This window comes from Streptomyces sp. NPDC006739, assembly GCF_042869815.1.
Taxonomy (GTDB): domain Bacteria; phylum Actinomycetota; class Actinomycetes; order Streptomycetales; family Streptomycetaceae; genus Streptomyces.
Map to the genome: position 1 here is coordinate 55,105 of NZ_JBIAGM010000020.1, position 89,979 is coordinate 145,083.

Consider the following 89,979-nt stretch of genomic DNA (forward strand, 5'->3'; position numbering starts at 1 on the left):
GGCGGCGAAGGCGATGCACGAGCGGTGCTCGCCCCGCACGCTCGGCATGCGCTACCACGGGCCCGTCGGTGACGCCGACCGCTATCTCAACCACCTGCTGAGCCCGCGCTTCGGACGGACGCTGGCGGTGCAGACCGCGTCGGGCCGTGTCGTCGGCCTCGGCCATCTGCTGTGGGACGGCGACGAGACGGAGGTCGCGCTGCTCGTCGAGGACGACTGGCAGCGGCGCGGCATCGGCGGCGAACTGCTCGGCCGCCTGGTTTCGATGGCGGTGGAGGCCGGCTGCGAGAGCGTGTACGCGGTGACCCAGGCCTCCAACACCGGCATGGTCGCCGCGATGCGGGCCCTCGGCCTGCCCCTCGACTACCAGATCGAGGAGGGCACCCTGGTGATCACGGCCCGTCTGGCCGCGAGCCCGGACGACTCGCGGCCGCCGTACGACGACGCTCAGGAGCGGCTGGGCGGCTCGGTCCGCCGGGACTGAACAGCGCGAGGCCCCCGCACGAGTCCCCGCGCGGCCGGTGCGCCCCGCCGGGCCGTGCGGGGCGCACCCCGCCGTGCCGTGCCGGGCGCACCCCGCCGTGCCGTGCCGGGCGCACCCCGCCGTGCCGTGCCGGGCGCACCCCGCCGTGCCGTGCCGGGCGCGCCGGCCGTGGCCGGCTCAGCGCGCCGCCTCCATGAGGGGTGCCCGGGTGCGCGTGGGCTCGCCGAGCGCCGTGTCGAGGTCCGCCCACAGGTCGTCGACGTCCTCCAGGCCCACCGACAGGCGCAGCAGCCGGTCGCTCACCCCGGCGCCACGGCGGTCGTCGGGGTCGACGATGCGGTGGCTGATGGACGCCGGGTGCTGGATGAGCGTGTCCACGCTGCCCAGGCTCACGGCCGGGGTGATCAGACGGACGGCGGAGATGACCTCGTGCGGGTCGCCGTGCACCTCGAAGGCGATCATCGCGCCGCCGAGACGGGGATAGCGCACGCGGGCCACCCGGGGGTCCGCGGCGAGCCGGCGGGCGAGTTCGGCGGCGTTCGCGGAGGCGGCACGCACCCGCACCGGCAGCGTGGACAGCCCCCGCAGCAGCAGGTAGCCCGCCAGCGGGTGCAGCACTCCACCGGTGGCGAACCGTATCTGCCGTAGCCGGCCCGCGAGTTCCCCGTCGCAGGCCACCACCCCGGCCAGCACGTCGCCGTGGCCGCCGAGGTACTTGGTCGCGCTGTGCAGGACCAGCCGGGCGCCGTGTTCGGCCGGGCGCTGCAGGACCGGGGTGGCGAAGGTGTTGTCGGCGAGCAGCGGGACCGTGCCGCAGGCGTGGGCGACGGCCCGCAGGTCGAGTTCGGCGAGGGTCGGGTTGGCGGGGGTCTCGACCATCACCAGCCCGGTGTCGGGGCGCAGCGCGTCCGCGATTCCGGCCGGGTCGGTCCAGGTCACCTCCGTGCCGAGCAGTCCGGCGGTCAGCAGGTGGTCGCTGCAGCCGTACAGGGGCCGTACGGCGACGACGTGCCGCAGGCCCGTGGCGGCGCGGGCCAGCAGGACGGCGCTGAGCGCCGCCATGCCGCTGGCGAAGGCGACGGCCTCCTCGGTGCCCTCCAGACGGGCGAGGGCGGTCTCGAAGCGGGCGACGGTGGGGTTGCCGAGGCGGCCGTAGACGGGCGGGCCGGCCGGGTCCGCGCCGTCGGTGGCGAAGGCGTCGATGCGGGCGGCCTCGGCGCGGCTGTCGTAGGACGGGTAGGTGGTGGACAGGTCGATGGGCGGGGCGTGCAGTCCCTGCCGGGCGAGGTCGTCACGGCCGGCGTGCACGGCCTCGGTGGCCAGTGCCCGGGGTGCGGTGGGCGCGATGTCCTGTGCGCGGGTGCTCGCTGTGTCCATGGGCGGAAGAGTGAACACCGGGCGGCCCACGTGGCCGGAACTCCGTGTTACGTTCGGGCCATGGCCGAATCTGTCGTACTGGATCCGGTGGACCTCCATCTGCTGCGGCTGCTGCAGAACGACGCCCGGACCACCTATCGCGATCTCGCCGCCCAGGTGGGCGTGGCGCCGTCGACGTGCCTGGACCGGGTGACGCGGCTGCGCCGCAGCGGTGTGATCCTCGGGCACCAGCTGCGGCTCGATCCGGCCAAACTCGGGCGCGGCCTCCAGGCGCTGCTGTCGGTGCAGGTCAGACCGCACCGGCGGGAGTTGGTGGGGCCGTTCGTGGACCGGATCCGGGCGCTGCCGGAGACGCTGACGGTGTTCCATCTGACCGGCCCGGACGACTATCTCGTGCATGTGGCGGTGGCGGACATGGCGGACCTGCAGCGGCTGGTGCTGGACGGGTTCACGGCACGGCGTGAAGTGGCCCGGGTGGAGACCCGGTTGATCTTCCAGCAGTGGGACTGCGGGCCCCTGCTGCCACCGGCCACGCCCACAGCTGAATCGCCCGTACCCGGGTGACGCGGGCCCGGGCGCCGTATGAGGATGGGCGGCATGTCTGAGACCAAGAGCCCGCTGCCCCGTGCGGTCGCCGACGCCTACGTCGACGACCTCATCGCCCTCGATCCGGTCACCGGTACCTACCTCGGCGTCAAGGAGAGTTCGAGCAGGCTGCCCGACTACTCCCCGGCGGGCCAGGAGGCGCTCGCCCGGCTGGCCCGGGCCACGCTCGCGAAGCTCGACGAGGCGGAGCGGCAGCCGGGCGCGGAGCGGGACGTGGAGCGGCGCTGCGCGCGGCTGCTGCGGGAGCGGCTCACCGCCGAACTCGCCGTGCACGAGGCCGACGAGCATCTGCGCGCGGTCGGCAACATGCACACGCCCGGGCACTCGGTGCGGGACATCTTCACGGTGACGCCGACGCAGACGGACGAGGACTGGGCGGCGATCGCCGAACGGCTGCGCGCGGTCCCGGGCGCCCTCGCGGGCTACCGCGAGTCGCTGGCGCTCGGTCTGGACCGCAAGCTGTACGCCGGTCCGCGCCCGACCGCCACCTTCGTCGAGCAGCTCACCGAGTGGTCCGACCCGGAGGGCAAGGGCCGGGGCTGGTACGAGGACTTCGCCTCGGCCGGCCCCGAGGCGCTGCGCACGGAGCTGGACGACGCCGCCCGTGCGGCGACCGCGGCCCTGGTGGAGCTGCGGGACTGGATGCGGGACGTGTACGCGCCGGCGATCGAGGGCGCCCCGGACACGGTGGGCCGCGAGCGGTACGCGCGGTGGTCGCGCTACTTCAACGGCACCGACCTGGACCTGGACGAGGCGTACGCGTACGGCTGGTCGGAGTTCCACCGCATCCTCGGCGAGATGCGGCAGGAGGCCGAGAAGATCCTGCCCGGCGCCGAGACTCCGTGGGTGGCGCTCGCGCACCTCGACGAGCACGGCAAGCACATCGAGGGCGTCGAGGAGGTCCGGCAGTGGCTGCAGGACCTGATGGACCGGGCGATCGAGGAACTCGACGGCACCCACTTCGAACTCGCCGAGCGGGTGCGGAAGGTGGAGGCACGCATCGCGCCGCCCGGCGGTGCGGCGGCGCCCTACTACACGGCCCCCTCGGAGGACTTCTCCCGTCCCGGACGCACCTGGCTGCCGACCATGGGCCAGACCCGGTTCCCGGCCTATGACCTGGTGTCGACCTGGTACCACGAGGGCGTGCCCGGCCACCACCTCCAGCTCGCGCAGTGGGCGCACGTGGCGCAGGACCTGTCCCGCTACCAGGCCACGGTCGGCGGGGTCAGCGCCAACGCGGAGGGCTGGGCGCTGTACGCGGAGCGGCTGATGGACGAGCTGGGCTACCTCACGGACCCGGAGCACCGCCTCGGCTACCTCGACGCGCAGATGATGCGGGCCGCCCGGGTCATCGTGGACATCGGCATGCACCTGGAGCTGGAGATCCCGGCCGACTCGCCGTTCCACCCCGGCCGGCGGTGGACGCCGGAGCTGGCGCAGGAGTTCTTCGGGGCGCACAGCAGCCGGCCGGCGGACTTCGTGGAGAGCGAGCTGACCCGCTATCTGACCATCCCCGGACAGGCGATCGGCTACAAGCTGGGCGAGCGGGCCTGGCTGCTGGGCCGGGAGAACGCGCGCCGGCGGCACGGCGACTCCTTCGACCTGAAGGCCTGGCACATGGCGGCGCTGTCGCAGGGGTCGCTGGGCCTGGACGTCCTGGTGGACGAGCTGTCCCAGCTCTGAGCGGCGCGCCCGGCCGGGGCCGCCGCGGTGGCGGCCCCGGCCGTTCGGACGCCCCCCGCTGGCGGCCCCGGGCCGGAGACGGCTTGCTGGTGCCGGGGGCCGTCGACGGCGAGGGAGCGAGCCGCGTATGCAGGCAAAGGGGCCGGGGCGGCAGGCGCTGGAGACCCCGCGGGCCGCCGGGGCGGCCGGAGTCGTCTTCGCGCTGTTGCTGGCGGCGGCGATCGTGCTGATCAGACTCGGTGTTCCCGAAGGCGCCGCCCCGGTCACCGCCGAGGGGGCCACCGGCGCGACCCGACGTGACGCGGTGCGGGCGGCCCTCGCGCTGGTGCCGTTCGCCGGCGTCTTCTTCCTGTGGTTCATCGGCGCCGTACGGGCCCATCTCGGGCAGGCCGAGGACAAGTTCCTCGCCACCGTGCTCCTGGGCAGCGGACTGGTCTTCACGGCCACCATGTTCGCGGCGGGCGCGGCGGCCGACGCGGTCCTCACCGTCGCGAACCCGGCCGGGGCCTCCCTGGGGCCGGCCGCCTGGGACTTCGGCCGACACCTGGCCTACACCCTGATGACCTCGTACGCGACCCGGATGGCGGCCGTGTTCGTGTGCTCCATGTCGGTGATCGGGCGTCGGCTGGGGATCCTGCCGCGCGGCCTCACCGCACTGGGCTTCCTCACCGCCCTGACACTGCTCTTCGTCGCGTCGAACGTCCCCTGGGCCGAGCTTGCGTTCCCGGCGTGGTCGCTGGTGCTCGGCATCCACATCCTCCGGGTGGGCCGCCGCGCGGCGGCCCGGGCCGCGGCGCCCGGGTGAGGCGGGCCGGGCCCGGCGCCGCTCACCCGATCGGCGTCTTCCGGCACGCACCGGGCGTCCACTCGCTCGCATGCTGGCGTGCGGGAGTTGACCGCCGTCCGGAGGTGCCCGCGCGCGAGCGGTGGAGCGCACCGGACCTGGCCACCGGAAGGGCGGAGCGTCGATGAGGCTCGTCGTCGATCTCAACAAATGTCAGGGGTACGCGCAGTGCGCGTTCCTCGCGCCGGACGTCTTCGCCATGCACGGCGAGGAGTCCCTGGTGTACAACCCGCGCGCCGGGCAGGAGCAGCGGGAGCGGCTGGCGCGGGCCGTCGCCGCCTGTCCCGTGCAGGCGATCACGGCCGACGGACTGGACGGCGCCGCCGGGGCCCCCGCGGGATCCGCCGAGGAGGCGTCCGATGCCCGTTGACTACCTCGACTGGCTCAGGCGCGAGGGCCGGATCGTGATCGTCGGCGCCTCACTGGCCGGCCTGCGCGCCGCCGAGACGCTGCGCGCGGAGGGCTTCGCCGGTTCGCTGACGATGATCGGTGACGAGCCGTACGAGCCCTACGACCGGCCGCCGCTGTCGAAGGCGGTCCTGCTGGGCAGGGCGTCCGCGCACCACACCGAACTGCCCCGGCGCCGGGAGATCGACGCGAAGTGGCGTCTCGGGGTCGCGGCGACCGGGCTCGACATGACGGCCAGACGGGTGCGGCTGGGCGACGGCGACGAGGTCGAGTACGACCGGCTGCTGATCGCCACCGGGGTCCGCGCCCGCCCCTGGCCGAAGGAGACGGAGGCCCGGCTGGACGGCGTCTTCGTGCTGCGGACCCGGGACGACGCGGCCCGGCTGTACCAGCGGCTGAAGGCGGCGCCCCGCCGGGTCTTCATCATCGGTGCCGGCTTCGCCGGTTCGGAGGTCGCCTCGGCATGCCGGGAGATGGGCATCGCCGTGACCGTGGCGGAACGCGCGGACGCGCCGCTGGTGGGCGCCCTCGGCGGGGTGATCGGCGCGGTCTCCGCCGAGCTGCACCACGAGAACGGCGTGGACCTGCGCACCCGGGTCACGGTGACCGCCCTGGAGGGCGACTCGACGGGCCGGGTCAAGGCCGTGCACCTGTCCGACGACAGTGTGGTGGAGGCGGACGTCGTCATCGTCTCGCTGGGGTCGATGCGCAACACCGAGTGGCTGACCGGCTCCGGGCTCGGCGCGGGGCCGCGCGGAGTCGCCTGTGACGCCGGGTGCCGGGCCTTCGACTTCCGGGGCATCGTCACCGACGACATCTTCGTGGCGGGCGATGTCGCGCGCTCCCCGCACGCCCTGTTCGGCTACCAGTTCCTCTCGCTCGAACACTGGGGCAACGCCGTCGCCCAGGCCGAGGTCGCGGCGCACAACATGATCAGCCCCAGCGCGGAACGGCGCCCGCACCTGTGGGTGCCGGCGTTCTGGTCGGCGCAGTTCGGGGTGAACATCAAGTCGGTCGGCGTCCCGCCCATGGGCGAGGAGATCATGATCACGCAGGGGTCGCTGGCCGAGCGCCGGTTCGTCGGGGTCTACGGCCACCAGGGCCGGATGGTGGCCGCCGTGAGCTTCGACAACACGCGATGGCTGGAGTTCTACCAGCGGCAGATCGAGCGGGGGGCGCCGTTCCCGGTGGAGTTCCCGACGGTGGACCGCCGCCCGGAGGGCCGGCGGCCGGTCGACGCCGACTTCCCCGACCCGTCGCTGCCGACCCACGGCCCGACCGTGACCCTCAGCGGCTACTCGCCGGCCGACCAGCGGCTGGTCTTCACCCCTGCCCGTCACTGACCGCCAACCATTCCTGGGGACCCCCATGACGGAAGCCTCGCTCCTGAGCCGGATCATCGACTACGCCCACCGTGCCGACCCGTATCCGCTGTACGAGGAGCTGCGCAAGACACCGGTACTGCACGAGGAGGAGGGCGGCCCGTACGTCATCAGCTCCTACTGGGACATCGAGAGCCTGCTGCACGACCCTCGGATCAGCTCCGACGCCGCCAACCTCGCCGCCGCCGGCGACGACGAGCTGTCCGGGGGGGAGTCGACGGGACTGCCGCCGTCCTTCATCCGGCTCGACCCGCCCGAGCACGACCGGCTGCGGCGCATCGCCAACAGTTCCTTCGGGCCGCCGCACCGGCCGCGCCGGATCGAGTCCATGCGCGGCGAACTGACCGAGATCGTCACGGGTCTGATCGACGGGTTCGGGGACGCGCGGCAGATCGATCTCGTCGACCGGTTCGCCTACCCTTTCCCCGTCACGGTGATCTGCCGGCTGCTCGGGGTGCCCCGGGAGGACGAACCGCGCTTCCGGGCCTGGGTCGATCCACTGGTCGCGAGCCTGGATCCGGAGACCCGTACCGGCGCCGACGACGAGTTCCGCAGGACCGCCCAGGAAGCACGGATGCAGCTGGGCATGTACCTGGCCGGGCTGGTCGAGCAGCGCACCAAGGAGCCGCGCGACGACATGCTGTCCGACCTGGTCGGCAGCCGCGGCCCGGACGGCGCGATGACGATGATGGAGGTGCTCAGCACCGCGGTGCTGCTGCTGATCGCGGGGCACGAGACCACGGTCAACCTGATCACCAACGGCATGCTGACCCTGCTGCGCCACCCGGAGATCCTGCGGCGGCTGCGCGAGGATCCCGGACTGTCCGTCAACATCGTGGAGGAGCTGCTGCGGTACGAGCCGCCGGTGCAGCTCGTGCCGCAGCGCACCTGCATCACGGACATCGAGGTGCGCGGGGTGACCATCCCCGAGGGCTCGCGCATCTGGCTCGTGCTGGCGGCGGGCAACCGGGACCCGGAACGCTTCCACGACCCCGACCGCTTCGACCCGTTCCGCGGGGACATCCAGCACCTCGGCTTCGGCAGCGGCATCCACAGCTGCTTCGGCGCGCCGCTGGCCCGGCTGGAGACCCAGATCGCGCTGTCCGAGCTGGCCCGGCGGCTGGAGAACCCGAGCCTTGTCGAGGACCCGCCGCCCTACCGGCGCAACGCGGTGCTGCGCGGCCCGCGCCACCTGAACATCGCCTTCGACGCGCTGAGGTGAACCGACGACGGTCGCGGCGGGCGTCGGCGGCGACGGCCGTCGGCGGTGGCTCTCAGCGGTGGCCGTCTCCCGGCGCGAGCCGTCTGAGCTGGACCAGGCCGACCCAGGTCTCCGGGCCGGGTCTGGCGTAGGCGGCACGCACGGCGTACGCGCCGGGCTCCAGCGGGACACGCAGGTGTTCCGTGCGGTCCGCGTCCTCGCCCGGCCAGGCCGAGTCGAACAGGACGACCGGGCCGGGCACGTTCCAGCGGATCTCCTGGTCCCACACGGCCGCGTCGAGGGCGGCGGGGACGCCGGCGAGGAGTTCGTCCTCGGAGTTCGCGGCGGACCACCGCACGAAGGTGCCGTGGTCCGGGAGGAAGGAGGTGGAGGCCGGTTCGTCACCGAGGACCAGGGCCGCGCTGTCGCCGACCGGGAGCAGGCCCACGTACCCGTCGACCTCGCAGGCCCGGTCGTAGTCCGTGGCCAGTTCCTCGCTGTCGGCCCCCGCCCAGAACGCCAGCACCGTCTCCGGGACCGCTATCAGGGGGCCGCCACCCGACTCCACCCACCGCACCGCGCCTGGATCCGCATCACGAGCCATGGGCAGAACCTACACGCAGTCGGGGTGGGCGGGTTCAGCAGCCGCAGTCGCCGGACACCGGCGCCGTCAGCGGATCGGCCGCGCGGCGGGCGGGCCCCTGCCAGGTCTCGTACGCGAAGCCCTCGCGCGCCCAGTACTCGAAGCCGCCGAGCATCTCCTTGACCCGGTAGCCGAGTTCCGCCAGGGCGAGCGCGGCGCGGGTGGCGCCGTTGCAGCCGGGCCCCCAGCAGTACGTCACCACCGGCACGGCGGGGTCGAGGAGCTGTCCGGCCTGTTCGCGGATGAGCGCGGTCGGCAGGTGGACGGCACCGGGCACGTGGCCCTGGTCCCAGGACTCGGTGGAGCGGGGGTCGAGGAGGACGAAGCCCGGGTCGCCGCCGGCGGCGAGCGCGGCGGCCACGTCGGAGACGTCGGCGTGGAAGGAGAGGCTCGCCCTGAAGTGGGCGGCGGCCTGGGCTGGGGCGGCCGGCGGGACGCGCAGGACGGGGTTCACGGAGGCGGTGGTCATGACTCGAACCTATGGCCGGCTGCCCGCTCCCTGAAGGGGGGTTCCACGGCTTCCCCGTTGCCCTGCCGGGGATTTCCCTGCTATCCATCCCGGATGACCGTGTATTCCCCGGACGCCACCGACTGGCGCATTCTCGAGGTTCTCCAGCGGGACGGACGGGCCAGCTACGCCGAGCTGGCCCGTGAGGTCTCCATGTCGCCGAGCGCCGTCACCGAGCGGGTGCGGCGGCTGGAGGAGGCCGGCGTCATCCAGGGGTACGCGGCCGTCGTGGACCCCGACCGCCTCGGCCTGCCGATCCTGGCCTTCGTCCGGCTGCGCTATCCGAACGGCAACTACAAGCCCTTCCACGACCTGGTCGCCGCGACCCCGCAGATCCTGGAGGCGCACCATGTCACCGGTGACGACTGCTTCGTCATCAAGGTCGCCGCGCGTTCCATGTCCCATCTGGAGGAGATCTCCGGGAAGATCGGCGCGCTGGGGTCGGTGACCACCAGTGTCGTGTACTCCTCGCCGCTGCCCCGGCGTCCGCTGGGGCGCTGACCGCGTCACACGCCGCGCTGCCGCAGCACCGACCCCGACCTGTCCTTCAGGACCTCCAGCTGGGCGTGGACGCGGCGCCGCAGGTCGCCGACATGGCTGACGATGCCGACGCTGCGGTCGCGTTCGCGCAGCGAGTCGAGGACGTCGAGGACCTCGTCGAGGGTCTGGTCGTCGAGGCTGCCGAAGCCCTCGTCGATGAAGAGGGTGTCCAGCCGGACCCCGCCGGCCTCGTCGGTGACGACGTCGGCGAGGCCGAGGGCGAGCGCGAGGGAGGCGAAGAAGGTCTCGCCGCCGGAGAGCGTCGCGGTGTCCCGCTCGCGGCCGGTCCAGGCGTCGACGACGTGCAGCCCGAGCCCGCTGCGGCCGCGCCCGGCGCGGTCGTCGGAGTGGACGAGGGTGTAGCGGCCCGAGGACATGCGCCGCAGCCGTACGGTCGCGGCGGCGGCCACCTGCTCCAGCCGGGCCGCGAGCACATACGACTCCAGGCGCATCCTGCGTTCGTTGTCGGCGGAGGTGCCCGCGGTGAGGGCGGCGAGACGGGCCACCCGGTCGTACTCCTCGCGCAGTGGCGCCAGCCGTCGTACGCCGTCGGTGGCACGGGCGGAGAGCAGGTCGAGCTGGCTGGTGCAACGGGCTGCCGCGTCGCGCGCGGAGGCGGCCTCGCGCACCCGGCGGGCCGCCTCGGCCGCGGCCCGCTCCGCCGCCGGGAGGTCGGCGGGCGGCTGCTGGGCGGCCCTCGCCGCGTCGGCCTCCGCGAGCAGGGCGCGGACGGCGGACTCCTCCGAGTGCCAGGCGTCCAGGCGCCGTTGGAGTTCACGGTGGGCGGTGGCGTCGAGGAGGGCGGCGGCCGCGGCCTGCGGGGTGTCGAACCCGGCGCGGTAGGCGGCGTCGGCGAGGCGGGCGTCGGCGTCCTTGAGCCGCTGGGCGGCGTCCTCGGCGGTCCGCGCGGTGTCGGCGGCGTCGGTGAGCAGCGCCACCCGCCGCTCCAGTTCGGCGGCCCGCGCGGCCACGCTGCCGGCGCTCCCGCGCGCCTTGGCCAACTCGCCTTCCAGGGACGCCCTTTCGCCCTCCAGGGACTCGCGCCGGGTGAGCCGGGAGGCGGCCCGGACGGCGGCCTGCTGGCGGTCGTCCAGGCGCCGCTCGCGCTCCTGCTCGGCGCGCCTCAGCTCCTCGTGGGCGCCGTGCAGGGCGGAGGCGTCGCGGTGGGCCCGCGTGTACTCCCGCTCCAGTTCGTCGGCCTCTGCGGCCAGTCGGCCGGTCGGCGTGTCGCCCGCCTCGGCGGTGGCGGCGGCCAGCGCCTCCCGTACGACGCCGAGGCGCCGTGCGTCCTCGGCGCGCCGCTCCTCGGCGCGCTGGTGGGCGGCGAGGGCGTGTTCCTCGGCCTCGCGGTCGACGTGCCCGGCGTCCCTGCGGGCGGGCGCGGGGTGCTCGGTGGCCCCGCAGACCGCGCAGGGTTCGCCGTCGGTGAGGTGCGCGGCCAGTTCGGCGGCGATGCCGTTCAGGCGCTGTTCCTTGAGGTCGAGCCAGTGGGCGCGGGCCTCAAGGGCGCGGGTCTCGGAGGCGAGGGCGATCCGCCGGGCCTCGTCGGTGTCCGCGGCCAGCCGGTCACGCGTCCGGGCCGCGTCGAGCCGCCGCACGGCGGGCTCGCGCCGCACGGCGAGCTGTTCGGCGCGGGTGGCGGCCTCCTGGGCGGAGTCGATGCGGGCCTGGAGTCCCGCGCGCAGGGTGTCCCAGCCGTCGAGCCAGGCCTCGGCCTCCCGCAGCACCTCCTCGTCGGCGCGCTCCTGCCGGTCGAGCGTCGTCCGCTCCTCGACCAGGCCGGCGAGCCGGCGCTCGGCGCGGCGGGCCGACTCCAGGGCGCCCAGTTCCTCGGCGCCGCGCCGGGCGGCCGCCGCGAGCCCGGCCGGACCGGCGTCGGCGAGGGACGCGGGGAGCAGGGCACGCGCGCGTGCCTCGGCCCCGGCGGCCCGGCGGTGCCTGCTCTCCTCGGTGTCCCGCTGCTCCAGCGCCGGCGCCACCGCCTCCGCCTTGCGGGCCCGCTCCATCCGCGCCTGCGCCTCACGGTGGGCGCCGGCCCGCTCCTCCAGGGCGGCGGCCCGCTGCCTCGCCTGCGCGAACCTGCCCTGCAGCCGGGCGAGTTCGCGCACGTCGGCCAGGGTGCGCTCGGCCGCTGCCTGGGCGGACTCGGCCGCGGTGAGGCGGCAGTCGGCGACGGTGAGCCGTTCCCGGGCGGTGCCGCGGGCCACGGCCGCGGCGACCAGGACGGCCTCGGCGAGGCCGGGGTCGCCCGGGGTCAGCTCCGGCAGCTCCATGGCGTCGCCCGCCTCCTGCTGCATGCGGTGCGCGTCGGCCAGCAGCGCGGCGTCGCCCTCGCGCACCCGGTTCTCGGTCGCCCGGCGGCGTTCGGCGAGGCGCTTCTCCACGTCGGCGAAGCGCTGGGTGTCGAAGAGGCGGCCCAGGAGTCTGCCGCGTGCCTCGGCGTCGGCGCGCAGGAAGCGGGCGAAGTCGCCCTGGGGCAGCAGGACGACCTGGCAGAACTGCTCGCGGCTCATGCCGAGCAGTTGGCTGATCTCCTCGCCGATCTCCTGGTGGGAGCGGCTGAGGTCCTTCCAGGCGCCGGCCGGGGCGTCGTACTCGCGCAGCCAGGTCTGGGCCTTGTCCAGTGTCGTACCGGACCCGCGCTTCTTGGGGCGTTCCCAGGGCGGTTGCCGGGTGACCTCCAACCGGCGCCCGGCGACGGTGAGTTCGAGGCGGACCTCGGTGCGGGTGGCCGGGTCGGCGTGGTCGCTGCGCAGGGAGAGGCCCTGGCCGCTCTGGCGGGCGCCGGGGACCGAGCCGTAGAGCGCGTAGCAGACGGCGTCCAGGACGGAGGTCTTTCCGGCGCCGGTCGGTCCGTGCAGCAGGAAGAGGCCGGCGGCGGAGAGGGCGTCGAAGTCGACGCTCTGGGCGTCGCCGAAGGGGCCGAAGGCGGTGAGGTCGAGCCGGTGCAGCCTCACCGGGCCGCCTCCTTGACGGTGTCGGCCGCGCGCACGGTGTCGAAGGCGTCCCGCAGGACGGCCGTCTCCCGCTCGTCGGGGCCCGCGCCGCGCACATGGGCGACGAAGTCCTGGGCGATCTGCTGGTCGCTGCGGCCCGCGAGACGCGTGGCGTACGACACCTCGGGGTCGTCCGGGGAGCGCTCGGGGGCGAAGACGAGGCTGAGGGTGTGCGGGAAGCGGTCGGTGAGGCGGGCCATGGGGTCGGCCGGGCGGACCGGGTCGGTGAGCGTGGCCTCGACCCAGGCGTCCTGATGGCGGGCGAGTGCCGGGTCGGCGAGGAGGTCGTCCAGGGTGCCCCGGATGCGGGCGAGCGGGCGCGGCACCGGGCAGTCGAGGCGCTCGGCGGTGACCGAGCCGTCCCGGTCCAGGTCGACCAGCCACATGCTCTTGCGGTGGCCGGCCTCGGAGAAGGAGTACGCCAGTGGCGAGCCCGAGTAGCGGACGCGCGCGGTGATGGTCTGGCAGCCGTGCAGATGTCCGAGTGCCGCGTAGTCCACCCCGTCGAAGACGCCGGCCGGTACGGAGGCGACGCCTCCGACGGTGATGTCGCGTTCGCTGTCGCTGGCCTCGCCCCCGGTGACGAAGGCGTGCGCGAGGACGACGGAGCGGGTGCCGGGCGGGCGGGCGGCGAGGTCGGCGCGGACCCGGTCCATGGCGGCGGCCAGCACGGTCTCGTGTCCGGCCTTCTCCACCGCGAACTCGTCCTTCACCAGGGCCGGTTCGAGGTACGGCAGGCCGTAGAAGGCGACGTCGCCGAAGGCGTCGGTCAGGACGACCGGGGTGCCGCAGGCGGCCGGCTCGGTGCGCAGGTGGATGCCCGCGCGGTCGATGAGGCCGGCGCCGACGCCGAGGCGGCGGGCGGAGTCGTGGTTGCCGGAGATCATCACCGTGGGCACGCCCAGCTCCGCCAGGCGGTGGAGGGCGTCGTCGAAGAGCTCGACGGCGGCGAGCGGGGGCACCGCGCGGTCGTACACGTCTCCCGACACGACCACCGCGTCCACGGCGTGCTCACGCACGGTCGCGACGAGGTGACCGACGAACTCGGCCTGGGCACCGAGCATGTTCACCCGGTGGAACGCCCGGCCGAGATGCCAGTCGGAGGTGTGCAGGAGTCTCATGATCCTCGAGACTAACCGCCGGGTCCGACAGCACGGGCGGTTACTCCCGTATCGCCCGCCATGGGGCGCTGCCCTATGGGGTGTTATGTCCGCTTAGCCCCGAACCTCATGCATCTCCGTAGGCCTCGCCGCCCAGTTCCAGGGCCGCCGTGCCCGCCGTGGCGTCGGCGAGCCAGGCACGGAAGGCCTCCACGTCGGCGTCCGGGAGGCCGATCTCCAGGGTCACGGCCTCGCCGTAGCGGACGTCCCGCACCTCGCGCCCGGTGCCGCGCAGGTCGTTCCGGAGCCGGCCGGCGCGCTCGTGGCCGACGGTGACGGTGGCCAGTCTGAAGCGGCGCCGGGTCAGGGTGCCGAGCGCGTCCAGGGCCTCGCCGACGGCTCCCCCGTAGGCACGGATGAGACCGCCGGCGCCGAGCTTGACGCCGCCGTAGTAGCGGGTGACGACGGCGACGACGTAGCGCATGTCGCGGCGCAGCAGCATCTGCAGCATCGGTACGCCCGCGGTGCCGCCGGGTTCGCCGTCGTCGCTCGCCTTCTGGACGGCGGCGTCGGCGCCGATGACGTACGCCCAGCAGCTGTGGCTGGCGTCGGCGTGCTCCTTGCGGACGGCGGCGAGGAAGTCCTGGGCCTCCCGCTCGGTGGCCGCCGGGGCGAGGGCGCACAGGAAGCGGGAGCGGTTGACCTCGGTCTCGTGCACGCCCGCGCGGGCGACGGTGCGGTACTCGTCCTGCATCGGACCAGCCTATGCGGGGCGGCCGGAGGGGACGGCGACTACCCCTTGCGCCCGCGCGGCACGACGACCGAGGTGAGCAGGGCCGTGCCCGGGCCGAGGGCCGGCCAGCCGGTGCCGCGCCAGTCCAGGACGGCGATCGCGGCGGTCGGGAACTTGTCGCGCACCCGGTCGAGCGTGTCGTCCAGTCCGTCGCCGGCCAGCTCCAGGACCAGTTCCTCCAGCCCCGGGTTGTGCCCGACCAGCAGCAGAGTGGCCGCCTCGGACGGCGCCTCGCGCACCACCTCCAGCAGGTCCCGGGCGTCCGCCGCGTACAGCCGCCGGTCGTAGCGCATCGGGGGTGGCGTGCCCCATTCGGCGGAGGCCAGCTCCCAGGTCTCGCGGGCGCGTACGGCGGTGGAGCACAGGGCCAGATCGGGCAGCCAGTCCCCCTCGGCGAGCGCCCGCCCGGCGGCCGGGGCGTCGCGGCGCCCGCGCGGCGCGAGCGGCCGCTGGTGATCGGCGACACCCTCCGGCCAGGCGGACTTGGCGTGCCGGAGGACGACGAGCCGCCGCAGCGGTCCCGCTCCGACGCGGTCGTTCATACGAGGCCTTCTCTCATATGAGGCCTTCTCTCATGTGAGGCTCCCGATGTCACGGGTGAGGTCGAGGGCGAGGAGACGGTCGGCGTAGGCGTACGTCTCGAACCGGGCGCCGTCCGACAGGTCGGGGGCGGTCGCCACCGAGCGCAGGGCGGCGAGTACGCCGGGTGCGTCGAGGTCGTCCTCGCAGGCGGCCCGCAGCCGTGCCCGGACCGGTTCGGGGACCGGCCGCGACGGCTGCCGCGCCCACCCGGCGACGTCCCGCCGCCACCCGTCCAGCCGGCGTCCCGCCTCACCGAGTACCCCGGTGTCCAGCCGCACCGGGGTACCGCGAGGCACGGAGAGCAGCGCCAGCCTCAGCGCGGCCGGATCGGAGAGCGCGAGGAGGACACCGTGTTCCGCCACCGCGCCACCGGCCCCGGGGCCCGGCTCCCCCGGCTCCCCGCTCCGACCGGCCGTCCGGGCCGCCCCGGCCCGCGGATGGTCCGGCGCCCACTCCACCGGAGCCACTCCCACCGCCACGCCGTCCCCGGCCACGTCCAGGGACGCGCCCTCCGCCATCACATGGACGACCTGCGCCTCGCCCAGGCCGGAGGCCAGGTCGCGGGCGTCCTCGAAGGGGCGGACGGCGAGGGAGGTGGCGGCCGTGCGGAGTTCGGCCTGGTGGCGGGGGGCGCCGAGGATCGTCCAGACGGGCGTGCCGCCGAGTTCCAGGGCACGGACCAGGAGGTCGGCGGTGAGCAGCACGCGCAGGGCGGTCAGGTCGAGGCCGTGGGCGTGGGCCTCGACGCGGGTCAGGCCCCGGCGGGCGGGGGCGGCGTCGACGGGCTGGCCGGTTCGGGCGTCGAGGATGCGCAGCACGGGGCGAGCGTAGGCGGACGGACAGTCCCGCGCAGGCATCTCGCGCCGATTCCGGACACCGTGGCGGGACGGGCCGCCGGGCGCGGAGAGCGGCCGGGACGGGGAATCAGGTCCCGGCGGGCGCTGTTGCCCCCGACGACAGTTCTCCCGAAGGCTCCCCCGGCCGCACCGCCGGGCGGTGCCGCAGAGCCCATGGAGGCCCGCCGTGTACGGCGACGAAGCGACGATCCGCAGGATTCTCACCGAGCTGGGCGACACCTGGGCCGTGGTCGGCCTGTCCGCGAACCAGCGGCGGGCGGCTTACGGGGTGGCCGGGGTGCTGCAGAGGTTCGGCAAGCGGATCGTCCCCGTGCACCCGAAGGCGGAGACGGTGCACGGCGAGCGGGGGTACGCCCGTCTCGCGGACATCCCCTTCGACGTGGACGTCGTCGACGTCTTCGTCAACAGCGAGCTGGCCGGCGCGGTCGCCGACGAGGCCGTGGCCAAGGGTGCCAGGGCGGTGTGGTTCCAGCTCGGCGTGGTCGACGAGACGGCGTACGGGCGGGCCCGGGCCGCAGGGCTGGAGATGGTCATGGACCGGTGCCCGGCCATCGAAATTCCGGCCCTGCGCCGGTAGCCTGTCTCACATTCTTCTCAGTCAGGGCAACTGAATACGGACATTCTGTATCCGCTTGTGACCTGTACAAAGACTCAGACCAAGACAGACAAGATCGAGGGTCAAAACTTGGGCAACAGTCTTTTGCGGATGCGGAAAGCCTCCCTAACCTGTGGCCTCCTTGCCCGTTAATTCTGCGTTCATGATCTGAGAGGCCACTTGACATGGCGAAAGTCGATGCCGTGCCGGAAGCCACAAGCGGCCGGGACGGCCTGCGGAGAGACGTCGGGCTGATCGGCCTGATGTGGGCCTCCGTCGGCTCCATCATCGGTTCCGGCTGGCTGTACGGCGCCGAGAAAGCGGTCGGCGTGGCCGGCCCCGCGGCGATCATCTCGTGGGTGATCGGCACGGTCGCGATCGTGCTGCTGGCCCTGGTCCACGCCGAGCTGGGCGGCATGTTCCCGGTCGCCGGCGGCACCGCCCGCTATCCGCACTACGCCTTCGGCGGCCTGGCCGGTCTGTCCTTCGGCTGGTTCTCCTGGCTGCAGGCCGCGACGGTCGCCCCGATCGAGGTCGAGGCGATGATCGGCTACGCCGGTCACTGGCACTGGGCCCAGGGCCTGCAGAACAGCGACCAGACGCTGACCGCCTCCGGCATCGTCACCGCCGTGCTCCTGATGGCCGTCTTCGTCGCGGTCAACTTCTTCGGTGTCCGGGCCCTGGCCCACACCAACAGCGCCGCCACCTGGTGGAAGATCGGTGTCCCGCTGGGCGCCATCTTCATCATCGCCGCAGGCAACTTCCACGGCGGCAACTTCACCTCCGAGGGCTTCGCGCCGTTCGGCGCCAAGGGCGTGCTCAGCGCCATCAGCGGCAGCGGCATCATCTTCGCCCTGCTCGGCTTCGAGCAGGCGATCCAGCTCGCGGGCGAGAGCCGCAACCCCAAGCGCGACCTGCCGCGGGCCACCCTCGGTTCGGTCGCGATCGGCGCGGTCATCTACATCCTGCTGCAGGTCGTGTTCATCGCCGCCCTGCCGCACAGCGCCTTCGCGCACGGCTGGGCGAAGCTCGACTTCCCCGGCATCAGCGGCCCGTGGGCGGGCCTGGCGACCCTGGTCGGCCTGGGCTGGCTGAGCGTGGTGCTCTACATCGACGCCGTGATCTCCCCCGGCGGCACCGGCCTGATCTACACCACCGCCACCTCCCGTGTCTCCTTCGGCCTGGCCAAGAACGGCTACGCGCCGAAGATCTTCGCGGCGACCGACAAGCGCGGCGTGCCGTGGTTCGGTCTGATCATCTCCTTCGTGACCGGCGTGATCTGCTTCCTGCCGTTCCCGAGCTGGCAGACGCTGGTCAACTTCATCACCTCGGCGAGCGTCCTGATGTACGCGGGCGCGCCGCTGGCCTACGGCGTCTTCGCCGACCGGCTGCCGGGTCACGAGCGTCCCTACCGGCTGCCCGCCGGCAAGGTCGTCGCCCCGGTGTCGTTCGTGGTGGCCAACCTGATCATCTACTGGGCCGGCTGGGACACCCTGTGGCGGCTCGGCGTCGCGATCGTCCTGGGCTACGTGCTGCTCGGCAGCTACGCCTGGTGGGCCAACTCCACCAACCAGCCCGACGCCCCCCGCATGGACTTCAAGGCCGCCCAGTGGCTGCCGGTCTACCTGCTGGGCCTCGGGGTCATCTCGTGGCAGGGCGGCTTCGGCGGCTCGGGCAACATCGGCCTGTGGTGGGACATGCTGGTCATCGCCGTCTTCTCGGTCGTCATCTACTACTGGGCGCGGGCGACCGCGTCCAAGACCGAGGACATCGAGCGCAGCATCGAGGAGGTCGTGGTCACCGACGCTCCGGTGCACTGACCCACCGCCGTCACACAGCGACACCCGTGTCCCGTCAGCCCCGGCCATCCGGCCCGGGCCGGCGGGACACCGTCGTGTTCCCCGGCGGAGGCCTCAGCCCTCTGTTTCGGTGAGCCGGTGGTCGGCCACGCTCAGCGCCTCGTCCACCAGACGGCGCAGATGCCCGTGGCGCAGGGAGTAGATCACCCGGCGTCCCTCCTTGCGCGTGTTCACCAGCCCCGCGAGCCGCAGCCGGGCCAGGTGCTGGCTGACGGCGGGCCGGGCCACCCCGACCGCCTCGGTGAGCGTGGTGACGTCGGCCTCCCCCGCCGCCAGGGCGTGCAGCAGGGCGAGGCGGGTGCGGTCGCCGAGCAGGGCGAGGAGTTCGGCGGCCAGCGCGAACTGCTCCTCGCCCGGGCTGTGCGCATGCGCATGATGCGCAGGTGATAGGTGCATGCGTGCGCTCATACGCACATAATGGCGTCATGGGCGTCCCGCGTCCACCACCGCGTACCGGAAGGGGATCCTCGTGAACGACCGGCACCCTCACCAGGAGCACGAACACAGTCACGGGCACCGGCACGCCCCCGAGTCCGGGCACGCGCATTCCCATCAGCACCCCGCTCCGGGCCTGAGCCGCCGCCTCGCCCACCGCCTCGCCCATGCCCTGACCCCCCACTCCCACGAGACCGCGGACAAGCTCGACCCGGCGCTGGAGGCGTCGGCGCGGGGGCTGCGGGCGCTGTGGGTCTCGCTGGCCGTGCTCGGCGTGACGGCGGTCGCGCAGGGCACCGTGGTGGCCGTGTCCGGGTCGGTCGCGCTGCTCGGGGACACCGTGCACAACGCGGCCGACGCGCTGACCGCCGTACCGCTGGGCATCGCCTTCGTACTCGGCCGCCGTGCCGCGACCCGCCGTTTCACCTACGGTTACGGCCGCGCCGAGGACCTCGCGGGCATCGCGATCGTGCTGACCATCGCCGCCTCGGCGGCCTTCACCGCCTGGGCGGCCGTCGAGCGGCTGCTGGACCCGCGCCCGGTCGGGCATCTGCCGGCCGTGGCGGTGGCCGCCCTCGTCGGGTTCGCGGGCAACGAGTGGGTGGCCCGGTACCGGATCCGGGTGGGCCGGGCGATCGGCTCGGCCGCGCTGGTCGCCGACGGGCTGCACGCCCGTACGGACGGCTTCACCTCGCTGGCCGTGCTGGCCGGCGCCGGGGGCGCGGCGCTGGGGTGGCGGCTCGCCGACCCGCTGGTGGGACTGGCGATCACGGCCGCGATCGTGCTGGTGCTGCGGGACGCGGCGCGCGAGGTGTTCCGGCGGGTGCTGGACGCCGTGGACCCGGCGCTGGTGGACCGGGCCGAGCGCGCGGTGCGGTCGGTGCCGGGCGTGCACGGGGTGGGCGAGCTGCGGCTGCGCTGGATCGGCCACCGGCTGCGGGCCGAGGTCGCGGTCGTGGTGGACGGCGAGACGACGGTACGGCGGGCCCACGCGATCGCCGTCGAGGCGGAGCACGCGCTGCTGCACGCCGTACCGAGACTGTCCGCCGCCCTGGTGCACGCCGATCCGGCGCCCGTGCCGGGCGAGGCCGACCCCCATCTGGCGCTGGCCCACCACCGCACGGCGTGAGGGCGCGACACATCGACGTCGACGCGGGGGCCGCTCAGCGGACGGGCGGGACCGAGACGGCCATCACCATCTCCATCGGGACCTCGCCGTCGTTGCCGTAGACGTGCGGGGTGTCGGCCTCGAGGGCGGCGCTGGCGCCGGACGGGACGCGGTGCTCGGTGCCGTCGACGGTGAGGGTCAGCTCGCCGGCCGTGACGTGGACGAGTTCGACCGTGCCGGCCGGGTGCGGGTCGGAGGGGCTGCGCTCGCCGGGCATCAGACGCCAGTCCCACATCTCCAGCGGGCCGGGCGCCTCGGTGCCCGCCAGCAGGCGGTTGTAGCTGCCCGCGTCGGTGTGCCAGAGCCGTACGGCCTGTTCGGCGGGGACCACCCGGACCTTCGGCCCCTGCGCGTAGTCGAGCAGGGTGGTGACGCTGACGCCCAGCGCGTCCCCGATCTTGACGACCGTGCCGATGCTGGGGTTGGTGCGGGCCTGCTCGATCTGGATGAGCATGCCGCGGCTGACGCCGGCCCGGGCGGCGAGCACGTCCAGAGTGAAGCCGCGTACCGCCCGCCAGTGCTTGACGCTGCGCGCCAGGGTCCGGGTCAGCAGGTCGAGGTCCGTCACTCACGCCCCCTGTTCTGGATGAGGGGGTGCACCTCGCGGCACTACGGTCCGGTGCACCCGATCGTGCACCGAACTGTACTGCGCGGCGGACCGGCCGGGCCGTCCCTCAGCCCTCGGCGTCCAGCTGGGCCAGTCGGGCCACGCTCTCCTCGTCCAGGTCCGCCAGGGCCAGCAGCTGCTCCGGCGTGACCCCGTCCGGGATCGGAACGGGGGCGGGGGTCCGCAGCGGGGGCTGCCAGCCGTCGTCGGGCGTCCAGCGTCGTACGACCCTGGCGGGCGCCCCGGCCACCACGGCGTGGTCGGGCACCGCGCCGCGCACCACCGCGCCGGCCGCCACGACGACGTTCCGGCCGATGCGGGCGCCCGGCAGGATGACCGCGCCGGTGCCGATCCAGCAGCCCGGGCCGATCTCCACCGGCTCCATGCGCGGCCACTGCTTGCCGATGGGCTGGTGGGGGTCGTCGTAGGAGTGGTTGGTGGAGGTGACGTAGACGTACGGGCCGAAGTAGCAGTCGCTGCCGATGGTGACCGTCGTGTCGGCGATGACATGGCTGCCCCGGCCGAGGACGACGCCGTCGCCTATCCGCAGGATCGGCTCCGGGCCGAGGTCGAGGTCGGGCATCAGGCCCGCGGTCAGGGTGACCTGTTCGCCGACGATGCAGTGCGCGCCGAGGTGGATCCAGGGCTCGCCGAAGACGGTGCCCAGCGGGAAGGCGAGCCTGGTACCTGTTCCCATGGCGCCGAAGCGCAGCCGGCCCGGGTGCTCGGCGGTGACGGAGCCCGTGCGCTGCAGCCATGCCCAGCCCGCGTGCACGGCGCGCTGGGCGAGACGGCGCCGCCGGGATGAGAACGTGTTCTTGGGCTTGGGCACCCGCTCACCGTACTCAGCGCCGACGGCGCCCCGGCGCGCCGACCGCTGTGATCTTCGCCCCACCAGGTGGCGTACGGTGCGGGTGTCTACGACGGTTCTGCGGCGAGGAGAGGACGATGACGCACAAGGCGTTGATCACGGGTATCGGTGGCCGGGAGCCGCGGATCGACGAGCAGGCGTTCGTGGCGCCCACGGCGTCGGTGATCGGGGACGTGGCGCTCGCGGCCGGGGCGAGCGTCTGGTACGGCGCCGTGCTGCGCGGTGACGTCGAGCGGATCAGCGTCGGGGCCGACGCCAACGTGCAGGACAACGTCACGCTGCACGCCGATCCGGGGTTCCCGGTCAGTGTGGGCGAGCGGGTCTCCATCGGGCACAACGCGGTGGTGCACGGGGCGACGGTCGAGGACGACTGTCTCGTCGGGATGGGGGCGACCGTGCTCAACGGGGCGGTGATCGGCGCCGGTTCGCTGGTCGCGGCGCAGGCGCTGGTGCCGCAGGGGATGGTGGTGCCGCCGGGGTCCCTGGTCGCGGGGGTGCCGGCGAAGGTGAAGCGGGAGCTTTCCCCGGAGGAGCGGCAGGGGGTCACGCTCAACGGCACGCTCTACGCGGAGCTGGCGAAGGCGCACCGTCAGGTGCACGAGGAGGCCTGATCGCCTACTCGGCGGCCGGTACGGGCTCGGGCTCCGTTTCGCTCCGGCCGGCCGCCGCCTTCTTCGCCTTGCGCTTCAGCACGAGCAGGGAGGCCAGACCGATCAGGAGCGCCACCACCAGGCCCAGCCAGGAGAACTTCTTCAGCCAGCCCTCGGCGACGATGCCCACGTAGTAGATGACCGCGGTCGTGCCGCCCGCCCAGCAGATGCCGCCGAGGACGTTGGCGATCAGGAACTTCCAGTACGGCATGCGCAGCACGCCCGCGAGCGGGCCGGCGAAGATGCGCAGCAGGGCGACGAAACGGCCGAAGAAGACCGCCCACATGCCCCACTTCTCGAAGGACCGCTCGGCGGTGGCGACATGGCCCTCGCCGAAGTGCCGGGGGAACTTCCGGCCCAGCCAGGCCAGCAGGGGGCGGCCGCCCTTGCGGCCGATCGCGTAGCCGATGGAGTCGCCGATGACGGCTCCGGCGGTCGCGCACACACCGAGGACCACGGGGTCGATGCCGGAGTGCTGGGCGGACAGCAGCGCCGCCGAGACCAGGATGATCTCGCCGGGCAGCGGGATGCCCAGGCTCTCCAGACCGATGACCAGGGCCACCACGCCGTAGACGGCCACCGCGGGCACCGTGTCGAGCCACCCCTGCACGTGCACCGCGGGTTCCTCCCTGTCGCGTCCTGGCTGTCCGTCCGGACGTTCCCGAAGGCGCGCCCACCGGAAGGCTACCCGGTCGGCGGTAAGGGCCGGGTTTCACCGGTCAGTCCCGGCGGGCCACCAGACGGTAGGCGTTGGCCAGCCGGAGGCGGTGGGCGAGCGGGCGGATCGCGAAGCGGTCCAGGAGGGTGGCCAGGGCCAGGGGCGGGACGGCCGTGAGGACCAGGGCGGTGCGCAGGGCCCGGCGCAGCGGCCCGGGGCGCCGGGGCAGCCAGGGGGCGTCCTCGCGGGGCGCCGTGTGGTCCACGGCCAGCCAGACGGCGGCCAGGAGATCGACCGGGTCGTGCGGTTCGGCGTGCTGTTCCGCGACCACCGTGAACCCCAGCTCCGTGAGCCGCCGCCGCAGGTTGGCGACCGGCACGAAGTGCAGGTGCTGCGGCTGCAGCCAGGGCAGCCACCAGCGGCCCAGCAGCCGGGCGTACCGGCTCTGCGGGTCCGGCACCTCGATGAGGAGGTGGCCGCCCGGGCGGAGCGCCTCGTGGGCGGCGCGGAGTTCCCGGCCGGGGTCGGTGCTGTGCTCCAGGTAGTGGAACATGCTCACCACGTCGTAGCGGGCGGCCAGGTCGGGCGCCAGGTCCGGGAAGGCGCCCCGGTGGGCGTGGTCGACACGGCCCTCCCGGGCGGCCAGTTCGACGCCGTCGGTGAAGTCCAGCCCGTCGAAGGAGGTGCCCGGCAGCACCTCGCGGGCCGCCTCGCAGAAGTGTCCGTGGCCGGTGCCGACGTCCAGCCAGTTCTTCGGGGTGGGGTCGTGCGGCAGCATGGACCGCGCGCGCCCCCGGTACATCGCGGTGCGGCCGCCGAAGGTCCCGCTCATCTTCTTCTCGCCGAGGCCGTCGTAGAAGTCCCGGTAGTAGAACTCCAGGCCCGTCTCGTTCAGCCGCGGGTTCTGGAAGGTGTGCCCGCAGTCCCGGCAGTGGTCGAGCGTGAAACGCCCCGGCTTGTGCTGGAGCAGGTCGGTGGTGCGCAGCCGGGTGGTCAGCCGGTCCGAGGCGCACCAGGGGCAGGTGGTGCGCCGGGGTTCGAAGAAGCGCTCCACGCCGTCGGCCAGATCCGCCTGGTAGGCGGGGCGCAGGGCGGCGATCCGCGCGGTGCGGTCGGGGCCGTCGGTGTCCTCTGTGCGGTCGGTGTCCTCGGTGCGGTCGCTCATCGGCTCTCCTGCGCTGCGAGTCGTTCCAGATGGTCCGCCGCCGCCCGGGCGCCGCCCGCCGCCCGGAACTCCGCCCGGAGGCGGCCGGCGGCGGCGCGGTGGCCGGGTTCGTGCAGGACGGTGTCGAGCGCCGCCCCGAGACCGGCGGCGGTGACGCGGCCGAACCTGACCCTGAGGCCGGCGCCCGCGTCGACGACCTGCCCGGCCACCACGGGCTGGTCGTCGCGGATCGGGGCGACGACGAGCGGGACGCCGTGCCAGAGCGCCTCGCACACGGTGTTGTGCCCGGCGTGGCAGACCACGGCCTCGGCCCGCGCCAGCAGCGGGAGCTGGGGCACGGACGGCAGGATCAGTACGTCCTTGTCGTCGGTGCCGGACGCGAGCGTGCCGGACGGGTCGACCAGGACCGCCTGCACCCGGTCGGCGCGTTCGCGCAGCGCGGCCAGGCACGCGGCCAGGAAGCGTCCGCCGGCGTCGGCGTTGGCCGTGCCCAGGGTCACCAGGACCTTCGCCCGGCCGGGATCCAGCCACTCCCAGGGGAAGCCGGGGCCCGCCGGGCGGTCGGCGATCGAGGGGCCGACGTAGCGGAACCGCTCCCCCGCCGGCGCCCGGGGGCCCACGAGTCCGGGTGTGGTGAAGGCCAGGACGAGGTGCGGGGAGAACCGTGGGTCGGCGGCGCCCGCCGGGTCCCCGATCCTGCCGCGCAGCGCGGTCAGCCGCTCCAGCAGCCACTCGGCGACCTTGGGCAGACCGTCGTAGGCGCCGGCGAACTCGGCCGAGGTGGTGGCGGAGGTCGCCCAGGGCAGGCCCAGCCGCTCGGCCACCAGCGCGCCCGCGAAGGCCTGCTGGTCACTGACGACCACGTCCGGGCGGAACACGCCCGCGGCCGCGCGGACGCCCGGCGCCATCGCGTCGGCCAGGGGCAGCAGGAACCCCTCCCACAGGAACTTCAGCGCCTCCGCGCCGCGCAGCCCCGGCGGCCGGGCGGCGCCCTCCGCACCGGGCACCGGACCCGCGCAGGCGAACACCTGCGCCCCCTCGCCCGCCAGCCGGCGCACCAGCGCGGGATCGGCACACGCCCAGGCCACCCGGTGCCCGAGCGCACCGAGCCGGGCCGCGACCCCGACGGCCGGGTTGATGTGCCCCACCAGCGGCGGCACGACGAACAGGAACCCGCTCACCGGGCCCCGGCTCCCGCCACCGGCGCCCCCTCGACGGACCGGATCAGCTCCAGGACGTGCCCGCCGACCGTGGCCGCCGCCTCCACCAGGACGGAGTGCTCGTGCCCCGGCAGCACCACCGACCGGAAGTCGGCCAGCAGCGCCTCCTTCACCGGTACCAGCTCCGCCAGGTCCGAGTCACCGCCGTACACCCCGAGGACCGGGCAGCGTACGGCCCTGACCTGGTCCTCCGTCAGCACCCGGCTGGCCGGGATGTCCCGGCCGAGGGTGGTCTCGCGGGCGAGCCGGGCCGCGCCCCTGGCCAGGCGGGCCGTGTTGCGGCCGCGGTGGGCGGTGATCCAGGCGATCGCCTCGGACTCGTTGTGGGCGAGCTGGGTCACCACCCGGTGCAGGATGCCGCCGAGCTTGTGCGCCCAGGCGGCGGTCGCGGGCTCGGACTCGATCAGGGTGAGGCTCGCCGCACGCTCCGGGTGGCGGGCCGCGTGTCCGAAGGCGATGGTGCCGCCGTAGGAGTTGCCGACGAGGTGCACGGGCCCGGTGAGGTCCAGCCGGTCGAGCAGCGCGTCGAGGTCGTCGATGTTGTGGTCGAGGGTGTAGCCGTCCGGCGGGCGCTCGCTGCGGCCGTGTCCGCGCAGGTCGTACATGACCACGTCGAGGCCGGCCGCCGCGAACCGGGGGGCCACGGTGAAGTAGTAGCTGGCCAGGCTGTCGGTGAGCAGCCCGTGCACCAGGACCACGGTGGCGACCGGGGTACGGCCGTCGGCGGGGCCCATTCTCTGGACGTGCAACCGGATGTCCCCGGTGTCCACCATCGCCATCGCTCAGCCCGCCTCCGCCGCCTTCAGGCTGGCCACGACGAACTCGACCAGCCGGCCGACGGTCAGCTCGATGATCTCGTCGAACTCCATGCCGGCCAGGAACTCGGCGAAGTTGACCCGCCGCCCGTAGCGCTCCTCCAACCGGCCCGCCAGCGTGACGAGGTCGATGCTCTCCAGTTCGAGGTCGCGGTTGAAGGTGGTGGTCATGCCGATCTCGACGTCGTCGTCGCCGTACTCCTCCAGGAGGGCCAGCAGCATGGCCCTGAGGTCGGCGAGCACCTCCTCCTCACCGGCCGCGGTGACCGGCTCCGTCGTCGGCTCCGTCGTCGGCTCGGTGGTCGGCTCCGTGTTCGGCTCCGTGGGATTCATCGCTGGTGCTCCTCCTGGTCGTCTCCGGCTTCGGTGACCGGGCCCGTCGTCCAGGCCACGACGTAGTCGCGGTCCGGCAGCGCGGGGGGGTTGCGGACGGGTTCGCAGTGCACGGTGTACGCCCGCTCCAGGCGGCCCGAGACCAGCAGCCGGCGCCCGTCCGGCGCCGCCTCCAGCACGGTGAAGTCGCGGGGGCGCCCGCCGAACCCGGTGCCCTCCGCCTTGGCGACCGCCTCCTTGGCGGACCAGAACCGGGTGAACCACAGCGCCCGGGGGTCACCGCCGTCCGCGCACAGGGCGCTCAGGAGCGCGAGTTCGTCCGGGCCGAGGGCGGCGGTGAGGGTCCCGGGGTCGCGTGCGGTGACCTCCTCGATGTCGATGCCGGGGCCGGGACCGGGCGCGTGCGGCCGTACGATCGCCACGGCCGCCTCGGCGCGGTGGGCCAGCGAGACGTCCAGCGGGGGCAGTGCGCGGCCGTGCACTCCGGTGACGTACGGGCGGCCCAGGTCGTCGTTGTGGACCTGGAGTTCGGCGGGGAAGACGGGTCCCTCGCCGTGCCGCCACAGCCACTGCCGTACGGCGTCCTTGGCCGCGATCCGGCCGAGCAGCCACTGTCTGCGGCCCCGGGGCGCGTGGGCGGCGTACCGCGCCCGCTCCTCGCCGCCGAGCGAGTTGCGCATGATCAGCTCGCGGGAGGCCAGGTCCGGCCATCGCTCGAACAGCAGTACGCGGTCGCCCGGCCGGGTCTGCGAGAGGGTGTTGCGCTCGGGGAAGCGCTCGACCGGCCGGGTCTGCGGGTCGTTGTCGAACCGGCGGTCCTGCCAGCCGGTGAGGACCGCCCACACCCGGCCGCCGACCGCCAGTTCGACGTCGGCCTCCAGGAGCGTGTCGGTGAGCGAGGTGATCCGCACCAGGCACTCGACCTCGGTGCCCGGGGCCGGGTGCGGTCCGTGGAACCGCATCTGCCGCATCTGCACGGGGAAGACGACGGTGCGCTCGGTGCGGGTCGCCATGATCCAGTAGCCGAGGACCTGGCCGACGTTGTCCAGCAGGGCGCCGGGTGCCGCCGGGGTGGTGATCACCCCGCGTACGTGCCGGTCGCCGATCGCGGTCAGCTCGGTGACGCCCTGGAACGCCGGGCCGTGGAACATCCAGCGCTCGGCGTAGAGCTGGGCGGCGGTGTGGTCCGGGGTGCGTTCGGGGGCGTCCGGGCGGAGGCGGGAGGGGGGCGGTTCGGGGTGGTGGGCGGCGAGTTCGACCTCCGCGCGGGCGGTGGGACCGAAGGTGACGGCGAGGCGGTTCGGGTCGTGCGGGGTGCGGGTGACGGTGACCGGCACGTCGACGGGGGGTGTGGCGGTGAGCCAGCGGTCGAAACGGGCCGCGTGCACGGCTACCGCACGCAGGCCGGGGGCCGCCGCCTCGGCCGCGTCCATCATGTGCCGGACGATCGTGGTGGCGGGGACCACCGGCCAACGGTCGCTGATGTCCGGCCAGTCGGGCCGTTGCGGGAAGAAGCAGTGGTCGAGGAGGTGGGGCATCGTGTGGGGGGAGACGTGCAGGGTGGTGTGCCAGGGGGCCGGGGGGTGGGCCGGCGGGGCGGAGGTGAGCTGCGGGGGCTCCGCCCGGGGAGGCCGCCGGGCGCCCGCCGAGGCCGTGGCCGCCGCGGTCATCAGTTCGGCGGCGGTGTCCGCGGTGTCGCGCAGCAGGGCGCTCAGCTCGGCGGCCGCGGGAAGGCGTCCGGCGAGGGCGTCCAGCGGTGCCGGGCCGACGGTGGTCCCTGGTGAGGGGGGCGCCGGGGCCAACTCGGCGCGCAGTTCCTTCAGCACCTGGTCGTCGAGGGAGACCAGCGCGCCGCCGAGGTCCAGCCGCAGGGGCCGGCGGGCGGCCGGGCCCCGAGGTCCGGGCACCCCGGGTGCCACCCGCGCCCCGGCCGCCCACAGGGCCGTCGCCACGCGGCGGAGCTGGGCCATTCCGCTGCGGCGGGGCGAGTTGGCGGCGACGGCCAGGTGGTCGCGGTGGCCGAGGGTGTCGTCGATGAGGGAGCCGAGCTGTCCGGGCCCCGCCTGGACGAAGACGCGGTGGCCGGCGGCGTACAGGGCCTCGGTCAACTGCCGGAAGCGGACGGGTTCCAGCAGGTGCCGTACGAACAGTTCGCGCACCGCCGCCTCGTCCGCCGGGAAGGGCGCCGCCGTCGTCCCCGACCACACCGGGACGGTCGGCGGGTGCAGCCGGAACGTGTCGGCCGCGTCCTTGATGGGTGCCAGGTACGGTTCGAGCATCGGCGTGTGGAAGCCGGACCGGAACGGCAGCACCTGGCACAGGACGCCCCGCGCGCGGAAGGACCGTACGAACTCCTCGACGGCCGTGTCCGGTCCGCAGACCATCGACTGGTGGGGCGCGTTGTCGTGGGAGAGCACGATCCCGGACCCGGCCCAGCCGTCGGCGAGAGCCGCGAGGACCCGCTCGGCGGACGCCCCGACGGCGCCGAAGGCGAGGCCCGGGACGGACACCGAGTCCGGGTCGAAACCGGCCATGAACGCGTCGACCTGCGCTCCCGAGTAGAGCCCGGCCACCGCCATGGCCGTCCACTCGCCGACGCTGTGCCCGGCGACGGCACCCGGTACGACCCCCATGCGGCGCAGTGCCGTGTCGAGGAGCCGCCCCGCCCCGACGACGGAGAAGCCGTGCCGGCCGACGTCACCGACCCGTACGTCCGCGCCGGCGCCGGTGACGGGGGCCAGGCCGAAGTGGTCGGCGATGTCGTCGACGCGCGGGGTGAACTCGCCCTCCAGACCGGGGAAGACGAAGACCGGCCCCGCGCTGCCGCCACCGAGCAGTGGTGTGGGCCGGAACCACAGGTCGCTACGGCCCTGCCAGGCGTGCCCGGTGCCGACCGCGCGGCGGGCCAGGGCGAGCCGTTTCGCGGTCGGGGCGACCACCCCGAGCCGGACCGGACCGGCGTCGGGGTGCGCGTGCCCGGCGTCCAGGCCCGCGGCGAGAACGGCCGAGTCGTCGGCGTCCAGGAGCGCGGCGAGCCGGCCCGGGGTGTCGGCGGCGAGCAGCAGCACCCGCTCGGGCTCGGCCACCGCGACCGTGGCGGGGGTCGCAGAAGTGGCCGTGGTCCGGGGGCGTGCGGGGGCGGACGGCGCCGGTTCGGTGCCGGGCGCCTGCTCCAGCACCACATGGGCGTTGATCCCGCCGAACCCGAAGGCGTTCACGGCCGCCCGCCGCACCGGCTGTCCGGGTCCGGTCTCCCAGGGGACCGCCCGGTCCAGGGTGCGGAACCGGGTGGCCGCGAGCGCGGGGTGCGGGTCGTCGCAGTGCAGGGTGGGCAGGAGGGTTCCGTGGTGGACGGCCAGGGCGGCCTTGACCAGGCCCGCCACCCCGGCGGCCGGCATGGTGTGGCCGATCATGGACTTCACCGAACCGAGAACGGCCCGTTCACCGCCGTCGGGGACGGTCCCGAACACCTCGGACAGGGTGGTGAGTTCCGCCGCGTCCCCGGCCGGGGTGGCGGTGCCGTGCGCCTCCAGCAGGCCGACCGAGTGCGGGGCGGCGGGGTCGAGCCCGGCGGTCCGCCAGGCCTGGCGTACGGCGTGGGTCTGGCCGCCGGGATCGGGGTTGACGAGTCCGGCGGTCCGGCCGTCGCTGGCCACCCCGGTGCCCCGGACGACCGCGTAGACGCGGTCGCCGTCGCGTTCGGCGTCCGCCAGCCGCTTCAGTACGACGACCCCGGTGCCCTCGCCGATGAGGATGCCGTCGGCGTCCCGGTGGAAGGGCCGGATGCGCTCGGTCGGGGAGAGCGCGCGCAGCTGGGAGAAGACGCTCCAGAGGGTGATGTCGTGGCAGTGGTGCACTCCCCCGGCCAGCATCACGTCGCAGCGGCCGGAGGTGAGGGCGGTGACCGCCTGGTCGACGGCGACGAGGGAGGAGGCGCAGGCCGCGTCCACGGTGTAGGCGGGGCCGCGCAGGTCGAGCCGGTTGGCGATCCGGGAGGCGGCGAGGTTGGGCACCAGGCCGATCGCGGACTCGGGGCTGTCGGGGCCCAGGCGCTCGGTGAAGGCCGCACGCACCCGCTCCAGCTGCCCGGGGCTGAGATCGGGCAGCAACTCGCCCAGGGTGCGCACGAGCTGCCCGGCGGTCCGGACCCGCTGGTCGAGCCGGACCAGGCCGGGGGTGAGGTAGCCGCCCCGGCCCAGGACGACACCGACCCGGTGCCGATCGGGCAGCCGGTCCGTGCCGCCGGCGTCGGCGAGGGCGGCGGCGGCCACGTCGAGGGCGATCAACTGGTCGGGCTCGGTGCCGGGCACCGAGTTCGGCATGATGCCGTACCGGGTGACCTCCACCTCGGCCAGCGCGTCGACGAATCCGCCGCGCCGGCAGTACACCTGGTCGGCGACGGCGGGCCCGGCGGCGGTGCCCGGCCGGTAGTAGTCGGTGTCCCACCGGCCGCCAGGGACGTCACCGATCGCGTCCACTCCGTCCCTGAGGTTGCGCCAGTAGGCGTCGAGGCCGGGCGCGCCGGGCAGCAGGACCGCCATCCCGGTGATGGCGACCGGAATCTGACGTTCCGTCATGTCACCAGCCCGAGGCGGTGTAGACGACGGCACGGACCGACTCCGCACCCCAGGCGAGTTCCCGCAGCAGGGCCGCGGTCCCCTCCTCGGGGTCGATCAGCCGTACTCCGCGCCGGGCGTACTCGCGGCCGAGTTCCTCGCTGACCATCCCGGTGTGACCGCCGGTCGGTGCCCAGGGCCCCCAGTGCACGGTCAGCGCGCGGTGGCCGGTGCGGGCCGCCCAGTCGGCGCCGAGGCGTTCCAGGGCGTCGTTCGCGGCGGCGTAGTCGCACTGTCCCCGGTTGCCGAGGACGGCCGAGACACTGCCGAACAGCACCGTGAACGCCGGCCCGTCGGGCAGCTCGTCCAGCGCGGAGAGCAGGGTGGCGGCCCCGGCCGTCTTGGTGCCGTACACCCGTTGGAAGGACTCGGGGGTCTTCTCCGCGATCAGCCGGTCCTCGATCACCCCGGCCGCGAAGACGACCCCGTCGAGCCGGCCGTGCTCCGCGTGGATCTCCTTGACGGCCTGGAGGGCGGCGTCCCGGTCGCGGAAGTCGACGGACCGGTAGCGGACCTGGCTGCCGAGGGCGGTGAGTTCGTCGAGCGTGGCGGTGATCTCGCGCTGGGCGAGGATCAGTTCTGCCGCGCGGTTGACCTCGGCGGGACGCGGGGAACCGGTCGCGGCGAGGGCGGCGCGCAGTGCGGCCGGGGTGCGGGCGGCGGCGGTCTCCGGGGTCTCGGGGCCGGTGGGCGCGGGCGTCCTGCCGATCAGTTCGATACGGCAGCGGCAGGCCGAGGCGAGCGCGTGCGCGGCCTTCGCGGTGATGCCCCGGGCACCGCCGACCAGAAGCACCACGGAGTCCCGGTCCAGACCGAGCGCGGCGGCCTCGGCGGCCCCCTCGCCGGCCGGTCCCGCGCCGGTGCTGCCGAGCGGGCCCAGCGGCGCCTCCACCAGTTGCGGAGCGTGCCGCCCGGCAGCCGTGCGCAGCACGACGGGCGCCGGGTGCGGGGCGAGCAGCTCGGCGACGAGGGCGTCGGCGACGGCGGCCGGTGAGGTGTCGCCGAGGGCGACCACGCGTGCGACGGTGTCGGGGTACTCGCGGACGACCGTGCGGAACAGTCCGTCCAGTCCCGCCGAGCGGGGCGCGTCGTCGCCGTCGGCGGGGCGGGCGGCCAGCAGCCAGCGCGGCTCGCGCGCCAGGGCCGCCCTGAGCACCGGGAAGGCGTCCGGGAGCACGGGCAGGTCGGAGCCGGGGAGCGCGCCGAGGTGCAGCACGCCGTCCACCGTGCCGTCCGCCGCGGCGAGCAGGTGGTCCTCGTCGACGGCCACCGCCTCGGCGCCGTACGAGGCCAGGCGGGCCTCGATCTCGGGGGCCGCGCCGCCGCCGCCGAGGAGGAAGAAGCGCCTGCCGGACAGGACGGGGGCGGGGTCCGCCACGGGCTGGTCCAGTGGCACCGGGCGCAGCTCGCACCGCTTGGGCGCCTCACCGGCCGGTGCTTTTCCGGTAGGCCCCGCCGCGAGCGGCTCCGCACCGCCGGCTCCGGTCACTCCCGCTCCGGTCCCGTCGGCTCCGGTCCCGTCGGCTCCGGTCCCGTCGGCTCCGGCGCCGGCGATCCGGGCGGCCAGCCAGCCGGTCACCGCGGCCGCGGTACGCGCCTTGGCCAGTTCCTCCAGTTCCGCGTCGTCCAGGACGTCCGCGCCGCCGGCGATGCCGAGCCGTCTGGCGAGTTCGCCCGCGATCTCGGCCCGCTTGATGGAGTCGATGCTCAGGTCCGCCTCCAGGTCGAGGTCGGGCTCGATCATGTCGACGGGGTATCCGGTGCGCTCGCTGATGATCTCCATGACGAGCCGCCGCACGTCCGTCTCGGACCCGGCCCGGTCCGCCTCGGCGGGGGCGGGGACGGGGACGGGCGACGCGGGTTGCGGCGCGGTGGGTTCGGCGGCCGGAAGCTGCCGCGCCAGCGGGCCGACGGGCGCCGGTGCCGGGAGGGGGGCCGTGCTCGGGGCCGCGCCCGGTGCCGCTCCGAAGTAGGTGAGCAGCACGTCCCGCTGGGCGGCGATCATCTCCCGGCTGGTGCGCAGGAACTCGGAGATCAGGGCGTCCCGGTCGGCCGGGGCGCCGTTCGGGTGGTTCGTGGTCACGGTCGTCTCCACGATGCGTCGGGCCGGTGCCAGCGCACCGGGCAGGAGGTCTCCGGCGGCGGTGCGGACCAGATGTCCGTCGACCGTCCAGCCGGGTCGCTTGGGCGCCGGCGTCCGGGCGGCGTCCACGGCGTCGCGCCCGCGCAGCAGCCAGGCGGTGCGCACCGGCCGTCCGGCCACGGCCAGCCGGGCGAGCGCGTCGAGCCAGCCGCGCAGGCCGCTGTCGGCGGTGGGCTCGCAGACGACCGTGCGGTGCGGGCGGCCGCCGAGGATCTGTCCGACGAGGCGGGTGAGGACGGTGCCGGGTCCCGCCTCGACGAAGATCCGCGCGCCGGCCTCGTACATCGCCTCGATCTGTTCGGCGAAGGCGACCGGCGCGCCGATCTGGGCGGCGAGTTCCGCGCGCACGGCGTCGGCGTCGGCCGGGTAGGGGGCCGCCGTGCGGTTGGACCACACCGGGAACTCCGGCGCCCGTACGGCCTTCTCCGCGAGCACCTCGGCGAACCGTTCCCCGGCGCCGGCCACGACAGGGCTGTGGAAGGCGCAGGCGACGGGGATGCGCCGGACGCCGTAGCCGGCCTCGCGCAGCATCCGTACGGCGACCGCGATGTCCTCGGTCGGTCCCGAGACCACGGTCTGCTCGGGCGAGTTGCGGTTGGCGACGACGACGGAGGCGGGGGCTCCCGCCGTGCGCAGGGCCTTGTCCACGTCGTCGGCCGCGGCGGCGACCGCGGCCATGGTGCCGGGCTCGTCGCCCGCCGCCGCCAGGATCGCGGCGGCCCGCTCGGTGCTGAGCTCCAGCAGTGTCTCGGGGGCGAGCGCGCCGGCCGCGCTCAGGGCGACCAGTTCGCCGTAGCTGTGTCCGGCCGCCAGGTCCGGCCGGACGCCCGCCGCGGTGAGGAAGGCGTGGGCGGCGAGGCCGGTGATGCCGAGCGCGGGCTGGGCGGCCCGGGTGTCGGTCAGCGCGGCCCGCTGCCGTTCCCGCGCGCTGTCGTCGAAGGCGGCGGGCGGGTAGAGGGTGCCGGCGAGGGCGGCGTCCGGGTGCAGGTGGTCGCGGAGTTCCGGGAGGGCGACCAGGAGCTCGGCGAGCATTCCGGGCCGCTGGCTGCCCTGGCCGGGGAAGAGGAAGGCGACCTTGCCGGTGTCGTCGCCCGTATCCCGGCCGGCGGCCGGTCCGGCGCTCCGGCCGGCCTCGCCGGCGTCGGTCAGGTGGATGCCGTGGGCCGGGTCGTGCTCCCCGGCCAGGACCCTGCGCAACTGGCCGGTCAGACCGTCGACGTCCGTCGCCACGACCGCCGCCCGCACCGGGTCGTGGGAGGCGTCGGCGCGGCGGGCGGCGGCGAGGGCGAGGTCGCGCAGCCGCCAGGGCCGGCCCTCGGCCTCGGCGGCGCGCAGGATCTCCTCGACGCCTCCGCGGGCCGCCGCCGGGTCCTTCCCGCGGAAGACGAACAGTTCGGCCGGCCAGGCGTCCAGCGTCTGCTCGGGTGGCACCGCGCCCTCGTGAGCGCCCAGCACCACATGGAAGTTGGTGCCACCGAATCCGAACGCGCTGACCCCGGCGATCCGTTGTCCGGCCGGTGCCGCCCAGGGTCGTGCCCGGGTGTGGAACGCGAAGGGGCTCCTGTCCTCCTCCCAGGCCGGGTTGGGCCCGGTCAGGTGCAGGGTGGGCGGCTTGACGCCGGTGTGGAGGGCGAGGGCCGTCTTGATCAGGCCCGCGAGCCCGGCGGCGCACTTGGTGTGCCCGATCTGCGACTTGACCGAGCCGAGCACACAGCCGCCCGGTTCCGCCCCCGCCTCGGCGAACACCTCTCCGAGGACCGTGAGTTCGGTGCGGTCGCCGACCACGGTGCCGGTGCCGTGCGCCTCGACGAGGCCGACCTCGGCGGGCGAGACACCGGCGTTGCGGTACGCCCGCCGCAGCGCGGCCCGCTGCCCTTCGGGGCGGGGTGCCGTGAGCCCCAGGGAGCGGCCGTCGCTGGAGGATCCGAGCCCCTTGATGACGCCGTAGATCCGGTCGCCGTCGCGTTCGGCGTCCGCCAGCCGTTTCAGGACGACGCAGGCGACACCCTCGCCGAGGGCGATGCCGTCGGCCGAGCCGTCGAAGGCGCGGGAGCGGCCCGTCGGGGACAGGGCGTGGACGGAGGAGAAGAGTACGTAGTCGTTGATGCCGTTGTGCAGGTCGGCTCCGCCGCACAGCACGACGTCGCTGGTGCCGGCGAGGAGTTCCTTGCAGGCGACGTCGACGGCCGCGAGGGAGGAGGCGCAGGCGGCGTCCACCGTGTAGTTGGCGCCGCCGAGGTCGAGGCGGTTGGCGATGCGGCCGGAGACGACGTTGGCGAGCATGCCGGGGAAGGAGTCCTCGGTGAGCCGGGGCAGCTGCTCCTCGAGTCCGTCGGGCACCTTGCCGTAGTACGACGGCAGTACGGCGCGCAGGGTGGCCGCGTTGGAGAGGTCGCTGCCGGCCTCGGCGCCGAAGACGACGGAGGTCCGCGCGCGGTCGAACTCGCGGCCCCCGTCGCCGTATCCGGCGTCCTCCAGGGCGCGCCGGGCGGCCTCCAGGGACAGCAGCTGGACCGGCTCGATGCTGCGCAGGGAGGCGGGCGGGATGCCGTAGCGCAGCGGGTCGAAGGGGATGCGGGGCAGGAAGCCGCCCCATTTGGAGGTGGTGCTGCCGTCGGCGTGGTGCACGGCGGGGTCCCAGCGGTCGGGCGGGACCTCGGTGACGGCGTCGTGTCCGGCGACGATGTTCGCCCAGAAGGTGGCGAGGTCGGGTGCGTCGGGGAACATGCAGGCCATGCCGACGACGGCGATGTCCAGCGGGGCCGGGGGTTCTGGTTCGGCCGGCTGCCGGGCGCCGAGGGCGGCCCTGACCTCGTCCGCACGGGCGGCGAGGAAGTCCGCCGCGCCGTCGGTCACCGAGCGGTGGAGGCCGGCGACGGTGGTGGTGGCCGAGCGCAGCACGGCGACCTGGCCGGCCATGAACATGCCGTCGGCCAGCTGGCGTTCCTCGTCGACGGCCGTGAGCGCGCCGTCCGCGTCACGGTCGACGCCCTTGCTGGCGAGGCGCAGCCGGCCGACGTTGAGTCGCTCCAGTGCCTCCCAGACGCCCCGGTCCGAGGTGCCGGCCGCCCGTAACGCGGCTTCTCTGTCGCGGTAGTCGCGGGTGAACGGGCTGGGGACGCAGCGGGTGGCGTGTCCGGGCGCGGTCTCCAGCAGGGCGGTCGCGGTGGCCGTCACGACCTGCCACTGGAAGAGGGGCTGGATGGCGCCCCGCGCCACGGCCTCCTCGGTGAACAGGTAGGCGGTGCCCATGAGGAGGCCCACGGCGGCGCCCCGGGCGGTCAGCGGTGCGGCGAGGGCGGCGACCATCGCGGCCGACCGCGCGTCATGGACGCCGCCCGCGAAGAACACCTCCAGCCGCCCGGCCGTCTCCTGGTCCGTGTCGGCCAGGAAGTCCTCCAGGACGGCGAGTTGGGCCTCCCACAGCGGGAACGAGGCGCGCGGCCCGACATGCCCGCCGCACTCGGAGCCCTCGAACACGAACCTGCGGACGCCGGCGTCGAGGAACTGCCGCAGCAGCCCGGGCGAGGGCACGTGCAGGAAGGTGGCGATCCCGGCCCTCTCCAGGGCCTGTGCCTGGGCGGGCCGTCCGCCCGCGATGACCGCGTGGCTGGGCCGCAGCTCCCGTACGGCGTCGAGCTGTGCGTTCCTGACCTCCTCGGGCGCGAAGCCGAGCACCCCGACGCCCCAGGGCCGCCCGCCCAGCGCGGCCCGGGCCTCGGTCAGCATCGCCCGGGCCCGCTCTCCGTCCGCCAGCGCCAGCGCCAGAAAGGGCAACGCCCCGTCCTCGGCCACGGCGGCGGCGAACGCGGCCTGGTCGCTGACCCGGGTCATGGGCCCCTGCGCGACGGGCAGCCGGGTCCCGAGGGCACGGCTCATCCCCGCCCCCGGCCGCAACGCCGACCCGGGTCCAGGCCCGGGGCCTCCCCCCTCCCGGCCGGCCTCCGCGGCTGCCGCCGACCGGGCTTCGCCGGGCACCTCGCGCGCGGTCGGCGCCAGCGTCTCCCTGATCGCCGCCCTCATCTCCCGCAGGGTCCGGCGGGTGTCTCCCCATCGTTCGGCGAAGCGTGCGGCCAGGAAGGCGTCCTGGCCCGCCGGCAGCAGTTGGGTGCGAAGGTCCTGGGCGCCGAGGAGGGCCGCGACCGCGCCGGGGTCGTCGGCGGGTGGGCGTGGGGTGTCCGGGCCGCGGCGGCGCAGCACCCGGTGGCCGGCCACGACGACCGTTTCCGAGCCGTCCAGGGAGCGCAGCGCCGCCGCCGTCGGCTCGGGAAGCCGTGACTCGGCCAGCAGTGCCAGCTGGCTGTCGAGGACCACACCGGCCGCCCCGCCGGCCACGGCGGCCGCCGCCGTACGCGGTCCGATGCCCCCGCAGGCCCACACGGGCAGGGACGACTCGCTCAACTCCCCGTCGGCGAGGAGTTGCTGGAGCAGGACGAAGGTGCTCAGCTCGCCGACGCGGCCGCCGCTCTCACCGCCCCGGGCGATCAGTCCGTGCACCCCGGCCCGAGCGGCCTCCCGGGCCTGCGCGAGATCGGTGACCTCGACCAGCACCCGGCAGTCCGGGGGGAGTTCGCCGACGCTCCGGGCCGCGTCCGCCGCCAGGACCACGGTGTCGGGGCCACGGGCGCCGTCCGGGGCCAGCTCGTCGGGACGCATCGCACAGCGTCCGTCCACCCGCACGCCGAACGGCCCGGGGGCCAGGCGTCTCAGGCGTGCCAGCGCCTCGCGGGATGTCCGGTCGCCGATTCCCAGGTCGAGGACACCGAGGGCGCCGGCGCCGCAGACGGCCGCGGCGAGCTGGGCGTCCGGTTCTCCGAAAGGAGTGACACACATGATCAGGTCGAGGGCGCGCACTGAGGAGGTCATGATGCTCCGAATAATCGGCAAGACAGCACGGTGGGGGTGTGCGGCAGAAAACTCCGGTGCGGGGCCACCGGAAACTAGCGAGATACTTACTCGCGGGTCAACAAGCGCGCATCCCTCGCCTCACCAGGCGCATCGATTCGGCCAGCCCCAGCCGCCCCTGATGAACGCGCCCCTCACGCCACACAACGCCACAAGCCCGTCAAAGGGTGCGGACATTCACCCCGCACTCACCCGCCCGCAACGCACCGAACCACGGAGCCGACGTCTGTAAATTCCACATGACTTCGACTCCGTGGCCGGATCGGAAACCCCTCGGCAATCGAATCCCCGTCAGTAAAACGCCGAGCGGGAAAAAGTTTTCGTAAATCCTTGAAGTACCGCTAGCCGAGGAGCGATCCGACGGCCGTCACGGCCCCGGTGGGGGTGGACCGCACGGCCTTCAGGGCACCGTCCGCCGGAGCGGTGAGGGTGCTCTCGGCGCCGTCGTCCGCGGGCGGTTCGACGGGCCGGGGCTCGTCGTGGGAGCCGGCCTGCGCGATCCGGGGGCTGTAGTCCTCGCTCGGTGGCTCGGACCTGTCCGCCGGCCCGCTCGGGGCGGTGTCCGTCCCGGGCACCGGAGTGTCGGCGCCCGCCGGCCCTCCGGGCGACGCCGGGCGCCGCGCGTTCGGCGCCTCTCCCTCCGGCCGCCCGGACCCGGCCGGCTCCAGCCCCCACCGCTGCACCTCGGAGCCGTCCCGCGCGGCCACCACCACCTCGGTGGAGGTACCGGAGGCCGGCGCGAGAGCCAGCCCCTTCGGTCCCCGGAGCAGGAGTTCACCGCGGACCGTCAGGTCGTAGAGGACGTCACCGTCGTGCACGAGACAGCCGGCCACCGCGACCCTGCGCGCGCCGGGGTCGGCGGCCAGGCAGAGCGCCGGGTCGGCGGCGCTGCGCAGCAGTCCGTCGTCGCGGTACGACCACTGCTGGGACCCGGCGGAGGAACACTCCGCCAGCCGGGCCTGCGCGCCGGCCTCGACCCGCCCGCCGCGCACGTCCAGGCAGAGTCCGGCGGCGAGGCTGCGCAGCCGTCCCTCGGCGACCTCGACGGGGTCGCCCACGGAGGCGACGGACGGGGAGGAGGTTCCGGAGGACCGCTGGTGAGCGGTGCCGGGGTGGGGGATCCCGGTGCCGGGGGCGCCCCAGGCGGTGGCGCCGGGCCTCGGGACACCGTTGTCATCGGTCCAGCCCCTGGCCACCAGGACGGTGCCGAGCAGCGCCAGAGCGGTCAGTCCGACGCCGACCGCCAGGGCCGTACGGCGCCGGCTCTCGGATTCCGTGCGATGCCGTCCGCCGGCGGCCGGGCGCGTCGTCTCCCGCGGCTGCGGCCACTGGTCGGGGGCGCCCCGGCCGGGCCTTGCGTCGAGATAGCGGCGGGCGCCCCAGCCGAGCACGGTCTCGGCGAGCAGGACGTCCAGTCCGCTCTCGAAATGGCTGAGCTGTTCGGCCGCGTACCGGCAGTGGCGGCACTGCGTCAGATGGTGTTGCACATCCGGGAGCAGAGTGCCGCCCCGGCGAATGGGGACATCGAGGAGCCGGTTGTAGAAGCGGCATTCCCTGGAGGGCGCGAGTTCCCGGTGCGCGCGTACACAACCCGCCCGGAATTGCTCGCGCGCCTGCTCCAGGGCGGTCGTGGCGGTGCCGGCGTCCACCCCCAACAGACCAGCCGGTATGGTTATCGGTTCCGCTTCCACCTCGGTGTGCCACAGAAGACATTGGGAGGCCCCGGGGAGCGCCCGGAATGCGCGCTCGGCGATCTGCCGCCTTTCCGGTGTGCCGGGCCTCGCCGCGCGTAGACCACGCCCGCCGGTGGGTTTGCGCAATTCCGGCAGGACCAGGCAGACGACCTCGTCGTCCGCCCAGGCGCGCACGGTCTCCCGGACGGCGACGAGGAGTTGCGGGCGCAGCGCGCCACCCACCGCGCCGCCCGAGAGCCGGGCCAGGACCTGCTCGAAAGCGGTGGAGGCGACCAGCTGTGCCGCGCCGCCGGCGGAGGCGAGACAGACGACGGCGTAGTCGCAGGTGGCCCGCCAGTGCCGGGCCAGCAGCAGGGCCACGGCGTGATGCCGGCCGTCTCTTTTGCCGCCCAGCCGGGCGACGAGATTGCGGTCGGACTCCCCCGGCGTCGATCCGGGGCGTGGCGGGTAGGGCGGGCGTGGGGGGTAAGGGGACTGCACGGGACCATTTCCTTCCCAGCCGCAGGACGGCACACGAATGGCGTCCTGTCGGAAAAAAGCGGTGCCTGACGGGTCTGTTCCTCAAAGGGCCCGGCCGGTCTCACCGTTCACTCCCGGCCCCCGCGCGGGTGGCTCACCTTCGCACATGCGTAGCACAAGAAACAAGAAGTGCGAGTGACCGAAGTTCAAAAGGGAGGAATGAGAGAACAGTTACCGGCGGTATCCGTACCGGTATTCGAAGCGCCGGTTGCACGACGGTCAAGTTCTGTGCCGCGAAGGCCGGATGGCACACGGAATCTCCAACTTCCCGGCGAACGCCGTCGTGCGTCGGGCGTCCCACAGCCCTCTCCCATGTTCCTCTCGGCGCGCTCTCATCCGGGTCCGCCAGCATGGGCCGCATGATCGCCCCCCGCTCCGCTCCCGCCCCCGTCCCCCCTCGCACCGTGCGCAAGGCGGTCGTCCCGGCCGCCGGGCTCGGCACCCGGTTCCTGCCCGCGACCAAGGCGACGCCGAAGGAGATGCTGCCGGTCGTCGACAAGCCGGCCATCCAGTACGTCGTCGAGGAGGCCGCCGCGGCCGGGCTCGACGACATCCTGATGGTCACCGGCCGCCACAAGCGGGCCATCGAGGACCACTTCGACCACGCCTTCGAGCTGGAACAGGCGCTCGCGGCCAAGGGCGACACCGTGCGCCTGGACGCCGTACGCGACCCGGCGCGGCTCGCCGACATCCACCACATCCGCCAGGGCGACCCACTGGGCCTCGGCCACGCCGTGCTGTGCGCCCGCCACCACGTGGGCGACCAGCCCTTCGCGGTGCTTCTGGGCGACGACCTGATCGATGCGCGCGAGACCCTGCTCAGCCGCATGCTGGAGGTCCGCGACCGGTACGCGGGCAGCGTGGTGGCGCTGATGGAGGTCGACCCCGCCCAGGTCCACCGCTACGGGTGCGCCGCGATCGAGCCGACCGCCGAGGCCGGGGTCGTCCGCGTCACCGGCCTGGTGGAGAAGCCGTCCCCCGAGGACGCGCCCAGCAACTACGCGGTGATCGGGCGGTACGTCCTCGATCCGGCCGTCTTCGACACGCTGGAGCGCACCCCGCCCGGCCGGGGCGGCGAGATCCAGCTCACCGACGCCCTCCAGGACCTCGCCGTGGGCGGCACGGTCCACGGTGTGGTCTTCGACGGCCTGCGCTACGACACCGGCGACAAGGCGGACTACCTGCGCACCGTGGTCCGCCTGGCCTGCGAACGCCCCGATCTGGGGCCCGGGTTCGCGGCCTGGCTCAAGGAGTTCGTCGCGGGACTGGAGACCGGACCGGAGGCCGGACCGGGGGCCGGCGCGGTCTCCCGCGAGGAGCGACGGCGCACGGCCGCCTGAGGACCACCGACGGGGTGAGGGGCCCGACCGCCGAAGACCGCCGGACGGCCGGGCCCCTCACCCCGCGACGGCGCGGGTCAGCCGTTGGGCCGAAGAGTCCAGACCACCGTCATCTCGCTGGTCACGGCGCCGTCCTCGCGCTGGATGGCGACGGTCACCGGGAACTCTGGCCGCCTGCCCTCGTCGAGTTCGGCGACGACCTCGGCGATCGGACGGCCGAGCGTCGCGGTGGCCTTGACCGGGCCGAGGGCGATCTTCTTGAAGGCGATCTGCGCGTTCACCGGCAGCGGCACGGCACGCGCGAGCTGGTCGCCGAAGGCGGCGAGGACGATCGCCCCGCTGGCGGACTCGCCGAGGGTGAACATCGCCCCGGCGTGCGGCCCGCCGACGTGGTTGCGGTACTCGCCCTGGTCCGGCAGGGCCAGCACGGCCCGCTCCGCGGTGGTCTCCAGGTACTCCAGGTTCAGGGTCCGGACCATCGGGACCGTGGCGGCGAGCAGCTCGCCGATCGACATCTGGTCTGTGCTCATGGCCGCCATGTTACTCACGAGTAGCGAGAGCTGGCCAGACCCGGCACGGTGTGGTGATCTGAGTTCGGTACGTCCCTGACAAGGGGCTGTGACCGAAAAGCGTCCCGGGCGGCACTAGGGTTACTGGCCATGTGGCCAGGACAGCAGCCGCCCGGGGGCGAGCAGAACCCGCAGAACAACCCGTACCAGCAACCGGGTTACCAGCAGCCGAATCCGTATCAACAGCCGGGCTACCAGCAGTACCAGCAGCCGGCTCCGTACGGGCAGCAGCCGCAGTGGGGGCCGCCCGCGCCCGCCGGCGCGCCCGAGCCGCCCAAGGGCGGGGGCGGCCGGACGAAGGTGGTCGCGATCGTGGCCGCCCTCGCGGTGGTCGTCGCGGCCGGCGTGACCGGCTATCTGGTCCTCGGCGGCGGCAAGGACGACAAGGCGGCCGGCGGCAAGAACGGCAAGGCCACCGGGTCGCCCTCCGCCGGAGCCGACTCCGCAGGGCCGGGCTCCTCCCCCTCGACCGACAATCCGCGCGGCGACGAGACGGAGAAGCCGACCGTCGCCGGCTGGAAGACCGTCGTCAACCCGCGCTGGGGCACGGCCTTCGACGTGCCCGCGGACTGGGAGATCGACTCCCCCGGCACCCAGGTCGCCTTCGTGGACGAGAAGGGCGACGGCACCAAGCCGCTGGTGACGATGTCGGCCCCGGCCGAGTACAAGTCGAAGTGGTGCACGTCCGACGACGACAAGGACGGCCACAGCGAGGACACCGCGCTGGCCGTGGTGGGCACCAAGGGCGCGAGCGGCGCCAAGAGCGCCGGGGACGCCGCCGTCAGGGAGGTGCCCTGGTGGGTGTACGGCGGCTACACGCAGCCGGACAAGAAGAGCATCACCTACGACAAGAAGGCCACCGCGTACACCACGAAGGCGGGCGTCGTGGGGGCCTATGCCTGGGCGCAGTCGACGCACACGCCGAAGAAGGGCAAGTGCGTCAGCGACGGAAAGGCGATCACGTTCGGCTTCAAGAACTCCGCCGACGATTTCGTGACGTGGAACCTGTACGGCGCCAAGGGCGTGAACGGCGAGGTCGACAAGGCGACCGTCATGAAGATCCTCAGCACGGTACGGCTGCACGGGGACCCGACGGCGAGCTGAGCCCGGGCGGCTCAGCCCACACCGAACGCCCCCTCGGGAGGCACCGGTGACGGCACCGCCTCCTCGTCCCGCACGGGGTGGGCGGTGCCGATGAAGTCGCGTACCGACGGGCCGTGTTCGACCCTGGCCGGGAAGGCGTCGGAGGCCGTGCGGCGGACCAGCGGTGCGAGGTCGAGGGGCTGGTGGGAGGCGATGAGGACGGCGTTGCCGAAGCGGCGGCCGCGCAGCACGCCCGGCTCGGCGATCAGCGCGAGTTCCTCGAAGACGGCGGCGAACGTGGCCAGTTGGGAGCGGAGGAAGGCGAACGGCGCGGAGTCGGCCAGGTTGGCCAGGTAGACGCCGTCCGGGCGCAGGACGCGCCCGGCCTCACGGGCGTACCCGAGGCAGGTGAGGTGCGCCGGGACGCGTGAGCCGCCGAAGACGTCGGCGATCAGGACGTCGGCCGAGTCGTCCGGGGCGGTCTCCAGCCAGGCGCGGGCGTCGGCCGGGTGAAGGGTGACGCCCGCGCCCTCCGGAAGGGGCAGGTGCTCGGTGACCAGCTCCAGCAGGCCCCGGTCCGCCTCCACCACGTCCTGCCGGGAGCCGGGCCGGGCAGCCGCCAGGTACCGGGGCAGGGTGAGCGCACCGCCGCCGAGGTGCAGCACGTCCAGCGGACGTCCCGGCTCGGCGACGGTGTCCAGCACGTACCCGAGCCGCCGCGCGTACTCGAACTCCAGATGCGTGGGCGCGTCCAGGTCGACGTACGACTGCGGCGCCCCGTCGACGGTGAGCAGCCAGGCCCGTTCCCGGTCGACGTCGGGCATCAGCTTGGCGGTGCCGTGATCGACGACACGCGTCACGGGTATGGCTTCGGTCACCCCTCCATTCTGCGCCCCGGCCCTGGGGCCTCACTCCACGGCGGTCACCGTGCCGGCCCCGACGGTCCGGCCGCCCTCCCGGATGGCGAAACCGAGCCCCGGCTCCAGCGGCACCTCCCGCCCCAGCTCCACGGTCATGGCGACCGTGTCCCCGGGCCGGGCCACCGCCACCTCCCCGAGGTCGACGTCCCCGACCACGTCCGCGGTACGGATGTAGAACTGCGGCCGGTAGCCGGTCGAGACGGGCGTCGTACGGCCCCCCTCGCGCGCCGACAGCACGTACACCCGCGCCGAGAAGCGACGCCGGGGAACGACACTGCCCTGCGCGGCCACCACGTGCCCGCGCCGGACGGCGTCCCGGGGCACGCCGCGCAGCAGCAGCGCCACGTTGTCCCCGGCCTGCGCCTCCTCCATCGGTTTGCCGAAGGTCTCCAGGCCGGTGACGACGGTCTCGACGCCCGCGCCGAGCACCTCCACCCGGTCGCCGACCCGGACCACGCCCCGCTCCACCGCGCCGGTGACGACCGTCCCCCGCCCGGTGATGGTCAGCACGTTCTCCACCGGCAGCAGGAACGGCGCGTCCAGGTACCGCTCCGGCATCGGCACATAGGTGTCCACCGCGTCGAGCAACGCCTCGACGGACGCCGTCCACCGGGGGTCGCCCTCCAGCGCCTTGAGCCCCGACACCCGTACCACGGGCGCCGCGTCCCCGCCGTAGCCGTGCGCGGTGAGCAGGTCGCGTACCTCCAGCTCCACCAGGTCGGTCAGTTCCTCGTCCCCGGCGTCGGCCTTGTTGAGGGCGACGACGATGTGGTCCACGCCCACCTGCCGGGCCAGCAGGACGTGTTCGGCGGTCTGCGGCATGATCCCGTCGAGCGCGGAGACGACCAGGATCGCCCCGTCCAGCTGGGCGGCGCCGGTGACCATGTTCTTGACGTAGTCGGCGTGGCCCGGCATGTCCACGTGCGCGTAGTGCCGGGTGTCGGTCTCGTACTCGACGTGCGCGATGTTGATGGTGATGCCGCGCGCCGCCTCCTCCGGGGCGCGGTCGATGCGGTCGAACGGCACGAACGTGCCGGTGCCGCGCTCGGCCAGGACCTTGGTGATGGCGGCGGTCAGCGTGGTCTTGCCGTGGTCGACATGACCCATGGTGCCGATGTTGAGATGCGGCTTGGTGCGGACGTACGCGGTTTTGGACATGGCGGTACCTCGAAGCCTCTTCCGAAGTGAATGCGGTGAGCGCGCCGACGTGCTGGACGCGGGGACCCCGGGGATTCGCCGACCCTCCCCCTGCGGGGTCCGCCGGACGATCCGGAGAGGGTCAGCTTCGGGCGCCGTCGACAGCGGCCAGGAGGATCCGGGCGGCAGCCTTCGGGGCATCCGCGACCGCGGATGCTGCGAGGAGGAAGGCGTGCCGGAACATGACGCAGATCATGTCCGACGCTTTGTCCCACGTCGAATGGTTTTTCGCGGTCCGTTCGTCCCGGCGGGCCGCGTGACGGGCGGGATCCATACGGCGATCACACATGCCCGTCGATTACTGTCACCGGATGCTCGATGCCACCAACCGCTCTGGGGGCACCGCCACGGCCTCTCCCCGGGCCGCCGCCACGGAGTTCGCCCTGGTCGTCCCCGCGACCGCGCCCCTCGCGCCGCTGCCACGCACGAGCGGGGCCGCCCGCTGCACGCGCGTGTTGCTGTCGCCGTGGTCGCGGCTGTCGCTGCTGCTGGTCCTGCTCGCGGGCGCCGGAGCGGGCGTGCTGCTGTTCCAGCCGCAGCGGCTGCTGACACACGGTTGGCCGCCGCAGCTCGGAGGGGCCACGGCGGCACTGGTGTTCACGGTGGCGTACGGGCTGTGCACGGTGGCCTTCGTGCCGCGCCCCCTGCTGAACCTGGGGGCGGGCGCGCTGTTCGGCTCCCAGCTGGGGCTGGCCACGGCGCTGGCGGGCACGGTGCTGGGGGCCGGGGCGGCCTTCGGTCTGGGCCGGCTGCTCGGGCAGGAGGCGCTGCGCCCGCTGCTGCGCGGCCGCTGGCTGAAGGCGGCCGACGGGCAGCTCAGCCGGCACGGGTTCCGTTCGATGATGGTGGCGCGGCTGTTCCCGGGCGTGCCGTTCTGGGCCGCGAACTACTGCGCCGCCGTCTCCCGCATGGGCTGGCTGCCGTTCCTGCTCGCCACGGCGCTCGGCTCGGTCCCGAACACCGCCGCGTACGCGGTCGCCGGCGCCCGCGCCTCGGCGCCGACGTCGCCCGCCTTCCTGCTGGCGATGGCCCTGATCGCCGTACCGGCGCTGGTGGGCGTGGTGGTGGCCTGGCGCAAGCGGCATCAGCTGCGCGGCCGGTGAGCCCTCGGGTCCGTCAGACTCCTTCCAGGATCATCGCGTTGGCGAGTCCGCCCGCCTCGCACATGGTCTGCAGGGCGTAGCGGGCGCCGCGTTCGCGCATGGCGTGGACCAGGGTGGTGGTCAGGCGGGTGCCGCTGGCGCCCAGCGGGTGGCCGAGGGCGATGGCACCGCCGTGCACGTTGACCTTGGCGAGGTCGGCGCCGGTCTCCTGCTGCCAGGCCAGGACGACGCTGGAGAAGGCCTCGTTGACCTCGAACAGGTCGATGTCGTCGAGGGACAGGGAGGCCCTGCGCAGCACCTTCTCGGTCGCCGGGACGACACCGGTGAGCATGAGCTGCGGGTCGGAGCCGGTGACGGCGAAGCTGTGCAGCCGGGCGAGCGGGCGCAGGCCGAGGCGTCGGGCGGTCTCGCCGGAGGTGATCAGCACGGCGGAGGCGCCGTCGTTGACCGGGCTGGCGTTGCCGGCGGTGACGTTCCACTCGATCTGCGGGAAGCGTTCGGCGAAGCCGGGGTCGTAGTAGGCGGGCCGGAGTCCGGCGAGGATCTCCGGGGTGGTGCCCGGCCGTACGCACTCGTCGCGGCCGACGCCGTCCAGCGGGGCGGTCTCGGCGTCGAACAGTCCGGCCTCCCACGCGGCGGCGGCCTTGTGGTGCGAGGAGACGGCGAAGGCGTCCATCCGCTCGCGGGTCAGGGACCACTTGGCGGCGATCAGCTCGGCGCTGATGCCCTGCGGGACCAGCCCGTCCGGGTAGCGCGCGGCGACTCCCGGACCGAACGGGTCCTTTCCCTCGGGCACGTTGGACCACATCGGGACCCGGCTCATCGACTCGACGCCGCAGGCGACGACGATGTCGTAGGCGCCCGCGACGACGCCCTGGGCGGCGAAGTGCACGGCCTGCTGGGAGGAGCCGCACTGGCGGTCCACGGTGGTGGCCGGAACCGTCTCGGGCAGACCGGCGGACAGGACGGCGTAGCGGGTGGTGTTCATGGCCTGCTCGCCGACCTGGTCGACGGTTCCGCCGATCACGTCGTCGATCAGCGCCGGGTCGACGCCGGAGCGGTCGACGAGGGTGCGCAGGGTGTGGGCGAGCAGTTCCACGGGGTGGACGTGGGCGAGGGAGCCGTTCGGCTTTCCCTTGCCGATGGGGGTGCGTACGGCTTCGACGACGACGGCGTCACGCATGTGCGGGCCTCCAGGACTACTGGTGAGTAGGAAATCCGAACTCACCTTAGCTCCGCGAGTTGGAAAATCAAACCTTCCTTTAGACTGGTCCGCATGGCCGCCCCGAGAGATCCGCGCCCCTGCTCCATCGCCGACGCCCTCGCGCTCGTCGGCGAGAAGTACTCCCTGCTGGTGCTGCGGGAGGTGTGCCTGGGCAACAGCCGCTTCGACCAGCTGGTCCGCAACATCGGCGCCCCGCGCGACGTGCTGACCACCCGACTGCGCCGGCTCGTCGACGCCGGGATCCTCACCAGGCGCGCCTACAGCGAGCGCCCGCAGCGCTTCGAGTACCGGCCGACACAGGCGGGCCTGGAACTGGAGCCGGTCCTGATGACCCTCATGGCCTGGGGCGACCGCCATCTGCGCGCGGACGACGACCGTCCCATGGTGGTCGAGCACGTCTGCGGCAACGAACTGGTCCCGGTCGTCACCTGCTCGGCCTGCGGCGACCAGGTGCGCCACGAGGACCTGACGGCGCACCCCCAGGTCCCCGGCTGGACGGTCACGGGCCCGACGGCCGCGTAGCACCCGCCCACACCGCCTGCGCCTCCTAAGGCCCTGTCGTCACATTCCCACCTGTCCGGCGCCGCCTGGCGGACGACGGGAATGTGATGCCCAGGACCTAGGCCCCCTGCCGGTACACGTCGAGCCGTCCGCACATCCCGAACCGGCCCCGCTCGTAGGGCTGTTCGGCCCGGACCACGGCAGCGGCCAGGTGGGACGCGTCTCCCCGGCCGAGCCGGTCGAGCTGCTGCTCCGTCGCCGCGGCGGCGGCCTCGGCACCGCGACGCCAGCGCTCGCGCCACTCGGCGATCCGGGGCCGTACCAGCGCGGCGGCGGCCCGGTGGAAGGCGGCCAGCGCCTCGGGCCCGCCGGCCTCGCGCAGCTCCCGGTAGCCCTCCAGGGCCAGGTCCCGCCGGGCCCGGGCGATCCGCTCCCGCTCCGCCTCCGCGGCGTCCGCCGGGATCGCGGTCGCGGCGGCGTAGGTCTCCGGGTCGGTCAGGTACCGAGGGGGCAGCGTGAGCACCGCGTCACCGGCCTCCGGCAGCCCGCTGTTCTGCATGAGGACGGTGATGCGCAGATCGTCCTCGTTGACCAGCCGGTGGACGGTGCCCGGCGTGAACCAGGCCACCGTGCCGGGCTCCAGGGGCGTGACCCGGTACCCGGAGGTGGTGAGCGTCTGCACGGCACCCCGCCCGCCGGTGACGACGTACGCCTCCGAACAGGCCAGGTGCAGATGGGGGGTGCCGCCGCGCACCCCGTCGGCGGCGGGCCAGTCGTAGACGCACAGCCGCGAGACGGCGACCCCGCCCGGCAGGCCGGTGAACACCGGCTCCCCCGCGCTCACCACGGATGCGCCTCCAGGTACCCGGCCACGTCCTCCCGCTCCCACGCCCCGTCCGCGACGACGACCCGGTAGCGGCGGCGCAACGTGTCGCCGGGGGCCAGCTCCAGTTCGTCGAAGAAGGCCCAGGAGGGGGCGATGGCGGCGAACGGATCGTTGCGCACGAACCAGTGGGCCGGGTGGGTTCCCTCGGCGCCGGAGTGGTCGTTCTCGGGGGCGTGCTCGAAGACGACGGTCGCGTGCCCGTCGGCGCCGTCGTGCTCGCCCGAGAGCGCGAGCCACGGCGCCCGCGTGCCCATCAGGTCCGGTCCCTCGCCGTGCGGTCCGATGATCCGACCGCCCCTGAAGGCCCGCGGACCGCGCCAGAACAGGCCGGTGTAGCCCGCCAGTTCACGTCCGGCGGTGGTCGGGCTGCCGAACCGCAGCGGCTCGGCCCGGCGGTTGGTGATGGCGCTGGTCCAGGTCAACGCCCAGGAGCCGGACGCGGGATCGACGTCGTGCACCTCGATCCGCCGCTCCTCCCCGGCCCACAGCTCACCGTCGTACGGATGCCAGGTGAGCCGCTCGGCGATCACCACCCGGTCGCCGTCCGCCGTCACCTCGTCGAACCCCACGTGGGCCATGGAGCCCACGCGCTCGGGGAGTTCGAGGTATCCCTCGCCGTGCACATAGCTGTTGCCGCCCCACAGATTGGCGCCGGAGAGGTGGGAGGCGGTCAGCTGGAGCCCCTTGTGCCAGCGGTGGTCGTTGGGCCGGTAGTCGGTGACGACGTCCCCGGCCAGGGTGCGCACCGGGTGGAGGTACGGCTTGGGCGCCTCCCAGGCCGCCTCGGGACGGTAGACGTACGCGAACAGCTCGACGCCGGTGGACGGTTCGGTCACCGTGATCCGGTCGCCGTGGGCGTGGACGACCCGCGGTCCCGCGCTCATGCGGACACCTCCTCGGGCTCGGCGGGCCGGCCGGACACGACGGGTGCCCAGCCGGGGGCGCCTCCGTGCAGGGCGGTGTAGTACGGGTCGCCGGGACCGATCTCGCCCGCCCGTACGGTCGTGTCGGTGAACGCCGCCTTGTACAGCGCGGTGATCAGCTCCAGGCTGGTGCGCCCGTCCGCGCCGCTGCCGCGCGGACGCCGCCCGGCGCGCATGCTCGCCACCAGGTCCCTGAGCTGGGCCAGATGCGAACTCGGCACGTCCGGGCCGAAGTCCCGCCAGGCGGCCACTTGTTCGGCGGGCACGTCCGGCGCGGGGGTGATGCGCCAGTCGGCGTTGGCGTGGCCGTAGAGGTGGGTGAGTTCGACGGTGGCGCGTTCGCAGTCGATGCGGATGCGGCTGGTTTCGTCGGGGCTGAGGACGCTGTTGACGACCGTGGCAAGCGCGCCGTTGTCGAAGCGGACCAGCGCCGTCGAGACGTCCTCGGTCTCCACGTCGTGCACCAGCCGTCCGGCCATCGCGCGCACCTCGCTCCACGGCCCGAGCAGATCGAGCAGGAGATCCATCTGGTGGATGCCGTGGCCCATGGCCGGACCGCCGCCCTCGGTCCGCCAGCGGCCCCGCCAGGGCACGGCGTAGTAGGCGGTGTCCCGGTACCAGGTGGTCTGGCAGTGCGCCACCAGCGGCCGGCCCAGCGCCCCCTCGGCGAGCAGCCGGCGCACGTGCCGGGAACCGGAGCCGAACCGGTGCTGGAAGACGATCGCCGCGTACGGGCCGCCGTCGGTGCCCTCCTCCGCCTCGACGGCGGCGTAGTCGGCGAGGGTCGGCACCGGCGGCTTCTCGCACCACACCCAGGCGCCGGCGCGCAGCGCGGCGACCGTCTGCTCGCGGTGCAGAGTCGGCGGCGTGCCGATGGTGACCAGGTCGGGGCGCTGCTCGCGGAGCATGCCGTCCAGGTCGGTGAAGGCGTGCGGGATGCCGGCCTCGGCGCAGAACGCCTCGACCGCGCCCGCGTCGACGTCGACGGCGGCCACGACCTCCACCTCGCCCTCCTCGGCGAGGCGGGCGAGCGCGGGGAAGTGGGAACCGCGCCCGATGGCGCCGGTGCCGACGACGGCGGCCCTGATGCGCCGGCCGGTGAACGGGGCTGTGGAGCGGGGCATGGGGGTGATCAGCACTCCTCCGGGACGGCGGGCTCACCGTCGCGCACCAGGCGCGCAGCAAGCGCTTTCTCCTGCGGAAACTATGCGGAGCCGCCCGGACCGGTCAACACCCCCGGGGCGGAAGCCCCGCGACCGCACGCGGCGGAGCGCGCGAACCGGCCCCCGCGGTCGGCCACGGGCCCGGCGCCGACGGTGACCAACCCCATACGGTCTCCGTAGCCACCCGGTAGCGCAGTGTCAGTGCTTGCCCCTAGGCTTGTCGGCATGTCCCCCGATTCCGTGACCCCTGGTTCCGTGCGGTCTGCTGCCGAGGTGAACGAGCAGATCCGGGCTCTTTGGCTGCGCGCGGGCGGAACGCTGTCGTCCCAGGAGCGGGCGGAGTACGAGCTGTTGGTGGTCGAGTGGGCCGAGGCGATCCGGGGAGCGGTCATCGAGGCGGCCTGAACCGGCCCCGGCCCGCTCACCGCACCGAGTTCGTGCTGCCCGACGGGCTCTGCGGCGCGCCCGACGAGGACCGGAGCCGGACCGAGCGGGGTGCCGGCGGGGTGCCGGGCCCGTGGTGCGCCGCCGTCGGCACCACCGCGGTCCACTCGCGCCCGGGACGCTGACCGGTGGCCGGCACCGCCCCGCTCACCCCCGGGCACCGGCACCCGCGCCGCCCGGCGGTCCGGCACCGGCGCCGAACACCCCCGCGCGACGCCCCCGCAATCCCCGCACGCCTCTTGGCTCCGCCCGCGCCGTGCCCAACACTTGCCCGATGACGCAGCGTGTGGAGCTGGCGACCGTAATGGACCGACTGGCCGTGGACGAGCTGATCACCGAGTACGCGGTGGCGGTGGACGACGGTGACTGGGGGGCGTACCGAAGGCTGTTCACGGCGGACGGGCGGGCCGACTACCGCTCGGCGGGCGGCATCGAGGGCGAGGTGGGCCGGGTGGCCGGCTGGCTCGCCGAGAGCATGGCGCTGTTCCCCGTGCGACAGCACCTGATCGTCAACCGCCGGGTGCGGTTCGGGGTACTGGAACAGGACACCGGGGACACCGCGCGGGTCCAGGCCGACTACGTCAACCCGATGCGGTTCACCGACGGCGGCGGCGGTGCGCCGGACTTCGTGTGCGGCGGCCGGTACGCCTTCGGGCTGCTGCGCACCGCGGACGGCTGGCGGCTCAGCGAGGTGGTCGTGCGGGAGAAGTGGCGCCGGCTGCCCGACCCGCGCCCGGCGGCCGTGACCGACTGAGCGGGCCGCGCCCCCGGTCCAAGGCCCCCTGTCAAAGATCCCTTTCGAGGACGCACACTGGAAGGAACGCTGGGCAGGAAGGCATGTATGAGGACCTTCGACCGCTGGCTCGTCTCCCCCTGGCGTCGCTCCTGCGTCGCCGCGTTCGCGGGCGCCCTGCCCGTGTTCGCCTTTCCGGCGCCCGCGTTGTGGTGGTTCGCCTACCTCGCCCTGGTCCCGTGGATCCTGCTGGCCCGCTCCGCGCCGACCGGGCGGCGGGCCGCGTTCGACGGCTGGAGCGGCGGGTTCGGGTTCATGGTGGCCGTGCACCACTGGCTGCTGCCCAGTCTGAACGTGTTCCTCTTCGTCCTCGCCGCGCTGCTCGGCCTGCTCTGGGCGCCCTGGGGCCTGCTGGTGCGCCGCCTGCTCGGCGGTGTGCCGTCACCGGGGCGCTGCGCCGCCGGGCTGGTGGTGCTGCCGTCGGGGTGGCTGGCGGTGGAGCTGGTCCGCTCCTGGCAGGGGCTCGGCGGTCCCTGGGGCATGCTCGGCTCCAGTCAGTGGCAGGTGGAGCCGGCGCTTCGGCTGGCCTCGGTGGGCGGGGTGTGGCTGCTCAGCTTCCTGGTGGTGGCCGTCAACGTGGCGGTAGCCCTGCTGGTCGCGGTGCGCCGGGCCCGGGTGCCCGCCGTCGCCTCACTGGTCGCCACGGCCGCCGCGACCTCGGCCGCCTGGGCCTGGGCGCCGCAGCCGCAGGTGGACGGCCGGGTCCGGATCGCCGTCGTCCAGCCGGGCGTCGTCGACGGCGACGGCAGTCCCATGAAGCGCTTCGACCTGGAGGAGCGGCTCACCCGGCGGCTGGTGGGACAGCACGTCGACCTCGTGGTGTGGGGCGAGAGCAGCATCGGCTACGACCTCGCCGACCGCCCCGACCTGTCCCGCCGGGTCGCGGCGCTGTCCCGGGCGACCGGCGCCGACGTCCTGGTCAACGTGGACGCCCGCCGCTCCGACCGGCCCGGCATATACAAGAGTGCGGTGCTCATCGGCCCGGCCGGCCCGACCGGCGACCGCTACGACAAGATGCGGCTCGTCCCGTTCGGCGAGTACATACCGGCCCGCTCCCTGCTGGGCTGGGCCACCTCCGTCGGCAGGGCGGCCGGCGAGGACCGGCGGCGCGGCTCCGCGCAGGTGGTGATGAACGTCGGGCACGGGCTGCGGATCGGCCCGCTGGTGTGCTTCGAGACGGCGTTCCCCGACATGAGCCGCCATCTCGCCGAGCACGGCGCGGACGTCCTGCTCGGGCAGTCGTCGACGTCCACGTTCCAGGGCAGCTGGGCGCCCGCGCAGCACGCCTCGCTGGCCGCGCTGCGGGCCGCCGAGACCGGCCGTCCGATGGTGCACGCGACCCTGACGGGCGTGTCCGCCGTCTACGGCCCGAGCGGTGAGCGCCTCGGCCCGTGGCTCGGCACGGACGCGAGCACCGCCCGCGTCTACGACGTACCGCTGGCGCACGGGGTGACGCCGTACGTCCGCCACGGCGACTGGCCGGCGCACGCCGCGCTGCTCGTGCTGGCCGCGTTCGGCGCCGCCGAGGGCGTGCGGGCGTTCAGGACCCGCCGGTCCGGTCCTGAACCGCTCGGACCACCCGCTCGCACAGTTCGTGAGTCGCCAGTGCGTCCCGGGCGCTGAGCACCTTCCCGGCGCGTACGGCGTCCAGGAAGGCGAGGACGGCCTGTTCGACACCGCGCTGCCGGGCGACCGGCACCCAGTCGCCGCGCCGGCGCACCGTCGGCTGCCCCTTGTGGTCGATCACCTCGGAGAGGTTGACCACCTGCCGCTTGGTGTCCTGCCCGGAGACCTCCAGGATCTCCTCGGCCGAGCCGCTGAGCCTGTTCATCACGCCGAGCGCGGTGAAGCCGTCCCCGGAGAGCTGGAGCACGACGTGGTGGAGCAGGCCGCCCTCCGAGCGGGCCCGTACGGTCACGTCGTCGACGGGGCCCGGGACCAGGAACCGCAAGGTGTCGACGACGTGGATGAAGTCGTCGAGGATCATCGAGCGCGGTTCCTCGGGCAGTCCGACGCGGTTCTTCTGGAGGAGGATCAGCTCGCGCGGGTGGTCGGCGCACTGTGCGTAGCCGGGGGCGTGGCGGCGGTTGAAGCCGACCGCGAGCGAGACTCCGTGCTGTTCGGCGAGGTCCACCAGCCGCTCGGAGTCGGCGAGCCGGTAGGCGAGGGGCTTGTCGACGTAGGTCGGTACGCCCGCCTCCAGCAGCCGGGCGACGATCTCGGGGTGGACGGAGGTCGGCGCGTGCACGAAGGCCGCGTCCAGGCCCTCGGCGAGCAGGGCGTCCAGGGTCTCGTGGCGCCGGCCGGCCGGGAGGTGGAGCGAGTCCGCGATCCGGGCGAGGGTGGCGGGCGTCCTGGTCTGGAGGTGCAGCTCGACCCCGGGCTGGGTGCTCAGCACCGGCAGATAGGCCTTCCGCGCGATGTCCCCGAGTCCGATGCAGCCGACCTTCACGTGCGCTCCCCTGGCCGTGCCTGTGCGTGCCCTGGGCGGAAGCATAGTGCCGCGGGGCCGAAAACTCCTGGTGGTGGCGGGTCCGTTGGGCGAGGATGCGGGCATGACGATCAAGCGGGAAGAGCCCGCCCTGGACGCCGGCGAACGCGACATGCTGGAGGGCTGGCTGGACTACCACCGGCAGACGCTGGCGTGGAAGTGCGAGGGCCTGACCGACGCACAGTTGCGGACGGCGTCCGTGGAGCCGTCGGAACTGTCGCTGCTGGGGCTGGTGCGGCACATGGCGGAGGTGGAGCGGTTCTGGTTCCAGGAGGTGCTGCTGGGCGAGGACCTGGGAGTGCTGTACTGCAGTGAGGAGGACCCGGACGGCGACTTCCACTTCACCGACGCCGACACCTGGGACGAGGCGTACGGCACCTGGCGCGCGGAGGTCGACAGGGCCCGGCGCAATGCCGCCGGCCTCGCGCTCGACGCCTTCTCCCGGGGCCGGAGCAGGTCCACCGACCAGCCCTTCAACCTCCGTTGGATCTACACCCACATGATCGAGGAGTACGCCCGGCACAACGGCCACGCCGACCTGGTCCGTGAGCGGGTCGACGGCACCACCGGCGACTGACGTCAGCCCCCATGCTCGCCTGCCCCTCGTACGGGGCAGGAGATCACCCGTGCGGGGCATCAATCGCCCAGCCCTGATCCCGGCAGGCGCACCGGGCCAGCAGAGTGGCGCGCGTGCATCGAACGACGACGACCGCAGCGCTCCTGGTCACCGTGACCGTCTCGGCCCTCTCCGGGTGCGTGACGGTCCAGCGCCCGGCGACGCCCGGCCCCGTGCCGGGTAGGGCACCCTCGTGGCCGTCGGCGCCCCGTACGGACGGCAGCGCCGAGCCGCGGGTGGTGCAGGCGCCGGCCCGGGAGGCGCTGGAGATGGTCGGCCCCTCCCCGCGTCCGGAGAACCCCGGCCCGGCCGCCGCGCACCCGCCGCCGGCCGCACCGGTCACCCGTCGGCCGCCGGCTCCGCCGTTACGGCCGCAGCCCCGGCCGCGCCCGGAGCACCCCCGGCACTCGCGCACCGCCGTCCCCGACGACCCGCGGTCCGTTCCCGGCAGCTCCGACGTGTGCGCGCTGGGCAGGCAGTACGGCGGCTGGCGCCCGGACAGCCCCGAGGCGGTGATCTGCCGCCAGACGTACGGCGGTTGAGGCATGGCCGGGGCCGGGCTTCAGTACGGCCGCTGGCGCGGCGGCCCCCAGGAGTCCCCGCCGCCCCGGCCGGCCGGACCGTCCTCCCCCAGCCGCAGCTCGAGCCGGATGATCTCCGCCCGCACCCCGTCGCCGTATCCGTCGTCGACGAGCGATCCGGCGGTACGGCGGGCCCGGTGCAGGTGGACGCGGGCGGCCTCGGAGCGGCCCAGCTTGACGTAGTCGGCGGCGAGGTTGAGGTGCAGGGAGGGGAAGAAGGCGCGGAGCCGCGCCGGGTCCCCCTCGCTCTGCCCGGCGGTGAGTTCCTCGGCGGCCGACAACGCCCGCAGGTCCCAGGCCAGTTCGTCGGAGGGGTCGTCCTGGGTGTCGGCCAGGTAGTGGGCCAGCGTGCAGCGGTGCAGCGGGTCGCCGTCCTCACCCAGCTCCGCCCACAGGTCCAGCAGTCGGCGCCGGGCCTCCTCGCGGTCGCCGCCGTGGTACAGCATCACCATCTGCCCGATTCGCGTCAGCACGGCATCCGGCGCCGCCTGCTCCTGTCGCTCCGCCACCACGACCTCCGCGCGCTAGGGGCCGCACCCGGGCCCTGTCCCCGACGACGCTAACCGGCGGCAGGGACAAACCCGGTCAGGCGGCCCCGTACGACACGACCGCCGCGCGCCGGTCAGCCCAGGTTGGGGATGCTCCAGTCGATCGGCTCGTGGCCCTGCCCGGCGACCGCCGCGTCGATCTGGGTGAAGGGACGGGAGCCGAAGAACTTCTTGGCCGACAGCGGAGAGGGGTGCGCGCCCTTGACCACCACGTGCCGGCTCTCGTCGATCAGCGGCAGCTTCTTCTGCGCGTAGTTGCCCCACAGGACGAACACCGCCGGATCGGGCCGGTCGGCCACCGCGCGGATCACCGCGTCCGTGAACCGCTCCCAGCCGCGCCCCTTGTGCGAGTTGGCCTCGCCGGCCCGGACCGTGAGCACCGCGTTGAGCAGCAGCACGCCCTGTTCGGCCCATGGCATCAGATAGCCGTTGTCCGGGACCGGCGTACCCAGCTCCTCGTGCATCTCCTTGTAGATGTTGCGCAGCGACGGCGGGATCCGCACACCGGGGCGGACCGAGAAGCACAGGCCGTGGCCCTGGCCCTCCCCGTGGTACGGGTCCTGGCCGAGGATCAGCACCTTCACCTGGTCGTAGGGGGTCGCGTCCAGCGCGGCGAAGACCTCCTCGCGCGGCGGGTAGACGGGGCCCTTCGCCCGCTCCTCCTCGACGAACTCGGTCAGCTCCTTGAAGTAGGGCTGCTGCAGTTCGTCGCCCAGAACCCCGCGCCAGGACTCGGGCAGCATGGCGGTGTCGGTCACGTCAACGTCCTCACGATGTGCGGTCACTTCCAGACCACTGAACCTACAGGCGGGCACTGACAACGGGCCCGGCCGCCGGTGAACGGACCGCCCACCAGCTGGTCTTGCGGTGCAGTTCCCACATCATCATGATCGTCGAGGGGTCGAGGGCCTGCTCGCCGCCGGAGATGTCGTCGCTGGCGGCGACGTACTGCCGCCCCTGCCACAGCGGCAGCAGCCGGGCGTCGTCGACGAGGATCTGCTGGGTCTGCTGGAACTCCTTGACCACCTGGGCGCGGTCGCTCTCACGGCGGGACTCGGGCAGCAGCTCGCCGGTGATCTTCGGGGAGGGGTAGGGCGTACCGAGCGCGTTCCGGTCGCCGACGAACGGGGCGGTGAAATTGTCCGCGTCCGGGAAGTCCGGGAACCAGCCGCGGCCGAACACCGGGTACTCGCCCTGTTCGTGGCCGACCACGTAGGTCTTCCACGGACGGCTCCCGAGGGTGACGGTGAACAGCCCCGAGTCCTCCGGCTGCCGATTCAGCTCCTGGAACATCCCGGCCGTCCATGAGCCGTAGCGGTCGGCGGTGTACCAGAGGGTGAGCGGCACCCGCCGGGTGATGCCGGCGTCCGTGAGGATCTTGCGGGCCTTGGCGGGGTCCGGGTCGCCGTAGTCGTCGAAGAAGCCGGTGGTGTGGCCGGTCAGGCCCTTGGGGACCATCGAGCACAACGGGTACACGGTGTCCCTGTACACCTTGTGCGCGATGGCGGAGCGGTCGACGACCTGGGCGAAGGCCTTGCGCACGGCGGGCCGCCCGGCCCACGGGTCCTTCGGGTTGGACACCAGGCCGTCCGGGCGCCGGATCCCGTGGGGGACGGGCGCCCGGAACGGGCCGTCAGGCCACGCCGGCGTTCAGGAAGAGGCCGCCGTCCACGACGAGCGTCTGGCCGGTGACCCAGGCGGACTGCTCCGAGGTGAGGAACGCGGCGGCGCCGCCGATGTCGGAGGGCACGCCGAGCCGGGCGAGCGGGTAGGCGGCGGCCGCCTCCGCCTCCCGGCCCTCGTACAGGGCCTCGGCGAACTTGGTCTTGACGACGGCCGGGGCGATCGCGTTGACCCGCACCTTCGGCGCGAACTCGTGCGCCAGCTGCTGCGTCAGGTTGATCATCGCGGCCTTGCTGATGCCGTAGGCGCCGATGAACGGCGAGGGCGCAAGACCCGCGACCGAGGCGATGTTGACGATCGCGCCGCCGTTGTCCTTCTGCCAGGCGTGCCAGGTCTTCTGGGCCAGGCCGAGCGCCGAGACCACGTTGGTCTCGAACACCTTGCGTGCCACGTCCAGGTCGAGGTCCGCGATCGGTCCGAACACCGGGTTGGTGCCGGCGTTGTTCACCAGGAAGTCGACGCGGCCGAAGGCCTGCATGGCGCGCTCGACCACCTCGCTCTGGTGGGCGAGGTCGTGGGCCTTGCCCGCGACGCCGATGACCCGCTCGGCGCCGAGCTTGTCGACGGCCCCCTTGAGGGCGTCCTCGTTGCGGCCGGTGATCACCACGCGGTCGCCGCGCGCCACCAGCGCCTCGGCGACGCCGTAGCCGATGCCGCGGCTGGCGCCCGTGACGAGGGCGACCTTGCCGGAGAGTTCAGGCAGTTCAGTCATGTCCGTGTTCCTCGAGATCCCCTGTGACGACTAGTCGAGCGGTCCGCCGGCGACGTACAGCACCTGGCCGGAGACGAAGCCGGCCGCCTCGCCGGTGAAGAAGGCGATGGCGTTGGCGATGTCCTCGGGCTCACCGACGCGCTGCACGGGGATCTGGGTCGCGGCGGCGGCCTTGAACTCCTCGAAGCCCATCTTGACGCGGTCCGCGGTGGCCTTGGTCATCTCGGTGGCGATGAAGCCGGGGGCGACGGCGTTGGCGGTGATGCCGAACTTGCCCAGCTCGATGGCGAGGGTCTTGGTGAAGCCCTGCAGACCGGCCTTGGCGGCGGAGTAGTTGGCCTGGCCGCGGTTGCCCAGCGCCGAGGAGGAGGACAGGTTGACGACGCGGCCGAAGCCCGCCTCCACCATGTGCTTCTGGACGGCCTTGGTCATCAGGAAGGAGCCGCGCAGGTGCACGTTCAGGACGGTGTCCCAGTCGGAGACGCTCATCTTGAACAGCAGGTTGTCGCGGAGCACGCCCGCGTTGTTGACCAGGATCGTCGGGGCGCCCAGCTCCTCGACGATCCGCGCGACGGCCGCCTCGACCTGCGCCTCGTCGGAGACGTCGGCGCCGACCGCGATCGCCCTGCCGCCGGCCGCGGTGATCTTCTCCACGGTGTCCTTGCAGGCGGCCTCGTCGAGGTCGATCACGGCGACCGCGCGGCCCTCCGCGGCCAGTCGTACGGCGGTGGCGGCGCCGATGCCGCGCGCCGCGCCGGTGACTACCGCGACCCGCTGCTCAGTGGTGGACATTGCTGGTTCTCCTCGCCCTAGAGAAAGTGCGCCCATCTGGTGAGCGACCGCTTAGTACCTTCAGCAGACGTGACGCTAGAAGCCCTGGCACGCGGTGTCAACGGCACACCGCGTGCGTGTGATCCATTACCTCACCAGGAGGTCCAGCAACCGCTCCGTCTCGGCCGCCGGATCGGTGGTGAGCCCCGTGTGCACCGGTCCGGGCTGCACGACCGTCGAACGGGGCGCGATCAGCCAGCGGAAGCGCCGCCCGGCGTCGTCGCCCGCCGCCTGGCCGGCCGCCGCCCCGCCCGCGCACACCCGTTCCACGGCACCGAGCGCGGCCCGCACCCCGCTCACGTCCGCCGCCGGGTCCAGCGCGAGCAGCCGGGCCTCGTCCAGATGGATGCGGGCGCCTACGTAGGACCGGGCGCGGCAGTAGACGACCACGCCCGCGTTGACGCACTCGCCCCGCTCGACGCGGGGTACGACGCGCAGCAGCGCGTACTCGAAGACGTCCCGGCCGCCGCCCTGGCCCGTCCTGGTGATGTGGCGCTCGGTCACTTGGCCCCCTCGATGCCGTGGATGCGCTCATGGATGACGGCCGCGCGCGCGAGCAGCGGCCGCGCGTAGGCCCGCCGGAGGTCGTCCGGCATCTCGAAGCCGGGCTCGTCGGCCAGCCAGGCGTCCGGGATCTCGGCGGTGACCTCGGCGAGGAGTTCCTCGGTGACCCGGGGTGCCAGCTCGGCGGCTGCCTCGGTCACCTCGGGGGCGAAGCGCGCGAGGGCGTGGTCGCCGGCGTCGTAGGGGCGGGCCGCGGAGGTCTCCGCGAAGGGCCAGTTGTGGTGCCAGATCATGGTGGCGCCGTGGTCGATGAGCCACAGCTCGCCCCGGTGGACCAGGAGGTTGGGGTTGCGCCAGGAGCGGTCGACGTTGTTGATCAGCGCGTCGAACCAGACGATCCGCCCGGCCTCCGCGCCGCCCACCGGGAAGGCGAGCGGGTCGAAGCCGAGGGCGCCGGAGAGGAAGTCCATGCCGAGGTTGGTGCCGCCGCTGGACCTCAGCAGCTCCTGCACCTGCTGGTCGGGCTCGCCGAGCCCGAGGACCGGGTCCAGCTCGACCGCCACCAGCCGGGGCATCCGGAAGCCGAGGCGGCGGGCCAGTTCACCGCAGACGACCTCGGCGACCAGCGTCTTGCGGCCCTGTCCGGCGCCGGTGAACTTCGTGACGTACGTCCCGAGGTCGTCGGCCTCGACGAGCCCCGGCAGCGAGCCGCCCTCCCGCAGGGGCGTGATGTAGCGGGTCGCGGTGACTTCCTTGAGCATCGCCCCAGATTACTGGCGTGGGGCGGGCGGCCGGCCGACAGCGGATCGACAGCCGTGGTTTACCGCCCCCTCATCTCCGGGAGGCCAGGATCTGGATGCCCGTCTGAACAGGTGGTGCCCAAGGACCGTACCCCTGGACGGATCGCCAAGAAGCTCTCCGAGAAGCTCTGTGGAAGGGAACCCCCACATGACCAGCGCATCGCTCAACCCCTCGGCAGGACCGGCCCGCCGTACCGTCGTGGCGGCCGCCGGAGCGGCCGGGCTCGCCGCCGCGCTGACCGCCTGCGGGTCGAGCGACAACTCGTCCGGCTCCACGACCGGGTCCGGGTCCTCCGGCACCACGGGCTCCACCGGGACAACCGGGACCACCGGCTCGACCGGATCGACGCCCTCCGGCGCGGCGGGGGGCGGCTCGGCCGGTGGCACCGCGCTCGCCAAGACCTCCGACATCCCCGAGGGCGGCGGCAAGATCTTCAAGGATCAGGGTGTGGTGGTCACCCAGCCCACGGCGGGCACGTACAAGGCGTTCTCGTCCAAGTGCACGCACGCGGGGTGCGCGGTGGGCAGCGTGGCCAACGGGGTGATCGTCTGTCCGTGCCACAACAGCCACTTCTCCGCCGCGGACGGCAGTGTGAAGCAGGGGCCCGCGACCCAGCCGCTGCCCGCCGCCAACATCACCGTCTCCGGCGAGGACATCAAGCTGGCCTGAGCCGGGGGCCGGATCCGCCGGCGGCGCGCCGGAGGCAACCGAGCACGTCGTCGGTGGTGCTGATCGTGGCGACCAGCGAGAGGGTGTTGCGGATCATCGCGGGGGTGTAGTCCGACGGCACCCCCGCGATGGCGTCCGCCGGGAGGACGACGGTGTAGCCGCGGTTCACCGCGTCGAACACCGCGTTGGGAACGGCCACGTTGGCCGAGACGCCGGTGACGACCAGGGTGCGGCAGCCGAGATTGCGCAGCAGCGCGTCGACGTCGGTGCCCTGGATGGGGGACAGACCGTGCAGCCGTCGGACGACGATGTCCTGGGCGGCGACCTCGATGGGCGGGGCCACGCGGACCGCCGCCGTGCCGGACAGCTGCCGCACGGGCAGGCGTTCGGCGGCACGGAACAGCCGGGCGTTGCGGTTGGCGCCCCGGCCGTCCGGACGGCGCTCGGCGACGGCGTGGACCACCTGGACGCCGCTGTCGTGGGCGGCGGCGACCAGCCGGGCGATGTTGCCGAGGGCGCCGCCGGAGCGGGCCTCCTCGGCGAGTTCGGGCAGCGCGCTGTCCGGGCCGACGACGCCCTGCTGGCACTCGACGGTGAGCAGTACGGTGCCGGCGGGCTCCAGAAGCTCACCGAGCCGCTCGTGCGACGGCATGACGCCCCCTTTCGCCGGGGTGCGGGGCGGCCGAGACTAACCGGGACGGCATGGGAGCGGAAGACGGGCCATTCCCTTTTCTGACGTGATGTCAGAGGATCTCTGGGTCCGCACGGGACCCGGGGACGAACCTCTGGCACGACGTGGGAGAAGAGGGGGCCGCATGACCGTCACTCAGCGCCGGGGCCGGAAGATCATGATGACAGCCGGGGAGCTGGACGAGTTCCTCACCAGCCAGCGCACCTGCCGGGTGGCGACCGTCTCGGCGGACGGCGCACCGCACGTGAGCGCCCTGTGGTACGCCTGGGACGGCGTCTCGCTGTGGCTGTACTCGGTGGTGCGCAGCAAGCGCTGGACCGATCTGCGCCGGGATCCGCGCGTGGCGGTGGTGATCGACTCGGGCGAGGAGTACGACCAGCTGCGCGGCGTGGAGCTGTCCGGCGCCGTGGAGTTCGTCGGCGAGGTCCCGCGCACCGGCGAGCTGTGCGCGGAACTCGACACCGCCGAGATGCTGTTCGCGCGCAAGAACTTCGGACTGGAGGAGATGCCGCACGACGGCCGGCACGCGTGGGCCCGGCTCACCCCGCACAAGGTCGTGTCCTGGGACTTCCGGAAGCTGGGCGGGGTGTGATTCAGGCCGACTTCTCGGCGGCCTCCCGCAGTGCCTCGACCGCCGCGCGGATCGAGGGACGGCGGTCGGCGTCCGCTCGCCAGACGACGTAGACATGGCGGCGGACGCGCTGCCGGAGCGGGACCGTGACGACGCCCGGGGGCACCGGGTGACGGCCCAGCAGCGGGACGATGCACACACCCAGCCCGGCGGCGACCAGGCCGAGTTGGGTGTGGGTCTCGGCGGCGCGGTGGCCGACGATCGGCTCGACGCCGCGTGAGCGCAGGGTGAACATCAGCCACTCGTGACAGAACTCGCCCTCCCCCCAGGTGATCCACTCGTCCTCGGCGAACTCCCCGAGGTCCACCTCGTCCCGGTCCGCGAGCCGGTGCGCGGCCGGCACGGCCACCTCGGCCGGGTCGTCCAGCAGGGGCGCCTTGACCAGGCCGTCGGGCACCGGCATCGGCTTGTTGTACCAGTCGAGCACGACCGCGAGGTCGAGATCGCCGCGGACGACGCCGGCGACGCCGTTCTCGGGTTCGAGTTCGCAGGAGCGCACGCGCAGCGCCGGGTGCCGGCCGCGCAGGGCGGCCAGGGCCGTCGGGAACAGGCCACGGGCGGCGGTCGGGAACGCGGACAGCCGGAGTTCGCCGACGACCTGGCCGCGGTGCGCCTCCAGGTCGGACTGGGCGAGTTCGACCTGGGAGAGGATGCGGGCCGCGTGCTCGGACAACAGCCGCCCCGCGTCGGTGAGCCGGACACCCCGTCCGTTCTTGGCCAGGAGCTGCTGGCCGGCCTCGCGCTCCAGCTTGGCCAGCTGCTGGGAGACGGCGGAGGTGGTGACGTGCAGCGCCTCGGCCGCGCCGCTGACCGAGCCGTGCCGGGCGAGGGCGTCCAGGGTCCGTAGGCGCTCCAGGTTCAACATGTAAGGAATCCTACGAGATACCCGGTGAGAAATCTCGATTGTGCTACGACGTCGGCTCGCCGATCGTGGACGGCATGAGCACGGTCACCACGCCCCGCACCGAGTCCCCCGCCCCTGCCCGCCCCCGCGCCCGCCTCGACTGGCGGCTGCGCTTCGGGGCCCTCTCGCTGATCTGGGGCTTCAGCTTCCTGCTCATCAAGGTGGGCACCGAGGGCTACGCCCCCTTCCAGGTCACCCTGGGCCGTCTGGTGTTCGGTACGGCCGTGCTCGCGGCGGCGATGGCGGTGAAGCGGGAGCGGCTGCCGCGCGGGGCCCGGACCTGGGGCCATCTGGCGGTCGCCGCCTTCCTGCTGAACGCCCTGCCGTTCTCCTTGTTCGCCTACTCGGAGCTGACGATCCCGTCCACGCTGGCCGGCATCTGCAACGCGACCTCCCCCCTGTGGGGCATGGCGCTGTCCCTGGTCGCGCTCTCGGAGGACCGGCCGACCCGGGTGCGCTTCGCCGGGCTCGGAGTGGGATTCCTCGGGGTGCTCACGGTGCTCGGCGCGTGGCAGGGCTTCCACGGCCTGGACACCAGGGGTACGGCGATGGCGCTGCTGGCCTCCCTGAGCTATCCGGTCGGATGGATCTACGTCCGCCGCACGCTCGCCGGTACCGGGCGGTCCCATCTGTCGATGACGGGGGCGCAGCTTCTGCTCGCCACGGTGCAACTGGCCGTCGTCACACCGGTGTTCACCTCGCTCCCGGGCCACTTCTCCGCCGTTCCGCTGCTGGCGGTCGCCGCGCTGGGCGCGCTGGGGACGGGGCTCGCGGTGCTCATCCAGTACGGGCTGGTCGCCGAGGTGGGCCCCACCACGGCCCAGATGGTCACGTACTTCATCCCGGTGATCGCCACGGCTGCCGGCGTCGCGGTCCTCGGGGAGTCGCTGCGGTGGACCACACCGGTGGGGGCCGTGATCGTGCTGGCGGGGGCGGCGCTCACCCAGGTCCGGCGCGGGTGAGGCCACGGGTCCGCCGCTTCCCGCGCCCTTGGGTCCGCCACTCCCCGTTCCTGTGCGGCCGCCACTCTCCGCGCCTGCGGGAATCGCGCCCGGTGGAGCCCCGCCCCCGGGGCCCGCGCCCGCCGGGGCCCCGCCCTACCCGTAGGTACGCGCCGGCGCCGAGCCCACCGCCAGGGCCATCGCGTCCGCCAGCGGGGCCGTCTCCTCGGGGGTCAGCGTCGAGACGGTGATGCGGACGGCCGGTGGAGCGGCGAGCCGGAAGCGGGCCCCCGGGGCCACCCCCCACCCCGCGTGCAGCAGGCGGGCCACCGCCCCGGTCTCGTCGGGCACGGGTACCCAGACGTTCATGCCGCTGCGGCCGTGGGAGGCCACCCCCCGCCGCGCGAGCGCGTCGATCAGAAGATCACGGCGGCTGCGGTAGGCCGCCGCGACCGCCGGGCCGTCCACCGCGCCGTCGGTCCACAGCCGGACCACGGCGCGCTGCAGCAGGCAGCTCACCCATCCCGGGCCCAGCCGCTGACGGCCCCGTACCCGGTCCACCGTGACGGGGTCGCCGGTCAGGACGGCCAGGCGCAGATCGGGGCCGTACGCCTTGGCGACCGAGCGGATGAACGCCCAGTGCCGGGTGCCGCCGGCAAGCGGGTGCAGCGGCAGGTCGACGATGCCGTGGCCGTGGTCGTCCTCGATCAGCAGGGTCTGCGGATGCTCGTCGAGCACGGAACGCAGGGCACGCGCGCGTGGGCCGCTGACCGAGGCGCCGGTGGGGTTCTGCGCGCGGTCGGTGACGAGCAGGGCGCGCGCCCCGGACTCCAGGGCGCGGCGCAGCTCGCCGGGGAGCGGGCCCTCGTCGTCGACGCCCACCGGCAGCGTGCGCAGCCCCAGCGCCGGCACGAGGTCGAGGGTCCGGCCCCAGCCGGGGTCCTCCACGGCGACGGCGTCCCCCGGTCTGAGGTGTGCGGCCAGGACACGCTCCACGGCGTCGAGGGAGCCGGAGGTCACGATGACCGGTCCGCCCGGCACCGAGTCGGCGTCCAGTTCGGCCCGTGCGATGCGGGCCAGCTCCGGGTTTACCGGGTCGGCGCCGTACAGGACCGGCGCCCGGTCCGCCTCGGCGGCGACGGCGGCCAGCGCGGGGGCGAGGGACGGGAGCAGCCCGGGATCGGGGTTGCCGGTGGACAGGTCACGCACCCCGGCGGGCATCTCCACCGGCCGCAGGTCCCGGCCGGTGGTGGCCGGTTTGGGGCGGATCCGGCTGCCCCGGCGCCCGGCCGTCTCGATCACCCCGCGTTCGCGCAGGGTGCGGTAGGCGGCGGCCACCGTATTGGGATTCACTCCGAGCCGGGCCGCCAGCTCCCGCATGGGTGGCAGCGCCTGCCCGGGGTCCAGCTCCCCGGCGCCCACCGCGCGTTCGACGCTGGCCGCGATGTCTGCTGCGCCGCGCCCTTCGATCGGATACTCTCCTAGCACAAAACTCATTATGCACTAGTGCAATGGAGGACGCCATGCAGGGGACCGGGGAGACACAGCCGAAGGCCGCCGCCTACGTCCCGACCGGCCGCACCGTGCCCACCCGCGCACAGGACCGGGCGTCGTACGACAGGGACCTGGTGCACTCGATACTCGACGAGGGCTACCTCTGCCACCTCGGCTTCGTGCGTGACGGCGCCCCGGTGGTGCTGCCCACCCTGTACGGCCGGGTCGGCGAGCGGCTCTACGTCCACGGTTCCACCGGCTCGCGTCCGCTGCGGATGACCGGCCAGGCCGACCCCGGGCTGCCGGTGTGCCTGACGGTCACCCATGTCGACGGTCTGGTCCTGGCCCGCTCGGCCTTCCACCACTCGGTCAACTACCGCTCGGTGGTGGTGCACGGCGTCGCCCACCAGGTCACCGACCCCGAGGAGCGGCGGCTGGCGCTGGACGCGCTGGTGGACCACGTCGTACCGGGCCGGGCCGCCGACTCCCGGCCCGCGAACAAGAAGGAGCTGGCCGCCACCGCGGTGATCCGCCTCGACCTGGACGAGGTGTCAGCCAAGGTCCGGGCCGGCGGCGCCAGTGACGAGCCCGAGGACATGTCCCTGCCGTACTGGGCCGGCGTCGTCCCGCTGCGCAAGGGCTACGACGCCCCCGTCGCCGAGACCGACCTGGCCCCCGGCGTCGGCCTTCCGGACTACCTGGCGGCGCCCCGGCCGAGGTGAACACCGGCGGGCCCCGCGCCGGGGGCGGCCGTCTCCCGGGCGGACGGCGCGCCCTCCGCGCCGCCCGCCGCGACCGGCTCGGACGAGCCCCTGGCGGGCGTGGAGGACTGCGCGATGAACGCGCCGACCAGCACCACCGCACCGCCGACGACCTGCGGCGCCGACAGGTGCTCACCGAGCAGCACCCAGGCCAGCACGGTCGCCACGACCGCCTCCAGACAGGCCACCACGCCGGCGACCTGCGGGGAGAGCCGGCGCACCGACAGCACACCGGTGACGTACGCGACGACCGTGGCGACGAGCACGATCCAGGCGAGCAGCGCGACGGCCGGGACCGAGGTGCCGTCCATCCGCGCCGAACCCGCCAGCACCGACCAGCGCAGGTGCCACGGGCGGGCGACGAGGGTGAGCACGGCGGCGCCGGCCAGCAGGCCGTATGCGATCACCCCGAGCGGGTCGGGGGCCGCCTCACCGGCGTCGCCGCCGTGGTCGGACAGGACGAAGTAGCCGACCTGGCAGCAGGCGGCGCCGAGGGCGAACAGCAGGCCGAGCGCGTCGAAGCCCAGCCCCGACCACACCTCCACCACACAGGCGAGCCCGCCGGCGGCGAGGGCAACACCGAGCGCGGCGGCACGGGTCACCGGCCGCCGCTGCACGAACCGCACCCAGCCCAGCACCAGGGCCGGGGCGAGGTACTCCACCAGCAGCGCCACGCCGACCGGGATCCGCGAGAGCGCGGCGAAGTAGCAGGCCTGGACGCCGGCGACGGCGAGCAGTCCGAACCCGGCGAGCAGCGCGGGGCGGCGGCGCGGCAGGTCGCGGTGCCGCACGGCGAGCGGAAGCATCACCAGGGCGGCGCCCGTCACCCTCAGCCACACCACGTGCAGCGGGTCGAGACCCGCCTCGATCAGCGGCTTCGCCGCCACGCCGGACCCGCCGAAGGCGAGCGCCGACGCCAGCGCGAGACCGAGCCCGGCCCCCTTGCCGTGGCCGCCCTGACTGCTCCCAGAGGTACGCACCGGCACATGATGGCAGGCGAGGACATGACCGTCACCCCCGTTGACACCTGTCTCACGGGATGGACCTCGTGGCTTCGGCGCGCAGCGCCAGTTGGCGGGTCGCGACGCCCGCGCGTTCGAGGACCTCGACGGCCCGGGACCGCGGGTCCCCGACGATCGCCGCGAACAGATCGATGCCGTCGGCCCGTTCGGCGCCGCGCCGCAGGGCACGGGCGCGGGCGTCCTCCAGGGCGGCCGCCGCCACCGGCGACCAGCCGCCGGCGTCCCTCGCCCCGTCCCCGTACGCCACGGCGGCCGTCATCGCGGCGACGGCCCCGGAGTCCTCCACGCTGCCCTGCCAGCGCAGCCCGTAGCCGATGCTGCGCTGCACCAGATAACCGAGCAGCCGGGCCAGCCGCGGGGCGTCGCCGACCAGGGCGCGGACCTCGGGGTCGGACTCCAGGAGCGAGTGCAGCAGATGGGCGGTGTCGATCTGCCGGTCCCCGTCCCGGACGGCCCGGCGGCGGGCACCGGCGACCGTCGCCGCCAGTTCGGCACTGAGCCCGGCGGCGTCATCCGCGCGGAGGCTGCCCTGGTCATCGGCGGGCCGGCGGGGAGTACGGGGTTGCACTCCCCCACCCCATCAGCCTCAGGACGACGGGGCATCGGCGACAGGAACCATTTCCGCGTCCCACGGAGAGTGGACGTCGGGGGCCCGCATCTCATCCCTACGGAGGACGCCGATTTCTGACTGTTCATCAGTATTGAATGTTGGCGGCCCTGCGGCTACTTTCCGCGACACCGAAGCCCGACACGAAGGGGTGGTCGCATGGCCGAAGTCAGCGCGGAGGCACGCATCCAGGCGCCGGCCGAGAAGGTGTGGGCCCAGCTCACCGACTGGTCGGCGTACGGGGAGTGGAACGCGACCCACACCAGTTTCCCCAAGGGCGGCCCCGAGGCCCTGGAGGTGGGCGGGACCTTCCAGGAGAACATGAAGCTGATGGGCTTCCCGGCGGAGGTCGAGTGGACCATCGACGAACTGGAGCCGGCCCGGCTGCTCCTCATCCGGGGCAAGGGCCCGATGGCGGTCAGCCTCGCCACCCGCTACACGCTCGTCCCCGACGGCGACAGCACGACGGTCCGCATCGACGGCGAGTTCACCGGCGCCGCCGTGTCCCTGATGGCGGGCAGGCTCAAGGACTCCGCGACGGCCGCCCTGAACGAGTCACTGCGCAAACTGGACGGACTCCTGTCCTGATCCGACCTGACCGGAACGCACGCGAAGGCGCCCCGCGGGAATCCGCGGAGCGCCTTCGCACCGTCACCACGCCGTGGCTGGGCCGTCGGCCGTCAGTCCTCGTCGGCGAGGATCAGATACAGCTTCTTGCGGGCGTCGTTGATGACGGTCAGCGCCTTCTCGCGCTGCTCCTTGCTGCCGGCCTTCCAGACCTGCCCGAAGGCCTCCATCAGGCCGACCCCGGCCTGGCGGATCTCGCCGAGCGCCTCCCAGTCGACCCCGCGAGAGGCCTCCTCCCAAGGCGCGTCGGGACCTTCGGCCGCGGCCTCGCGACCGCTGTCGGTCAGCGCGAACAGTTTCTTGCCGCCCTCGCTGGCACTGGCGATCAGACCCTCGTCCTCCAGCAGCTGCAGGGTGGGGTAGACCGAGCCGGGGCTCGGCTTCCACGCGCCCGCGCTGCGCTCGGCGATCTCCTGGATCATCTCGTAACCGTGCATCGGCCGGTCCTTCAGCAGCGCCAGGATCGAGGCGCGTACGTCACCGCGCCGTGCCCTTCCCCTCGGGCCGCCGCGCCCTCGTGGGCCCCAGGGGCCCGGTCCGAATCCCGGTCCGCCGGGGCCGAAGCCGGGGCCGCCCGGCCCGAAGGGGCCGAAGGCCGCGCGCCGGCCCTCGACGCCGCCCCAGCCGCGCCGGCCCGGGCCGTCCTGACGATGTCCACGCTCGAATCCGTGGGTACGCATCGTGACCACTCCATTTCCATCAGTTCGATTTGCGTTGTCCGGTTCGTTCTTTCGCTCGGGTCGGTTCTGTTCGACCCGAACACCGCTACGATCATCGTTGATCCATCGCGATGCTTCAACGATATATCGGAACCGATCGCATGACAACCCCCTCCCAACCTCCGCCGTTGTCCTGTCTCACTCAATCGAGTCGTTTTCTCAACGAACCGAGTCGTTCGAGCTTCTGTCTCAGCGAACCTAGTCGCGCCGCTGAGGGCGCTGGGGGTGCTGGGGGTGCTGGATGGCTGTACCGGCTGGGATGGATCAGGCGGGGCCGTGCGTCGAGTTGTCGTACGTGGACGCGGTTCGCGGGCGTCGCCGACGTCCGCTGCGTGACTGCGTGACGGGACGGTTCGAGGATGTCGATCCGGTACGTACGTTCCGCTGGTCGCGCGGTGAGCGTCACTTCCCGGGGTGGTACTGGGCGGCAACGACCGGCCGGCACGTGGGTTTTGAATCGTGGCTGGAACGCGACCGACTGCTGCTGATGGACTTCGATCCGAGCGTGGTGGGCATCGGCTCGCAGCCGTTCTGGCTGCACTGGCATGACGGCGAGCGGGAGCGTCGGCACGCCCCGGATTACTTCGTGCGCCGCATGGACGGCTCGGCGGTGGTCGTCGATGTCCGTGCGGACGGGCAGATCGAGCCGAGGGACGCCGAAGTGTTCGAGATGACGCGCCTGGTCTGTGCCCAGGCTGGGTGGAGGTTCGAGCGGGTAGGGACGCCAGACGCGGTGCTGCTCGCGAATGTCCGGTGGCTGTCGCGCTACCGGCACCCACGGTGTCTGCACTACCCGGCGGCCGCGCGGCTCCGGGAGGTCTTCGCAACCCCGGGACCGCTCATGGTGGGGGCGGACGCGGCCGGGGATCGGCTGTTGACGCTGCCGGTGCTGTTCCACCTCCTCTGGCTCCAGAAGCTGACCGCCGAGGAGATGACGGTCGAGTTGCTGGGTCCGCGCACGATCGTCCACTTGGCCAACGGAGCTGACCGGTGACCGGGACGAGGCGGGTTCCACCGACGTCCCGGATCGCGGAGTTTCCCGAGGCCGCCGCTGAACAGGCCCGCTGGTGGGAGAAGCACATCCTGGAGGTCTTGCACGGTCTTCCGCCAGATGCTCCGGAAGGGACCAAGCCGCGGCCGGAGTTCGATCCGAAACGACGCTCGTTGGCCCAGCGCGAGCGGGCCAAGGCTGCGGAGCTGACGGCAGACGGGCATCAGGTGTCAGCCAGCGGCATCAAGCAGCGGCGCCAGCGCTACCAGCGGGATGGGCTGGTCGGGCTGGCGGACCGCCGGTCGGCCAAGCAGATGCAGGCCTTCGGCCAGGTCGAGCCGGCCGTGGTGGAGGCCATGCGGCAGGCGATCGCCGAGACCGCCGATGCGTCGTCGAGGACTATCGGCTTCGTCATCTGGCGGACCAAACAGATCCTGTCCGACCGGGAGGAGACCGCCGGCTTTGAGCTGCCGTCGCGGGCCACGCTCTACCGGCTGTTCGACAAGCTCGCTACCGGCACCCACGCCACCGGGTCGGCCCGCACCCGCCGCTCGATCGGTGCACGGCCGTCTGGGCCGTTTGGCGAAGTGCCGGCGAGTGCGCCCGGCGAGCTGATGCAGATCGACTCCACACCGATGGACGTGCTGGTGCGGCTGGATGACGGTGTCGCCGAGAAGGTCGAACTGACAGCCATGGTCGACATCGCCACCAGGTCGATCACTGCAGCGGTGCTGCGGCCCTCCACGAAGGCCGCGGACGCCTCCGCGCTGCTGGCCCGCAGTGTTACCCCAGAGATGATGCGTCCTGGATGGGCGGAAGCCCTGCGGATGTCCCGGTCAGCGTTGCCGCACCGACGGCTGCTGAGCATCGACGAGCGGCTGGAGCACGCGGCCGCCCGCCCGGTGATCGTGCCGGAGACGATCGTCTGCGACCACGGCAGCGTCTTCATCTCTCACGCCTTCCGCGCGTCCTGCCGCTATTTGGGCATCAACCTGCAGCCAGCGCACAAAGCGACGCCGACCGACAAGGGAACGATCGAGAAGACCCTGGGCTCCGTGGCCACGCTGTTCGCTCAGTTCGTCGCGGGATACACCGGCTCGACGACAGACCGCCGCGGCCGGGGCCTGGAAGAAGGGCCGTTGTGGTCCCTGCCCGAGCTTCAGAACCTCCTTGACGAATGGATCATCGCCGTCTGGCAGACCAGGCCCCACGACTCTCTGCGCGACCCGGACGCACCGGCGCGGGCCTTCTCACCGAACGAGAAGTACGCCACGCTGCTCGAATCCTGCGGATACGTCCCAGTGCCGCTCGGCAGCGAGGACTACGTCGAGCTGCTGCCCGAGCGCTGGCAAGCGATCAACGCCTACGGCATCCGCATCAAGCACCGCACCTACGACAGCCCCGAGTTGAACCCGCTACGCCGCCTGCGCTCCGGGGTGACGACGAAGAAGGGCCTGTGGGAGGTCCACTACGACCCATACGACGTCTCCCGGATCTGGGTACGCGACTCCCGCGCCGATCGGTGGATCACCGTGTTCTGGAAGCATCTGCACCGCGTCGGAGTCCCCTTCGGCGAGCTCGCCTGGGACCACGCTCGCGCCCAGGTCCCCGGCGGCACCGAGGAACAGATCGCCGATGCGGCTGCAGCCCTGCTGCGGCGGGCCCACGGCGGTCCCGCTGCGGAGCAGGACCGTCCGGCCAAGCGCTCGAAGCGCGACCGCCGCGTCGCCGCTCGCACTCGAGCCACCACGACCGACCGGCCGGTCCCCGATCCGCCCGCCACCGAGCCCGAACACAACGATGAGTCGGACACCGAGCTCGCCGACGTCATCCCGCTGGGCCTGTTCGACCCGCTCGCCAACCCCTGGAGGCCCACGTGACCCCCTCCTGCCCAGCGGCCGGGCCCACGACAGTGCATGAGGCCGACGCCGAAGCGAACCGGCAGCTGACCACTTTGGCCGGCTGGCGGAAGTTCATCGGCGGTCCGCCCCCGCCCCCGGTCCGACTGTCCTCGAGTGAACTGCAGCAGCTGCCACCGACCGAGCGGGACCTTTACGACGAAGACCGCCTCGACCATCACGCCCGGATACTCACGGTCTCCACGTCGTTCGTCGAAAAAACGCGGATCTGCGGCCGTCGCCTGGTCCTGCTGAACCGGCACGCGATCAGCGCCCGCCGCGGACTCATGGTCTCGGGCCTTCCGGGCACGGGCAAGACCAGCGCCATAGCCCAGCTCGGTCGCGCCCACGAACTCCTCGACCGGGCCCGTCACCCGAAGGTCGGCGACCGCATCCCGGTCCTTTACATCACCGTTCCGCCCGCTGCGACCGCCCGCATGGTCGCAGCAGAGTTCGCCCGGTTCCTGGGGCTGCCGGTCCGTCCCCGGTCGAACATGACCGACATCATCGAGGCCGTGGTGGGGGTCTGCACCGATGCCCGCACTGGCCTTGTGCTCGTCGACGAGATTCACAACATCTCGCAGAGAACTCAGGCCGGCGCCGAGGTCTCCGACACCTTGAAGTATTTCTCCGAGCGCATCCCCGCCACCTTCGTCTATGCGGGGATCGACTTGGAGACCAGTGAACTGCTGGTGGGCACGCGGGGCGCTCAGATCGCGGGCCGATTCACTCTCGTCCCCACCGGCCCGTTCCCCTACGGCGAAGAGTGGAAAGGGCTGATCGCGACCATGGAGGAGACCCTGATCCTGCACGACCATGCACCGCGCAGCTTGGTCAAGCTGGACCGCTACCTGCACAACCGCACCGACGGGATGATCGGCGCGTTGTCCCACGCCATCCGGGGCGCCGCGATCGACGCGATCCTCAACGGCACTGAGTGTGTTACCAAGGAGGGCCTCGACACGATTCCTCTTGATCACGCGGCGGAGTCCGTCCGTCCCGCTCGAAAGCCCGCCAGACAGCGATGACCGCCGTCCCTCGCCTGCCGATCTACGTTCGCCCCGCTGACGGGGACACTGTCGCCTCCTACATCCGTCGCCTCGCGCATGCCAACCACATCGCTCCTGCCGATCTACGTTCGTATCTCTGCGAGGAGGGCTCGTCGGGTCCTCCGAGCGTCGAGAAGCTCGCCGAGGTCGCCGGGCGTCACCTTGCTGACCTGCAACGGGCGCTGACGGACACCCGATGCGAAGTCTGTCGCCAGCCCATGCGCGCCCGGAAGGCCAGGGGTCGCCCAGCGAAGTGGTGCTCCGCCCGCTGCCGGGTGATCGCCCGCCACAAACGCGCCCCGCTCTCCCGCCGGGGCGCCCGCCGACACGCTCTCCGCATCGCGCCCTGTGCTCAGTGCGGCACCGTCGTCGAACGCAACCGCCCCTTCCGCTGGTGCTCCCAGCCATGCCAGCGAGCCGCCTACGAAGCCCGCTGGTCGAACAACCAGTGCGGGCAATGCGGCATACAGCAGGAAGCAGAGCTGGTCCGCGATGGTGAGAACACGCCGGTGTGGTGCTCACACTTCTGTCGCGCTGCTGCCGGTCGCGAACGTCTCAGACCACGTCCGGCTTCCGGTCCTCCGCAAGAACGCGGGACCTGATGTCTCGGCGGCAGCCGCTTCCCCGGGCCGTCTCCCCGTTCCACGACGAGACCGTGGCTTCCTTCCTCAGCCGGCTCGCCGATGCAAATCATCTTCCCGCCGATCAGCTGCTGCCTCTCCTAGAAATCCGCCGCACCAAGAAGACCCCCGTCAGCTCGCTTCTGGAGCCGCTCGCCAGCGCGGTCGACATCCCCACCACGACCCTGAAACTGGCTCTTCCCGAATTCCTCGATCCAGACACCCCAGGCTGTCCCGGCGCCGTCGGCCGTCCGCGAAGCACTCTGCACACTGCTATCCAACGTCCCGCTTGCCGCCGCTGCACCAGCGCCGCGGGGATCACGTCGCCCGTGTCCTGCTGGACCATCCACGACCGCAACGTCTGTCTTCGTCACCGCCTCTGGATCGGCGACGGGATCACCCGCGTCGACGAGCAAGTCGACGTTTCCAGGCTCCCGGACACGCTGAAAGCCCAAAGACGCCATCGGAACTTGATCACCCGCCATGGCCGCCGCTGGGTCCGGAACGCCTACCGCAATGCGCGCAAGATCTACTTCAGCTGGATGCAAGAGACCGCCGATCCATTCGACTTGCTCGACACAGCGCGTCGCATCCTCTTCGATGGCACCGGCAAACCACCTTCCCGAGACCTGCCCTTCTCCATGGTCTTTCACCCCCAAGTCGTGGCGCTCACTGGACTCCTCGCAAGCCAGGAGTGGGAACGGCACGCCGTCTCGACCGGCCACGTCGCTTGGCTCGTCGAACAGATCACGGACCGAAACATCCTCATCGGCTACATCCCCAAGGAACGCACGGACCCCCTGATCCAGTGGGTCGAGCAGTACTTCTCCCTCCACAAGTTCGTCGCTTTCCACCGCAGCCGGCGGATCGATGACGCGTTCTTCCCACGCGAAGTCATCCCGCCACCACGCGCCCCCGGGGACACCGGCCCTGAAACAAGACGGAGCCTGGTTACTCCGTACTTGCTCTACTGATGTCCCGTCTCGAAAGATCTGGTCTCCGTCTCAAGTGACCTGGTCTGATTCGTCGTTGATCTCAGTTGATCTGGTTCGTCATCCTGATCGCTGCACTACTCTGTCGAGCCATGAACGCGGACCGCTGGTTGGCAGACACCCGGACCTCCTACGACACGGTCGCGGTCAGCTATGCCGACCAACTACGCGAGGCTCTGGCCGGGGCGCCGTATCTTCGGGCGGCTCTGGCGTTGTTCGCCGACTTGGTGCACACCGCTGGCGACGGGCCCGTGGCGGACGTGGGCTGCGGACCTGGACACGTCACCGCTCACCTCCACGAGCTGGATGTGGACGCTTTCGGCATCGACCTTTCCCCCGCGATGATCGACGTCGCTCGGCGTGACCACCCGCGCCTGCGGTTCGAGGTGGGCTCGATGACGGACCTCGACCTAGCCGATGCTTCAGTCGTCGGCCTGCTCGCCTTTTGGTCGTTGATTCACGTCCCCGACGAAGCAGTCCCCACGATCTTCGTCAACTTCCGGCGCGTGTTGCGTCCCGGCGGTCCACTGCTGCTCGGCTTTCACGTCGGCAACGAGTCGCGGCTGAAGACGCAGGGCTACGGCGGCCACCCGATGAACGTCCACGTTCACCGCCGCCAGCCTGACCAACTGGCGGCCTGGCTACGCGATGCCGGGTTCACCGTCGAGGCCCAAATGCTGATCGCCCCCGACGAGAGCGTTCCAGGTGCGGTCCTCTTCGCACGCCGTCAGTCCTAGCCACGCCAGCGGTCCGGTTGCGGACGACGGCACAGCGAAGTCGGACCACATCAACTGAGACAGCCTCCGGCATCCGCTCGCCCGGGACCACATCACTTGAAATTCCTGGCTTCCCCACGTCTCAACTGAACTGGTCGCCGCAGGTCAGCGACCCGCCTCGGAACCAGATCATTTGAGACCGGACAACTGAGTCGCTATCGGACCAGCGACGATCTTTCGTCTCAACAAACCGAGTCGACCTGTCTCATCCAACCCAGTCCGCGCAGGTCAGCGTCATGCGGACGACTGACTTCGTTGAGACAGGACAGCCGTCGGCAGCAGACCTACCGATGGCGCGTGAATCGATGGGGGCGGAACCCGGTCAGAGCCGTGCGGCCGTGCGGACCAGCCCGGCCAGGGCGAGGGAGCGGCTGTGCGCGGGCCAGGCGAGGTGGGTCACGACGGAAGGTGCGTCGACCAGGGGGACGGCCGCGTGCTCGGCCCACAGCCAGGAGCGGGCGGAGTCGGGGAGGACCGCCACGGTGCGTCCGAGGGCGATCAGCTGGGCCAGTTGCGTCTGGTTGTGGATCTCGGGGCCAGGGCCGGGCGCGTAGACACCGCGGCTGGGCCAGCGGGCGAGCGGCAGATCGGGGACGTCCCCGACATCGGCCAGGGACAAGGTCTCGCGGGCGGCGAGGGGGTGCCCGGCCGGCAGCACGGCGACCTGCCCCTCGGTCGACAGTGCCTCGCTGTCGAACCCGGCGAGGGAGTTCCACGGCGTGTGCATGAGCGCGACATCGGCGCGTCCGTCGCGCATCAGCTCTTCCTGCTCGCAGATGCCACACGGCAGCACCTCGATCTCGGCGCTGTCGGGTTCGGCCGCGTAGGCGTCGAGAAGCTTGCGCAGCAGTTCGTGGGACGCGGCGGCCTTCACCGCGAGGACCAGCCGATCGCGTGGACCGCCGGGGCTGTCGGCACCGCCGGCGCGCCGGGTTCGGCGAGCGGCGGCGGCGGTCGCGTCGAGGGCCGCCCGGCCCTCGTGCAGCAGCACCTCTCCGGCACCGGTCAGGCGGACACCACGGCGGTTGCGCTGCAGCAGGCAGACCCCGAGGCGCCGTTCGAGCTGCTGGATCGCCCGCGACAGCGGCGGCTGGGCCATGCCGAGGCGCTCGGCGGCGCGGCCGAAGTGCAGTTCCTCGGCGACGGCCACGAAGTACCTCAACTCGCGGGTTTCCAGGGTGTCCACGGCCGCAGCATACGTGGTGATACCCGGCGGGTATGACAGAGCACCGGATCGGTATTGGCCGCGCCACTCGTCCGAGGGCCACCATCATCGGCATGAGCGAAACGAAGATCGCGCTGGTGACCGGCGCGAACAAGGGCATCGGGTACGAGATCGCGGCCGGGCTGGGCAGCCTCGGGTACCGCGTGGGTGTGGGGGCCCGCGACGAGACACGCCGCGAAACCGCCGTCGGAAAGCTGCGCGCCCTCGGATTGGACACGTTCGGGGTACCGCTGGACGTGACCGACGACCGGAGCGTCACCGAGGCCGCGGAACTCGTCGAACGGCTGGCCGGGCGGCTGGACGCCCTGGTCAACAACGCCGGCATCTCCGGCGAGACGGGCCCGGGGTGGGAGCAGGACCCGACCGCGCTCGACCTGGAGGTGCTCCGCCAGGTCGTGGACACCAACGTCATGGGTGTCGTCCGGGTGACCAACGCGATGCTGCCGCTCCTGCGGCGCTCGGCCTCGCCACGCATCGTCAACGTCTCCAGCAGCGTCGGCTCCCTGACCCGGCAGGCGGACCCGGACACCGAGATCGGCCCCGTCATGGCGGCCTACGCGCCGTCGAAGTCCTTCCTCAACGCCCTCACCGTGCAGTACGCCCGGCAGTTCGCCGGTACGAACATCCTGATCAACGCGGCCTGCCCGGGCCTGGTCGCGACCGACTTCACCGGCTTCCACGGACCCCGCACCCCCGAACAGGGCGCGGCCACGGCGATCCGGCTCGCCACGCTGCCCGACGGCGGCCCGAACGGTTCGTTCTTCGAGGACGACGGCGTCGTCCCCTGGTGATCACGAACTGCCCTGGGCCGGCGTAGCCCCGGCGGGTCCACGAAACGGTGCGGACGCACCGGATCGGATGAGACAGCGGGAGGCATCCGTCCGACCAGGACCGGATCGACCGGGACCGGATCGACCGGGACCGGATCGACCGGGATCCCCGGCGACGCGACGTCTCGATCGATCCGGTCGCCGCAGGCGACGGCCCCGCTCCCGGACCGGCCCAGCGGAGACGGGACGGGAAAACGGGCCAGGACTCCCGGATTGGCCTTGGCCGACGGCGCCCCCGGCCCCCTAGCGTCGAGGTCATGCGGATTCGAATCGTCGATGCCTTCACCGACCGCCCCTTCGCCGGCAACCCGGCCGGGGTCCTGCTCCTGGACGACGGCGCCTTCCCGGACGACGGCTGGCTGGGGAACGTCGCCATGGAGGTCAACCACGCCGAGACGGCGTTCGCACACCGGCTGCCCGAGGGCGGGGACGCGGACTGGGCGCTGCGCTGGTTCACCCCCGTCGCGGAGGTGGCGATGTGCGGCCACGCCACGCTCGCCACGGCCCACGTCCTGCACACCACCGGTGCCCACCGGGGACCGGTGCGCTTCGCCACCCGCAGCGGGGTGCTCGTCGCGACGCCCGCCGCCGACGGTTCGATCACCCTGGACTTCCCGACCGCCCCGCTCACCCCGGTGGAGGTCCCGCCGGGGGCCGCCGAGGCGCTGGGCGCCGAACCGGTCGCGGCCTTCGACACCGGACCCCACGTCGGTGACCTGCTGCTGGAACTGGCCGACGAGAAGACGGTGCTGGGCCTCGGCCCCGACCACAGGGCGCTCGCCGCCCACTCCACGCGCGGCGTCATCGCCACCGCCCGCGCCGACGACCCGGCCCGCGGCTACGACTTCGTCTCCCGCTGCTTCTTCCCGAACGTCGGCATCGACGAGGACCCGGTCACCGGCAGCGCCCACACCGCCCTGGCCCCGCACTGGTCGGCACGGCTGGGCCGCCCCGACCTCACCGGACTCCAGGCCTCCCGGCGCACCGGCCTGGTCCGCACCGGCCTGCGCGGCGACCGCACCCTGCTCACCGGCAGCGCGGTCACGGTCATCGAGGGCGAACTGTCCGCCTAGTGCTGTGGCCGGAAAGGTTTGCCGAGAAGCTCGCGGCGTCCGGTGCTGGGGACACCTCCCACGCCGTTCAGGCAGTGGGGGAGCCTCGCAAGGCGGAGCGTCGCCCGCGTACTGGATGTACTCGGGTGATGCGACAACGCGGCGTGGGGGTACCCCCGGCCGAAGGCTGGGGGAGTGCCGTGCCGGGCGTCGCGAGCCGGTGAACCTTTCCGGTCGCAGCACTGGGCCACGCCGAGGTCACGCCCAGGCCGCGCCGGGGCCCGGTGCGTGCCTCAAGCCGTCGGCAGCCAGCCCACCTTGCCCGCCAGCAGCGCGTAACCGACGAAGGCGCCGATGTCGAGCAGGGAGTGCGCCACCACCAGGGGGCCGACCCGGCCCCAGCGCCGGTACAGGTGGACGAAGACCACACCCATCACCATGTTGCCGACGAAGCCGCCGATGCCCTGGTAGAGGTGGTAGGAGCCGCGCAGGACGGCACTGGCCACCAGGGCGGTTCCCGGGCTCCAGCCCAACTGGCCCAGCCGGCGCAGGAGGTAGCCGACGACGATGACCTCTTCGAGGATCGCGTTCTGCATCGCGGAGAGGATCAGCACCGGGTACTTCCACCACACCCCGGGCAGCGCCTCGGGCACCACCGTGAGGTTGAAGCCGAGGCCGCGCGCGGCCAGGTAGAAGGCGATTCCGGTGCTGCCGATCACGGCCGCGATCCCGGCGCCCCTGGCCAGGTCGGGCCAGGGGCGGGTGCGGTCGAAGCCGAGGATGCGCAGGCTGCCGCCCTCGCGCAGCAGGAGGTGGGCGACCAGGGCGACGGGCACCAGGGCGGTGGCGATGCCGAAGAGCTGCCAGGCGAGGTCCAGCCAGGGGCGGCCCGGGGCGGCCGAGGCGTTGAGGGTGGCCGCCTGGTCCTTGAGGCCACCGGGTTTGGTGACCGAGCCGACGAAGCTGATCAGGGCGGACAGTCCGCTGGCACCGAGCGAGAGGCCCAGGACGAGAAGCGTCTCGTCCCGGAACAGCCGCCGCGAGGGCCGTTCCAGCGGGTACGTGTCGGCCACCGGGTCCGCTTCCACCTGCGCTCCTGCCGTCAGACGAGTCCTGGCAGGTCACAGCTTGCCCGATCGGCACGCGGCGGGCACGGCCGCCCCCGGGTACCGGCGGCCCGGGCGGCCGGCCCTCAGCCCAGCGGCACCGGCTCGGGCAGGCCGACCGGCCAGGTGTGCACCGGTTCCCCGGCATGCATCAGCTCGGCATAGCGGCGCGTCGTCGCGGCCAGTGCGTCCTCGCGGCTCACCCCCTGCTCCAGGGCCCGGTGGAAGGTCGCCGACTGCCAGGACGCCCCGTTGACCCGCCGCCGGCACCGCTCCTCGATCACGCCCAGGTAGAAGTCCCGGTCGGCGGCCTCCACACCCCACCCGTCCAGGCCCGTAGCGGCCATCGGCAGCAGCTCGTCGCGGACCAGGGTGACCGCGTCGACCTCGGCCGTACCGCCGTAGCGCCCGCGCCGGGGCCAGCGGAAGCGGGCGTCGATGCCGTGGCGGCAGGCGGCGTCGAAGTTGGCCTCGGCCGCCTGGAAGGGCAGCCGGGTCCACACCGGCCGCGTCTCCTCGGCGAGCGCCCGCACCAGGCCGTAGTAGAAGGCGGCGTTGGCGATGACGTCGGTGATGGTCGGCCCGGCGGGCAGCACCCGGTTCTCCACCCTGAGGTGCGGGACGCCGTCCGCGATGCCGTACACCGGCCGGTTCCAGCGGTACACCGTGCCGTTGTGCAGGACGAGTTCGGCGAGCGAGGGTACGCCACCGGCGTCGAGGACCTCCAGCGGGTCCTCGTCGTCGCAGATCGGCAACAGGGCCGGGAAGTAACGCAGGTTCTCCTCGAAGAGCTCGTGGGCGGAGGAGATCCAGCGCTCGCCGAACCAGGTGCGCGGGCGCACCCCCTGGGCCTGCAGCTCGGGCGGCCGGGTGTCGGTGGCCTGCAGGAACAGCGGCGGCCGGGACTCGCGCCACAGTTCATGGCCGAAGAGGAACGGCGAGTTGGCGCCCACGGCGATCTGCGGCGCGCAGGCCACCTGCGCCGCGTTCCACACGTCGGCGAAGCGGTCCGGGGTGACCTGGAGGTGCAGTTGCACGGAGGTGCAGGCGGCCTCGGGCACGATGGACCTGGACGTGCAGGTCAGATGCTCGACCCCGTCGATGTCCAGCAGGAAGTCCTCGCCCCGGGCGGCCACGATCTGGTCGTTGAGCAGGGTGTACCGGTCGACCTCGGAGAGGTTGGAGGAGACCAGGTCGTCCCGGTCGAGCGTGGGCAGAATGCCGATCATGACGATTCCGGCGTCCACTTCGCCGGCCTTCCGGTCGGCGTACGCCAGCGAGGTGCGCAGCTCCTCGGCGAGCCGGTCGAATACCCGGCCGCCCAGCCGGTGGGGGGCTATGTTCACTTCAAGGTTGAACATGGCGAGTTCTGTTTGGAAATCCCGGCTCGCGATACGCTCCAGCACTTGGCCGTTCAGCATTTTCGGCAGGCCGTCGGAACCCGCGAGATTCAATTCGATCTCCACCCCCATGAGGTTCTTGGGGCGGTCGAACCGCTTCTCGACCAGCAGGCGCTCCAGTCCCGTCAGGCACTTCCGGAGCTTTTCCCGGTAGCGCTGGCGATCGGACAGGTCGAACGGCCCTGCCACGACCTTCTCCCCCATCGAAGCGTCCCTCCTTTGATGGGCGGGCCGAAGATCCGGCCGCCGGTGTCCCGGGTCAGGTGGGATGATGCCCAGCGGAAGCGATCGATAACGTCCCGCGCGGGCCCTGGACCCGGTACTCTGTCGGAATGTGTCCTGCGGCACATTCACGGGGCATGAGGCATCACGCAACCTCGGGTGCCCCGATTGCCTCGTGAAAAACGCCGACGACATTCGGCCGACCGCAGTGGCGGCACATCCCGAGGTCAGCACCGTGCACCGGGTTCGGAAATCGGGATGATTTCCGCGAATCACCGGCCGAATGGCGACTTGTTTCCATCGGTGGATACGGCTAGCCGAAACATCGTCTGAACACGTGTCGTATAAACTTCGCGCAGAAGGCAGAAGGCTGGCGCCCCGGTCCTGGTTCCCGCCGTCCCGGTGACGTGCGGCAGGCCTCATCCGACTCTCGTTCACCGACCCGGGCCCCCGCCGCTCTGACCCCCGTGAGCAGACAGCGCCGTCCGCCCCCACCCCCTCGCGCCGCCGCGCCTGTCGAACGAGAGGCGACCCACCATGCCGCTGCACGTGCCCCCTGCCCCCGCGCCCGCACTGCGCACCGTTCTCACGGCCCTCGGTTCCCCCACCGCGGTCCGTGAGGCTCCGACTCCCGCCCTGCGTACCGCACAGGGTCCCGCGACACCCGAACTGCCGCTGCCGGTGCACGTGCTGGACCGGATCACCCCGGAGGGGGTGTCCGCCACGCGGCTGACCGGGTGGCGGTTCCTGATCCGCTGCGGCGATCGCGCGGTGGCGGCGGCCGAGACCATGCTGACCCCCGACGGCTGGGCCTTCTCGCACTTCTTCGAGGGCCCCTACATCGCCTCGACCGAGCGCGCGCTGCGCCAGGCCGAGACCATGCAACAGCCTTACCAGGCACGCCTGTTGTCCGTACCCGGTCTCTACATGCTCACGCTGTGGCTGCACGGCGACTGCGCGGCCGACGGCGCCGAGGGCCACCCGGCCGCCACCGACCTGCTCGTCCCGCTGGCCCCTGCGCCGCCCGGCATCGCGGCCCACCGCCCGCACCGCGTCGCCGAACTGCTGCCGGTCCTGACCCATCGGGCGACCCCCGTACCGCTGCTCGGCTCACCCGCCTGAAACCCTCCCGCCTCCCCCGTACCCCGCCGCCCTCCAGCAGGCGGGGTACGGCCGTGCGTGCCCGGCACTAGCCCGTTCCGGCCCCCTCGAACCATCCGAAGTGACGGTGCAGTTGGACTGAACCGTCCGCCCGGGTGACGCGTCATGAACCTGTGAGGAGCGGTGCTGCGAAATCCCTGCGGATTGACCACCAGAGGGCAACACTGGGTACCGACCGACGTATCGCAACGGGGGACGGACATGACCACGACAAAGCGAGAGATCCCACCCATGTGCCAGCACCAGCCGCCGTGCCCGACAGCAGAGTCCGCCGACCGGGAGTCCGCCCGCCTCGTGGCGCACCACCCGGAGCAGGGATGGAGCCTGCTGTGCAACGGCGTCCTGCTCTTCGAGGACACCGGCGAGCTTCTGCCCGACGGCCAGATCATCGCCCCGCACCGCCCGCTCGGCGCGGACCAGGTGATGACGGCGGCCTGAGCACCACACCGCGACACCCGGCAGTACCCGGGCGGCCCGCCGCCGAGCGCCCGGTGACCTGAAGGGGCCGGCTCGCACACCCGCGTGCGCACCGGCCCCGATGTGTGTCCAGGGGGGACTACTCATGGTGACGGGGGCCTACCGGAGCGCTTCCCGCAGCGCGGAGTAGGCGGGCTTGGGACGCAGTTGCTCGTCCCAGGGCAGGGCGGCGCCCTCTCCGGGGAAGACGGCCGGTATCCAGGAGTACTTGTCGGTGTAGTCCCAGACGGTCACGCCGACACAGCGGCGCACGGCGAGGCACGCCCCGGTCAGGTCCCGGTACCAGGTCGCCTGCTCGGCCAGCTTGGCGTCGGTCGCGGGCAGTTGCATGCGCACGTCGACCTCGGTGAGGGCGGTGTCCAGGCCCAGGCGGGAGAAGCGGCGGAGGTTGTCCTCCAGGGTGGTCGGGTAGCCGTACTGGAGGGCCAGATGGGCCTGGAGGCCGATGCCGTTCAGCGGGACGCCCTCGGCCTTCAGCTCCTTGGCCAGCGTGTAGTAGGCGTTGCTCTTGGGGCCGGTGGCCTCGATGTTGTAGTCGTTGAGGTAGAGCCGGGCGTGCGGGTCCGCCCGGTGGGCCCAGCGCAGCGCGTCGGCGATGTAGCCCGGGCCGAGGGTCTTGTACCAGATGGTCTCGCGGTAGGTGCCGTCCTCGTTGAAGGCCTCGTTGACGACGTCCCAGGAGTAGACCTTGCCCCGGTAGTGCCGCACCTCTTCGGTGATGTGCTTCTTCAGCACCGCCCGCAGCTCGGCTGCGGTCCACTGCCTGGACGTGAGCCAGTCGGGCAACTGGCTGTGCCAGACCAGGGTGTGCGCGCGGACCCGCTGGTGGCCGGCGTGGGCCAGCCGCACGATCTCGTCGCCCTTGGACCAGTCGAAGACGCCCTGCTGGGGCTCGGTGGCGTACCACTTCATCCCATTGCCAGGCGTGATCATGTCAAACTCACTGCCGAGGATCTTCGTGTACGCGCTGTCGGTCAGCTCGGGGTTGTCGGTGGCGCTGCCGAAGTAACGGCCGTGGCGGTGGGCGAGTTCGGCGAGCGTGGGCTGCCGCCCGTGAGCCTGGGCGGCGGGCCCGGTCGCCACACCGGCGGCCACGAGGGCCGCCGCGAGGACACCGGCGAGTCTGAGGCGGGTACGGGTGCGGGTGCGGGACATGGCACGACTCCTGTCTTGTCGGGGTAGATCTGCGGTGGGTCCGGCGGTCCGTCGGCGAAAGCCGCGCTCAGCCCTTCGTCGCGCCCGCCGTCAGGCCGCCCACCAGCTGCCGCTCGGCGACCGCGTACAGGGCGAGGGCCGGCACCATCGCGAGAACGAGGTACGCGAAGACGCGCGCCGTGTCGGAGGCGTACTGGCCCTGGAACTGCTGGACACCGAGCGGGATCGTCCACCAGGTGGGGTCGGTGAGCACCAGCAGCGGCAGCAGGAAGTTGTTCCAGCTGGCGACCACCGCGAGGACCGACACCGTGCCCAGCGCCGGGCGCGCCATCGGCAGCAGCACCCGCCAGAAGAAGCCGAGCGGTCCGCAGCCGTCGAGCGTCGCCGCCTCCTCCAGCTCCGCCGGGATCTCCCGGAAGAAGCCGCGCAGGATCACGATGGTCATCGGCAGCCCGAAGGCGGCCTGCGGAAGGATCACGCCGAGCGGGTTGTCCAGCAGGTTCATCGAGCGCAGCAGCAGGAACAGCGGCAGGGCGGCCACCGCGAAGGGGAACATCAGCCCCATCGTGAACAGGGTGAACAGCATCTCCCGCCCCCGGAACGCGAACCGGGCGAAGGAGAACGCGGCGAGCGCCGACACCGCGACCACCAGGACGGTCGTGGCCACCGCGATCAGTGTGCTGTTGCCGAGCAGCTTCCAGAAGTCCCCGGAGCCGAGGATCCCGCCGAAGTTGGAGGTCACCCAGGGGCGGGGCAGCCCGATCGGGTTGCGGGAGAGCTGGTCGGTGGACTTGAAGCCGGAGACCACCGCGTACAGCAGCGGTACGGCCATCACCGCGCCGACCGTGATCAGAACCGCGTGCAGCGGCAGCGTGCGGCCCTTCCTGCGAACACTCACGTGCCGCCTCCTCGCATGGTGGTGGTGGCTCCCTCCAGGTCCCGGCGGAGGACGAACCGCTGGTAGGCGAGGGCGAAGACGAGGCTGATGCCGAACATGACCACGCTGATCGCGCTGGCGTAGCCGACCTGGTAGCGCTTGAAGCCGTACTGGAACATGGTCACGGCCATGCTCTCCGAGTGGTGGTCGGGGCCGCCTTCCGTGATCACCCAGATCAGGTCGAAGAGCTGGATCGACCCGATGACGGACAGGAACACGCTGATCCTGAGGGTCGGCGCGAGCAGCGGCAGCGTGACGCTGCGGAACCGCTGCCAGGGCCCGGCCCCGTCGACGATCGCCGCCTCGGTCAACTCGGCCGGGATGGACTGGAGTCCGGCCAGGTAGAGCATCATGTGGAAGCCGAAGTACTTCCACATCATGACCAGGAAGAGGGTGGCCATGACGGTGGATGGGTCGGAGAACCACTTGCCGCCCAGGTCACCGAGGCCGACACCGCCCAGGAGGTGGTCGGCGAGCCCGTCGTCCGGCGCGAAGATCATGCTGAACAGGACACCGGTGATCACTTCGGAGAGCACGTACGGCGCGAAGAACAGCATCCGGTAGAAGGCGCGGCCGCGAAGTCTCTGGTTCAGCAGCACGGCCATGGCCAGCGCGAACGGCAGTTGCAGCGCGAGCGACAGCACGACCAGGAGCAGACAGCGCCACAGGTCGCCGAGGAAGACGGGGTCCTGGAAGAGCCGGGTGAAGTTGTCGGCGCCGGTGTAGTCCGACGGCATTCCGAAGCCGCCCCAGCGGAAGAACGAGGCGTAGAGCGCGAACAGGATCGGGAGCAGCACCAGCAGGCCGAACAGGACCAGCGCGGGCAGTTGGAAGGTGACCGCGGTGAGCCAGTGCAGCAGGCGGCGCCGGGCGCGCGCCCGGCCCGTCGCCGGGGGCGGCTGCGGGGCGAGCCGGGGACCGGACCTCTTGTCCGGGAGGAAGGTGGAGGTCATCGCGGCCTACTGCTCCTCCTTCGCCGTCTTGGTGATCGACTGGGTGACCTGTTCGGGCGACTTGGACCCGGCGATGAGGGCGGCGACGCTGTCGTTGACCTCCTGGCCGACGGCAGGCGGGTAGGCCTGGTCGAGGAAGAGCTGGAAGCCGGTGGCGTTCTTCAACTGCTGGTTGACCAGCTTGAGGTTGGGGTCGGTGAGCGCGTCCTCGGCGCCCGTGGCGACCGGGATGGTCCCGGTCTTCTGCACCAGCGTGCGGTCGGTGGCGGCGGAGGCGAAGAACTTCAGGAAGGCGACGGCCTCGTCGGAGGCGTCCCGGCGCAGGGCGAGGCCGTTGCCCCCGCCGAACACCTCGGTGAGCGCGCCCTTCCCGCCCTCGACCGCGGGGAACGGGAAGAAGCCCAGGTCGGCGCCTATGCCCCTGCCCTCGCTCTTCTGCGTCTGCGGCGCCCACTGCCCCATCAGCTCCATCGCGGCCTTGGCGTTGCCGACGGCGGCGGCCTGACCGGTCGGCGTGGAGTAGGCGGCGCCGAGGAACCCCTTCTGGAACGGCTGGAGTTCGACCAGCTCCTTGAGGTGCTGTCCGGCCTCCACGAACCCCGCGCCGGTGAAGTCCTTGGACTGGGCGGCCTTCTGCAGGGCGTCCAGGCCCGCGGTGCGCATCGCGAGGTAGGCCCAGTAGTACATGCCGGGCCACTTCTCCTTGCCGGCCAGCGCGATCGGGGTGATACCGGCGGACTTCAGTTTGCGCACGGCGTCCAGGAAGCCGGACCAGGTGGTCGGGGGCGTGGCGACTCCGGCCTTCTTGAAGAGCGCCTTGTTGTACCAGAAGCCGACCATGCCGATGTCGTCCGGTATGCCGTACACCTTGCCGTCGAGCTTGTACGGCTCCTGCGCCACCGGCAGCAGCGTGCCGGTCCAGGACTTGGCACGGTCCGTGAGGTCCTGGACCAGACCTGCTTCGACCTGCTGTTTCAGGACACCGCCGCCCCAGGTGTGGAAGATGTCCGGCAGCTTCCCGGAGGCGGTCAGCGCCGTCATCTTCGATTTGTACGACTCGTTCTCCAGGGTGACGATCTTGATCTTGACCTTGGGGTTCTGCGCCTCGAACTGCCTGGCCAGGGAGGCCCAGACGCTCTTGGCCGGCTCGGTGGTCATGATGTGCCACCACTCGAGCGTGGTCGCCCCCGAGGACGACCCTCCGCCCGAGTCGCCGCCGCAGCCGGTCAGTACGGTCATACCGAGACCGGCCGCGGCGGAGGCCGCCAGGAAGCCGCGGCGGGACAGTGCCGGGTCGCCCATTGTGCGCTCCTTGAGGTACCGTTTCGAAACTTTCGACGTCTACTCGGAAAGCTGCGCCGCAACGCTGCGCCCTTCGGCCCAGGCCGGCGCCCCGAAACATTCGGCAGTTTCACCGAACGTTCCGAACCGCGACTCTAGAAACGCGGGTCAAGAGCGTCAAGGTGTCGTGCAGCAGATCGTGCGCCGGGGGGCGAACCATCGGCGCAGCGGTCGACCGGAGAGCGCCACCGCGTGTTCGACGGGTCGGTCTCCGGCGACCGGGCCGTCGGGGCTTCGCTCCCCGTCCACGGCGCGTTCGGGCCCGGGCGCCGAACCGGGGAGCCGACGGTGGTGGCGTTCGCGCAGGAAGCGCGCTCCCGGGAGGCGGTGCGATCGGGGACCTCGACAGGGCGCACACCTGGGGCCGACGAAAGTTTCGGATTGAGTCGCGAATATTGCTGGGACACTGCGGTGGCCTCGGGGCATGAGCGGAGCGGGAGCGGCTTTCGAGTGGTCGAAGGCCCGGCGTGGGAGTGAGATGGAAGGAGCCCCGCGCGCTGTGGGCGCCCTGGGAGCGGGGCCGGCCGAGGGAGGCGTCCGCGGGCACCCGTGAGGAACGGTGGAGCCATGTCCGGTTCCGGTGACGAGAGGTCCGCTCGTGTGATCGTCGGCGTGAGCGGTTCGCTGGGCAGCGTCACGGCCCTGCGCCGGGCGGCCACCGAGGCGGTCCGGCGGCGGGCCGAGCTGTGGCCGGTGCTGGCCTGGGAGCCGCCCGGCGGTGATCTGGCCGCCCGCCGCGACCCCGCCGCCGCCCCGCTGCTGGGGGACTGGGAACGGCTGGCCCAGCAGCGGCTGACCGCCGTACTCGACGAGGTCTTCGGCGAAGAGGGCCCGGGTGTGCCGATGCGCGCCCGGGTCGTACGGGGCGCTCCGGGCCGGGCGCTGGTCGCGACCGCCGTCCGCGAGGACGACGTCCTGGTCGTGGGTGCCGGACGGCGCCGTCGGCACCGCCCCTTCTCCGGCCGGGTCGCCCACCACTGTCTGGGACACGCCCTGTGCCCGGTGCTCGCGGTGCCGCCCTCCCCGCTGGAGTCCGACCTGACGGCCGTCCACCGGCGCAACGCGTGGCATCTGCGGCTCAACACCTGGGAGTTGCTGAACGGCCATGGGCAGAGGCCGGGAACGGGCTGAGCCGGGTCGCGAGGACACGGAAGGACCCAGCCGCCATGACGCTCGGTGTCCACGCACCACGTCGCCCTCGGACCGTCCCCGAATCGCCCCCGAACGGCCCAACCGGCAGCCGCGGCTCTCCTGCCTCGGCTTCTGGATGGGCCGCTCGGCCTTCGGACGCTTTCTTAACGCAAGATTGACGGCGGTCGCCCCCCGTTCCGTGGGCCGTGGCGTCACTCTCTGCTTACGCTGGTGCCGCCGTCCGTGTGATGGCCGGAAACCTACAGATCCGCATACCAGGAGCGCCCCCGATGGCCACGACCGAACACCCGCCCGCCAGTCGCCTGCGCGCCTGGATGCTGGAGGGTCTGTCCGACATGGGCAAGGCCGGCGGCCACACCGGGCCCCACGCGGAACCGGAACCCCCGCACCAGGGCCAGCGCTGGT

General features: G+C 73.0%; 83 protein-coding genes and 1 pseudogene (1 of these 84 only partly in view). 36 read left to right on the plus strand and 48 right to left on the minus strand.

Features of this window, described 5'->3' with window-relative positions; translation table 11 throughout:
• Positions 1–484, plus strand: the end of a protein-coding gene (locus ACFYMM_RS32185; protein WP_388392975.1) for a GNAT family N-acetyltransferase. 953 nt of this gene lie to the left of the window's left edge; 484 of the gene's 1,437 nt are visible here — the last part of the coding sequence; its start codon lies off the left edge, out of view; its stop codon occupies positions 482–484.
• 177 nt (positions 485–661) lie between these two features.
• Here the strand turns inward: ACFYMM_RS32185 and ACFYMM_RS32190 are convergent, their stop codons facing one another.
• Entirely contained in the window at positions 662–1,861 is a 1,200-nt protein-coding gene (locus ACFYMM_RS32190) for a trans-sulfuration enzyme family protein (RefSeq protein ID WP_388392977.1), read from the minus strand.
• Positions 1,862–1,921: 60 nt separating this feature from the next.
• Between ACFYMM_RS32190 and ACFYMM_RS32195 the strand changes: the two genes are divergently transcribed.
• The 6 genes from ACFYMM_RS32195 (at position 1,922) to ACFYMM_RS32220 (ending at position 8,006) form a co-directional block, all read left to right on the plus strand.
• Entirely contained in the window at positions 1,922–2,425 is a 504-nt protein-coding gene (locus ACFYMM_RS32195; protein WP_388392979.1) for an Lrp/AsnC family transcriptional regulator, read from the plus strand.
• A gap of 33 nt (positions 2,426–2,458) precedes the next feature.
• The gene (locus ACFYMM_RS32200; RefSeq protein ID WP_388392981.1) at positions 2,459–4,150 is read left to right on the plus strand and encodes a DUF885 domain-containing protein; all 1,692 of its coding nucleotides are present in this window, start codon (positions 2,459–2,461) and stop codon (positions 4,148–4,150) included.
• A gap of 127 nt (positions 4,151–4,277) precedes the next feature.
• The gene (locus ACFYMM_RS32205; RefSeq protein WP_388392984.1) at positions 4,278–4,955 is read left to right on the plus strand and encodes a hypothetical protein; all 678 of its coding nucleotides are present in this window, start codon (positions 4,278–4,280) and stop codon (positions 4,953–4,955) included.
• 163 nt (positions 4,956–5,118) lie between these two features.
• The gene (locus tag ACFYMM_RS32210; RefSeq protein ID WP_388392987.1) at positions 5,119–5,364 is read left to right on the plus strand and encodes a ferredoxin; all 246 of its coding nucleotides are present in this window, start codon (positions 5,119–5,121) and stop codon (positions 5,362–5,364) included.
• Positions 5,354–6,745 carry an NAD(P)/FAD-dependent oxidoreductase gene (locus ACFYMM_RS32215; RefSeq protein WP_388392989.1) on the plus strand — a complete coding sequence of 464 codons (1,392 nt, stop codon included), beginning with the start codon at positions 5,354–5,356 and terminating at the stop codon, positions 6,743–6,745. Before ACFYMM_RS32210 ends, ACFYMM_RS32215 begins: the two co-directional genes overlap by 11 nt.
• 25 nt (positions 6,746–6,770) lie before the next feature.
• A complete protein-coding gene (locus ACFYMM_RS32220) occupies positions 6,771–8,006 on the plus strand; it encodes a cytochrome P450 (RefSeq protein ID WP_388392991.1) in 1,236 nt (411 codons plus the stop codon).
• Positions 8,007–8,058: 52 nt separating this feature from the next.
• Here the strand turns inward: ACFYMM_RS32220 and ACFYMM_RS32225 are convergent, their stop codons facing one another.
• Positions 8,059–8,589, minus strand: a complete 531-nt coding sequence (locus tag ACFYMM_RS32225) for an immunity 21 family protein (RefSeq protein WP_388392994.1) — start codon at positions 8,587–8,589, stop codon at positions 8,059–8,061.
• A gap of 34 nt (positions 8,590–8,623) precedes the next feature.
• Entirely contained in the window at positions 8,624–9,097 is a 474-nt protein-coding gene (locus ACFYMM_RS32230) for a rhodanese-like domain-containing protein (RefSeq protein ID WP_388392996.1), read from the minus strand.
• 93 nt (positions 9,098–9,190) lie between these two features.
• Between ACFYMM_RS32230 and ACFYMM_RS32235 the strand changes: the two genes are divergently transcribed.
• A complete protein-coding gene (locus ACFYMM_RS32235) occupies positions 9,191–9,637 on the plus strand; it encodes an Lrp/AsnC family transcriptional regulator (RefSeq protein WP_388392998.1) in 447 nt (148 codons plus the stop codon).
• A gap of 5 nt (positions 9,638–9,642) precedes the next feature.
• Here the strand turns inward: ACFYMM_RS32235 and ACFYMM_RS32240 are convergent, their stop codons facing one another.
• The 5 genes from ACFYMM_RS32240 to ACFYMM_RS32260 form a co-directional block, all read right to left on the minus strand.
• Positions 9,643–12,633 (minus strand): AAA family ATPase, encoded by a 2,991-nt coding sequence (locus tag ACFYMM_RS32240; RefSeq protein ID WP_388393001.1) that lies wholly within the window; start codon positions 12,631–12,633, stop codon positions 9,643–9,645.
• Positions 12,630–13,793 carry an exonuclease SbcCD subunit D gene (locus tag ACFYMM_RS32245; RefSeq protein WP_388393003.1) on the minus strand — a complete coding sequence of 388 codons (1,164 nt, stop codon included), beginning with the start codon at positions 13,791–13,793 and terminating at the stop codon, positions 12,630–12,632. Before ACFYMM_RS32245 ends, ACFYMM_RS32240 begins: the two co-directional genes overlap by 4 nt.
• Before the next feature lie 106 nt (positions 13,794–13,899).
• The gene (locus ACFYMM_RS32250) at positions 13,900–14,526 is read right to left on the minus strand and encodes a YigZ family protein (protein ID WP_388393005.1); all 627 of its coding nucleotides are present in this window, start codon (positions 14,524–14,526) and stop codon (positions 13,900–13,902) included.
• 38 nt (positions 14,527–14,564) lie between these two features.
• The gene (locus ACFYMM_RS32255; protein ID WP_388393007.1) at positions 14,565–15,107 is read right to left on the minus strand and encodes a SixA phosphatase family protein; all 543 of its coding nucleotides are present in this window, start codon (positions 15,105–15,107) and stop codon (positions 14,565–14,567) included.
• Between the two features lie 30 nt (positions 15,108–15,137).
• On the minus strand, positions 15,138–15,965 hold the full coding sequence (locus tag ACFYMM_RS32260; RefSeq protein WP_388393009.1) for a hypothetical protein: 828 nt from the start codon (positions 15,963–15,965) through the stop codon (positions 15,138–15,140).
• 205 nt (positions 15,966–16,170) lie between these two features.
• Here ACFYMM_RS32260 and ACFYMM_RS32265 point away from each other — a divergent pair, with 205 nt between their 5' ends.
• Both ACFYMM_RS32265 and ACFYMM_RS32270 read left to right on the plus strand, forming a co-directional pair.
• Positions 16,171–16,581 (plus strand): CoA-binding protein, encoded by a 411-nt coding sequence (locus ACFYMM_RS32265; protein ID WP_388393011.1) that lies wholly within the window; start codon positions 16,171–16,173, stop codon positions 16,579–16,581.
• 203 nt (positions 16,582–16,784) lie between these two features.
• Positions 16,785–18,419 (plus strand): APC family permease, encoded by a 1,635-nt coding sequence (locus ACFYMM_RS32270; RefSeq protein WP_388393014.1) that lies wholly within the window; start codon positions 16,785–16,787, stop codon positions 18,417–18,419.
• A 93-nt stretch (positions 18,420–18,512) separates the two neighbouring features.
• On the opposite strand, the gene ACFYMM_RS32275 is transcribed toward ACFYMM_RS32270, so the two are convergent.
• A complete protein-coding gene (locus tag ACFYMM_RS32275) occupies positions 18,513–18,866 on the minus strand; it encodes an ArsR/SmtB family transcription factor (RefSeq protein WP_388393016.1) in 354 nt (117 codons plus the stop codon).
• Between the two features lie 61 nt (positions 18,867–18,927).
• Here ACFYMM_RS32275 and ACFYMM_RS32280 point away from each other — a divergent pair, with 61 nt between their 5' ends.
• Complete coding sequence (locus tag ACFYMM_RS32280; RefSeq protein WP_388393019.1) at positions 18,928–20,022, plus strand: cation diffusion facilitator family transporter; 1,095 nt, start codon at positions 18,928–18,930, stop codon at positions 20,020–20,022.
• A 34-nt stretch (positions 20,023–20,056) separates the two neighbouring features.
• Here ACFYMM_RS32280 and ACFYMM_RS32285 read toward each other — a convergent pair whose 3' ends face one another.
• Positions 20,057–20,629 carry a helix-turn-helix domain-containing protein gene (locus tag ACFYMM_RS32285; RefSeq protein ID WP_388393021.1) on the minus strand — a complete coding sequence of 191 codons (573 nt, stop codon included), beginning with the start codon at positions 20,627–20,629 and terminating at the stop codon, positions 20,057–20,059.
• Between the two features lie 106 nt (positions 20,630–20,735).
• Positions 20,736–21,500, minus strand: a complete 765-nt coding sequence (locus ACFYMM_RS32290) for an acyltransferase (RefSeq protein ID WP_388393024.1) — start codon at positions 21,498–21,500, stop codon at positions 20,736–20,738.
• A gap of 116 nt (positions 21,501–21,616) precedes the next feature.
• Here ACFYMM_RS32290 and ACFYMM_RS32295 point away from each other — a divergent pair, with 116 nt between their 5' ends.
• Positions 21,617–22,150 carry a gamma carbonic anhydrase family protein gene (locus ACFYMM_RS32295; protein WP_388393027.1) on the plus strand — a complete coding sequence of 178 codons (534 nt, stop codon included), beginning with the start codon at positions 21,617–21,619 and terminating at the stop codon, positions 22,148–22,150.
• A 4-nt stretch (positions 22,151–22,154) separates the two neighbouring features.
• Here ACFYMM_RS32295 and ACFYMM_RS32300 read toward each other — a convergent pair whose 3' ends face one another.
• From ACFYMM_RS32300 to ACFYMM_RS32335, 8 genes are all read right to left on the minus strand, one after another.
• Entirely contained in the window at positions 22,155–22,805 is a 651-nt protein-coding gene (locus ACFYMM_RS32300) for a DedA family protein (RefSeq protein WP_388393029.1), read from the minus strand.
• 103 nt (positions 22,806–22,908) lie between these two features.
• On the minus strand, positions 22,909–24,012 hold the full coding sequence (locus ACFYMM_RS32305; protein WP_388393032.1) for a class I SAM-dependent methyltransferase: 1,104 nt from the start codon (positions 24,010–24,012) through the stop codon (positions 22,909–22,911).
• On the minus strand, positions 24,009–25,193 hold the full coding sequence (locus ACFYMM_RS32310; RefSeq protein WP_388393033.1) for a glycosyltransferase: 1,185 nt from the start codon (positions 25,191–25,193) through the stop codon (positions 24,009–24,011). The genes ACFYMM_RS32305 and ACFYMM_RS32310 overlap by 4 nt, the downstream gene beginning before the upstream one ends.
• Positions 25,190–26,011 carry an alpha/beta fold hydrolase gene (locus ACFYMM_RS32315; protein ID WP_388393036.1) on the minus strand — a complete coding sequence of 274 codons (822 nt, stop codon included), beginning with the start codon at positions 26,009–26,011 and terminating at the stop codon, positions 25,190–25,192. The genes ACFYMM_RS32310 and ACFYMM_RS32315 overlap by 4 nt, the downstream gene beginning before the upstream one ends.
• A gap of 3 nt (positions 26,012–26,014) precedes the next feature.
• Positions 26,015–26,269 (minus strand): acyl carrier protein, encoded by a 255-nt coding sequence (locus ACFYMM_RS32320; protein WP_388393170.1) that lies wholly within the window; start codon positions 26,267–26,269, stop codon positions 26,015–26,017.
• Positions 26,270–26,376: 107 nt separating this feature from the next.
• Complete coding sequence (locus tag ACFYMM_RS32325) at positions 26,377–30,957, minus strand: beta-ketoacyl synthase N-terminal-like domain-containing protein (protein WP_388393038.1); 4,581 nt, start codon at positions 30,955–30,957, stop codon at positions 26,377–26,379.
• A gap of 1 nt (position 30,958) precedes the next feature.
• Positions 30,959–38,005 (minus strand): SDR family NAD(P)-dependent oxidoreductase, encoded by a 7,047-nt coding sequence (locus tag ACFYMM_RS32330; protein ID WP_388393041.1) that lies wholly within the window; start codon positions 38,003–38,005, stop codon positions 30,959–30,961.
• 380 nt (positions 38,006–38,385) lie between these two features.
• A complete protein-coding gene (locus tag ACFYMM_RS32335; RefSeq protein ID WP_388393044.1) occupies positions 38,386–40,218 on the minus strand; it encodes a ricin-type beta-trefoil lectin domain protein in 1,833 nt (610 codons plus the stop codon).
• A 398-nt stretch (positions 40,219–40,616) separates the two neighbouring features.
• Here ACFYMM_RS32335 and galU point away from each other — a divergent pair, with 398 nt between their 5' ends.
• A complete protein-coding gene (gene galU, locus ACFYMM_RS32340) occupies positions 40,617–41,597 on the plus strand; it encodes a UTP--glucose-1-phosphate uridylyltransferase GalU (RefSeq protein WP_388393047.1) in 981 nt (326 codons plus the stop codon).
• A 77-nt stretch (positions 41,598–41,674) separates the two neighbouring features.
• Here the strand turns inward: galU and ACFYMM_RS32345 are convergent, their stop codons facing one another.
• Positions 41,675–42,112: a DUF4442 domain-containing protein gene (locus ACFYMM_RS32345; protein ID WP_388393173.1), complete on the minus strand. Its 438-nt coding sequence runs from the start codon at positions 42,110–42,112 to the stop codon at positions 41,675–41,677.
• Between the two features lie 144 nt (positions 42,113–42,256).
• Here ACFYMM_RS32345 and ACFYMM_RS32350 point away from each other — a divergent pair, with 144 nt between their 5' ends.
• On the plus strand, positions 42,257–43,270 hold the full coding sequence (locus ACFYMM_RS32350) for a hypothetical protein (protein WP_388393049.1): 1,014 nt from the start codon (positions 42,257–42,259) through the stop codon (positions 43,268–43,270).
• An 11-nt stretch (positions 43,271–43,281) separates the two neighbouring features.
• On the opposite strand, the gene ACFYMM_RS32355 is transcribed toward ACFYMM_RS32350, so the two are convergent.
• The 3 genes from ACFYMM_RS32355 to ACFYMM_RS32365 all read right to left on the minus strand — a co-directional run bounded on the left by ACFYMM_RS32355 (position 43,282) and on the right by ACFYMM_RS32365 (position 45,640).
• Positions 43,282–44,127 carry a spermidine synthase gene (locus tag ACFYMM_RS32355; RefSeq protein WP_388393051.1) on the minus strand — a complete coding sequence of 282 codons (846 nt, stop codon included), beginning with the start codon at positions 44,125–44,127 and terminating at the stop codon, positions 43,282–43,284.
• A gap of 30 nt (positions 44,128–44,157) precedes the next feature.
• Positions 44,158–45,327 (minus strand): elongation factor Tu, encoded by a 1,170-nt coding sequence (tuf, locus tag ACFYMM_RS32360; protein WP_388393053.1) that lies wholly within the window; start codon positions 45,325–45,327, stop codon positions 44,158–44,160.
• A 121-nt stretch (positions 45,328–45,448) separates the two neighbouring features.
• Positions 45,449–45,640: a hypothetical protein gene (locus tag ACFYMM_RS32365; protein WP_388393182.1), complete on the minus strand. Its 192-nt coding sequence runs from the start codon at positions 45,638–45,640 to the stop codon at positions 45,449–45,451.
• A gap of 37 nt (positions 45,641–45,677) precedes the next feature.
• On the opposite strand from ACFYMM_RS32365, the gene ACFYMM_RS32370 reads away from it, so the two are divergent.
• Positions 45,678–46,469, plus strand: a complete 792-nt coding sequence (locus ACFYMM_RS32370) for a TVP38/TMEM64 family protein (protein WP_388393056.1) — start codon at positions 45,678–45,680, stop codon at positions 46,467–46,469.
• Between the two features lie 13 nt (positions 46,470–46,482).
• On the opposite strand, the gene ACFYMM_RS32375 is transcribed toward ACFYMM_RS32370, so the two are convergent.
• Positions 46,483–47,652, minus strand: a complete 1,170-nt coding sequence (locus ACFYMM_RS32375) for a thiolase family protein (RefSeq protein ID WP_388393058.1) — start codon at positions 47,650–47,652, stop codon at positions 46,483–46,485.
• A gap of 93 nt (positions 47,653–47,745) precedes the next feature.
• Here ACFYMM_RS32375 and ACFYMM_RS32380 point away from each other — a divergent pair, with 93 nt between their 5' ends.
• A complete protein-coding gene (locus tag ACFYMM_RS32380; protein WP_388393061.1) occupies positions 47,746–48,216 on the plus strand; it encodes a winged helix-turn-helix transcriptional regulator in 471 nt (156 codons plus the stop codon).
• A 97-nt stretch (positions 48,217–48,313) separates the two neighbouring features.
• Here ACFYMM_RS32380 and ACFYMM_RS32385 read toward each other — a convergent pair whose 3' ends face one another.
• The 3 genes from ACFYMM_RS32385 to ACFYMM_RS32395 are packed head-to-tail and all read right to left on the minus strand — an operon-like array spanning position 48,314 to position 51,128.
• Positions 48,314–49,039: a cupin domain-containing protein gene (locus ACFYMM_RS32385; protein WP_388393064.1), complete on the minus strand. Its 726-nt coding sequence runs from the start codon at positions 49,037–49,039 to the stop codon at positions 48,314–48,316.
• Positions 49,036–49,965 (minus strand): PmoA family protein, encoded by a 930-nt coding sequence (locus tag ACFYMM_RS32390; RefSeq protein WP_388393066.1) that lies wholly within the window; start codon positions 49,963–49,965, stop codon positions 49,036–49,038. Before ACFYMM_RS32390 ends, ACFYMM_RS32385 begins: the two co-directional genes overlap by 4 nt.
• The gene (locus ACFYMM_RS32395; protein ID WP_388393068.1) at positions 49,962–51,128 is read right to left on the minus strand and encodes a Gfo/Idh/MocA family protein; all 1,167 of its coding nucleotides are present in this window, start codon (positions 51,126–51,128) and stop codon (positions 49,962–49,964) included. The genes ACFYMM_RS32390 and ACFYMM_RS32395 overlap by 4 nt, the downstream gene beginning before the upstream one ends.
• 264 nt (positions 51,129–51,392) lie before the next feature.
• Here ACFYMM_RS32395 and ACFYMM_RS32400 point away from each other — a divergent pair, with 264 nt between their 5' ends.
• The 3 genes from ACFYMM_RS32400 to lnt all read left to right on the plus strand — a co-directional run bounded on the left by ACFYMM_RS32400 (position 51,393) and on the right by lnt (position 54,027).
• On the plus strand, positions 51,393–51,572 hold the full coding sequence (locus tag ACFYMM_RS32400) for a hypothetical protein (RefSeq protein WP_388393070.1): 180 nt from the start codon (positions 51,393–51,395) through the stop codon (positions 51,570–51,572).
• Positions 51,573–51,885: 313 nt separating this feature from the next.
• On the plus strand, positions 51,886–52,365 hold the full coding sequence (locus tag ACFYMM_RS32405) for a nuclear transport factor 2 family protein (protein WP_388393072.1): 480 nt from the start codon (positions 51,886–51,888) through the stop codon (positions 52,363–52,365).
• Between the two features lie 87 nt (positions 52,366–52,452).
• A complete protein-coding gene (gene lnt, locus ACFYMM_RS32410; protein WP_388393074.1) occupies positions 52,453–54,027 on the plus strand; it encodes an apolipoprotein N-acyltransferase in 1,575 nt (524 codons plus the stop codon).
• On the opposite strand, the gene ACFYMM_RS32415 is transcribed toward lnt, so the two are convergent.
• Positions 53,945–54,856, minus strand: a complete 912-nt coding sequence (locus ACFYMM_RS32415; protein ID WP_388393076.1) for a Gfo/Idh/MocA family protein — start codon at positions 54,854–54,856, stop codon at positions 53,945–53,947. The genes lnt and ACFYMM_RS32415 overlap by 83 nt on opposite strands.
• A 103-nt stretch (positions 54,857–54,959) precedes the next feature.
• On the opposite strand from ACFYMM_RS32415, the gene ACFYMM_RS32420 reads away from it, so the two are divergent.
• Both ACFYMM_RS32420 and ACFYMM_RS32425 read left to right on the plus strand, forming a co-directional pair.
• A complete protein-coding gene (locus ACFYMM_RS32420) occupies positions 54,960–55,472 on the plus strand; it encodes a DinB family protein (protein WP_388393078.1) in 513 nt (170 codons plus the stop codon).
• A gap of 113 nt (positions 55,473–55,585) precedes the next feature.
• Positions 55,586–56,053 carry a hypothetical protein gene (locus tag ACFYMM_RS32425; RefSeq protein ID WP_388393080.1) on the plus strand — a complete coding sequence of 156 codons (468 nt, stop codon included), beginning with the start codon at positions 55,586–55,588 and terminating at the stop codon, positions 56,051–56,053.
• Between the two features lie 20 nt (positions 56,054–56,073).
• On the opposite strand, the gene ACFYMM_RS32430 is transcribed toward ACFYMM_RS32425, so the two are convergent.
• From ACFYMM_RS32430 to ACFYMM_RS32460, 7 genes and pseudogenes are all read right to left on the minus strand, one after another.
• On the minus strand, positions 56,074–56,601 hold the full coding sequence (locus ACFYMM_RS32430) for a hypothetical protein (RefSeq protein WP_388393083.1): 528 nt from the start codon (positions 56,599–56,601) through the stop codon (positions 56,074–56,076).
• 113 nt (positions 56,602–56,714) lie between these two features.
• Positions 56,715–57,398 (minus strand): uracil-DNA glycosylase, encoded by a 684-nt coding sequence (ung, locus tag ACFYMM_RS32435; RefSeq protein WP_388393086.1) that lies wholly within the window; start codon positions 57,396–57,398, stop codon positions 56,715–56,717.
• Positions 57,399–57,441: 43 nt separating this feature from the next.
• A pseudogene (locus ACFYMM_RS32440) lies at positions 57,442–58,224 on the minus strand (ABC transporter substrate-binding protein); the annotation flags it as partial.
• 49 nt (positions 58,225–58,273) lie between these two features.
• Positions 58,274–59,035, minus strand: coding sequence for an SDR family oxidoreductase (locus ACFYMM_RS32445; protein WP_388393088.1), 762 nt, complete (start codon positions 59,033–59,035; stop codon positions 58,274–58,276).
• Between the two features lie 30 nt (positions 59,036–59,065).
• On the minus strand, positions 59,066–59,827 hold the full coding sequence (gene fabG / locus ACFYMM_RS32450) for a 3-oxoacyl-ACP reductase FabG (protein ID WP_388393091.1): 762 nt from the start codon (positions 59,825–59,827) through the stop codon (positions 59,066–59,068).
• A 126-nt stretch (positions 59,828–59,953) separates the two neighbouring features.
• A complete protein-coding gene (locus ACFYMM_RS32455; protein ID WP_388393093.1) occupies positions 59,954–60,370 on the minus strand; it encodes a DUF3037 domain-containing protein in 417 nt (138 codons plus the stop codon).
• Entirely contained in the window at positions 60,367–61,131 is a 765-nt protein-coding gene (locus tag ACFYMM_RS32460; RefSeq protein ID WP_388393096.1) for a HipA family kinase, read from the minus strand. The genes ACFYMM_RS32455 and ACFYMM_RS32460 overlap by 4 nt, the downstream gene beginning before the upstream one ends.
• A 187-nt stretch (positions 61,132–61,318) precedes the next feature.
• Between ACFYMM_RS32460 and ACFYMM_RS32465 the strand changes: the two genes are divergently transcribed.
• On the plus strand, positions 61,319–61,840 hold the full coding sequence (locus tag ACFYMM_RS32465; protein ID WP_388393099.1) for a Rieske (2Fe-2S) protein: 522 nt from the start codon (positions 61,319–61,321) through the stop codon (positions 61,838–61,840).
• Here ACFYMM_RS32465 and ACFYMM_RS32470 read toward each other — a convergent pair.
• Positions 61,827–62,492: a cysteine hydrolase gene (locus ACFYMM_RS32470; protein WP_388393102.1), complete on the minus strand. Its 666-nt coding sequence runs from the start codon at positions 62,490–62,492 to the stop codon at positions 61,827–61,829. The genes ACFYMM_RS32465 and ACFYMM_RS32470 overlap by 14 nt on opposite strands.
• A 163-nt stretch (positions 62,493–62,655) precedes the next feature.
• Between ACFYMM_RS32470 and ACFYMM_RS32475 the strand changes: the two genes are divergently transcribed.
• Complete coding sequence (locus ACFYMM_RS32475) at positions 62,656–63,123, plus strand: pyridoxamine 5'-phosphate oxidase family protein (RefSeq protein WP_388393104.1); 468 nt, start codon at positions 62,656–62,658, stop codon at positions 63,121–63,123.
• A gap of 1 nt (position 63,124) precedes the next feature.
• Here the strand turns inward: ACFYMM_RS32475 and ACFYMM_RS32480 are convergent, their stop codons facing one another.
• On the minus strand, positions 63,125–64,027 hold the full coding sequence (locus ACFYMM_RS32480) for a LysR family transcriptional regulator (protein WP_388393106.1): 903 nt from the start codon (positions 64,025–64,027) through the stop codon (positions 63,125–63,127).
• 74 nt (positions 64,028–64,101) lie between these two features.
• Between ACFYMM_RS32480 and ACFYMM_RS32485 the strand changes: the two genes are divergently transcribed.
• Complete coding sequence (locus ACFYMM_RS32485; RefSeq protein ID WP_388393109.1) at positions 64,102–65,028, plus strand: DMT family transporter; 927 nt, start codon at positions 64,102–64,104, stop codon at positions 65,026–65,028.
• A gap of 135 nt (positions 65,029–65,163) precedes the next feature.
• Here the strand turns inward: ACFYMM_RS32485 and ACFYMM_RS32490 are convergent, their stop codons facing one another.
• Entirely contained in the window at positions 65,164–66,495 is a 1,332-nt protein-coding gene (locus tag ACFYMM_RS32490; RefSeq protein WP_388393112.1) for an aminotransferase class I/II-fold pyridoxal phosphate-dependent enzyme, read from the minus strand.
• Between the two features lie 35 nt (positions 66,496–66,530).
• Between ACFYMM_RS32490 and ACFYMM_RS32495 the strand changes: the two genes are divergently transcribed.
• A complete protein-coding gene (locus tag ACFYMM_RS32495; protein WP_388393115.1) occupies positions 66,531–67,223 on the plus strand; it encodes a pyridoxamine 5'-phosphate oxidase family protein in 693 nt (230 codons plus the stop codon).
• Here the strand turns inward: ACFYMM_RS32495 and ACFYMM_RS32500 are convergent.
• Both ACFYMM_RS32500 and ACFYMM_RS32505 read right to left on the minus strand, forming a co-directional pair.
• Positions 67,196–68,248 carry a DMT family transporter gene (locus ACFYMM_RS32500; RefSeq protein WP_388393118.1) on the minus strand — a complete coding sequence of 351 codons (1,053 nt, stop codon included), beginning with the start codon at positions 68,246–68,248 and terminating at the stop codon, positions 67,196–67,198. The two genes, ACFYMM_RS32495 and ACFYMM_RS32500, sit on opposite strands and share 28 nt — an antisense overlap.
• A gap of 46 nt (positions 68,249–68,294) precedes the next feature.
• Positions 68,295–68,852 (minus strand): Clp protease N-terminal domain-containing protein, encoded by a 558-nt coding sequence (locus tag ACFYMM_RS32505; RefSeq protein ID WP_388393121.1) that lies wholly within the window; start codon positions 68,850–68,852, stop codon positions 68,295–68,297.
• A gap of 198 nt (positions 68,853–69,050) precedes the next feature.
• On the opposite strand from ACFYMM_RS32505, the gene ACFYMM_RS32510 reads away from it, so the two are divergent.
• Entirely contained in the window at positions 69,051–69,479 is a 429-nt protein-coding gene (locus ACFYMM_RS32510) for an SRPBCC family protein (RefSeq protein ID WP_388393124.1), read from the plus strand.
• Positions 69,480–69,571: 92 nt separating this feature from the next.
• On the opposite strand, the gene ACFYMM_RS32515 is transcribed toward ACFYMM_RS32510, so the two are convergent.
• A complete protein-coding gene (locus ACFYMM_RS32515) occupies positions 69,572–70,198 on the minus strand; it encodes a PadR family transcriptional regulator (protein WP_388393127.1) in 627 nt (208 codons plus the stop codon).
• Between the two features lie 280 nt (positions 70,199–70,478).
• Between ACFYMM_RS32515 and ACFYMM_RS32520 the strand changes: the two genes are divergently transcribed.
• The 5 genes from ACFYMM_RS32520 to ACFYMM_RS32540 all read left to right on the plus strand — a co-directional run bounded on the left by ACFYMM_RS32520 (position 70,479) and on the right by ACFYMM_RS32540 (position 76,524).
• A complete protein-coding gene (locus tag ACFYMM_RS32520; protein ID WP_388393130.1) occupies positions 70,479–71,231 on the plus strand; it encodes a TnsA-like heteromeric transposase endonuclease subunit in 753 nt (250 codons plus the stop codon).
• A gap of 353 nt (positions 71,232–71,584) precedes the next feature.
• Positions 71,585–73,108, plus strand: coding sequence for a Mu transposase C-terminal domain-containing protein (locus tag ACFYMM_RS32525; RefSeq protein WP_388393176.1), 1,524 nt, complete (start codon positions 71,585–71,587; stop codon positions 73,106–73,108).
• Positions 73,109–73,140: 32 nt separating this feature from the next.
• Positions 73,141–74,154, plus strand: a complete 1,014-nt coding sequence (locus ACFYMM_RS32530; protein WP_388393132.1) for a TniB family NTP-binding protein — start codon at positions 73,141–73,143, stop codon at positions 74,152–74,154.
• Between the two features lie 622 nt (positions 74,155–74,776).
• Entirely contained in the window at positions 74,777–75,769 is a 993-nt protein-coding gene (locus tag ACFYMM_RS32535; RefSeq protein ID WP_388393135.1) for a TniQ family protein, read from the plus strand.
• A gap of 110 nt (positions 75,770–75,879) precedes the next feature.
• The gene (locus ACFYMM_RS32540) at positions 75,880–76,524 is read left to right on the plus strand and encodes a class I SAM-dependent DNA methyltransferase (protein ID WP_388393137.1); all 645 of its coding nucleotides are present in this window, start codon (positions 75,880–75,882) and stop codon (positions 76,522–76,524) included.
• A gap of 361 nt (positions 76,525–76,885) precedes the next feature.
• Here the strand turns inward: ACFYMM_RS32540 and ACFYMM_RS32545 are convergent, their stop codons facing one another.
• Positions 76,886–77,749, minus strand: a complete 864-nt coding sequence (locus ACFYMM_RS32545; RefSeq protein ID WP_388393140.1) for a LysR family transcriptional regulator — start codon at positions 77,747–77,749, stop codon at positions 76,886–76,888.
• A gap of 92 nt (positions 77,750–77,841) precedes the next feature.
• On the opposite strand from ACFYMM_RS32545, the gene ACFYMM_RS32550 reads away from it, so the two are divergent.
• Together ACFYMM_RS32550 and ACFYMM_RS32555 are read left to right on the plus strand one after the other, a co-directional pair.
• Entirely contained in the window at positions 77,842–78,579 is a 738-nt protein-coding gene (locus tag ACFYMM_RS32550) for an SDR family oxidoreductase (protein WP_388393142.1), read from the plus strand.
• A gap of 296 nt (positions 78,580–78,875) precedes the next feature.
• Positions 78,876–79,691, plus strand: coding sequence for a PhzF family phenazine biosynthesis protein (locus ACFYMM_RS32555; protein ID WP_388393143.1), 816 nt, complete (start codon positions 78,876–78,878; stop codon positions 79,689–79,691).
• A gap of 272 nt (positions 79,692–79,963) precedes the next feature.
• Here ACFYMM_RS32555 and ACFYMM_RS32560 read toward each other — a convergent pair whose 3' ends face one another.
• Together ACFYMM_RS32560 and ACFYMM_RS32565 are read right to left on the minus strand one after the other, a co-directional pair.
• A complete protein-coding gene (locus ACFYMM_RS32560) occupies positions 79,964–80,758 on the minus strand; it encodes a CPBP family intramembrane glutamic endopeptidase (protein WP_388393146.1) in 795 nt (264 codons plus the stop codon).
• A gap of 104 nt (positions 80,759–80,862) precedes the next feature.
• A complete protein-coding gene (locus ACFYMM_RS32565) occupies positions 80,863–82,380 on the minus strand; it encodes a glutamate--cysteine ligase (protein ID WP_388393149.1) in 1,518 nt (505 codons plus the stop codon).
• Positions 82,381–82,935: 555 nt separating this feature from the next.
• On the opposite strand from ACFYMM_RS32565, the gene ACFYMM_RS32570 reads away from it, so the two are divergent.
• Together ACFYMM_RS32570 and ACFYMM_RS32575 are read left to right on the plus strand one after the other, a co-directional pair.
• Positions 82,936–83,520: a hypothetical protein gene (locus ACFYMM_RS32570; RefSeq protein WP_388393151.1), complete on the plus strand. Its 585-nt coding sequence runs from the start codon at positions 82,936–82,938 to the stop codon at positions 83,518–83,520.
• 270 nt (positions 83,521–83,790) lie between these two features.
• Positions 83,791–83,997, plus strand: a complete 207-nt coding sequence (locus tag ACFYMM_RS32575) for a DUF5999 family protein (protein WP_189866979.1) — start codon at positions 83,791–83,793, stop codon at positions 83,995–83,997.
• Between the two features lie 138 nt (positions 83,998–84,135).
• On the opposite strand, the gene ACFYMM_RS32580 is transcribed toward ACFYMM_RS32575, so the two are convergent.
• The 4 genes from ACFYMM_RS32580 to ACFYMM_RS32595 all read right to left on the minus strand — a co-directional run bounded on the left by ACFYMM_RS32580 (position 84,136) and on the right by ACFYMM_RS32595 (position 88,383).
• Entirely contained in the window at positions 84,136–85,191 is a 1,056-nt protein-coding gene (locus ACFYMM_RS32580) for an endo-1,4-beta-xylanase (protein ID WP_388393154.1), read from the minus strand.
• A gap of 67 nt (positions 85,192–85,258) precedes the next feature.
• Entirely contained in the window at positions 85,259–86,023 is a 765-nt protein-coding gene (locus tag ACFYMM_RS32585; RefSeq protein WP_388393179.1) for a carbohydrate ABC transporter permease, read from the minus strand.
• A 62-nt stretch (positions 86,024–86,085) separates the two neighbouring features.
• Positions 86,086–87,081, minus strand: coding sequence for a carbohydrate ABC transporter permease (locus ACFYMM_RS32590; RefSeq protein WP_388393156.1), 996 nt, complete (start codon positions 87,079–87,081; stop codon positions 86,086–86,088).
• A gap of 6 nt (positions 87,082–87,087) precedes the next feature.
• Positions 87,088–88,383, minus strand: a complete 1,296-nt coding sequence (locus ACFYMM_RS32595) for an extracellular solute-binding protein (protein ID WP_388393159.1) — start codon at positions 88,381–88,383, stop codon at positions 87,088–87,090.
• 606 nt (positions 88,384–88,989) lie between these two features.
• On the opposite strand from ACFYMM_RS32595, the gene ACFYMM_RS32600 reads away from it, so the two are divergent.
• Entirely contained in the window at positions 88,990–89,553 is a 564-nt protein-coding gene (locus tag ACFYMM_RS32600; RefSeq protein ID WP_388393162.1) for a universal stress protein, read from the plus strand.
• Positions 89,554–89,979: the final 426 nt, after the last annotated feature.

Bases quoted from the DNA above. Each gene is read 5' to 3' on its own strand.
- ACFYMM_RS32295 (WP_388393027.1), top strand. From the start codon at position 21,617: ATGACGCACAAGGCGTTGATCACGGGTATCGGTGGCCGGGAGCCGCGG.
- ACFYMM_RS32245 (WP_388393003.1), bottom strand. From the start codon at position 13,793: ATGAGACTCCTGCACACCTCCGACTGGCATCTCGGCCGGGCGTTCCAC.
- ACFYMM_RS32485 (WP_388393109.1), top strand. From the start codon at position 64,102: ATGAGCACGGTCACCACGCCCCGCACCGAGTCCCCCGCCCCTGCCCGC.
- ACFYMM_RS32460 (WP_388393096.1), bottom strand. From the start codon at position 61,131: ATGCTCAAGGAAGTCACCGCGACCCGCTACATCACGCCCCTGCGGGAG.
- ACFYMM_RS32510 (WP_388393124.1), top strand. From the start codon at position 69,051: ATGGCCGAAGTCAGCGCGGAGGCACGCATCCAGGCGCCGGCCGAGAAG.
- ACFYMM_RS32220 (WP_388392991.1), top strand. From the start codon at position 6,771: ATGACGGAAGCCTCGCTCCTGAGCCGGATCATCGACTACGCCCACCGT.
- ACFYMM_RS32275 (WP_388393016.1), bottom strand. From the start codon at position 18,866: ATGAGCGCACGCATGCACCTATCACCTGCGCATCATGCGCATGCGCAC.
- ACFYMM_RS32345 (WP_388393173.1), bottom strand. From the start codon at position 42,112: ATGTCGATCGGCGAGCTGCTCGCCGCCACGGTCCCGATGGTCCGGACC.
- ACFYMM_RS32380 (WP_388393061.1), top strand. From the start codon at position 47,746: ATGGCCGCCCCGAGAGATCCGCGCCCCTGCTCCATCGCCGACGCCCTC.
- ACFYMM_RS32190 (WP_388392977.1), bottom strand. From the start codon at position 1,861: ATGGACACAGCGAGCACCCGCGCACAGGACATCGCGCCCACCGCACCC.
- ACFYMM_RS32390 (WP_388393066.1), bottom strand. From the start codon at position 49,965: ATGAGCGCGGGACCGCGGGTCGTCCACGCCCACGGCGACCGGATCACG.
- ACFYMM_RS32325 (WP_388393038.1), bottom strand. From the start codon at position 30,957: ATGACGGAACGTCAGATTCCGGTCGCCATCACCGGGATGGCGGTCCTG.
- ACFYMM_RS32525 (WP_388393176.1), top strand. From the start codon at position 71,585: ATGCGGCAGGCGATCGCCGAGACCGCCGATGCGTCGTCGAGGACTATC.
- ACFYMM_RS32330 (WP_388393041.1), bottom strand. From the start codon at position 38,005: ATGACCTCCTCAGTGCGCGCCCTCGACCTGATCATGTGTGTCACTCCT.
- ACFYMM_RS32580 (WP_388393154.1), bottom strand. From the start codon at position 85,191: ATGTCCCGCACCCGCACCCGTACCCGCCTCAGACTCGCCGGTGTCCTC.
- ACFYMM_RS32315 (WP_388393036.1), bottom strand. From the start codon at position 26,011: ATGGCGATGGTGGACACCGGGGACATCCGGTTGCACGTCCAGAGAATG.
- ACFYMM_RS32365 (WP_388393182.1), bottom strand. From the start codon at position 45,640: ATGGATCCCGCCCGTCACGCGGCCCGCCGGGACGAACGGACCGCGAAA.
- ACFYMM_RS32370 (WP_388393056.1), top strand. From the start codon at position 45,678: ATGCTCGATGCCACCAACCGCTCTGGGGGCACCGCCACGGCCTCTCCC.
- ACFYMM_RS32590 (WP_388393156.1), bottom strand. From the start codon at position 87,081: ATGACCTCCACCTTCCTCCCGGACAAGAGGTCCGGTCCCCGGCTCGCC.
- fabG (WP_388393091.1), bottom strand. From the start codon at position 59,827: ATGTCCACCACTGAGCAGCGGGTCGCGGTAGTCACCGGCGCGGCGCGC.
- ACFYMM_RS32255 (WP_388393007.1), bottom strand. From the start codon at position 15,107: ATGAACGACCGCGTCGGAGCGGGACCGCTGCGGCGGCTCGTCGTCCTC.
- ACFYMM_RS32475 (WP_388393104.1), top strand. From the start codon at position 62,656: ATGACCGTCACTCAGCGCCGGGGCCGGAAGATCATGATGACAGCCGGG.
- ACFYMM_RS32465 (WP_388393099.1), top strand. From the start codon at position 61,319: ATGACCAGCGCATCGCTCAACCCCTCGGCAGGACCGGCCCGCCGTACC.
- ACFYMM_RS32405 (WP_388393072.1), top strand. From the start codon at position 51,886: ATGACGCAGCGTGTGGAGCTGGCGACCGTAATGGACCGACTGGCCGTG.
- ACFYMM_RS32235 (WP_388392998.1), top strand. From the start codon at position 9,191: ATGACCGTGTATTCCCCGGACGCCACCGACTGGCGCATTCTCGAGGTT.
- ACFYMM_RS32515 (WP_388393127.1), bottom strand. From the start codon at position 70,198: ATGCGTACCCACGGATTCGAGCGTGGACATCGTCAGGACGGCCCGGGC.
- ACFYMM_RS32555 (WP_388393143.1), top strand. From the start codon at position 78,876: ATGCGGATTCGAATCGTCGATGCCTTCACCGACCGCCCCTTCGCCGGC.
- ACFYMM_RS32540 (WP_388393137.1), top strand. From the start codon at position 75,880: ATGAACGCGGACCGCTGGTTGGCAGACACCCGGACCTCCTACGACACG.
- ACFYMM_RS32495 (WP_388393115.1), top strand. From the start codon at position 66,531: ATGCAGGGGACCGGGGAGACACAGCCGAAGGCCGCCGCCTACGTCCCG.
- ACFYMM_RS32445 (WP_388393088.1), bottom strand. From the start codon at position 59,035: ATGACTGAACTGCCTGAACTCTCCGGCAAGGTCGCCCTCGTCACGGGC.
- ACFYMM_RS32320 (WP_388393170.1), bottom strand. From the start codon at position 26,269: ATGCTGCTGGCCCTCCTGGAGGAGTACGGCGACGACGACGTCGAGATC.
- ACFYMM_RS32570 (WP_388393151.1), top strand. From the start codon at position 82,936: ATGCCGCTGCACGTGCCCCCTGCCCCCGCGCCCGCACTGCGCACCGTT.
- ACFYMM_RS32210 (WP_388392987.1), top strand. From the start codon at position 5,119: ATGAGGCTCGTCGTCGATCTCAACAAATGTCAGGGGTACGCGCAGTGC.
- tuf (WP_388393053.1), bottom strand. From the start codon at position 45,327: ATGTCCAAAACCGCGTACGTCCGCACCAAGCCGCATCTCAACATCGGC.
- ACFYMM_RS32600 (WP_388393162.1), top strand. From the start codon at position 88,990: ATGTCCGGTTCCGGTGACGAGAGGTCCGCTCGTGTGATCGTCGGCGTG.
- ACFYMM_RS32215 (WP_388392989.1), top strand. From the start codon at position 5,354: ATGCCCGTTGACTACCTCGACTGGCTCAGGCGCGAGGGCCGGATCGTG.
- ACFYMM_RS32565 (WP_388393149.1), bottom strand. From the start codon at position 82,380: ATGGGGGAGAAGGTCGTGGCAGGGCCGTTCGACCTGTCCGATCGCCAG.
- ACFYMM_RS32470 (WP_388393102.1), bottom strand. From the start codon at position 62,492: ATGCCGTCGCACGAGCGGCTCGGTGAGCTTCTGGAGCCCGCCGGCACC.
- ACFYMM_RS32585 (WP_388393179.1), bottom strand. From the start codon at position 86,023: ATGGCCGTACCGCTGCTGTACGCGGTGGTCTCCGGCTTCAAGTCCACC.
- ACFYMM_RS32200 (WP_388392981.1), top strand. From the start codon at position 2,459: ATGTCTGAGACCAAGAGCCCGCTGCCCCGTGCGGTCGCCGACGCCTAC.
- ACFYMM_RS32520 (WP_388393130.1), top strand. From the start codon at position 70,479: ATGGCTGTACCGGCTGGGATGGATCAGGCGGGGCCGTGCGTCGAGTTG.
- ACFYMM_RS32225 (WP_388392994.1), bottom strand. From the start codon at position 8,589: ATGGCTCGTGATGCGGATCCAGGCGCGGTGCGGTGGGTGGAGTCGGGT.
- ACFYMM_RS32535 (WP_388393135.1), top strand. From the start codon at position 74,777: ATGTCTCGGCGGCAGCCGCTTCCCCGGGCCGTCTCCCCGTTCCACGAC.
- lnt (WP_388393074.1), top strand. From the start codon at position 52,453: ATGAGGACCTTCGACCGCTGGCTCGTCTCCCCCTGGCGTCGCTCCTGC.
- ACFYMM_RS32350 (WP_388393049.1), top strand. From the start codon at position 42,257: ATGTGGCCAGGACAGCAGCCGCCCGGGGGCGAGCAGAACCCGCAGAAC.
- ACFYMM_RS32375 (WP_388393058.1), bottom strand. From the start codon at position 47,652: ATGCGTGACGCCGTCGTCGTCGAAGCCGTACGCACCCCCATCGGCAAG.
- ACFYMM_RS32270 (WP_388393014.1), top strand. From the start codon at position 16,785: ATGGCGAAAGTCGATGCCGTGCCGGAAGCCACAAGCGGCCGGGACGGC.
- ACFYMM_RS32575 (WP_189866979.1), top strand. From the start codon at position 83,791: ATGTGCCAGCACCAGCCGCCGTGCCCGACAGCAGAGTCCGCCGACCGG.
- ACFYMM_RS32400 (WP_388393070.1), top strand. From the start codon at position 51,393: ATGTCCCCCGATTCCGTGACCCCTGGTTCCGTGCGGTCTGCTGCCGAG.
- ACFYMM_RS32550 (WP_388393142.1), top strand. From the start codon at position 77,842: ATGAGCGAAACGAAGATCGCGCTGGTGACCGGCGCGAACAAGGGCATC.
- ACFYMM_RS32230 (WP_388392996.1), bottom strand. From the start codon at position 9,097: ATGACCACCGCCTCCGTGAACCCCGTCCTGCGCGTCCCGCCGGCCGCC.
- ACFYMM_RS32420 (WP_388393078.1), top strand. From the start codon at position 54,960: ATGACGATCAAGCGGGAAGAGCCCGCCCTGGACGCCGGCGAACGCGAC.
- ACFYMM_RS32205 (WP_388392984.1), top strand. From the start codon at position 4,278: ATGCAGGCAAAGGGGCCGGGGCGGCAGGCGCTGGAGACCCCGCGGGCC.
- galU (WP_388393047.1), top strand. From the start codon at position 40,617: ATGATCGCCCCCCGCTCCGCTCCCGCCCCCGTCCCCCCTCGCACCGTG.
- ACFYMM_RS32305 (WP_388393032.1), bottom strand. From the start codon at position 24,012: ATGAGCGACCGCACCGAGGACACCGACCGCACAGAGGACACCGACGGC.
- ACFYMM_RS32595 (WP_388393159.1), bottom strand. From the start codon at position 88,383: ATGGGCGACCCGGCACTGTCCCGCCGCGGCTTCCTGGCGGCCTCCGCC.
- ACFYMM_RS32395 (WP_388393068.1), bottom strand. From the start codon at position 51,128: ATGCCCCGCTCCACAGCCCCGTTCACCGGCCGGCGCATCAGGGCCGCC.
- ACFYMM_RS32480 (WP_388393106.1), bottom strand. From the start codon at position 64,027: ATGTTGAACCTGGAGCGCCTACGGACCCTGGACGCCCTCGCCCGGCAC.
- ACFYMM_RS32250 (WP_388393005.1), bottom strand. From the start codon at position 14,526: ATGCAGGACGAGTACCGCACCGTCGCCCGCGCGGGCGTGCACGAGACC.
- ACFYMM_RS32195 (WP_388392979.1), top strand. From the start codon at position 1,922: ATGGCCGAATCTGTCGTACTGGATCCGGTGGACCTCCATCTGCTGCGG.